The sequence below is a fragment of the Bacillus sp. XB1 genome (assembly GCF_053557995.1).
The window spans coordinates 288,356-373,710 of sequence record NZ_JBNRIL010000003.1 but is presented as its reverse complement, the minus strand read 5'-3'; the positions used below and the strand labels follow the sequence as shown (position 1 = coordinate 373,710).

Here is an 85,355-nt window from a genome sequence, read left to right as displayed (position 1 = left end):
CCAGGATCAAACTCTCCAATAAAGTTAGTTTGTCTAGCATCTAAAATAAAAATTGACGTTTCACGTTGTTTGTTTCGTTTAGTTTTCAAAGTTCAATATCGCGTTTCAGCGACTTTTATAATATATCATAGTATATTATTTTCGTCAACAAGTTTTTTCGATAAATTGTATCTCTCATTTGCTGACTCTGCCTATTATATAGGCTTTCTCTTCCCTATGCAAGTATTATTATAAAAAAATAAAGAGAGGGAAAATCCCCTCTCTTATTCTTCTGAAGAAACCTCTTCACTCGTTTCTTCCTCTTCATCTTTTTGTGCTTTTGCTACCGTCGCTACCTCTTGGTCTTCCTCTAATCGAATTAGACGAACACCTTGTGTATTACGTCCCATTTGAGAGATTTGATCAACTGGCATACGAATAATAACGCCTGCCGCTGTAATTAACATAATATCTTCTTCACCTGTAACAGATTTAACAGCTACTAATTTACCGTTCTTATCTGTAATGTTACAAGTTTTCAGACCTTTACCACCGCGGCTTTGCAGACGGTATTCATCAATCGGTGTACGCTTTCCGTAACCATTTTTCGTTACAATTAGAACATTTACATCCTCTTCGACAATTTCCATACCTACAACTTGGTCTTCATCGCCCAACGTAATAGCTTTAACACCTGCAGCATTACGTCCCATAGAACGAACATCTTGTTCATTGAAACGAATTAGCATACCGTTACTTGTCCCGACAATAATATCCTTATCACCCGATGTTAAACGTACAGATATTACCTCATCCTCTTCACGAAGAGAAATTGCAATTAAACCATTTGTACGTATATTTGCAAATGATGAAAGTGGCGTTCTCTTAGAAACCCCTTGTTTTGTCGTAAAGAATAAGAACTGATCGTCACCAAATTCGCGAATCGGAATAATAGCGTTAATCCACTCACCCTTATCTACCCCTAATAGGTTAATAATTGGTAGTCCTTTTGCAGTACGACTATACTCTGGAATTTCATATCCTTTCGTACGGTATACTTTACCCTTGTTTGTAAAGAATAAAATATGATCATGAGTAGACGTTGTTAATAAATGTTCAACAAAGTCATCATCATTCGTACCCATTCCTTGCACACCACGTCCCCCACGGTTCTGTGTTTTGTACGTAGAAGCTGGTAACCTCTTAATATAACCGTTATGAGTTAACGTAATCGCAATGTTTTGTTCAGGAATTAAATCTTCATCTTCAATAAATTCCATACCGCCAATTGTAATTTCTGTTCGTCTCTTATCATTGAAACGCTCTTTTACTTCTGTTAATTCTTCACGAATAATCTCAAGAACTTTTTCTTCATCTGCTAAAATCGCTTTTAATTCAGCAATTAACTTCATTAAGTCTTGATATTCTTGCTCAATTTTTTCACGTTCTAATCCAGTTAAGCGTTGCAGACGCATATCTAAAATTGCTTGCGCCTGTTTCTCACTTAAACCAAAACGTTCCATTAAGCCTTGCTTGGCAATATCTGCCGTTTTTGAACTACGAATTAACGTAATAACTTCATCAAGATGATCTAAAGCAATTCGTAATCCTTCTAAAATATGAGCACGTGCTTCTGCTTTTTCTAATTCATAAGCAGTACGTCTACGAATTACTACCTTCTGATGCTCTAAATAATGATATAGATTTTGTTTTAAATTTAGTACTTGTGGCTCCCCATTTACAAGAGACAACATATTAATACCGAAACTTGTTTGAAGCGCTGTATGTTTATATAGATTGTTTAATAGTACGTTTGCATTAGCATCACGACGTACTTCCATGACAATACGCATACCATTACGATCTGATTCATCACGTAAATCTGTAATACCTTCAATTTTCTTATCGCGAACTAATTCTGCGATTTTTTCAATTAATCGTGCCTTATTAACTTGATAAGGTAGTTCAGTTACGATAATAGATTGTTTACCGTTTGACTTCTCTTCAATTTCAACCTTAGCACGAAGCATAATGGAACCGCGACCTGTTTCATAAGCTCTTCGAATTCCACTTCTTCCTAAAATTAAACCTGCCGTCGGAAAGTCTGGACCGGGAATATATTCCATTAATTCTGCGATAGTAATATCAGGATTATGACTTAATGCCAGCACACCATCAATTACTTCGCCAAGCTGATGCGGCGGTATATTTGTTGCCATACCAACAGCAATACCTGTTGTACCGTTTACTAATAAATTAGGGAAACGCGCTGGTAGTACTATCGGTTCTCTTTCGGAACCATCATAGTTATCTTGATAATCAATTGTATTTTTTGAAATATCACGTATTAATTCCATAGAAATCTTAGACATTCTTGCCTCTGTATAACGCATTGCAGCTGCTGAATCTCCATCTACAGAACCGAAGTTACCATGCCCATCTACAAGCATATAACGTTGACTAAAATCTTGCGCCATACGTACCATTGTTTCATAAACGGCTGAATCACCATGAGGGTGATACTTACCGATTACTTCACCGACAATACGTGCTGATTTCTTATACGCTTTATCAGCTGTAATTCCTAAATCATTCATCGCATATAAAACCCTACGATGCACAGGTTTTAATCCATCACGAACATCTGGTAATGCACGAGATACGATAACACTCATTGCGTAATCTAAAAATGAGGTACGCATTTCATGACTAATATTAATTTCTCGAATTCGTGCTTGTTGTTGATTGTCTGACATCAACGAGCACCTCCTCTTACATTTCCGTTACACATACATTGATTTATATGTAGAAGACAGGAATACTTAGATTCCTGTCATTACTCATTTAAATATCAAGGTTCTTCACGTATTTTGCATTCTCTTGGATAAAGTTACGACGTGGCTCTACTTTATCTCCCATTAAAATTTCAAATGTTTCGTCTGCTTCAATTGCATCTTGAAGGGAAACTTGAAGTAATGAACGTACTTCTGGGTCCATTGTCGTCTCCCATAGCTGAGTTGGATTCATTTCCCCTAGACCTTTATAACGCTGAATCCCTGGCTTAGGTTGGGCCGGTAATTCTGCTAAGATTTTTTCAAGTTCCTTATCGTTGTAAGCATATTGAATTTTTTTACCTTGTTGTATTTTAAACAACGGCGGCTGTGCAATATAGATATAACCACACTCAATTATTTGACGCATATAACGATAGAAGAACGTTAATAATAGGGTACGAATATGTGCACCATCAACATCGGCATCGGTCATAATAATAACCTTATGATAGCGTGCTTTTTCAATATCGAAGTCTCCACCAATATTTGTACCAATCGCCGTAATAATTGTACGAACTTCATCATTTGATAAAATCTTATCTAAGCGTGCCTTTTCCACATTAATAATTTTACCCTTCAGCGGTAAAATTGCTTGGAAATGACGATCGCGTCCTTGTTTTGCAGATCCACCCGCAGAGTCACCCTCTACGATGTAAATTTCACTAATTGCTGGATCTTTCGAAGAGCAATCAGCTAATTTACCAGGTAAACTTGAAACTTCTAACGCACTCTTTCGACGTGTCAATTCACGCGCTTTTTTCGCAGCTACACGTGCACGTGCAGCCATCGTACCTTTTTCTACAATTTTTCGCGCTACATTAGGATTTTCTAGTAAGAACTTTTCAAACGCCTCTGAGAATACAGACTCTGTAATTGTTCTCGCTTCACTATTCCCAAGTTTTGTCTTCGTTTGTCCTTCAAATTGTGGATTTGGATGCTTGATTGATACAATTGCTGTTAAACCTTCACGAACATCCTCACCAGTTAAATTACTGTCCGCATCTTTTAAAATGCTATTTTTACGACCATAGTCGTTGATTACACGAGTTAAAGCTGTTTTAAAACCTACCTCATGTGTACCACCTTCATACGTATGGATGTTATTCGTAAATGAGTAAATATTATTTGTGTATCCCTCGTTATATTGAAGAGAAACCTCAACCTGAATACCATCTTTTGAACCTTCTACGTACACAGGCTCTTCATGAATCGGTTGTTTTGAGCGATTTAAATGCTCAACGTATGATTTAATTCCACCTTCGTAATGGAATTCTTTCTTTTGCTTATGTTCACGTTTATCTTCAATTGTTAATTTAATATTACGATTTAAAAACGCTAATTCACGCATACGAGTTGCTAGCGTATCAAAATCGTATACTGTTGTTTCTTGGAAAATTTCTGGATCTGGTTTAAATCGAGTTATTGTTCCTGTTTGATCTGTGTCACCAATGACTTTTAAATCCGCAACCGGAATACCTCTTTCGTATTTTTGGTAATGGATTTTACCTTCACGATGTACAAATACTTCTAATTCTGTTGATAGAGCATTTACAACCGATGCCCCAACACCATGTAAACCACCAGAAACTTTATAACCGCCACCGCCAAATTTACCACCGGCGTGGAGAACAGTCATAATAACTTCTACAGCTGGACGTCCCATTTTTTCTTGTATACCAACCGGAATACCACGCCCATTATCCGTTACACGAATACTATTATCTTCTTCGATACTAACATTAATTTCATCACAATAACCTGCAAGTGCTTCATCAATACTATTATCTACGATTTCCCACACAAGATGGTGAAGCCCTTTTCCACTTGTAGATCCAATATACATACCAGGGCGTTTCCGAACTGCCTCTAGTCCTTCAAGCACCTGTATCTGACTTTCATCATATGCATTTTCTTGCATTTGCTTTTGTTCCATTGACACAAAGATCACCTACTTTTCCATTTAAACAGGGGTTATTCCCTATCTATTTCACAATCTACAGTGCCGTTCGTTACATGAATTGTTTTCGCTTCTTTTAATGTTTCGTGTTCAATTCCGTCGACACTCGTCGTTGTAACAAATGTTTGCACTTTTCCTTGAATTGTATTTAAAAGATGTGATTGACGATAATCATCTAATTCTGATAAAACATCATCCAACAAAAGGATTGGATATTCTTTAACCTCTGAATAAATCAATTCAATTTCAGCTAATTTTAGGGATAGTGCGGTCGTTCGTTGTTGTCCTTGCGAACCAAAGACTTGAACATTTTTACTATTAACGAAGAATTGTAAATCGTCACGATGAGGACCAATTAAAGTCGTACCACGGAAAATTTCACGTTGTTTCACAGATTGAAAACTTTCATAGTATACTTCTTTTATTTTCGACAAATCCATTGATTCTGATACATCTACACTTGGTTTATAGACAATTTCTAACTCTTCTAATCCACGGCTTATACCTCGATGAATTGGAGCTGCCCATTCCTGTAGCAAATGCAAAAATTCAAAACGTTTTTGCAGTATTTTCGCACCATGCTCAATTAGTTGAAGTGTAAATACATCCAACATCGTTTCCTCATTCTTACTATTCCCTTGCATTTTTTTCAACAAGTGATTTCGTTGCGTGAGCACCTTTTGATATTGACTTAATTCATACAAATATACAGGAGCTATTTGTCCTAATTCCATATCTAAAAAGCGTCTTCTTACTTGAGGGCTTCCTTTTACAAGATTTAAATCTTCTGGGGCAAACATGACAACGTTCATCACGCCAATATATTGACTTAACTTTTGTTGTTCAAGTTGATTTAATTTTGCCTTTTTACCTTTTTTCGAAATATTTAATTCCAAAGACAAAGAACTGTTTCTTTTTTGTAATTTCCCCTTTATTTGACCAAAATCTTCATCCCAGCGGATAAGTTCGCGATCATTAGAGGTTCTATGAGATTTCGCCATCGCTAAAACATAAATAGCTTCCATCAAATTTGTTTTCCCTTGTGCATTTTCGCCGATAATTACATTTACCTTATCTTCAAAGGAAAGCTCTAATTTTTCATAATTGCGATAGTTTTTTAATTGTATTTCTGAAATAAACAAAGGGCTCCCCCTTTATGCCTGAACTTGGAAAGTTCCGCTTCCTGGAATTTCAATAACATCATTCGCATATAGTTTGCGACCTCTTCTATTTTCAAGTTCGTTGTTCACGTACACTTCATATTCTTGTAAAAACCATTTTACAGCGCCACCTGTATCAATTACATCAGCTAACTTTAAAAATTGTCCTAGTGTAATATACTCTGTTGAAATTTTAATACGTTTCATAAAATCGCTCACTTTCTGAAAGTGTTCATTCTTTCATTGTACTAAATAAACTAGCATTAGGAAAGTAATACCCAAAAATCAAATAAGGGCCACTAGCATCTTTAAACTAGCAACCCTTATTCCTTACCTAGTAAGTACGAACCGGTAAAATTAATTGAATAATTGAATCATCATTTACTGTACGAATTAAGAACGGTCTCATTGCCCCAGTAAAGCTAACTTTAATCTCTGTACTATCCAAAGCTTTTAATGCATCCATCATATATTTTGCACTAAAAGATATTTTTAACTCTTCTCCATCTACTTTTTCGCATTGTACTTCTTCGACAACTTTTCCGATTTCTGGTGAATTCGAAGAAATCTCTAGCATTTCTTGCTCTAAAGTTGATAATTTAACAACGTTATTGCGGCCATCTCTTGCTAATAGTGAAGCACGATCAATTGCTTGTAGGAATTCTTTTGTATTTACAAAAATATCCGTTTTACTCTCTGCTGGAATTAAACGTGTCGTATCAGGATAATTTCCTTCTAACAATCTTGAGAAGAATAATAAATGTTTTGTACGGAATAATACTTGATACTCCGTAATAACGATATCTACCATTTCTTCAGACTCATCTAAAATTTTACTTAATTCATTTAAGCTCTTACCTGGAATAACAACATTAGCTTGGAATTCATCTGCAATGTTATGTCCTTCAATTTTTGCTTTTCGAAGTGCCAGTCTATGACTATCTGTTGCAATACAAGTTAACTCGCTGTTATATACCTTCCAGTTTACACCTGTCAAGATCGGTCTTGTTTCAGAAGTAGAAACTGCAAATACAGTTTGTCTGATCATATGCTTAAGTAAATCTGTTGGTATCTTAAATACATGATGTTCTTCAATCTGTGGCAATAACGGATATTCTGCAGAATCTAAACCATTTAAGTTAAACTCTGATTTTCCAGATTTTATTTTTGTCATAAAATGATTTTCTACAGAAATTTCGACAGTGTCTTTAGGTAGTTTTTTTACAATCTCACTAAAATATTTTGCCTGTAAAACAATGCTTCCTGATTGAACAATTTTTACGATTTCTTTTCCATCTTCTTCGACTGGAATAAACGATTCAATAGAAATATCAGCATCGCTTCCTGTTAATGTAACCCCTTCTTCAGTAGCTACAACTTTAATTCCCGTAAGGATGGGGATTGTTGTACGAGAAGAAACTGCCTTCATTACATCTTGTACACCTCTTACAAGATAGTCTTTTTGTATTGTAAAACGCATAAAGAAAAACCTCCGGTAAGTATAAGATTTTATTTAATTAATAAAGATAAAAAAATAGTAGTAATAGTAATAGGGCTTGTGGATATGTGGATAACCCCTATAAAGGATGTAAAAACAGTCTATCTACATGTGGATAGACTGTGCGTAAAACAAGGTAAGTTATTCACACTATTCAGCTACTACTTTAAAATACCATTAATTTCTTCAACTTGCTTTTGTAATTGCGTATCGGTTTTTAGTAGTTTAGAGATTTTTTCATGGGCATGGATAACTGTTGTATGATCACGTCCACCAAATTCTTCACCTATTTTTGGTAAAGAGGAATCTGTAAGCTCGCGCGATAAATACATTGCAATTTGGCGAGGAAACGCAACTGATTTGGTACGTTTTTTCGCTTTAAAATCTTCTAATTTCACTTGATAAACATCCCCGACAGCTTTTTGAATATCATAAATAGAGATAATTTTTGGCTTAGAATTTGGAATAATATCTTTAAGTGCTTCAGCTGCTAAATCAGCATTAATATCTTTATTAATTAAAGATGAATAAGCTACAACTCGGATAAGTGCACCTTCTAATTCACGAATATTTGAATCAATTTGATTTGCGATATAAAGCATAACTTCATTTGGTATATCAAGCCCTTCAGCTTTTGCTTTTTTGCGTAAAATCGCAATTCGTGTCTCTAAATCTGGCGGCGTAATATCTGTAATAAGCCCCCATTCAAAGCGGGAACGAAGACGATCTTCTAAAGTCGGAATTTCTTTTGGTGGTCGATCACTAGAAATTACAATTTGTTTACTTTCTTCGTGTAATGCATTAAATGTATGGAAAAACTCTTCTTGAGTTTGTTCTTTTCCAGCAAGAAATTGAATATCATCTATCAATAAAACATCTACGTTGCGATATTTATTACGAAAATCAACAGCCTTATTATCACGAATAGAGTTAATAAATTCATTTGTAAATTTTTCTGATGATAAATATACAACTTTTGCATTTGGATTATGTTCAATTACATAATGACCAATTGCGTGCATTAAATGCGTCTTTCCAAGCCCAACTCCCCCGTAAATAAAGAGTGGGTTATACGCTTTAGCTGGCGCCTCGGCTACAGCTAATGAAGCTGCATGGGCAAAACGGTTACCAGAGCCGATAACAAATGTATCAAATGTATATTTTGGATTTAACATGCTCTGTGGTAAATGAGCTGAATCATCTTGTGCTGGATTCGGCTTAACTGGAGGCAGATCAATATCCTCTTCAGCTTGACTTTGGGGAATAATAAAGCGAATTGCTAATTTTGCCCCTGTTAAATCGTATAGTGTTTCTGAAATTAGTTCGGAGTAATGAGATTCTAGCCAGTCACGAGCAAATTCATTTGGAGCTGTAATCGTTAATACGTCTTTCTTCAAGTTATGAGCCGTTGTTGATTTTAACCATGTCTCATAACTAGGCTTGCTTACCTTTTTTTCTAATTCTTTTAAGGCACTATTCCATAAATCAGAGATATTTTCCAAAGGTGTCCCTCCTTTACTAAGATGGTAAAAGAATAAGGTTGCGCAACAAATGTACAACCCAATAAATATAAAATGTATATTTATACGAAACGTATTTTAAAACCTAAAAACGTCGTTTGTATATGAGATAGGGTTTTCGACAAAAAAAGCAAATGTGGACAACTATTTACCCACATGTGATTAAAACTGTCCACATGTTATACACAAACTGTGGATAAAATAAAGGTGTGGAAAACTTATTCAAAGTGAAAACACAACTATAATATCAAAAAAAAGTGGCTATAGCAATGAATTTAAGAAAGTTATCCACAAAATCAATACCTTGTGGAATAAACTTGTCCACAACACGATATACTGTGTAAAAGTGCGAAAAAAGTTTGTGGATATAAAAAACGTGAAAAAACATTTATCCACAAGGAAATATAGGTGCTGTGTAAAAGTATGTGAATAGGTTCAAAATGAATATTTGATGAAAATTTCTAGAACCATTGACATTTTCCTAGTTGATTAACTATAATTTATAGGACTGTCTTTAACAGATATTCCTCAGGGAGGTGTCATATAATGAAAAGAACTTACCAACCAAATAAACGTAAGCGCAGCAAAGTACATGGTTTCCGCAGCCGTATGAGCACAGCGAACGGACGTAAAGTGCTAGCAGCTCGTCGTCGTAAAGGAAGAAAAGTATTATCTGCGTAGACCACTGATCGTTCAGTGGTCTTTTTTTCTAATAATAGTGAATTTCCGCTGATGAAATACAGGAGTGTCAATTGATATGAAGAAAAAACATCGTATAAAGAAGAATGATGAATTCCAGGCGGTTTTTCAAAAAGGAAAATCAAATGCGAATCGTCAGTTTGTTGTATACCAATTAGATAAAGAAGAACAGCCAAACTTTCGCATCGGCCTTTCTGTTAGCAAGAAAATTGGAAATGCAGTAGTTCGTAATCGAATTAAGCGCATGGTCCGTCAGGCTATTACAGAGTTAAAAGATGAGATAGATTCTGGGAAGGATTTTGTTATAATAGCAAGGAAGCCTTGTGCAGAGATGACATATGAAGAAGTAAAGAAAAGCTTAATTCATGTCTTTAAACGCTCTGGTATGAAAAGAATAAAAAGGTAGCGTAAGGAAATGAATTACACTATATACATACCGATACAAGGAGGAGTAGGCTTTGAAAAAGAAATTAGGTTTACTAGCCATGGTCGTTGCATTAATGGCGATTGCCACCGGTTGTAGTGAAACGGGTCAGCCGATTACATCGAAAAGTACTGGGATTTGGAATGAATATTTCGTATATCCGCTTTCTCAGTTAATCACGTATTTTGCCGACTTATTTAACAGTAATTACGGTTTAGCAATTGTTATTACAACTCTTATCATTCGTTTTGCATTATTACCACTAATGATTAAACAAACGAAGAGTACGAAAGCGATGCAAGCGTTACAACCGGAAATGGTGAAGTTAAAAGAGAAATATAGCTCTAAAGATCAAGCGACACAGCAAAAACTGCAGCAAGAAATGATGCAGTTATATCAAAAAAATGGTGTAAATCCATTAGCTGGTTGTTTACCAATCTTTATTCAAATGCCAATTCTGTTCGCTTTTTATCATGCAATTATGAGAACAGCTGAAATTAAACAACATAGTTTCTTATGGTTCGATTTAGGACATGCAGACCCGTTCTATATCTTACCGGTCGTTGCAGCAATTACGACATTTATTCAGCAAAAGCTTGCAATGGCAGGAACAGCTGGTCAAAATCCGCAAATGGCAATGATGCTTTGGCTTATGCCGATTATGATTTTAATCTTTGCAATTAACTTCCCAGCCGCATTATCACTTTACTGGGTTGTTGGTAATATCTTTGGTATTGCTCAAATGTACTTTATCAAAGGGCCAGAAATTAAGGCTAGCAAAGCTGGAGGCTCAAGCAAGTGAGTGTAATTACTGCTAAAGGACAAACAGTCGAGCTGGCAGTAGAGGATGCTTTAAGGCAATTAAATACATCAAAAGATCGAGTAGATATAAATATTGTCGATGAGGGTAAAAGAGGATTCTTAGGTTTATTTGGGAATCGTCCTGCAGTAGTAGAAGTTGTATTGAAGAAAGATCCAATTCAAGAATGTGAAGAATATTTAAGAAATGTTATTCACGATATGGGTGTGGAAGTTGAGATTAGTAAAATTGTAAAAGGACGCGAAATTGAATTTACAATTTCTGGTGATAATGTAGGTGTTTTAATTGGAAAAAGAGGTAATACATTGAACTATTTACAGTATTTAACAAAACTTGTCGCGAATCGTAACACGAAGCAGTATATCGGTATTACACTAGATGCTGAAAATTATCGTAGTAAAAGAAAAAGTACGTTAGAATCACTTTCTTATCGATTAGCGAAACAAGTATTTAATACGAAAAAAAGAGTTATTTTAGAACCGATGCCATCTTTTGAACGAAAGATTATTCATCAGGCATTATCAAATCATCAAGGTATCAATACAACTTCTGAAGGAAATGAACCACATCGGCATGTTGTAATATCTCCTAAATGACCGGTTGCTCAAATGAGTGCCGGTTTTTTTGAGCGGAAAATAGATGTGGATAACTAAAAAACACTAAACTTATCCACTGTGAATAAGTTTAGTGTTTTTTACATGGGGATATAATAAAATGAGTTATTCTTCTTTTGTAGATAGGTTCGTTATGGTATCCTAATAATTTAGTGAAAGAAATAATCATGTTGAAATAGAGATAAATAAGCAAGTGAGGTGAAAGGACATGGAATTTGATACAATTGCTGCGATTTCCACAGCGCTTGGAGAGGGTGCAATTGCCATTGTTCGAGTAAGTGGGGATGATGCGGTTGAGAAAGTTAATCGTATTTTTAAGGGGAAGGATTTAACAGAGGTTCCTTCTCACACTATTCATTATGGTCATATTGTTGATTTAGATACAAATCAAGTTATTGAAGAAGTTATGGTGTCTATTATGCGCGCACCAAGGACTTTTACACGTGAAAATATAGTGGAAATTAACTGTCACGGTGGACTTGTTTCAGTAAATAAAGTATTGCAACTTATTCTAGCACAAGGAGTACGATTGGCAGAACCGGGCGAATTTACAAAACGTGCTTTTTTAAATGGACGTATCGATTTATCACAAGCAGAAGCTGTTATGGATTTGATTCGAGCAAAAACAGATCGTGCGATGAATGTAGCAATTAATCAAATGGAAGGGCGATTATCTAAATTAATTGGTCTTTTGCGTCAAGAAATATTAGAAACATTAGCTCATGTTGAGGTAAATATAGATTATCCAGAATACGATGATGTAGAAGAGATGACACATAATATTTTAATTGAGAAAGCGACGCATGTTCGTTCGGAAATCGAAAAAATATTAGAAACATCAAAACAAGGGAAAATTTTACGTGAAGGTATTGCTACGGCAATTATCGGTAGACCTAACGTTGGGAAATCATCGTTATTAAATAGTCTTGTTCAGGAGAAAAAGGCAATTGTAACTGATATTGCAGGAACAACTCGTGATGTTATTGAAGAGTACGTTAACGTGCGTGGTGTACCTCTTAAACTTATAGATACAGCCGGTATTCGGGAGACAGAAGATGTTGTTGAACGAATTGGTGTGGAACGTTCAAAAGAAATGATGAGCCAAGCGGATTTAGTATTAGTTGTTGTAAACTATAGCGAGGCTTTAACAAATGAGGATGAAGATCTATTCCGTGCGGTACAAGGAAAAGAATTTATTGTTATTGTGAATAAGACTGATTTACCGCAAGCGATTGATATGGAACGTGTTACAGAGTTAGCCGCGGGAAATCGTGTTATTACAACATCCTTAATTGAAGAACAAGGAATAGATGAACTCGAAAAGGCAATAGCTGATTTATTCTTTGAAGGAACAATCGATTCTGCAGATATGACATATGTTTCTAATGCGAGACATATTGGATTATTAACACAAGCAGGAAAAACAATCGGTGATGCAGTTGAGGCGATTGAAAATGGTGTACCAATTGATATGGTACAAATTGATTTAACAAGAACGTGGGAAATACTTGGTGAAATTACTGGGGACACAGTGCATGAAAGCTTAATTGACCAGTTGTTCTCTCAATTTTGTTTAGGAAAATAATATAGTGAAGTTGTAGAAAGATAGAGATTATTAGGAGGAATAAACAATGGGATACAATGCCGGTTCATACGATGTCATAGTAATCGGTGCAGGTCATGCAGGATGTGAAGCTGGTCTTGCGGCAGCACGAATGGGCTCAAAAACATTAATGTTAACAATTAACTTGGATATGGTAGCATTCATGCCATGTAACCCTTCTGTTGGTGGACCAGCAAAAGGGATTGTTGTTCGTGAAATTGATGCATTAGGCGGAGAAATGGGACGTAATATTGATAAAACTCATATTCAAATGCGTATGCTAAATACAGGTAAGGGACCAGCCGTACGTGCACTTCGAGCGCAAGCTGATAAATTCTCTTACCAACATGAATTAAAGAAAACAATTGAAGAAACACCAAACTTAACGTTGTTCCAAGGAATGGTAGAGCGTTTAATCGTTGAAGAAGGTGTATGTAAAGGGGTAGTTACACAAGCTGGTGCAGAATATACAGCAAAGACAGTTGTAATTACAACTGGAACATTTTTACGCGGCGAGATTATCATGGGCGACTTAAAATATTCAAGTGGTCCAAATAATCAGCAACCGTCTATTACATTATCTGAGCATTTAGAGGAGCTTGGATTTGATCTTGTGAGATTTAAAACAGGGACACCTCCTCGTGTAAACAGTAATACAATTGACTACAGTAAAACAGAAATTCAACCAGGTGATGATAAGCCACGTGCATTCTCTTTTGAAACAACGAAATTTATTATGGATCAAATTCCATGTTGGTTGACATATACAAGTACAGAAACACACCGTTTAATAGATGAAAATTTACATCGTTCAGCTATGTATTCTGGTATGATTAAAGGAACAGGTCCTAGATACTGTCCTTCTATTGAAGACAAAGTAGTAAGATTTAATGATAAACCACGTCATCAAATTTTCTTAGAGCCAGAAGGGCGTAATACACAAGAAGTATATGTACAAGGTTTATCCACAAGCTTGCCAGAAGATGTACAACGTGACATGCTTAGAACAATTCCAGGCCTAGAAAATGTTGAAATGATGCGTACAGGTTATGCAATTGAATATGATGCAATTGTGCCAACACAACTATGGCCAACACTTGAAACGAAAAAGATTAAAAATTTATATACAGCAGGACAAATTAATGGAACTTCTGGTTACGAAGAGGCGGCCGGACAAGGGCTTATGGCTGGAATTAATGCAGCATGCCGTTCTTTAGGTAAAGAAGAAGTTGTTTTAGGTCGCGAGGATGCTTATATTGGCGTCTTAATTGATGATCTTGTAACGAAAGGTACAAATGAACCATATCGTTTATTAACGTCTCGTGCAGAATACCGTCTATTATTACGCCACGATAATGCTGATCTTCGTTTAACTGAAGTTGGTCGTAAAATTGGATTAATTAAAGAAGAGCGCTATGAGCGATTTACAAATAAAAAATTACAAATTGAACAGGAAAAGGAACGTTTAAGCAGCATTATTATTAAACCACGCCCTGAAGTTCAAGAATTAATTCGCAATATTGGCGGAAGTGAATTGAAAGATGGAATACGTGCAAGTGACTTATTACGTCGTCCAGAGATGACATATGAGCATATTCATCTTTTAGTACCAAGTGAAGTAGAATTAAGTGATGAAGTTAAAGAACAAGTTGAAATTCAGATTAAGTATGAAGGATATATTGAAAAATCTTTACAGCAAGTAGAGCGTATGAAGAAAATGGAGAATAAAAAAATCCCTGTAGATATTGATTATGATGCGATTTCTAGCATTGCTTCAGAAGCTAGACAGAAATTGAAAGATGTTCGTCCACTTTCAATGGGGCAGGCTTCACGTATTTCTGGCGTAAATCCAGCGGATATTTCCATTTTACTTGTGTATATAGAACAAGGAAAAATTGCACGCGTATCGAACCAATAAATAGTAAGGAGATATTGCTAGATGAACATAGAACAATTTCAATCTATGCTAGAAGAGAAGGGAATCACCCTCTCTTCTAGACAGTTAGAGCAGTTCAAAATCTACTTTGAAACATTAGTAGAGTGGAATGAAAAAATGAACTTAACGGCTATTACAGAAAAAGAAGAAGTATATTTAAAACACTTTTTTGATTCCATTACAGCTGCTTTTTATTATGATTTTTCAAAACCATTCTCAATTTGCGATGTTGGTGCAGGGGCTGGATTCCCAAGTATTCCTTTAAAAATTTGTTTCCCGCATTTAAAAGTAACAATTGTAGATTCGTTGCAAAAACGTATTAATTTCTTAAATCACTTAGCACAAAAGTTAGAATTAAGTGATGTTGCATTTTGTCACGATCGTGCTGAAACGTTTGGGAAAAAAGAAGGTGTACGTGAATCATACGATATTGTAATGGCACGTGCAGTTGCGCGTCTTTCTGTATTAAGTGAGCTATGTTTACCGCTTGTAAAAGTTGGAGGAACATTCATTGCAATGAAAGGTGCAGCAGCAAACGAAGAAATTGAAAATGGCAAGTATGCTTTAGAGGTGCTAGGCGGAGAGTTAAAAGAGATGTCTACGTTCCAATTACCGTTTGAAGAGAGTGAACGTAATATTTTATTAATCGAGAAAAAGCGCAAGACACCAAAGAAATATCCACGCAAACCGGGAACACCCAATAAATTACCTATTGAAAAATAAATCTTATTAGACGTAAGATTAAATTATATAAATGAAAACGTAAATGTTTCATAGGAAACATTTTATGGAGAATAGTCAATAGGCCTAAAAGGTGGTGGAATATGTATGAAAAATACGTTTTCTCGTTTATTTGGCTTTGGAGATAAAGAGAGCGAATTCGAATTACAAGACGAAAGCCATGAAGAGATAGATAAAAAGGTATATGAAGAAATACAAGAAATTCCGATAGTAAATATTACCCCTAACCGTTATCAACCAAGAACAGTTTTTGATGATGCGCGTATTGATGAGCTAGCATTAACAATTCGTACACATGGACTTATTCAGCCGATTGTTGTAAGGCAATATGAGGATGATAAGTACGAGATTATTGCTGGAGAAAGACGTTTTCGCGCGGCAACAAAGTTAGGTTGGGAAAAGGTTCCTGCAATTATAAAGAACTTAAATGATACAGAGACAGCTTCTGTAGCTTTAATTGAAAACTTGCAACGTGAGGAACTAACGGCAATCGAGGAAGCTGTGGCATATCAAAAGCTGATTGAGTTACATAATTTAACACAAGAAGCATTGGCACAACGACTTGGAAAAGGACAATCTACAATCGCAAATAAGTTGCGATTGTTAAAGTTGCCTGAAGAAATAAAAAGTGCATTATTAGAAAAAAGCATTACAGAACGTCATGCCCGCGCTCTCATTCCTTTAAAAAATGAGGAATTACAACTGAAAGTTTTACAGGAAATTGTGGAGAAACAACTAAATGTAAAGCAAACAGAAGAACGAATTGCGAAGTTACTAGAGGAAGCGAAACCGAAGCGTAAGGCAAAGCAAAAAGCAGTAAGTCGAGATACGAGGATTGCTATGAATACAATTAGACAATCTTTACAAATGGTTACTGAAAGTGGTTTGAATGTTAATTCTGAGGAAGAAGAATTTGATGAGTACTATCAAATTACAATTAAAATTCCAAAGAAAAAATAATAATGACGTGCTAGAGACCTTATCCTATTGGAGAGGTCTCTTTTACTATATTTTCTTGTTAAATGAAGAAGGAGTTTAGAAATAAATTTTGAAGTTTAATAAAGGACGTAAAAGAAAAAGTTTTATTTCATGTTACAATAAACGTAATTGTTACTAGAATAAGATAGAAAGGTTGAAAGTAGGTGACATCATGGGAAAAATCATTGCTATTGCTAATCAAAAAGGCGGTGTTGGAAAAACAACAACATCTGTTAATTTAGGGGCTGGATTGGCGCAAGTAGGTAAAAAAGTCCTTCTTGTAGATATTGATGCTCAAGGAAATGCAACGACTGGTGTGGGAATTGAAAAATCTGAATTAGATCAATGTATTTACAACGTTCTTGTGGAAGATGCAGATGTTCAAGGGGTTATACAGAAAACCGCAACTGAAAACTTAGATGTTCTACCCGCTACAATTCAATTAGCTGGTGCTGAAATTGAATTGGTACCGACTATTTCCCGGGAAGTACGTTTGCAAAGAGCATTACAGCCAGTTCGTGATAAATATGACTATATTATTATCGACTGTCCCCCATCTTTAGGGTTATTAACGATTAATGCATTAACAGCAGCGGATTCTGTTATTATTCCTGTACAGTGTGAATATTACGCACTAGAAGGGTTAAGTCAGCTATTAAATACAGTTCGACTTGTACAAAAACATTTAAATAAAAATTTAGCAATTCAAGGTGTATTGTTAACAATGTTGGATGCCCGTACAAATTTAGGAATCCAAGTTATAGATGAAGTGAAAAAGTATTTTAGGGATAAAGTATATCGCTCGATTATTCCGCGTAATGTACGCTTGAGCGAGGCTCCAAGTCATGGGAAACCTATTATGCAGTATGACGCTAAATCAAGAGGAGCAGAAGTATATATAGATTTAGCAGAGGAAGTGATTGCAGGTGGCTAAAGGATTAGGAAGAGGAATTAATGTGTTTTTTCCTGATTTAGATGTGAAAGAAGAGGAAACAATTCAGGAGATTCTTGTAACTGAATTAAGGCCGAATCCATATCAACCGCGTAAACACTTTAATAAAGAGGCGATTCAGGAATTAGCAATTTCGATTAAGGAACACGGTATTCTACAACCATTAATTGCTAGGAAGAGCATTAAAGGATATGAAATTGTTGCAGGTGAAAGACGATTTCGTGCTGCGAAAGAGGCTGGTTTAGAAAAAGTACCTGCGGTTGTAAGACAATTAAATGAACAGCAAATGATGGAATTTGCTTTGTTAGAAAACTTACAACGAGAAGATTTAAATCCTATGGAAGAGGCAATGGCATACCAGATGTTAATGAATGAGCTAAATGTAACGCAAGAACAATTAGCGAAACGTCTTGGTAAAAGCAGACCTTACATTGCAAATTATACTAGGTTATTAAGCCTACCTTCTTTCGTACAAGATATGATTGCAAATGGTCAACTTTCAATGGCTCATGGGAGAACTTTACTTACGATAAAAGATGAAGAACAATTGAAGTCCTTATTGAAACGCATTGAAAAAGAAGGATTAAATGTTCGTCAATTAGAGAAAATCGTCCAAGAGATTAATCAACACGTTTCACGTGAAACAAAAAAAGTGAAAAAAGAGCGAAATATATTTTTCGTAGAACGTGAAACGTTCTTAAGAGAAAAGTTTGGCACAGATGTGAAAATTAAAGAGACGAAAAAAGAAAAAGGTAAAATCGAAATTGAATTTTTTAATAAAGAAGATTTAAATCGTATTTTAGAACTATTAGCACAGAAAAATTAAAAAGCAAACCATCTTATTATTTATAGATGGTTTGCTTTTTTTAATGCGGATAATTTTTGATCCGTCTCTTTTATACTTTGTGCGATTACATCAGCCATTTTCATGACTAAACTTAATCTTGTATTTTGAAGAACGAAAAACTCCATAAACCCATTTAGATTGACGATACCGTGTATGTGCAAATCACCAACTGCAGGTAATTTCTTATTCATAGCAGCTCCAGGTTTACTAGGTCCCTTTCCAGTAGTGATCGATCCGATATTTTGGGACTTTCCTAAACATGCATCAACAGCAATTATAAATGCAGTAGGATATTCTTTCTGTATATTCTGAATTTTCTCTTCTAAATTTAGCGCATGTACTGGCTCATCTAGTGTACCGAATACTTGGAGGTTTTGGATGTCTATTTGTTCAAGTTTTGTACCAACTAATGGGCCGAGTGCGTCACCTGTAGAGCGATCTGTGCCGATACAAACGAGAATGAGTGGTATATTAGTTTTAATAGGAATATGGGTAAGTAAGAAATTACTGATTATCTCGGAGGCTTCTAGATCTTGGTGCATAACGTTTTGAGTTTCTTTCTCAAAAAATGGTAAGCGAAAACTTCCAATATTCATGAAGCACCCATCCTTTTAATAAATTTTCAATATATGTTATATGGTGAGGAAAATGGAAAGTTATAAGTGCATAATTTTTGCAAAATGTGAATGAAAACGGAAATAATAGTACTAGTATATATATATTCGTTCCATTTTATACCTGGATGTCGGGGATAAAATAGGATTAAAATCATAAAATTTTTTCAGCAATTAGGGGACTTCTGATACAATAATAAGGGTAACTAAAAAGAAATTTTAGCTAGAGAGGTAGAGGTACATGGATTTATTAGCGAAGTGGTTTAATTCTATGAAACAGTATTTATTAGATGCTGATCGTTGGGCTCATATTGGAGTTGCGACATTAAAAATATGTATTATTTTAACAATTGGTGCAGTTGTTGTGCGAATTGCAAGAGCGGTTGTACGAAATGCGTTTCGCATGGGAAGTCGTTCTCCAATTCAAATTTCAGAACGTCGTACAGTTACAGTAGCGAAATTACTTGAAAATATTGTAGCGTACGTTGTTATGTTCATTATGCTAATTGCTATTTTAGGTGTGTTTGATATTAATGCATCAGGTTTATTAGCGGGTGCTGGGGTAATTGGTTTAGCAGTCGGATTTGGTGCTCAAAGTTTAGTGAAAGATGTTATTACAGGTTTATTTATTTTGTTAGAAGATCAGTTTTCGGTTGGCGATTATGTTAAAATCGGTCAATTTGAAGGAGTCGTTTTAGAAATTGGACTTCGTACAACGAAAGTAAAGAGTTGGACAGGTGAAATTCATACTTTACCAAATGGAAGTATTGTTCAAGTTACTAACTACTCAGTTAGTAATAGTGTAGCGTTTGTTGATGTATCTATTTCATATGAGGCTGATATTGCGAAAGCAGAGCAAGTTATTGAAGATTTATTAGTAGAATTACCTTCAAAGTACGAAAAAATGGTAACAACACCTCAATTATTAGGTGTGCAAACATTAGCTGCATCAGAAGTTATATTACGTGTTATTGCTGAAGTAGAACCGATGCAACATGCAGTTATTGCAAGGGCACTTCGTAAAGAGATTAAAAATCGTCTTGATTTACATGGAATTGAAATTCCATATCCACGTATGGTTTTATATAATCGTGAAGAATTAGTTAGTGGAAAAGCAATTTAGTATGGAGAGGAGTTTGGAGAGTGGAGCAAAAGGAATATAACTTGTATGATGTTGTGGAAATGAAGAAAGCCCATCCATGTGGCGAGAATCGTTGGAAAATTATTCGTATGGGAATGGATATCCGCATTAAGTGCGAGGGGTGTGACCATTCAGTAATGATTCCTCGAAGAGAGTTTGATCGTAAGGTGAAAAAAATACTTGTGAAGCACGAAGAATAGAGGGAGAGTAACAGTTACAGTAGGTAACTGTTACTTTTTTTCGTTTGGCGGAAACTTGTCATTTTTTTCGTTACTATCTATAATGATGAAAGATTGAGACATAGGAGTGAAAAATATGGGATTAACGGCTGGGATTGTTGGATTACCTAACGTAGGGAAGTCCACTTTATTTAATGCAATTACACAAGCAGGAGCAGAATCTGCGAACTATCCATTCTGTACAATTGATCCAAACGTAGGGATTGTAGAAGTACCAGATGAGCGTTTAAATAAATTAACGGAATTAGTAGAACCGAAAAAGACTGTTCCGACTGTATTCGAGTTTACTGATATTGCAGGTATTGTAAAAGGTGCTAGTAAAGGTGAAGGTTTAGGAAATAAATTCTTATCTCACATTCGTCAAGTAGATGCAATTTGCCAAGTTGTTCGTTGTTTTGAAGACGAAAATATTACGCACGTTTCAGGGAAAGTAGATCCAATTGATGATATTGAAACAATCAATTTAGAGCTAATTTTAGCGGACTTAGAGTCTGTTGATAAGCGTATCGAGCGTGTTGCGAAATTAGCAAGACAAAAAGATAAAGAAGCGGTATATGAGCATGAAATTTTAGTTCGTTTAAAAGAAGCTTTTGAAGAGGGAAAACCGGCTCGTACTGTTGAATTTACAGAAGAGCAGATGAAGGTTGTTAAAGGCCTTCATTTACTTACAACAAAAGAAATGTTATACGTAGCGAATGTAAGTGAAGACGATGTTATCGATCCTTCGGAAAATAAATACGTACAAATGGTAAAAGAATTTGCAGCAAATGAAAATTCTCAAGTAATCGTTGTATGTGCAAAAATCGAATCAGAAATCGCTGAATTAGACGAAGAAGAGAAAAAAGTATTCCTTGAAGAATTAGGAATTGAAGAGTCTGGTTTAGATCAATTAATTCGTGCAGCATATGACCTATTAGGACTTGCTACTTACTTTACAGCTGGCGTTCAAGAAGTACGTGCTTGGACATTTAAACAAGGAATGAAGGCACCGCAATGTGCTGGTGTTATTCATACAGACTTTGAGCGTGGATTTATTCGTGCAGAAACAGTTTCTTACGATGACTTAATGACAAACGGTTCTATGACAGCTGCAAAAGAAGCTGGAAAAGTACGTTTAGAAGGAAAAGAATATATCGTAAAAGACGGAGATGTTATGCACTTCCGTTTTAACGTTTAATTTAATATTTCCTAGGAAAAATAAAGATATGAGCTTGGCAAATATATTATATGTTTGCCAAGTTTTTTATGTATTGGTGAGTTGATTCATATAACTTACTATGATATAATCTAAACTCGTGAGTAATTACTATAAATTAATTGCTCCTTGCCCATTACGGGCCGTTTAGACCAAAAGGAGGTGAAAGTGTAATGAGAAAGTACGAAATTATGTACATCATTCGTCCTGGCGTTGAAGAAGAAGCTCAAAAAGCTTTAGTTGAACGTTTTGCAGGTGTTTTAACAAACAATGGTGCAGAAATCATTAACACGAAAGAGTGGGGTAAGCGTCGTTTAGCTTACGAAATCAACGACTTACGTGAAGGTTTCTACATGATCTTAAACGTGAAATCTAACGCAGAAGCGATTAATGAATTCGACCGTTTAGCTAAGATCAACGAAGACATCCTTCGTCATATCGTTGTTAAAGAAGAAGAAAAATAATTGATATATAAGGGAGAGTGGTTCGATTGATGAATCGTGTTATCCTCGTTGGTCGTTTAACTAAGGACCCTGACTTACGTTACACGCCCAATGGTGTTGCAGTAGCTACTTTTACGTTAGCTGTGAATCGCGCATTTGCCAATCAACAAGGTGAGCGTGAAGCTGACTTTATTAATTGTGTAATATGGCGTAAACAAGCAGAAAACGTAGCAAATTATTTGAAAAAAGGTAGCTTAGCAGGCGTAGATGGACGTCTTCAAACTCGTAATTACGAGGGACAAGATGGTAAACGTGTATACGTAACAGAAGTTCTTGCGGAAAGCGTGCAATTTTTAGAGCCGCGTAATGGCGGTGGGGAGCAACGTGGTTCATTTAATCAGCAACCATCAGGAGCTGGTTTCGGTAACCAAGGCTCTAACCCATTTGGTCAATCTAGTAATTCAGGTAACCAAGGTAACTCTGGATTTACGAAGAATGACGATCCATTTTCAAATGTAGGTCAACCGATCGACATTTCCGACGACGATTTACCGTTCTAATACAGTAAATTTGTTAGTTTTAACAAAGAATGGAGGGAAATAGACATGGCAGGACGCAAAGGTGGACGTGCGAAACGTCGTAAGGTGTGTTTCTTCACAGCTAACGGCATCACTCGCATTGACTATAAAGATGTTGATTTATTAAAACGTTTCGTTTCTGAGCGTGGTAAAATTTTACCTCGTCGTGTAACAGGAACAAGCGCGAAATACCAACGCAAACTTACAGTTGCAATTAAACGTGCTCGTCAAATGGCACTTTTACCATATGTTGGTGAATAATAGCGTATGAAATGCACAGTAGAGTCGGACTCTACTGTGCATTTTGCTATGCTTTTCTTTTTTGAAAGAGAGGTTAAAATGTGAAACAAGCAAGATTTATTACTGAAGGTGCCGCGTTGTTGGCTATATATGCAATGTTATTGCTTATATCTATGTATGTTCCGATTTTGGGTACAGTTGTAACTTTTGCGTTGCCGTTACCATTTATACTATTAATGATAAGACATAAACTATCTAATGTGCTCGTGGTTTTTGTAGCGGCACTTTTTGTTACTGTTATTGTGAGTCAACCGATGAATTTAGTGAAGACAATTATGTTTGGATTGATAGGGATTGTTTTAGGATATATGTATAAAACAAGAAAAAAGCCAGTGGAAATCTTAATAGCTGGGACGCTTGCATACTTAATTGGTTTTGTACTTATTTATGTTGCGAGTATAAAGTTTTTCAACATAGATATAATGAAGCAAATGCAAAGTATATTTAGTGAAAGTATGGCGAAAAGCGAAAAGATAGTAAGTGCTACAGGTATGCCGATTAGTAAGGAACAAAAAGAGTTACTTGCACAAATGAACGATATATTACAATCGTTACTTCCGAGTATACTTGTGCTAGTTTCAGTATGTTTTTCTTGGATGACAGTGATAATATCAGATAGTGTTTTGAAAAAGTTAAAACATGACGTTATATCTTGGCCTAAATTTAAAGATATACAATTACCAAAGAGTATCATTTGGTATTACGTTATATTTATTTTGTTAGCAACTTTTATAAAAGTAGAACCAACATCATATTTACATATGGTATTTTCTAACCTAAATGTCATATTTGCACTATTGCTTGTACTGCAAGGTCTGACATTTATCGCCTTTTTAGCGTATAGAAAAGGTTTTACTAAAGGGGTTCCTATTATTAGTTTTATTGCATGCATGTTTATTCCGATGCTGTTTCCTCTTGTGACAATCTTAGGTATAATTGACTTAGGGATTTCATTGCGTTCTAAAATAGGGGGATAAAATAATATTCCTTATACTATTTTAATCTGTTTAACTAACTGGAAGGTGAGTTAGTTTTACTTTATAGGAGTTGTATACATGCCTGAATTTGATAAGAAACAGTGGTTTTTATATCCTGTTTATGTATTGGCATTTTTTGTGTTTGTGCTCATTTCAATTCTCTGTTATTTTCATTTAATTATGGGGATAGCTGCTTTTGTCATTTTTTGTATCGTATTCTTTATCGTTATACGATTTGAACTTAATTTTCAAAGGAATTTCGAAAAGCATACGACAGATATGATTACAAGAGTAAAGAAAGTAAGTAATGAAGCATTTAACCAAATGCCGATTGGTATTTTGTTATACAATAAGGATTATGGGATTGATTGGGCAAATCCTTATTTATCTTCATGTCTGGGACAGCATGCATTAGCTGGATGGCACCTTTACGATGTATCAGAAACATTACTTCTTTTCATTAAAGGAGAAACTTCTGATGATATAGTCTCTTTAAATAATCGAAAGTTTCGCGTTTTTGTAAGGAAAGAAGAAAAGTTAATTTATTTCTTTGATGTAACGGAACAAACAGAAATCGAAAAGATGTACGAGGATCAAAGGACTGTTTTGGCTGTCATCTATTTGGATAATTATGATGAAGTTACACAAGGATTAGATGATCAATTACGTACGAATATAACAAGTCTTGTGACATCGCGACTAAATGAATGGGCACTTAAGTATGGGGCGTATTTAAAACGTGCATCTTCAGAAAGATTCTTCGTTGTGCTAAATGAAAGTATTTTGACGCAGATGGAAAAAGGGAAATTTAGTATTTTAGATCAGGTGCGTGAAGAAACATCTAAAAGGAATATACCACTTACATTAAGTGTGGGTGTCGGATCAGGTGATTTACCTTTATCAGAGCTTGGAGCAATGGCTCAATCTGGTTTAGATCTTGCGCTTGGGCGTGGGGGAGACCAAGTAGCTATTAAACAAGCGACAGGTAAAGTTAAGTTCTATGGAGGTAAGACAAATCCGGTTGAAAAACGTACCCGTGTACGCGCTAGGGTCATTTCGCATGCGTTAAAGGATTTAGTATTAGAAAGTAGTAATGTCATTATTATGGGGCATAGGGCTCCCGATATGGACGCAATTGGTGCTGCGATTGGTATTTTAAAAGTGGCTCAATTAAATGAGCGTAAAGGATATATTGTGTTAGATGAAAATGATTCCGATAAAGGAATTAAGCGTTTGATGGACAAAGTGAAACAAAATGAGGAGTTATGGTCTCGTTTTATTACTCCAGAGCAAGCGATGGAATTTGCAAATGATGAGTCGTTACTTGTTGTTGTCGATACGCATAAACCTTCTATGGTGATGGAGCAAAAACTGTTACATAAAATTGAAAATGTAGTAGTTATTGATCATCATCGCCGTGGAGAAGATTTTATTGAAGACCCATTGCTAGTTTATATGGAACCATATGCTTCTTCAACAGCAGAATTGGTTACAGAATTACTTGAGTATCAACCTAAAAATTTAAAGATGACAATGTTAGAAGCGACGGCATTGTTAGCGGGTATTATTGTCGACACGAAAAGTTTCACATTCCGGACAGGGGCTCGTACATTTGATGCTGCTTCTTATTTACGCTCACATGGTGCAGATACTGTACTTGTACAAGAACTTTTAAAGGAAGATATGGATCAGTATTTACGGGTTGCAAAAGCTATAAAAAATGCGTACATTTATAAAAATGGAATTGCGATTGCTAAAGTTGATAGTGATGATTACTACGATCAAGTGCTTATTGCGCAATCGGCAGACACGTTATTAACGATGACAGGGATTATTGCATCATTTGTTGTTGCGAAACGTGGCGAGAACCTCATTGGAATTAGCAGCAGGTCTTTAGGTGAAGTGAATGTACAGCTAATTATGGAAAACTTAGGCGGTGGCGGGCATTTGACGAATGCAGCCACACAGATGAAAAATGTTACAGTAGATGAAGCTGAGGAGAAGCTTCGATTTGTTATTGATGACTATTTACAGGGAGGCACACAATCATGAAAGTAATTTTTCTAAAAGACGTAAAAGGTAAAGGTAAAAAAGGAGAAGTAAAAAACGTACCAGATGGCTATGCAAATAACTTCTTATTAAAACAAGGATTAGCTGCTGAAGCAACAAATAGCAGTATGAAAACTTTAGAAGCTCAAAAGCGTAAAGAAGAAAAAGATGCAGCAGCAGAGCTTGAAAATGCAAAAGAGTTAAAAGAGACTTTAGAGAAATTAACTGTAGAATTAAAGGCGAAATCTGGAGAAGGTGGCCGTTTATTTGGTTCTATCACAAGCAAACAAATCGTAGATGCAATGCAAAAATCACACAAGATTAAGCTTGATAAACGTAAATTTGAAATGGACGATGCAATCCGCGCGTTAGGTTATACAAACGTTACTGTGAAATTGCATCCACAAGTAACAGCAACAGTAAAAGTTCATGTTAGTGAACAATAAAAATAAATTAAGCAAGGAGGATTGCGTATGAGTGATGTACTTGCTGATCGTACCCCTCCGCATAATATAGAGGCTGAGCAGGCGGTTTTAGGGGCCATATTGATTGATCAAGATGCGTTAACTTCAGCATCAGAGTTATTGGTACCTGATTCGTTCTATCGAACGAAACATCAAAAGATTTTTGAAGTCATGCTTGGGCTATCTGATAAGGGAGAGCCGATCGACTTAGTAATGATGACATCAGCAATGGCTGATCAAGGATTACTAGAAGAGGTTGGTGGGGTTTCTTACTTAGCAGAGTTAGCAGAAGTTGTGCCAACTGCAGCTAACGTAGAATATTACGCACGCATCATCGCTGAAAAGGCGCTTTTACGTCGTTTAATTCGCACGGCGACTCATATTGTATCGGATGGATACGAGAGAGAAGATGATGTGGATGGTCTTTTAAACGAGGCTGAGAAAAAAATATTAGAAGTATCCCATCAAACGAATGCAAAAGCATTCCAAAACATTAAAGATGTTCTTGTAGATGCCTATGACAAAATTGAACTTTTGCATAATCAAAAGGGTGAAGTTACTGGGATACCAACTGGGTTTACTGAATTAGATAAGATGACAGCAGGTTTCCAACGAAATGATTTAATTATCGTGGCAGCACGTCCATCGGTAGGGAAAACGGCATTTTCATTAAATATTGCACAAAACGTAGCGACGAAAACGGATGAAAATGTAGCGATTTTTAGTTTGGAGATGGGTGCTGATCAGCTTGTTATGCGTATGCTTTGTGCAGAAGGGAATATTGATGCACAAAGACTTCGTACTGGTTCATTAACTTCCGATGATTGGGCAAAATTAACAATGGCAATGGGGAGTCTCTCAAATGCTGGTATATATATTGATGATACGCCAGGTATTAAAGTAAATGAGATTCGAGCAAAATGTCGTAGATTAAAGCAAGAACAAGGTCTTGGTATGATTTTGATTGACTATTTGCAGCTTATTCAAGGAAGTGGGAAATCAGGAGAAAACCGTCAGCAGGAAGTATCTGAGATTTCTCGTACCTTAAAAGGGATTGCACGTGAATTGCAAGTGCCTGTTATTGCTTTATCACAGTTATCTCGTGGTGTAGAATCTCGTCAAGATAAACGCCCGATGATGTCTGATATTCGTGAATCTGGAAGTATTGAGCAGGATGCTGATATTGTAGCTTTCCTATATCGTGAAGACTACTATGATCGAGAAACGGAAAATAAAAATACAATTGAAATTATTATTGCAAAACAACGTAACGGTCCAGTAGGTTCAGTGGAACTTGCATTCGTCAAAGAGTTCAATAAGTTCGTTAACTTAGAACGTCGTTTTGAGGATGGACATGCTCCGCCGGCATAAAGGCAGTATAAAAAAGAAACACATTTCTTATAATAAGATGTGTTTCTTTTTTTTTATAAGAAAGATAAGGCTTTCATAAGTTAAATATATAATTCTTACGAACGAAAAAGTTTTTTTATGAAAAAATGTTCGCTTTTCGGTTGACTTCTTTTTCGGTTTTGGTACAATTATATTGTTTGAATAGATCGTTTGAAAATTGCGGAGGTGCTTTAATAATGTCTTCAGTAGTAGTTGTAGGAACACAATGGGGCGACGAAGGAAAAGGTAAAATCACTGATTTTCTTTCTGAGCATGCGGAAGTAGTTGCAAGATATCAAGGTGGAAATAACGCGGGACATACAATTGTTTTCGGCGGAGTTAAATATAAATTACACTTAATTCCATCTGGTATTTTCTATAAAGAGAAAATTTGTGTAATCGGAAACGGATTAGTAGTAGATCCAAAAGCATTACTTGAAGAGTTAAAATACTTACACGATCGTGGTGTAAGTACTGATAATTTACGTGTAAGTAACCGTGCACATGTTATTTTACCTTACCACTTAAAACAAGATGAGTTAGAAGAAGCAAGTAAAGGTGATAACAAAATCGGTACAACGAAAAAAGGTATCGGTCCTGCATATATGGATAAAGCTGCTCGTATTGGTATTCGTATGGCTGATCTTTTAGACCGTGAAGCATTTAAAGAGAAGCTTGAGCGCAATTTAGTAGAAAAAAATCGTTTATTTGAAAAAATGTACGATACAGAAGGTTTCACTGTAGAAGAAATTTTCGAAGAGTACTTCGAGTACGGGCAACAAATCGCGCAATATGTATGTGATACGTCTGTTGTATTAAATGATGCATTAGATAATAATCACCGTGTATTATTTGAAGGTGCGCAAGGTGTTATGCTTGATATTGACCACGGTACGTACCCGTTCGTTACATCTTCTAACCCAATTGCTGGTGGTGTAACAGTTGGAACTGGAGTTGGTCCTGCGAAAGTTACTCGCGTTGTAGGTGTATGTAAAGCATATACAAGCCGTGTTGGTGATGGTCCATTCCCTACTGAACTTCATGATGAAATTGGTCATCAAATTCGTGAAGTTGGTCGCGAGTATGGAACGACAACTGGTCGTCCACGCCGCGTAGGTTGGTTCGATAGCGTTGTTGTAAGACATGCACGTCGTGTTAGTGGTTTAACGGATTTATCATTAAATTCTATCGACGTTTTAACAGGTATTCCAACTCTTAAAATTTGTGTTGCTTACAAATACAATGGCGAAGTTATTGATGAAGTTCCAGCTAACTTAAACATTTTAGCGAAATGTGAGCCTGTATATGAAGAGCTTCCAGGTTGGGAAGAAGATATTACTGGTGTAAAATCATTAGATGGACTTCCTGAAAATGCACGAAAATACGTAGAACGTGTTTCTGAGTTAACAGGAATTCAAATATCTATGTTCTCAGTTGGACCAGATCGTAACCAAACAAATATTGTTCGTAATGTATATGAAGCTTAATTAATATTTTTTAGAAAAAACTCATGTCCGCATGAGTTTTTTCTTATTCTTTTATAAAAAAACAAAAAAAGTATTGCAATAAATACAGAATACATGTTATGATACATCTTGTCGTCACGAAAATATGACGTTGGTGAGTATGAGCCATTAGCTCAGTTGGTAGAGCATCTGACTTTTAATCAGAGGGTCGAAGGTTCGAGTCCTTCATGGCTCACCATTTTATTTTTCGTGGCCCGTTGGTCAAGTGGTTAAGACACCGCCCTTTCACGGCGGTAACACGGGTTCGAATCCCGTACGGGTCATGTTTTTTTTTGCTTATTTTTGGTCCCGTGGTGTAGTGGTTAACATGCCTGCCTGTCACGCAGGAGATCGCCGGTTCGACCCCGGTCGGGACCGCCACTTTTGTTTATACCACCATTAGTGGTTTTATATATAGTTTTGGCTCGGTAGCTCAGTCGGTAGAGCAGAGGACTGAAAATCCTCGTGTCGGCGGTTCGATTCCGTCCCGAGCCACTCTCAGGATATTAAGTGGGCCCACTTAATATCCTTTTTATTTATGTAATTTTACAAAACTGAGTAGTTATTTTAAAATAGAACGAGGAGCCTCTAGCAGTTGAAGCTAGAGGTTTTTCTATAGATCGTATAAGATGCCGTGTAAAAGTGGATCATACATGAGTCTATGAGAATAGAGGAGAAAATACTTAAACAAAGGATGCGGTCATATAGGACATACTATGTAAACATCAATATGTTTAGGGATTATTGACCATATTTTTATAAGGAGGAAATAGACGATGATGGGAAAGAAAATTTTAGTAGTTGATGATGAAAAGCCGATTGCAGATATTTTGAAGTTTAACTTAGAAAAAGAAGGTTTTGAAATAGTAATGGCGCATGATGGTGATGAAGCAATTGAAAAGGCTAATGAAGAGCAACCAGATATGGTTTTATTAGATATTATGCTACCAGGTAAAGACGGCTTAGAGGTTTGCCGTGAAATACGTAAAAGCTCAGAAATGCCGATTATTATGCTTACAGCAAAGGACTCTGAGATTGATAAAGTATTAGGGCTTGAGCTTGGGGCAGATGATTATGTAACGAAGCCATTTAGTACAAGGGAATTACTTGCTCGTGTGAAGGCGAATTTACGCCGCCATCAACAAGGTGGTGCTGCGGAAAAAGAAGAAAATACAGAAATGGTTATTGGACCAATTGTGATTAATCCAAATGCATATAGTGTAACGAAGCGCGAGGAAAATATCGAGCTTACACATCGTGAATTTGAGTTGCTACATTATTTAGCGAAACATTTAGGACAAGTTATGACACGCGAACATTTATTACAAACAGTTTGGGGTTATGACTATTTTGGAGATGTGCGCACAGTAGACGTTACAGTACGTCGTTTACGTGAAAAAATTGAAGATAATCCAAGCCATCCTACTTTAATTGTAACTAGACGTGGAGTAGGGTATTACTTGCGTGACCCAGAGCAGGAATAGTATATGAAGAAAGTTGGTTTTTTTCAATCTATTCATTTAAAATTTGTGCTTATATATATGCTATTAATATTAATAGCGATGCAAGTTATTGGAGTATATTTCGTAAGGGAATTAGAGAAGAGCTTAGTACAAGGTTTTAGGGATTCTTTAACACAGCAAACAAACTTATTATCATATAATTTGAAGCAAGAGTTTAAAAAAAGTTATACAAAAGCAGAAACAGAGTCAACAGATGAAACGATTAAAACGTCAATTCGAAAATTTGCCTCTGATCAGAAGAAAGTTATACAAGAGGTAAGTGTATTTGATTCGCACAGAAAGTTACTGGCTATTTCAGATGAATCAAAGCAGAATAAGGTGAATCGAACATCAACTGATATAGCTGTTCAGCGAGTGTTAGTACAAAAAAAGCCAGAAGTGAAAATTGAGAAGGATGGTAGTACAGGTCATCGTGTTCAAGTTATGCTTACTCCGATTCTAGATGATAACGGTAAGGATGCGCTTGGTGTTATTTACATTGTGGCATCTATGGAAGATGTATATAAACAAATGAAGGATATAAATCAAATTTTTGCTACGGGAACAGTAATTGCTTTATTAGTAACGGCCGTACTTGGGATTTTATTGGCTCAAACAATTACAAGACCAATTTCAGATATGCGGAGACAAGCAATCGAAATGGCAAAAGGAAATTATTCCAGAAAAGTAAAAGTGCATAGCCATGATGAAATTGGACAACTGGCATTATCCTTCAATAATTTATCGAAAAAATTACAACAAGCTCGTTCTTCTACAGAAAGTGAAAGGCGTAAATTATCATCTGTTTTATCACATATGACAGATGGAGTAATTGCTACTGATCGAAAAGGGGATATTATTTTACTAAATGACCCTGCGGAAAAGATGTTAAATGTTTCTCGTGAAACAGCGCTCGATCAATCTGTTTTAGAGGTATTAGGGATACAGGAAGAATTTACGCTCGATCATTTATATGAAGAGCCAGATTCTGTTTTATTAGATTTTAGTACGAGAAATGAACCATATATTTTACGTGCTAGTTTCTCTGTTATTCAAAAAGAAACAGGGAAGGCAAACGGCTTAATTGCTGTACTATATGATGTAACAGAGCAGGAACGTATAGAACGGGAACGCCGTGAGTTTGTGGCAAATGTCTCTCATGAATTAAGGACGCCATTAACGACGATGCGCAGTTATTTAGAGGCACTTACAGATGGAGCATGGCAGGATCCAAATATTGCACCACAATTTTTAACGGTTACACAAGAAGAAACAGAAAGAATGATTAGACTTGTCAATGCGTTGTTACAGCTATCTAAACTGGATAGTACAGAGCATCGTTTAATGAAAGAATGGGTCGACTTTACTGATTTCTTTAATAATATTATTGATCGCTTTGAAATGTCTAAAGAGCAAAATGTAAGTTTCAAACGATCTTTCTCTAAGAAATCTAGATTTATTGATATGGATACTGACAAAATTACTCAAGTGCTGTATAACATTATTTCTAACGCATTAAAGTATTCACCAGAAGGTGGAACAGTAACATATCGTTTACGTGATCGCGGTGATTTATTAGAAATTAGTGTAAGTGACCAAGGAATGGGTATTCCAAAAGAAAACGTTGATAAAATCTTTGAACGTTTTTATCGCGTAGATAAAGCTCGTTCAAGACAAATGGGTGGTACGGGACTTGGATTAGCAATTGCAAAAGAAATGATTGAGGCACATGGTGGCTCTATTTGGGCGAAGAGTGAAGAAGGAAAAGGGACAACTATTTATTTCACGTTACCAATGGCAGCAGATGAAGAGGACGATTGGGAATGAGTATGGAAAACTTTAAAACAATAGTTTTAATTAACCTAGTTGTAATTAGCCTATTTCTTACTTTTAATCTATGGACGTATGTGCCAGATTCTACATCCATGCAAAACGCGAAATTTGTACAGGGGAATGAAGGAATGAACCAAACTAAAATTTCCGATGTTGTCCGTCCTACTTCTATTATCGTGCATAAAGATAAAAATCATTATGGGAGCAGAAGAGAGGCAGATATAGAATCAATCTATAAGCCCCTGGAAGTAGGGGAACTACATGATTTTAGAGAGATATCAATCACTAAGGGTGATTTCCTTTCATATGTGCATGGTGAAGGGAAAGTTGAACTTGTTTTCCCTACCGATATCCCATTTGATGCAGTTAAATCCATGTTTAACATGAAAGAGAAAAGTACAGATAAGCCTAAACATTTTAATCGTATTCTCCTTGATCCTTCTAGAAGTAAGGATCAAGAAATTAAAATTAACTTTGTTTCTGATGGTGATAACTTTAAAATATACGAGGCAAAATTAAGTGGCTTGTATTTAAAAGATATTGTAAATGCCCAAAATCAATTTATAGTATCAGCAAAACCTTATTTTGATTATCAACTCAATGATATGAAAAAATTATTTTTACCAGATGGAACGACAGAGTTAAGCAATATAACATATATTTCATCTAATTTAGCAGTTGATACGTTTAAGAATGCTCTGTTTAGTGATCCTCGTTATTTAAGTCCGATTACCGAGATGTCGAAAGAAACATTTACAGATGGTATTAGATCCATGGAAATTGAAAACGATCGTCACATGCTAAAGTATAAAAACTCTTCTGTCTTAACTGAGAAAACGATAGATAATTTAATGCTTTTACAAAAAAGCTTTGAATTTGTAAGTGGTCACAGTGGGAGTTTGGATTCATATCGTTTGGACTATATGAATAAAGGAGAGACAGTATTTCGCTTAAATGAAGATGGATATCCAGTATTCAATGCAGATGGATTAGCGGAATTAAGACAAGTATGGGGATCAGAAGAAGTAATGGAATATGAAAGACCGTTGCTGTCTTTAAATACTAAAGGTATAGAACAGAAGGTTACTCTTCCGTCAGGGCATGTTGTAATAGCATCCCTAGAAAATAATCCAGAGATAAAGAAACAAGTAATTAAGGATATTGGCATTGGATACAAGTTATCACTAGATGGGCAAGTGGTTCGACTACAACCAATTTGGTATGTAAAGCTTGTTGAAGATGAAACAGGTAAACAGAAAATCTATGAGTGGAGTGAGGGAGGACTAAATGGATTGGGATCGGATTAAAACCATATTTATTGTGACCTTTTTTGTTTTGGATCTCTTTCTCATTTTCCAATTCATTCAAAAGCAAGATAGTAATCAATTGGAGCTTATTGCAGAAACAAAGATAGATCAAGAATTAAAAGCAAATAAAATTACGATGGGAAATATCCCTAAAGAACCGAAAAAAGAGTCATTTATTAGAGCGGAAAATAAAGCCTTTAAAGAAGAAGATATACAGTCTTTGAAAAATCAAACGGTGCATATACAAAATATGTACAAGATAGAAAGTAAGCTAAAAGAGCCTTTTTTAAATACGAAATCATTATCAAAAGATAAGTATAATGAATTTTTGAAGAACTATGTATTGGATGGACAAAAGTATGAATTTGGAGCGGTGAAAGACTCTAAAATTTATTTCTTCCAAAAATATAAAGATAAGCCTATTTTCTATAATAATCAGGCGATGATTGTTGTGGAATTAAATGAAAAAAATGAACTTGTTTCATATACGCAGACAATGCTAACTGATTTAAAAGAAATGGGCGAAGGTGAAAAAACGAAAGAGCAAGAAATTATTACGGCTCAAACAGCTTTAGAAAATTTGTATTTAAAAAATAAAATTCATGGAAATACGCATGTTAAAGAAGCGCAAATTGGTTATGCCACTCTTACCGCATCTACTTCTAATAACCAAGTACTTGCTCCAACGTGGAATTTAAAAACGGAGCAGAAGCAGGACTTCTTTGTGAATGCAATTGAAGGACAAGTTATGGAATTAGGAGAAAAGGAAAATCAAGTGGTTGATGAACATACTGGAGTGAGAAAGAATGGGGTTGCATTTTAGCGTACTTGCAAGTGGAAGTACAGGAAATATGCTATACGTAGGAACCGATGAAAAAAAATTACTAGTCGACGCAGGTTTAAGTGGTAAAGCAACAGAGGCTTTATTTAAACAAGCAGAACTAAATATAAATGATGTATCAGGTATTCTTGTAACGCATGAGCATAGTGATCATATTAAAGGATTAGGTGTATTGGCACGTAAATATGATTTACCTGTTTATGCGAATGAGAAAACATGGAATGCAATGGAACATTTAATAGGAAATATCCCAACTGAACAAAAGTTTATTTTCTCAGTTGGTGATGTGAAAACATTTGGTGATATTGAAGTCGAGTCATTTGGAGTTTCTCATGATGCGGCAGAACCGATGTTTTATGCTTTCCATAACAATAATAGGAAATTAGCGCTTATTACAGATACGGGATACGTAAGTGACCGTATGAAGGGCGTTATTAAGGGAGCTAATGCTTTTGTATTTGAAAGTAATCATGATGTAGAAATGCTTCGTATGGGACGTTATCCATGGAGCATTAAACGACGTATTTTAAGTGACGTTGGGCATGTTTGTAATGAGGATGCTGCATTAGCGATGGCAGATGTAATTACAGATGAGACAAAGCATATTTATTTAGCTCATTTAAGCTTAGATAATAACATGAAAGAACTAGCGCGTATGTCAGTATCACAAGTACTAGAGGAAAAAGGATTTGGAGTGGGTGAATCCTTTGAAATTCACGATACAGATCCAAAAATGCCTACAAAAATTCAATACGTATAATTCTTCATTTTAGTAAACAATAAAGGTGAATATAGTTGTTTTCAGGAAGATAGGTGAACAAATATGTCCTTTATTGATGAAGAAAGTTATCGTATGAAACGTGCAGGAAAAAAGAAGCACAAAGGTATAGTTCTTTCGAGTATAGCGGGAACAATTGTAGGAGCTTCTTTATTTGCGTTTGGAGCGCCTTTATTTTCGAATTCTGCTGATACGCTTCCGCAAGCTGAAGCAAGCGGAAGTAATATGGCTGAAGCTCAAGGGATTAAACAGATTAGCTTTGTAGATGCTGTTGATCGTGCATCTGAAGCTGTTGTGGGTGTTATTAACATTCAACGAGATAATTTTTCAGAGGCAGATTCAGAGGCCGGTACAGGATCAGGAGTAATTTATAAAAAGACAGATGGTCAAGCTTATATTGTAACGAATAATCATGTTGTAGCTGGAGCGAATCGTATTGAAGTAAGTCTAAGTGATGGTAAGAAGGTTCCTGGAAAAGTATTAGGAACCGATGTAGTCACAGATTTAGCTGTATTAGAAATAGATGCAAAGCATGTGAAAAAAATAATTGAAATTGGCGATTCTAATACTGTTCGCAGAGGAGAACCAGTTATTGCGATTGGAAACCCACTTGGACTGCAATTTTCTGGAACAGTTACACAAGGTATTATTTCAGCTAATGAACGTATTGTCCCTGTAGATTTAGATCAAGATGGACATTATGATTGGCAAGTAGAAGTGTTACAAACAGATGCAGCGATTAATCCGGGGAATAGTGGTGGTGCGCTTGTAAATGCAGCAGGACAATTAATTGGTATTAATTCAATGAAAATTGCTGCAAAAGAAGTAGAAGGAATCGGCCTTGCTATTCCGGTGACTAGAGCTGTTCCGATTATGAATGAACTTGAGAAGTATGGAAAAGTAAGAAGACCGTATGTTGGGATTGAACTTAGGTCATTAAATGAAATCCCAAACTATTATTGGTCAAAAACATTACATTTACCAGGTACTGTAACAGAGGGCGTTTGTATTTTGGATGTGAAAAGTCCTTCGCCAGGTGCGGATGCTGGTTTAAGAGAACATGATGTTATTGTGGCAGTAGATGGAAAACCGATTCGCGATATTATTGGATTCCGTACGGCCTTATATGATAAGGAAATTAATGATAAAATGACTCTTACGTTTTATCGTGGTACAAAAAGAGTAACAACAACAGTGAAATTAGGCATTCAAAAGTATTAAAAACAGGAGGGCCTACCTCCTGTTTTCTATTGTAGAAAAGTGAGGTGTAGAAAATGAATTTACCTTGTTGTTTAGAACATGTTGAATTAGCGTTAGATATTATTGTGGATGAGTGTGAAGTTGCACCAGTTATCAACAATGTGGATAACTCGGGAAAAGAGAAAAAAACATGTGAATTTTGTCAAAATGAGGCGACATATGTTGTATCGAACACAGATTCTCACACAATATGTGGGTAGTATTTGTGGATATGTGGATAAGTTTTGTGGATAACATGTTTGTAAGGTGGAGGATACGTGTGAATATCTCGATTATTTCAATTGGGAAATTAAAAGAAAAATATTTGAAACAAGGTATAGCAGAATACTTAAAACGATTATCTGCATACGCAAAAGTAGAAGTAATTGAATTACCTGATGAAAAGGCGCCAGAAAATTTAAGTGAAGCAGAAATGTTAATTGTAAAGGAAAAAGAAGGTATACGTATACTCGATAAAATTTCTGATGACACGCATGTGATTGCATTAGCTATAGAAGGAAAGCAAAAGTCATCAGAAGAATTTGCGGTAAGTCTAGATCGCCTTGCTACATACGGAAAGAGTAAAGTCGCATTTGTAATTGGTGGATCACTGGGACTAAGCTCAGAAGTGATGAAGCGTTCAAATGAATCACTTTCTTTTTCAAAGATGACATTGCCACATCAATTAATGCGATTAGTGTTGCTTGAGCAAGTGTATAGAGCGTTTCGGATTAATCGTGGAGAACCGTATCATAAGTAATGTATTCTATGTAAAACACTGATATTATCATATTTATTTTATTATGCCTATAATTGGAGGCTATGTGAATGGTAAGTGATCAGACGAGATATTCTAGACTCGCAAATATAACAAAAATAATAAATACGAAATTAGAACTACGTGACGTATTGCAGCGTGTGACAATGGCGATATCAGAGGAAATTGTTAGGTGCGATGCTGTTGGAATTTATTTACCCCAGGAAGATGGAACATTTAGAGGGTTTGCAGGAAAACCAGAGACTATAAATGGCGTAACGCTCGATACTCAAGTAATTGATCCTGAAATAGACTTACTGGCAAAAGAGGTTATTGAAACGAAAAAAACCATCTATATTCCTGATACCTCAAAGGATCATCGACCAGATCCGAGACCGGTTAATGCATTCAAAATTAAGTCCTTATTAGCTCTGCCTATCTCATTTGGGCAAGAGTTATTTGGTCTAGTTTTTTTATTTGATTATGGAATTCCGATGAATTTAACAGATTCAGAAATTCAAAGTGTTGAAGCTTATGTAAATATGGCTGCGGTTGCAATTCAAAACACAAATAATTTAAAACAAAAGGAAAACCTTATTGCTGAGAAGCAGCTGTTACTAAATGTTACACGTGATTTATCAATGTGTTCCTCGATACAGGAGAGTTTTGATAAATGCTTTTTTTACCTAGAACAGATTTTAGAGAGTAAAAATATGACTGCCCATCTTCTAGATCCGCTAGATAAAACAACAATTAAAACAACGAAATTAAGTAAGGGCTGTCATTGGACAGAAGCGGATTGGACAGAGAAAAGCTATGAAGCCAAGATTCAAGAAGTTATTCAAACAAAAAATATAGATAGTAAGGGTCTATTGATGATTCCATTGGTTTCAATTGGAGAAGTATTAGGGGTAATCGTCGTTGGCAAAGAAGGAAAAGCTCACAATTATGATCATTCTCAACTTCAACTAGCAAAATCTATCGTTGATGCCACAGCCCCTACGTTTTCGAATTTGTCATATATGGATCAACTAGAAAGCATAGTGGAAGAGCGAACGAGAGAGCTAGCTGCTGCTAATGAAAAAGTTACAAGTGTGATTGAATGTATTACGGATGGATTTTTTATTTTAAATAATAAATGGGAATTTACGTACGTAAATAAGCACCAATATTTTCCGAAAAGAAAAACAGCAAAAGATGTATTAGGAAAGAATATATGGGATGTTTTCCCGAGTGAAATCGACACAGTTATGTATAAGGAATTTCATCGTGCGATGTCAGAGCGAACTACAGTTCATTTCGAATTTCTTTCTACTGCAGATGAATATTGGCACGAAGTTATTGCATACCCGTATGATGATGGTATTTGTTGTATTTTTAAAAACATAACGGAAAAAAAGAAATATGAACAGGAATTGAAAAGATTATCCAACATAGATTTAATAGGGCAAATGGCAGCAGGTATCAGCCATGAAATTAGAAATCCAATGACAACAGTACTAGGATTTTTACAGTTATTAAAAGAAGAGAATACCTATGAGAAACATAATAAGTACTTTCATTTAATGATTGAAGAACTTAACCGTGCCAATTCTATTATTACTGAATTTCTCTCAATGGGTAATACAAGGAAATCGGATTTGCAGATGTTAGATCTAAATTCAATTATCCACGATATTATTCCTTTAATAAAGATTGATACGTACAATCAAAATAAATATATTCAAGTCGATACAAATGACATTCCAGAATTACTTTTAAATCGTAATGAAATACGGCAATTATTAATGAATCTATATCGTAATGGCTTAGAAGCGATGAATACAGGGAAAGTTCTAACCATTAGCACTTACAAGGAAGGTCAAAATTGTGTGGTGCTTGCAGTGCGGGATCAAGGAAAAGGTATCAGGCCTGAAGTATTAGAGAAACTGGGTACGCCGTTTTACACGACCAAAGATAATGGAACTGGATTGGGGTTAGGTGTATGTTATGCCATTGCTGCCCGCCATAATGCAAAAATAGAAATTCAAACAGGATCGGAAGGCACTACCTTTTTTGTTAAATTTAATTATGAAAATAATAAAAAATAACCTTATTTAGAATAGTTACGATGAACCGTATCATAAATAAATTTATTCTTTGCATATAAAAGGATAAAAAGACCATTGGACAAAAATTACCGATGGTCTTTTAAATATTATTAGATGGTATGTAGATTTCCTAAAATAAGTATGTTTCTATTTCCATAAAAATATGCTGTAATATGAAGAGGAAAAAGTATAAGTAGTTAGAGAAGTGAGGAATTAAAGGTGAAGAAGTTTAAGAAGTTTTACTTGGAGATTACGAGTGTATGTAATCTTGCGTGTAGCTTTTGTCCGCCGACGGAAAGGCAGAAGCAATTCATTTCTGTGGAGGATTTTGCTAAAAGATTAGACCAAATTAAACCTCACACAGACTACATTTATTTGCACGTGAAGGGTGAGCCGTTGCTCCACCCGAAAATAGATCAACTATTAGACTTAAGTCATGAAAAAGGGTTTAAAGTTAATATTACAACGAACGGAACGTTAATTAATAAGAGAAGACATAGGCTGTTAAATAAGCCTGCGTTAAGACAAATGAATTTTTCACTGCATAGTTTTGATGGACATCCAGGTTCGCAAGATAAAGAGGGCTATGTAAGGAGTATACTTTCCTTCATTAGGGAAGCGACAAGTCAATCAGATTTAATTGTATCGTTAAGGTTATGGAATTTAACTCAGGATAATAAAACGAATGCTGAAATCCAGAAAAATAGAGAGTTATTATCTATAATTGAAAATGAATTTGATCTATCTTATCAAATTGAAGAGAAGCTTACACCAGGAAAAGGTATAAAAATTGCAGAACGTGTCTTTATTAATCAAGACTATGAATTCCAGTGGCCAGCATTACATGAAGAAGAGGATGATGGGAAAGGATTCTGTCATGGACTTCGTAATCAAGCGGGTATTTTAGCGAATGGAACAGTTATTCCTTGTTGTTTAGACGGTGAAGGGATTATTAACCTTGGGAATATTAATAATGATTCATTTTCTAACATTATCGAAGGTGAAAGAGCAACAAACATTGTCGATGGATTTTCGAAAAGAGTTGCGGTTGAAGAACTTTGCAGGAAATGTGGATATCGTAAACGGTTTGGGAAGTAAATATGAAATAAGCCCTCATAAAGCGAGGGCTTATTTTTTATACTTGATAAGAATGCTCTAATTTATCAATTAATGAACCAACGTAAGAAACAGCTTTACGGATTGCATCTGGTTTTGACATATCTACTCCGGCATGTTTCATTGTACCACCAGCGATCAATAGCAGGTTGTACTTCCTCTTTAATCATTTGAGCTACTGCAGTGGATGCAGTGTGTGCTGCCTTTTTTGTAGTATTTCTAGTAACGATTTACGGAAAGGTTCAAGTTTTGTTTCTTCAGTTAAATATTTTTCAATTGTTCCTTCGCCGAATATGAGGATTTCATTATGAATAAAGGATAGTGCAGTATGTACTTTCGTCCATAAAGCAGAAATTTTGGAAGAGTTCGCTTGAATACTTGGATTTGTACGATCAGTAGATTCTTTTAAATTTGCATATGAGTACAGTTTTGTTAACGTCATTAAAAGTTCTTCTTCTAAAAGTAGGCAATTTAATAAAGTGTGGGAGCTAGTATGTAAATGTCCTTTAAATGAATCAAGTTTCTTTATATCATTTTCCAATGCGTTTAATGCAGTATGCTATTCGGCATCAGAATTATACAAATCGGATAAATCCCATGTTAGTTCAGCAGGTACCTCTGCGCAATTAAGACGATTTTCTATTACATTTTTCAAGTCGTATATCCTCCTTCTTAAGACTATCTAAAAATATAGCGATAGAAAATTCTGTTAAATTAAAATGTTTTTCATTTTTATATACAAAAAAGAAGGACAAGCATGAAAATGCTTGTCCTTCAAGTTAATTTAAGAATTAATATACTTTGTCACCATTGAAAATCGAGTTTTTCACGACAACATAATCTACAGTACGAATAGCATCTAATTTTGTTCCACCAGCGTAAGAGATAGAAGATTGAAGATCTTGTTCCATTTCGATTAACGTATCTTCTAAAGAACCTTTATGCTCAACGAACATTTTCTTACCTTCAACGTTTTTCTTCTCACCCTTTTGGAATTCAGAAGCAGAACCGAAGTATTCTTTATAAAGTTTTCCATCTCTTTCAATTGTTTCCCCTGGAGACTCTTCGTGACCAGCGAATAGAGAACCGATCATGACCATAGTTGCCCCAAATCGAATAGATTTAGCTACGTCGCCGTGTGTACGAATACCACCATCAGCGATAATTGGCTTGCTTGCAGCTTTTGCACACCAGCGAAGTGCAGCTAGCTGCCAACCACCAGTTCCGAAGCCTGTTTTAATTTTAGTAATACAAACTTTACCAGGTCCAATACCAACTTTTGTTGCATCGGCACCAGCATTTTCTAATTCTCTTACCGCTTCTGGAGTTCCAACGTTTCCAGCGATAACGAAGCTCTCTGGTAAATGTTTTTTAATATGTTGAATCATGTTGATCACAGCATTAGAATGACCGTGTGCGATATCAATCGTGATATATTCAGGTGTCAGTTGCTCAGCAGCTAATTGTTGTACGAATTCATATTCGTCCTCTTTTACACCAACGCTGATAGAAGCGATTAATCCACGTGATTGCATATCTCTAATGAATGAGATTCGTTTCTCTGGTTGGAAACGATGCATGATATAAAAGTAGTTGTTCTCAGCTAAATAAGTTGCAATTCTTTCATCAATAATCGTTTGCATATTTGCAGGTACGACAGGTAATTTAAATTTATGTTTTCCTAAAGTGACAGTTGTATCACATTCAGAGCGGCTATTTACAATACATTTTGCAGGAATTAATTGAATATCTTCATAGTCGAATACGTTTTCCATCATTTACACCCCTAAAATACGAATATTTTATTTTTATTAATTAAAAATGTTCGTCCATAGGATAATTTACATTATTTTTATTAAGAAGTCAAAGGTTTAATTATTAATTTGGAATTTAAATTTTATTTAATGTTTTTTGTATTTAAATGTCTATAATGTATTTTAATGTTTATTGGTTTACTGTAGAATTATATTTGGAAAATAGTAGATATATATATTAATTATGGGAGAGGTTTTATGGGACGTTTAGTTTATATGGATTGGCTACGCGTATTAGCAACAATTGCGGTCGTTACAATTCACGTTTCTGCTGGTTATGTTTCTATGTTAGATGCAAGTAACGTATCGCGTTGGATGGCTGGTAATTTTTATGATTCATTTTCACGTGCTAGTGTTCCGATATTTGTAATGATTAGCGGAGCTTTATTGTTAAGGGGAGCAAAAGATAGTTCTATTGGGGAATTTTTAAAGAAACGTGCAAGTAAAGTAATCATACCTTTTATAGGTTGGAGTGCTATATTTTACATCTATGGAGCTTGCGTAGGATATTTTCCGGCTTCTTTAAAACAGGGGGTAAAGTATTTTTTAACAAATAGTATTGGTTTACATCTATGGTTCTTATACATGATTGTAGGAATATACCTAATCGCCCCTTTACTGAAAGTATTCGTGAAAAATGCTAAAAAGAGAGAGATAGAATATTTTTTAATTTTATGGTTATATGCATCTGTTATAGTCAAACTAGTAAATTATTATTATCCTATCAACTTTAATATCGAACTATTTTATGTGACAAACTATGTAGGATATTTTCTACTAGGTTATTACTTATCTAATTATGATATTGCAAAAAAATGGAGAAACCTATCTTATATTGGGGGAATTTTAGGGTTTATTGGTACGTTCTTTATTACATACTATTATACAGTCAAAGCTAATGGGCAATTGGACCAATATTGGTATGAATATTTTGCGCCAGGTGTTGTACTTATGGCAATTGGATTATTTGTCTTTTTTAAATACACTTTCCAAAATTCGGAAAGACAATTACCATTTTTATTACGTGGTATAAACCAAGCAAGTCTTGGAATTTATATTCTTCACTTTTTCTTATTAAATAACTATCTATACATAGTTATTCCAAAGGTAGATGCCCATGTACATGCAATACTGGCAATACCTATAAATGTAATGATTACACTTTTTCTGAGTATGATAATAACTTTAGTATTGCAACGAATACCATTTGTAAAAAGGTTAGTTCCGTAAATATATTTTATCTAAAAAAATATATTTTTCATTATGTAGGTGGGCAGGCTTATTATTAAGACTGCCCTTTTCTATGTTGTTTTAAAAAATAATATAAAAAGAGTTATACTTAGGTTAAGATGATATTTCAACGAATTGCAAATATTAGTTTGATATATCATCTTAGTATAATTAAGTGTAGGAGAATAAAAAATATAATTATTAAATAAAGAATAAAATGAGGTTAGTACATGAGTAAAAGAAGCTTTGCTGAGTATACATTAAGTAAAGAAATTATAAGAGCACTTAATGGTTTAGGTTATAATCATCCAACAGAAGTACAAGGTGAGGTTATTCCAGTCGCATTACAAAAGAAGGATCTTGTTGTGAAGTCCCAGACTGGAAGTGGAAAAACAGCTTCATTTGGTATTCCACTTTGTGAAATGGTGGAGTGGGAAGAGAATAAACCACAAGCATTAGTTTTAACACCAACGAGAGAGCTTGCGGTACAGGTAAAAGAAGATATTACAAATATAGGTCGATTCAAAAGGATTAAGGCTGCGGCAGTTTATGGGAAATCTCCATTTGCACGTCAAAAATTAGAATTAAAGCAAAAGACACATATTGTAGTTGGGACTCCTGGTCGTGTGTTGGATCATATTGAGAAGGGTACCCTTTCTTTAGAGTGTTTGAAGTATTTAGTTATTGATGAAGCAGATGAGATGCTAAATATGGGCTTTATCGATCAAGTAGAGGCAATTATTGATGAATTACCTACAAAAAGAATGACGATGTTATTTTCAGCAACACTTCCAGAAGATGTTGAGAAATTGTCTCGTACATATATGAATTCACCAATTCATATTGAAATTAAAGCAGCTGGGATTACGACGGATAAAATTGAACATACTCTTTTTGAGGTGATAGAAGACGAGAAGCTTTCACTACTTAAAGATGTAACAACGATTGAGAATCCTGATAGCTGTATTATTTTCTGCCGTACACAAGAAAATGTAGATCATGTATATAGACAATTAAAACGAGCTAACTATCCTTGTGACAAAATACATGGTGGTATGGTACAAGAAGATCGTTTTGAAGTCATGGATGATTTTAGAAAAGGAAAATTCCGTTATTTAGTAGCAACAGATGTAGCTGCGAGAGGAATTGATATTGATAATATTACACATGTTATTAATTATGATATTCCACTTGAAAAAGAAAGCTACGTACATCGTACTGGAAGAACGGGACGAGCTGGAAATAGTGGAAAAGCTATTACATTTATAACACCATATGAAAATAGATTTTTAGAAGAGATTGAGGAGTATATTGGATTTGAAATTCCAAAGGCAATTGGACCTTCAAAAGAAGAAGTTATGAAAGAGAAAGCTGCATTTGAAGAAAAGATACATGCTAAACCAATTATAAAGAAAGATAAAAATGCAGATATCAACAAAGGCATTATGAAGCTGTACTTTAATGGCGGGAAGAAAAAGAAAATTAGGGCGGTAGATTTCGTCGGTACAATTGCTAAAATTAAAGGTGTTACAGCAGAAGATATAGGTATTATTACGATACAAGATAATGTTTCTTACGTTGAAATATTAAATGGAAAAGGACCACTTGTCTTGAAAGTCATGAAGACTACAACGATTAAAGGGAAACAACTAAAAGTTCATGAAGCAATTAAGTAAATAAAAAACTATCCACTTTAATAGGTGGATAGTTTTTTATTTATGATTCTTTTAAATCATCCACTAGTTGCTCCGCTAAACGTCTATACATATTACTCATAGTCACGAAGGATGTTAGTAGTAGAAATTTTTCTAGCTTTGTATCTTCTAAGGAAGAAATCTCATTTACTTCTGTAACACGGTTATTTACGTCTTGTTTAAAGCTTTCGACATTGCTTTCAGTAAGAGCAAGATAATTTTTGTATAACGTATTTAATTCGAATGAATCATCATTTAATAAGGAGTCATTTATAGTTTCTAATGAACTTTTTATGTCGTTAATGGAGAGAGCTCCCTTTAATTGATAAATTAGGCTAATTAAAATCATATGCTCTTTTGAATACTTTTTATTTTTGATAGGGATGAATAGTTTCCCTTTTGCGTAATTATTAATCATCGTTTTTGTTAATACTTTTTCATCATCAGTTCTCGTTGTATCTGCGTAAGTATTCTCAAATAGTTGGACAACTTGGTCTACATATAAGTCAACATTTGGAATATCCTCAAGTTTAATGTTTTTTTCTAAATGTAATGTCTTAAGTAATTCATTTATATTTTCCACGTAGAATCCCTCACTTTTATAACTTAGTGGAACTTAATGTTTAATATATCTTTAAATATGGTATTACGAAACAAATGAATTGTAAATGTTGACCTTAAAAAGAAATGTGTATATAATTACATGTAGTTATCAAAACTACATGTAATTATATGAGGGGTGTTATTATGAATGCTTATGTAAGGGAACCAGTTAATGCATTTACTCACTTAGGTGGAGCGATATTATCATTTATTGCGTTATTAGCTATGCTTGTGAAAGTTTCTATCAAGATGCCATCATTTGCTGCAATTACAGCTGTTATTTTGTTTGGTATTGGAATGATGGTCCTTTATACGGCGTCAGCTGTATATCATAGTGTTGTGGCCAATGAACGTGTTATATACTTCTTTAGGAAGCTAGATCATTCTATGATTTTTATATTAATTGCAGGTACATATGCACCCTTTTGCTTAATTACATTAAATTCAGCAAGTGGTTTGCTATTATTTTGTTTAGTCTATGCAACTGCGATTTGTGGCATTGTATTTAAAATGTTTTGGTTTAATTGTCCAAGGTGGTTATCGACAGCAATTTATATTACGATGGGTTGGTTAATTGTTTTATTCTTTGCACCGTTAGCTGAGAATTTAAGTACAGGAGGCATTATTTTCTTAGTACTTGGTGGCATTTTTTATACAATTGGTGGATTTATTTATGGAACAAAGCCAAAATGGTTAGAGTTTAAATATATGGGGCATCATGAAATTTTTCATGTTTTTGTATTATTAGGTAGTCTTGCGCATTTTCTAAGTGTATATTGTTACGTAATTTAATAAAAAAACGCCACATAATAAAAATTATGTGGCATTTTTTTATTACCTGATTAGAATCGTATATGTTATAAAATTATTATGGGATAAAATGTAAGTTTCTGTGTTCGCATGTTAAACATAGGATAAGAAATATGTGATATACTTTGAGAAGTTTATAATGAATGAAATATGGAGGACTATAATTATGGCAATACTTGTAACAGGTGGAGCAGGATATATTGGTAGTCATACATGTGTAGAATTACTAAATAGCGGTTACGAAGTTATAGTAGTGGATAATCTTTCGAATAGCTCGGTAGAATCTATAAATCGAGTAAAAGAAATAACAGGAAAAAAATTTAAGTTTTATAAAGAAGATGTTTTAAATCGCGAAGCGCTTGACGCAATTTTTGAAGAAAATTCAATTGAAGCAGTTATTCACTTTGCAGGATTTAAAGCTGTAGGGGAGTCAGTAGCGATTCCATTAACATATTATCATAACAACATTACAAGCACGTTAGTGCTATGTGAAGTAATGCAGAAACATAATGTAAAGAAGATAATCTTTAGTTCATCTGCAACTGTATATGGTATCCCGGAAACGTCACCGATTACCGAGGAGTTTCCATTAAGTGCAACAAATCCATATGGTCAAACGAAATTAATGATTGAGCAAATTATGCGTGATGTAGCATTTGCAGATGCAGAATGGAGTATCGCATTACTTCGCTATTTCAATCCATTTGGTGCACACGAAAGTGGGCGTATCGGAGAAGATCCAAATGGAATCCCAAATAACTTAATGCCATATGTAACGCAAGTAGCGGTAGGTAAGTTAAAAGAATTAAGCGTATTCGGAAATGACTATCCAACGAAAGATGGAACAGGAGTCCGTGATTACATCCATGTTGTGGACTTAGCAAATGGTCACGTAAAGGCGCTTGAGAAAGTACTGAGTACAACAGGAGTAGATGCTTATAACCTGGGCACAGGCATGGGCTATAGTGTACTAGAGATGGTTGAAGCATTTGAAAAAGTTTCGGGCAAGAAAGTTCCTTATAAAATTACAGAGCGTCGCCCAGGTGATGTGGCAGTATGTTTTGCTGATGCATCGAAAGCAAAGCGTGAATTAGGCTGGGAGGCAACACGCGGATTAGAAGAAATGTGTGCTGACTCTTGGAAATGGCAATCAAATAATAAAAATGGCTATTTAGAAGTTTAATGATGAATATAAAAAATGACCTTTGCATAAAAGCAAGAGGTCATTTTTTATATTCATTTTCTACTAAGTTTATTAGCGAACCTAGAAAAGAACGTTCGCTGTTTTAAATGATATGATTTTACAATATCTTATGCTAGAAGGTAGTAGAATGAGATAGAGTAATGTATTATTTTATTAATTTTTTATGGGAATTGAAAGCGTATTATTGAAATGTATTCCAACACTTGTATCATTGCTAGAGTCCGTTTATAATCAAGGAATCCTAGTTCATGTTTTGATAGGATTATTTATTATTGAAAGCGTTTTAAGTTCACTCCTTTTTTGAGGTAGGAGGTCTGACTTATTTAGATAAAAAATTATGTATGTAGTTTTAAATGGGAAGAAAAATAATATAAGTATCATTTTATAGTGTGGGGAGGTTAAAAGTGTGAAAGGTAAAGATTTTCACACGAATATATATGGGTTATGTAGGATTATTACTTTCAGGGGCAGCTTTATTTTTAAATAGTCTTGTTATATTAGGGAAAGCAGAGATGAAAAGTGCGGGTGTTTTTAATTTATTTGTGGGTGCACTACAAATTATTATTCCGTTTTATTTGATTATGATTTCTGACCAAAGCAATTGGACAGTGTATTCATATGCGGCTACTTTCTTATTTGGATTAACTTATTTATATGTAGGTGTTACTTTTATAAAAGGAATGGATAGTAGTGGCCTAGGATGGTTTTGTATTTGGGTAGCAATTATTGCCTTATTCTATATGGTTGTTTCATTTGTTCAATTCCATGATGTTGTTAATGCGTTAACGTGGTTTATGTGGGCATTACTTTGGTATTTATTCTTTGTATTAAATACACAAAAGAAGAACATTAATCAATATCTTGGAAGGATTGCCTTCGTACAATCATGGGTAACATTGACTTTACCTTCACTCTTTTATTTTATGGGAGTGTGGGGAGAGGGATTCGTATATGAATTATGGGTTTATGTATCTGTAATTTCTATTTTATACTTCTGTTATTGTATTTATAAATATCGAGTACGTTAATATATTATCTGTATAAAGGCATGGAATCGTTAAACGAATTCCATGCTTTTTATATGTTAGCACTTATAATAGAGAGGTAGTATTTTACAATTTGCTAAAGTGGGGATGATGAAGTTGAAAAAAGTATTGGTGCTAGGGGGAACAAGATTTTTTGGTAAACATTTAGTAGAAGCACTTTTGCAAGAGGGGCACGATGTAACGATTGCGACGAGAGGAATTACGGAAGATTCTTTTGGCAGTAGAGTAAAAAGACTTATTGTAGATAGGGAAGATGAAAAACAACTAGCAGAGCGTCTAGAAGATAAAAGTTATGATATTGTATACGATAATTTATGCTATAGCTCGAATGCAGCGAAGGTAATATGTGAAGTTTTACGAGGGAAAACGAAGAAATATGTTATGACATCTTCAATGGCCGTCTATGAACCTGCCCTAAGCTTATCAGAAGAAGACTTTAATCCGTACGAGTATGCAATCGCGTATGGAGATAGGAATGACTTCAATTATGGTGAAGGAAAGAGATTAGCTGAAGCCGTTGTATTTCAACATGCAACATTCCCAGTCGTTGCAGTGCGTTTTCCAGTTGTTATTGGAGAAAATGATTATACGAAAAGGTTACAATTTTACGTTGAATGTACTGTGAACCAAAAACCTATCGTTGTGGATCATGTAGATGGAACTTTGTCATTTATACATGAAAAAGAGGCAGGAGAGTTTCTAGCTTGGTGCGGAATGGCAAATGTGAGAGGACCAATTAACGCCTGTAGTAACGGAGTAGTTTCTATGGAAGAAATTATTCATTTCATAGAAGAGAAGACAGGAATAAAAGCACTCATTCAGAAAGCTGGGGGAAATATAGCTCCTTATAATGAGGTAACTAACTGTACGTTATATAATGGAAAGGCTCGTGAATTCGGATTTTTGTTCCGAGAGCTGAAACTAGAAATAAAAAATATTTTAAAACATTATATAAATACAATGAAGTAATCATAAATCCCCCGGTGGCAATCCGGGGGATTCGGGAGGATTTCGACAATACTGATTTTACATTACCAAATTTACCTTATACGTACGACTAATGTTTTTGTGATTGAATTGCTTGTAAATACTTCTCGTTTACTTGGTCCCAGTTTACTGTATGCCACCAGTTGGTAACAAACTCTGGGCGCCTATTTTGATACTTTAGATAATAAGCATGTTCCCATACATCAATTACGAGTAAGGGGATTTTCCCTTCTTGCAAAGGCGTATCTTGATTTGGTGTACTCATAACAGAGAGTTCCTCACCGTCAAGAACAAGCCATCCATAGCCACTTCCAAAACGACTAATAGCTGCTTTGGAAAGTTGATCTTTTAAGTTGTCAAAGGTATTGAAATAATAATCAATTACTTTTGCAACGTCTCCATTAGGCTCACCGCCACCTCGTGGGCTCATCACTTCCCAAAAAAGACTATGACAATAGTGACCACCACCGTTATTTCGTACAGCTGTAACAATTTCCTTCGGTAAAGCATCTAAATTACATAGCAATTCTTCTAAAGATTTATTATGTAATTCAGTATAATTTTCTAAAGTAGCATTTAAATTGTTTACGTATGTCGCATGGTGCTTTCCATGATGAATGGCAAGTGTATTGCTATCAATATGTGGCTCTAGTTCATCATAGTCATATGAAAGCTTTGGCAATTGAAATGAAGACATAACATTCCCTCCTTTCGACTTAAAAAGTTGGTCTAGGTAAAAATACTTTACCTGAGTCAAAAATACACCCATTTTCCATATAAGTCAATAGTAATTCCATTAATTTTCTGAAAAATATTACAATAAAAGTAACACTCTCACTTTCATTTGTGACTCCGATCCTTTTTGCTTATACTGTAAAGTAGCAGGGTTTTGTTGAAATAGAAGGAGATTGTTTATGAGTAAAACGAAACAATTAATAGAGGAAGCAAGTAATTTTATTACGATTTGTTATAAGGAGCTTCATAAAGAACAATTGATAGAAGAACGTATAAAAGAAATTCAAATTGAGATAGAGAAGACAGGGACATATGAGCATACATTTGAAGAACTTGTTCATGGTTCACGAATGGCATGGCGTAACAGTAATAGATGTATTGGGAGACTATTTTGGAGTAAGATGCACATATTAGATGCGCGCGAAGTAAATGATGAAGAGGGTGTATATAATGCATTAATTCATCATATTAAATATGCAACGAACGACGGGAAAGTTAAACCAACCATTACGATTTTTAAGCAATATCAAGGTGAGGAAAATAATATAAGAATTTATAATCACCAATTGATTCGATATGCAGGATATAAAACAGAAACGGGAGTGATTGGTGATGCTCATTCCGCTATATTTACGGACTTTTGTCAGGAGCTTGGTTGGCAAGGAGAAGGTACGAATTACGATGTATTGCCACTTGTGTTTTCTATAGATGGAAAAGCGCCTATATATAAAGAAATTCCGAGAGAAGAAGTAAAAGAAGTGCCAATTGAACACCCAGAATACCCTATTTCATCACTTGGAGTAAAATGGTATGGTGTTCCAATGATTTCAGATATGCGTTTAGAAATTGGCGGTATTTCTTATACAGCCGCTCCGTTCAATGGATGGTATATGGGAACAGAAATTGGGGCGCGCAACTTAGCAGATCATGATCGTTATAATTTACTTCCGGCTGTTGCGGAGATGATGGATTTAGATACATCGAGAAACGGTACCTTATGGAAAGATAAGGCGCTAATTGAGTTGAATATTGCCGTACTACACTCCTTCAAAAAACAAGGAGTTAGTATTGTTGATCACCATACTGCTGCACAACAATTTCAGCAATTTGAGAAGCAAGAAGCTGCTTGTGGTCGTGTTGTAACAGGTAATTGGGTATGGCTTATTCCACCATTATCTCCAGCTACCACCCACATTTATCATAAACCGTATCCGAATGAAATTTTGAAGCCAAATTTCTTTCATAAATGATATTTAGTGTAGGTTTTTTCTGTGAAATATAATTTTTTTAAATTACTGTTATGTAGCAAATGGAAGCCTTTACTCTCGGTTATTTTTGGAAGAGGCTTTTTGAACCAAGGAGTTCCTTATGTTATAATCAAATTTCTGTTTCGAAGACCTTATAGAAATATAAGGTCTTTTGTTTTGCTTTTTTATGTAAGAGGAAGAGATTCTTTCTTTTTAATAAGGGATTTGGCATATTTTTAGGGACAACATAAGTATGTGGGAAGTCGATAAAATGTTATGCATATATAATTATTGTGTTTTGGTTTTAAACAATAAAACATAATAAAGTTGTTTTTTTAGATTGCTGAGGAAGGAGGAAGTGTAAATGAGGATGAAGAGTCGAAAAACTGATTGGCCTGTATTTATTATTAGTGGTGGTTCACTTTTATTATTTGTAATTGCAGTTTTTTTGAACAAGGATTATGTAGAGAGTGCGATTAATAAAAGTTTCGCTTTTTCAATTAAATATTTCGGTGCCTTCTGGCAAGTTTTATTATTAGGTACATTTATTGTTGCGATGTGTATGGCGTTCTCCAAATATGGGAGAGTTAAGCTTGGAGGATTAGAAAAACCTGAGATTAGTACGGCAAAATGGCTTGCTATTATTATGTCTACATTACTTGCCGGAGGTGGCGTTTTTTGGGCAGCAGCAGAGCCAATGTATCATTTGATGACGGTGCCACCAATACATGATGGTATATCTGCTGGAACGAAAGAAGCAGTCATGCCTGCTTTAGCACAAAGTTATATGCATTGGGGATTTTTAGCATGGACGATTTTAGGTACAATTAGTGCGGTAGTTATGATGTATGGACATTATCATAAAGATATGCCGCTAAAACCTCGAACGCTTTTATATCCTATTTTTGGGGAAAAATTAAGAAAGAGCCTGCTTGGAACGATAATTGATGCAGCTGCAATTATTGCAGTAGCTGCAGGTACAATTGGCCCAATTGGATTTTTAGGTTTACAAGCAAGTTATGGATTACAAGAATTATTTGGAATTTCTGATGTGTTTACTACTCAATTAGCAATTATTGTTTGTGTGGTGGCCGTGTCTACCATATCGGCAGTAACAGGTATTGATAAAGGGATTCAAATTATAAGTAATTTAAATGTTAGATTAGCAATTGTATTAATGGCATTCATATTACTATTTGGGCCAGGTGGATTTATTATTGATTCGTTTGTTTCTTCGTTTGGATTTTATGTAAATGAGTTTATACCGATGAGCACATACCGTGGTGATACAAGTTGGTTAGGATCTTGGACAATCTTTTTCTGGGGATGGTTTATTGGATACGGACCAATGATGGCAATTTTAGTGAGTCGAATTTCAAGAGGGAGAACGATTCGAGAAATCATCGTTGCAATTGGAATTATCGCACCTATTATTACAACGTTTTGGTTTACTATATTAGGTGGATCAGGCGTGTTTTATGAGTTGATGAATCCTGGGTCTATCTCGGACGCATTAAGTGAATCTGGTATGCCGGCAGCTATGATTGCAATTACAGGACAATTGCCACTTTCTAATATTATTGGACCAGCATTTCTTTTATTAACAATTTTATTTGTAGTGACAACAGGAGATTCAATGGCGTATTCCATTTCCATGGCAGTGACTGGAGACGGAGATCCTAGAATTAGTTTGCGAATTTTTTGGTCGCTTATTATGGGCGCAGTTGCAGCAATTCTTTTATATATGGGTGAAGGAAGTATTAATGCGCTACAATCGTTTATCGTGGTGACGGCAGTTCCGGTATCAATTTTGTTATTCCCAATGCTATGGTTAGCACCTAAAGTTGCGGGAGAATTAGCATTAAAACAAGGTATTGTAAAAGAAGAAGATAAAACTGCATTCTTATTTCAGAAGGCTAGTAAATCAAAATAAATAAAAACGTAAAAGAGGAAGCATCTTAAATGAGATGCTTCCTCTTTTACGTTTAATCTAATACTTTTCCCTTTGTTTCTGGTACACATAGTAGCATTGTAATTAACCCGATTGGGTAGATGATAAAAATCAAGGACAATGCTCCAAGTAAGTTGCCACCTGTAGCGAGTAAGCCAATAATAACAGGCCCAAATCCAGCTAACCCACGTCCTGTACCGAAAATAAAGTTTTCAGCGGTAGAGCGAGCTTCAGCAGGATAGTTTTCAGCTAAAATTGCCCCAAATCCTCCCATCATTCCATTTGCAAAGAATCCAAGCAATGCACTTCCCCATAATAATAATGTTGAATCTGTGAATAAGAAGAAGTAAATGAGACAGTATACTGTACCGCCAATATAATAGATTGCAAAAGTTTTACGGCGACCAATTTTATCAGCTAGAATACCAAAGATTGCAATTCCAATTAGCATACCGATGGTAGAAATGAACATCCAGCCACTTGCTTTTGCTAATGTATAGTTATATTTATTTGCTAAAATAGTGGGCATCCATGTGAAGATTCCGTAATATCCGAAGTTTTGGATAAACGACATAATAATGAGACCGATTGTTGTAATTGTTACTTTTTTATTGGCAAATAACTTTCGAAGTGGGAATTTTTTTATATGTTTTAGTTGTTCTGCTTCAGTAGTTGTTAATTTACCTGTAGCTTCTTTTTGCAACAGTTCCTTTTTGTAGCGTTGTTTTTGCTCCCATATTTTCGGTTCACTTAAACTTTTACGGACATAGACAGCTAGTAAAGCTGGAATTAATCCAAATAAGAAAACGGCTCTCCATCCAAAGTGCGGGACAATAAATGCTGGAAGGAGTGAAGCAACCAGTACACCAAATTGCCATCCAAGTGCAACAACAGATGTCGCTTTAGCGCGCATTTCTTTAGACCATGTTTCTGTTACAATGGCCATTCCGATTCCGAATTCACCACCAACACCCATTCCAACTAAAAAGCGCAGAATTAATAATTGCCAGTAGTCTGTTGCGAAATAAATGAGTGCGGTTGCTAGTGAAAACAGTAAGATTGTGAAGGCCATTGTACGAATACGGCCAAATAAATCAGCAATAAATCCAAATAAATAAGAACCAATTAACATCCCTATTGTGGTAGCTAATGTTAAGTTTCCACCTTCAACAGGACTTAAGTGAAACTCTTTTAAAATATAGACAAGTACGAAAGATAATAGCAACATATCTAAACCTTCTGCTGCATATCCTAGCGCAGAACCAAATAATGTTTTATATCTTTTCGCTTTCGTCTCCTCTGTTATTTGTTGTACATCAGTAGTGACGTTCATTATTACTCCTCCTTATTTTCTACAGTCGCTATGGAAGAATAACAAAAGGCCTTCTCACCTGATATGATGAGAAGGCCAAAAAAGCATACGTATCCCCCAAAAAGAACATACGTATATTATATTCCGACTTCCTTCTCAACCTCACGGGGTTGGGTTAAAGGACTGTATTATATTACTTTATTTTTAGCACTCTTCTATTGTATTGTCAAATAAAGAGGAAGTTATTATGTGTAAAATATTTCAAAAAATATTTCGTTCTTCTTGACGCCGACTTCATTATTTTCCCATAATAAAACTAACTAAATAAAAAGGAATGAATCAAAGATGCTAAATTTAGTACTCATGATGATTGAACGAGTCGGACTTATAGTTATTTTAGGATTTTTACTCTCTCATATTAAAACTTTCAGACGCCTCCTTCATAAACAGGATGGCTATGTAGATAAGCTGAAGCTTATTTGTATTTTTTCGGTATTTACAATTGTAAGCAATTACACTGGGATTGAAATAGCAGGAAATACGATTATGAATGAAAACTGGTTACAAGGTGTTTCTTCGTCAAGTACAATTGCGAATACGCGTATTATGGGTGTCGGTATTAGCGGCTTACTTGGTGGCCCTATTGTAGGGGTTGGAGTAGGATTTATTGCTGGTATTCATCGTTATATGCTTGGTGGTACGACAGCGCTAAGCTGCGCAATCTCTTCTATTTTAGCTGGGATTATAACTGGTTATATCGGATATATTTTCAAAAAATATAATCGTACAATTACTCCTAAATTTTCAGCAGTTTTAAGTGTTTTTATCGTATCTTTAGAAATGCTTATGATTTTATTAATTATAGAGGATGGAATTAGCGTTGTGAAAACAATAGCGATACCAATGATTCTTGTAAATAGTTTTGGAAGTTTTATTTTACTTTCTATGATACAAGCTATTTTGCGTCAGGAGGAGAATGCAAAGGCACTGCAGACTCATAAAGTATTACGTATTGCAGATAAAACGTTACCGTATTTCCGCCAAGGCTTAACAGAAGAATCATGTAAGCATGTGGCACAAATTATTCACCGTTTTACAGGAACAGATGCGGTATCCTTAACAGATACAGAGAAAATATTAGCTCATGTTGGATTAGCATCAGATCACCATATTCCTTCACATAGTTTAATAACCGGTTTGTCGAAAGAAGTGTTAAACACAGGGAAAATAATGAAAGCGAAATCACGTGAGGTTATTAATTGTCAACATGAAGGCTGCCCTTTGCAAGCGGCGATTGTAATTCCACTAACTTCGCATGGAAATACGATAGGGACATTAAAACTCTATTTCAAAAATCCTAACCAGTTAAGTCGTGTGGAAGAGGAATTAGCAGAAGGGTTAGCAAAAATATTCTCCACGCAGTTAGAGTTAGGAGAAGCTGAGTTGCAAAGTAAATTACTTCAAGATGCGGAGATAAAAGCATTACAAGCGCAAATTAACCCGCACTTTTTATTTAATGCGATTAATACAGTATCAGCTTTATGCCGAACAGATGTAGAAAAAGCAAGGAAGTTATTATTACAGCTTAGCGTATATTTCCGTTGTAATTTGCAAGGGGCACGTCAGTTATTGATTCCACTAGAACAAGAATTAAACCATGTACAGGCATACTTATCCCTAGAACAAGCAAGGTTCCCAAATAAGTATGAGGTAAAGATGTATATTGAAGATGAGCTAAAGACAACTTTAGTACCACCATTTGTTCTTCAACTATTGGTTGAAAATGCATTGCGACATGCTTTTCCGAAGAAGCAACCAGTATGCGAAGTGGAAGTGCATGTTTTTGAAAAAGAGGGTATGGTTCACTTTGAAGTAAAAGATAATGGACAGGGAATTGAGGAAGAACGTTTAGAACAATTAGGAAAGATGGTAGTTTCGTCAAAGAAAGGGACTGGAACAGCTTTATATAATATTAATGAACGTCTTATTGGATTATTTGGAAAAGAAACGATGCTTCATATCGAAAGTGAATTAAATGAGGGGACAGAGATTACTTTTGTTATTCCAAAAAAAGTAGGGGAGGAAGAGCAGATTGTTAAAAGTACTAGTAGTTGACGATGAAATGTTAGCACGTGATGAACTAAAGTATTTATTAGAGAGAACGAAAGAAGTTGAGATAATTGGTGAGGCTGATTGTGTGGAAGACGCATTAGAAGAACTAATGCAAAGTAGACCAGATATTGTGTTTTTAGATATTCAATTATCCGATGATAACGGATTTGAAATCGCGAATATATTAAAGAAGATGAAAAATCCACCTGCAATTGTATTTGCTACTGCCTATGATCAATATGCGCTGCAAGCATTTGAAGTAGATGCGTTAGACTACATTTTAAAACCATTTGATGAAGAGCGTATTGTGCAGACATTAAAGAAGTATAAAAAACAAAAACAAGCGCAAATAGAAACGAAGCACGAAATAAAGGGGACAGATGTAACAGCAGAGATGCATAAATTAGCATTACCAATTGAAGAATCAATCGTACTTGTGAATATTGAAGATATTATATATGTAGGGCTTGTAGATGGGAAAGTAACAGTAAAAACAATGAGGGAAACGTATGTAACACATGATACACTTGTAATTTTAGAGAAGAAGTTACCACAAGCAAGCTTCATGCGCGTACACCGTAGCTTTATTGCGAATATTAATCATATTACTGAAATTCAGCCATGGTTTAATTCTACTTATAATTTAATCATGAAAGAAGGATCGAAAGTACCTGTTAGCCGTACATATGCAAAAGAACTCAAGAAGCTGCTTCGTATTTAAGAAGCAGCTTTTGTATTTCATCCTTTTATATTTGTAACTGATTCTGTATATTTGACGTTCTGTTATGTAAACGCTTACTTATACGTTTGTATCCTATACAATAAAGGTACCAAATCGAAAGAGGTGGCCAAAATGAGTACGAAAAAAGTATATAGTTTCTTATCACAAGCATTCATATTCTCAGCTATTATGTTAATTTCTAATATTATTGCAACACATTTACCAATTCCAATGCCTTCATCGGTAATCGGGTTAGTTATTTTATTTAGTCTATTATGTTTAAAAGTTATTAAATTGGAGCAAGTTGAATCACTCGGAACAGCTTTAACAGGTATTATTGGATTCTTATTCGTCCCATCAGGTATTTCAGTTATTAATTCTCTTGGTGTAATGGGGCAATACTTTGTACAAATTTTAACTGTAATTGTTGTAGCAACAGTTATTTTACTCGCTGTAACAGGGTTATTTGCACAATTTATTTTAGGAAAAGATGAAAAAGAAACAGAAGATACAAAAGAATTGAAAGTAGTAAATAAAGGACGCAAGCACGGAAAGGTTGCGTAACCATTGCATTTATATATTGTTAGGAGGTAATGAACATGGCAAGCACAATGACTCCATATTTCGGAATCGTCGTTTCATTAATCGCATACGGAATCGGAACATTATTATTCAAGCATTCAAAAGGGTTCTTCCTATTTACGCCATTATTCGTAGCGATGGTATTAAGGATTGTCTTTCTAAAGGTAGGTAACTTTACTTTTGAAGAATATAATACTGGCGGAAAAATGATTAGTTTCTTCTTAGAGCCAGCAACCATTGCATTTGCTATCCCACTCTATAAACAAGTTGATAAGTTGAAAAAATATTGGTGGCAAATTTTATCAGCTATCGTGGTTGGATCTATTTGCTCAGTAATTGTCGTGTTCATTGTTGCAAAAGCAATCGGTTTAGATACAGCAGTAATGAATTCAATGCTACCACAAGCAGCAACAACAGCAATTGCGTTACCAATTTCAGAAAGTATTGGTGGTATTCCAGCAATTACATCGTTTGCAGTTATTTTCAACGCAGTTATCGTATACGCATTAGGAGCATTATTCTTAAAAACATTTAGAGTGAAACATCCGATTGCAAAAGGTTTAGCACTTGGAACAGCGGGTCATGCATTAGGAGTTGCGGTAGGAATTGAAATGGGTGAGGTAGAGGCAGCAATGGCAAGTATTGCTGTAACGGTAGTTGGGGTTGTAACAGTAGTTGTCATCCCAATGTTCATACCATTCATTGGATAGTAAAACTTACTTAAAAAACAAGAAAAGCAAGCTATTTGTAGGACAGATTTCTACTGATAGCTTGCTTTTTATGTTACAGTAGTGGTAAGACCTATTTAAAAAAATGTAAGTTTCCTTAAATCTTCATTAATACTATGTAGAATACGTTTTGAATTAGGTCATTGTATTGTAAAATAAGAAGTAAGCTACTGTATACCTGTTAAGGTAGGCATATAATGAGTTTATAAAAATCTTAATATGAATGAATAATTAAAAGTAGAAAAGAGAGAGAAATCTACTTAGTAACGTTTTAGTTTATAGGACAGGAGAGAGTATTCGTCGATTATGCAAATAAAAAACCTGTTTCAAAGTAAAGGATTTCAGAGGTTACTCGTATTAGTAATACTTGCTCTCGTGTTATACGGGCTGCAAAGTATGTTGAATTTAATATTAATTACGTTTATTCTCACGTATTTAATGGATCGATTCCAAAAGTTTATTTCCCGCAAATTAGATCATTTCATGCCTATTAATCGAAAAATTATTATAGCATTTCTATATGTAATGTTAATTGGTGGAATTGCTATTACGCTATTTAAATATTTACCAGTATTGACGATACAAATTTCACAACTGATTTACCAATTCAATGTATTTTTAAGAAACCCACCAGATAGTGAACTAATTAAGTATGCAGTTAATGCTGTCAATCATATGGAGCTTTCTAAATATGTAGGACAAGGCGTAGACATTTTGTATAAATCGATTACGAATGTTGGTAAATTTGGCCTTCAGGTTTTACTTTCTTTAATTTTGAGTTTGTTTTTCTTATTAGAAAAATCTCGTATTGTTGGTTTTACTGCAAAGTTTAAAGAAAGCAGGCTTGCAATTTTCTATACTGAAATTGAGTACTTCGGAAAGAAATTTGCACGTTCATTTGGAAAGGTAATCGAAGCACAATTTTTAATTGCTGTTGTTAACTGTGTTCTTTCAGTTATCGCATTATGGATATTAGGATTCCCGCAATTATTAGGTTTAGCATTAATGATTTTCTTGCTTGGATTAATTCCAGTAGCGGGGGTTATCATTTCGTTATTCCCACTTTGTATGATTGCTTACAATATTGGCGGTATTATGTACGTTGTTTATATTTTAGTTATCGTAACAGTGATTCATGCGCTTGAAAGTTACGTATTAAATCCGAAGTTTATGTCGCAAAAAACAAATTTACCGATTTTCTATACTTTTATGGTATTAATTTTCTCAGAGCACTTCTTAGGTGTATGGGGACTGATTATCGGTATTCCAATCTTCATTTTCTTACTAGATGTTTTAGACGTGACAAGTGATGAAATGGAGAAGGATGTTGGAAAAAATAAAGTGAAGTAAGAAAAAGCATCGATGTTCGATGCTTTTTCTTTTATAACATGATGTTCCTTATGCCATACTGTAAGAAGAACATAGAATAGGGGTGAAAGAATGGCTGTAAATGAAAAGGTAGAGTTAGCTACATTTGCTGGAGGGTGTTTCTGGTGTATGGTTTCTCCATTTGAAGAGATGGAGGGCATTATACAGGTTATTTCAGGTTATACAGGCGGTCATAAAGAGGACCCAACGTATAAAGAAGTGTGCTCAGAAACAACAGGACATTATGAAGCGGTACAAATTACATTTGATGCAAATAAAATGTCGTATGAGGAATTGTTAAATATATATTGGAGACAAATTGATCCGACCGATATTGGAGGACAATTCCACGACCGCGGACAGTCTTATGAAACAGTGATTTTTTATCATAATGAAGAACAACATAAAAAAGCAGAAGCCTCAAAAGAAGAACTTGAGCAGAGTGGGCGCTTTTCAAAACCAATTGCGACAAAAATACTACCAGCAGCTACATTTTATCCAGCTGAAGAATATCACCAAGGATATCATAAGAAAAACACATTCCGCTATGAGTTATATCGTAAAGGCTCAGGACGAGATGCTTTTATTAAGCAACATTGGCCAAAGGATAATGCTCATTTAAAAGAAAAACTCAATGAGATGCAGTTTTATGTAACGCAGGAAAATGGTACAGAACCACCATTTCGAAATGAGTATTGGAACCATAAAGAGGAAGGTCTTTATGTAGACATCGTTTCAGGTGAGCCGCTATTTACTTCTCTAGACAAATTTGATAGTGGATGTGGATGGCCTAGTTTTACAAAACCAGTTATGTCAGCAAGTGTGAAAGAAAAGATGGATGTGAGTCATAATATGACACGTACAGAAGTGAGAAGTAAAGAAGGAGACTCACATCTTGGGCACGTATTTCCAGACGGTCCAGGACCAAATGGCCTTCGTTACTGTATTAATTCCGCAGCTCTTCGATTTATTCCAAAAGAGGAATTAGAGAAAGAAGGCTATGGTGATTTCCTAATCTTGTTTGGAAATAAAAAATAACCTCGCAGTTAGCGAGGTTATTTTTTGTTATTTTGTTTTTTTCTTTTTAAATTTGCTTAATACTTCATAAACGATTGGAACAATAAGAAGTGTTAATAACGTTGAACTTGTTAATCCACCAATTACCGTTACACCAAGTCCTTTAGAAATTAAGCCACTACCTTCAAATCCTAATGCAAGCGGGATAAGAGCACCGATTGTTGCAATTGCAGTCATTAAAATTGGACGAAGGCGTGTTGCACCAGCTTCTAATAAAGCTTCACGTGTTGATAGTCCTTCATTTTCTTTATGAATAACGCGGTCGATAAGCACGATTGCGTTTGTTACAACGATACCGATTAACATAAGCGCACCAATCATTGCAGACACACTTAATGTTTCACCGGAGATTAATAAGGCAACAAGAGCTCCGATAATTGTAAATGGTAGCGAGAATAAAATTGCGAATGGTGCAAGGGCACCGCCAAATGTAACGACAAGAACGAAGTATACAATGGCAATCGCAGCTAACATCGCTAAGCCAAGTTGCTTAAATGATTCTTCAATATCTTTTGTAACGCCGCCCATAGAAACATCTACGCCAGAAGGAAGATCCATTTTATCTACTTCTTTTTGAACAGCGGCAGATGCTTTTGAAACGTCATCAGATGTTAGTTTTGCACTTACTTCTGCATAAACACGGCCATCGCGGTGTTTCACTGTATTCGAAGTTTCACCTTCTTTTACAGTCATAACATCTTTCACAGCCACTTCATTACCAAGTGGTGTTGTAATTTTACGATTTGTTAAGTCATCGATTGTTTCATAATTTTGTTTTTCAGCTTCTACATATACATTGATATCTTTACCGTCTTTTTTAATTGTTGTCAGAACAGGGCGATCATGTTGATTAGAAAGTCCCATTCCAATTTGAGCAGCCGTTAAGCCCATTTTACTCAGCTTTTCTTGATCTGCGACTAAAGTGTACTCTGCATACGTTTTTGCAATACTAGAATCTATATCTTTTAAGTCTTTATTTTTCTTCATGATATTTTGAATATCTTTTACAACAGGCTTAATGTCTTCTGAGCTATCTCCGTAAACGTATAGTTTAATTTCGTTACTACCGCCACTTGCTCCGAAGTCTTGGTTTTTCCATTCGCCTTTGCCAGACATCTTCTGTAAATCTTTAACGACTTGTTCTTTCTCTTTTTCAAAGTTTTTCGTGTCGTTATCATATTGCACGAAGAACATTGCTTGGTTTGATTGACCAGGACTCATTGGGTTTTCGCCACCTAATGAGAATTGAATTGTTTTGACGTCTTTATTATTTTGGAAGTGCTTCTCAGCTTTTGTTGCAATTTTTTCAACGTCTTCTAACGTTTGACCTGGTTCAGGGTTGTATGTTGCGATAATCATTTTTTCTTCTTCAGAAGGTAAGAAACTTACACCGATAACTGGTACAAGTGCAAGACTACCAACTAATAGAAGGACAGCGATACTTGATGTAATAATTTTGTGATTTAAAGCCCATGCAAGTATGCGTTTATACCCATTTGCTAATTTACTTGGTTTTTCTTCATGATGTACTTCTTTTTCCCTCATGCTCTCTTTCTTAAATAAGGAATGAGCTAGCATCGGTACGATTGTAACTGCTACTAGTAATGATGCTAATAAAGCGAAGACGATAGTTAAGGCAAATGGTAAGAACATTTCACCAATCATACCTTTTACTAGTCCAAGTGGTAAAAATACAGCAATTGTTACGATGGTAGAAGACATAATTGGGATAAACATTTCTTTCGTAGCTTCACGAATTAAATCTTTTCCGCGCAATTTCTCTTCTGATAACGACATACGTCGGTAAATATTTTCAATAACAACAATTGAGTCATCGACAACGCGGCCTATAGCAACGGTCATTGCTCCAAGTGTCATAATGTTAAGCGTAATATCCATTTGCTTTATGACTAAAACAGCAATTAATAAAGAAAGTGGTATTGAAACGACAGAGATTAACGTTGTTCGAATATTTCGTAGGAACAGCATGATAATAACGATCGCAAAGATAGCACCGAAAATTGCTTTGCTTAGCATTGTTTCAACTGATTTTTCAATAGGTGCACCTTGGTCGAATGTTGAAATGATCTCTAAATCTTTATATTTTTTCTCAAGATCTTTTACTTTATCTTTTACTGCATTTACAACATCAACTGTATTTGCATCAGAGGCCTTCACAATTTGAATTCCAATTGCTTCTTTTCCATTTGTTCGAGAAATAGATTCTGCTTTCCCAACTTCTTTAATGTCAGCAATTTCTTCTAATGTAACTGTTGGAATCCCGTTCATAGTAGCTGGATTCATTTGCGGCGTTTGTGCACCAGCGCCAGCATTTTGACTACCTTGACCGTTAGGTGAGGAAGGTATAGCTGGGATTTTAAGTTCTTTTAATGCTTTAATCGTTGTAATATTGCCATCTACAACAACTGATTTTTCCGTGTCTTTAAATGTGTATAAGCCAAGTGGTAAAGATACATCCGATCCCTTAATAACATTTTTTACAGTATCTTCACTTAGTCCTAGTTCTTTCATTTTATCTTTCTTGAAGACAAGCTGTACTTCATCTACTTGTTGGCCAGCAATTTGGACAGATGCAACACCATCAAGTCCTTTTAATCCTGGTACAACATTCTTTTCTACATTTTCAGTTAAGGTAGCTAAAGATTCATTCTTGCTTGCTACGCTTAACGAAATAACAGGAAAGGCATTGAAGTTTACTCGTGAAACTTTAGGATCTTTAACACCTTCTGGGAGCTTTACATTTGTGAGAGCTTCTTTAATTTCTGTTTCTGCTTTTTCCATATTTTTATCAAAATCGTATTCTACTTGAATAGAAGATGCGTTTTGAAAAGATGATGAGCTCACAACGTTAACACCACTTAAATTTTGTAGTTGTTCTTCCATCGGCTTTGAAACTTTATCAGCTACTTCTTCTGGTGTAGCACCAGGATAGACCGTAGTTACTGTCACAATCGGTGTTGTAATATCAGGAATTGTTTCCAGCTTCATATTGAGTCCAGAGTAGATCCCGGCAATAGTAACAATAATGGTTAGTAGCCAAACTGCGAACTTATTTTTTAACGAGAAATTGATGATTTTGTTCATGTTTGCGCTCCCTTTTTATTATATTGACCAACTGGTCAGTCTAATACATAATATAACTGACCGTTCGGTCAATCGTCAATAAAAAGAGATGGTATAATACATTTATAATAAGATGCGAGATTAAATTTAGGAGAGAAGATATGAAAGAAAAAGAGCGTTTGATTATAGAATCGGCTATGAAGTTATTTGCTACTAAGGGTGTAAATGCGACATCAGTGCAGGAAATTGTGACAGCTAGTGGTATATCTAAGGGAGCTTTTTACTTATATTTTAAATCGAAAGATGAGCTTTTATTAGCGACACTTCGATATTATTATGACAAAATCCAAAAGAAAATGCTGGATATTGAACAAGAGTCTTTATTACCACGTGAAAAATTTGCAAAACAATTACATTGTCAGTTTAATGATATACAAAAGCATAAAGAATTTATTATTATGCATGCGAGAGAAAATGCAATTCCGTTTAATAAAGAAGTAGAAGAATTTATGATGCGGATGAAGTTAGAGTCTCATGCATTTTATCGGAATAGTTTATTGTCCATTTATGGTGAAAAGGTTATGCCATATTTATTGGATTTAGTAATTATAGTAGAAGGCATATGCCGTGGTTATTTAGAATTAATTATTTTACAAGCACCAGAAATTGATTTATCGTATGTCGCTGCTTTTATTTTAAAAAGAGTAGATCATTTAGTAGATGGTTTGGTAGAATCTTCGGAAGAACCTATTTTACATGAAGAAAAGCTTGGAGAATTCCTTTGTAAATCAGAGCTTATTAAGGAACAAGTTAAAGAGCATTTTTTAAAAGAAATTATTGTATTTAAGCGTAGTTTAGCTGATCAATTAGAGGATGATGAGTTGTTAGTAACGTTAGATGTTTTAGAGGCGGAAATACGATTGCTTAATCCAAGAATTCCAGTAATTAGAGGTATGTTAGCAAATTTAGAGGCGTATCCGGAATTAAAAGAATTTCGATTACGACTTATAGGATACTACAATATAAAAAATTCTTAATAAAAATAAGTAAAAAACTCCTTGTCTACACAAGGAGTTTTTTCTTAAAGACTATTTACTATTTTGAGACCATTCTTCAACATCCCAAACTTTTGTAATCCAATCTTCATAGAAGTCCGGTTCGTGACATACAAGGAGGATTGTTCCTTTATATGCTTTCATAGCCTTCTTAAGTTCCGCTTTTGCTGTAACATCAAGATGGTTTGTCGGCTCATCAAATAGTAGCCAGTTACTTTCCTCACCCATTAGCTTACATAAACGAACTTTTGCTTGTTCTCCACCACTTAATTGACTTAATGGGCGAGAAATATGTTCATTTTTTAATCCGCATTTTGCTAACATCGCACGAATTTGATGCTGGTCTAAACCAGGGAATGTATTCCATACATCATCAATTGGTGTTATATTGTCAGCTTTAACTTCTTGCTCAAAGTATGCAGGCTCTAAGAAGTCACCAAGGCTTGTTTTACCGCTTAAAGGCTTAATTTTACCTAAGATTGTTTTTAGTAACGTTGATTTACCAACACCGTTACATCCAACAATAGCAATTTTTTCACCACGTTCGATCGTCATTGATAGCTTTGGTAGTAGCGGATGTGTATATCCGATTTCTACATTTTCACCTTCAAAGACGAAGCGACTACTTGCGCGACTTTCTTTAAATGAGAATTCAGGTTTAATTGCTGTTTCTGGGCGATCAATAAGTTCCATGCGATCAAGTTGCTTTTGACGACTCTTTGCACGACCTGTCGTTGAATAACGAGCCTTGTTTTTTGCAATGAAGTCTTCTTGCTTTTTGATAAACTCGCGCTGCTTTTCATAAGCGTTTATATGTTGATTTTTATTGATTTCTGCTAGTTCTAGGAATTTTTCATATGTCGCTGTATAGCGTGTCATTTTTGTGAATTCTAGATGGAAAATAACATCAACACATTTGTTCATAAATTCTGTATCATGAGAAATTAATAAGAATGCATGTGGGTATTCTTTCAAATAATTTGTTAACCAATGAATATGTTCAACGTCTAAATAGTTAGTAGGTTCATCAAGCAATAACACTTCTGGCTGTTCAAGTAATAGCTTTGCAAGCAATACCTTTGTACGTTGTCCACCACTTAGTGCTGAAACATCACGATCTAAACCAATAGCATCAATTCCAAGACCACGTGCAGCCTCTTCAATTTTCATATCTAGTAAATAGAAACCACCTGCTTCAAGTGCATCTTGTATTTCTGCCATTTGTTCAAGAAGTTCTTCTAGTTCTTCTGGTGTAGCAGTTCCCATTTTTTCTGTAACTTCATTTAAAGCTTTTTCCTTTTCGAATAACGGTAAAAATGCATCCGCTAGTACGTCACGGATTGTACGTCCAGGCGTTAAAACAGTATGCTGATCTAAGTAGCCGTAATGTGTGCCCGGTGTCCATTCTACACGACCTTGGTCATGAATAAGCTGACCAGTAATGATATTCATGAATGTTGATTTACCAACACCGTTTGCACCAACTAATCCAACGTGCTCACCTGCTAATAATCGCATAGATACATCTTTAAATAATGTACGATCACCAAATGTATGTCCTAATTTTTCAACTGTTAATAAGCTCATAGTATCCTCCGTCCAACTTGAAATAGTACCTTGAATCATGATACTAAATTCTTTCATATAATGCCATCATTTCAAAATGTATATATTTTCAAAACAAGCTAATGTACAAATGTTTATTGCTCATTTCCCAGACTTTTATGGTCCAAATGCAAAAAGCACACTTGTCCATCATACATTAAAGGCAATACTTACAAATAAAATGTCTAGCTTTGTTGGAGATAAAAAGATTGCCCGTGAATATATTTTCACACCAGATGGTGCAAAAGCAATGGTTAAATTAGCTTCACATGATGAGGCTTATGGACAAAATTGGAACATAACAGATTATGGTGTCATTACAGGTGAGGAAATGATTCAACACATACGGGAATTAGCGGGATATACCAAACGAATAATAACTGTAAAAAGAGGAATGATCCAGTTCATTGGTCTGTTTGATAAGCAGATGAAAGAATTTGTGGAAATGCTATATTTGACGGAAAAACCAGTTGTATTAAGTGGAGAGAAATACGAGAAATGTATTGGAGAGTTACCAAAAACTTCTTATTATGATGGGTTAAAAGAAACAATTATGTATATGAAAAACAGATGTAAATAAAGAAGTTAAGTTCCTTTTCATGATTTTGAAAAGGAACTTAACTTTATACTACCTTTTCACCTGATTTTTGTTTTATAAACCCTAAAACGAATCCACGTATTTGAGGATCAATTACAATTCCGATTATACCGTATAGTATACCAGTAAGAGTTAAAGCAATTAGTGGTGGTAAGTTAATTAATGCAATTCGGTATAAACCGTAACTAATAATAAAGGCTAAGGAATTAAATATAATTCCTTTAACTAATAATTGCATGCCTTTACGAATAAAGAGGGTAAATCCGATTAATAGTGTAATTTCGGTAAGGATAGCTGCGACAGCTGCCCCCATCATTCCATATTTACTACCTAATACAATATAACCTATGATGGCAACAACTAATCCAATAGTCATTGTTGTTGCACGTTTCCATTGCTGGCCAATCGTTGTTAAATTATCGGCTAGTGGATAGTTAATTGATTGTAAAATAACCATAAACGCTAGAATAGCAAGAGCGTCACCGGCGGGAGCGTATTCTTCTCCTAATAAACTAACAATCCAGAAACTTGGATCAGCAATAAAGGGGATAGAAATTCCCATTCCTAAAAAAGACATAAGTTTTAATTCAAAACTTGATAATTTTCTATGTTCTTCAATATTTTTCTCATTACCAAAAGCAAACAGCCTTGGATAAAAGGCAGCTGCAATTACCCCAGGTATTTGATATAGTACAGCAGGTATTTTAGATGCAGCACCAAAGAATCCAACTTGATTATACGTTGAAACCTTTTCTAATATAATAGGGCCCAATTGTGGTAAGAGCATAATGATGATTCCATTGATTGTGAAAATAAGTAGTTGATCTAAAATGCCTTTATCCCAACCCTTATGGACTTTCGTGTAACGTATTGTCATTATAAAGGCGATAACACCTGTTACAAGACTAGATACCCCATACATGGCAGCAACCATCATAAGTGACCATTGGAAAGACATCCCTAGTAATAGGGCAGCAGCAGCTGTTACACCTTGTAGTACAGAAATAATAGCTGTAAATTGCATGCGTTCTGTTACTTGGAAGTAAGCCATTCCAACACCTTGTAAAGTTGCTCCAAACATTGTTGGCAGAACAACCCAATATACCATCGCACGTAAGTAAGCATCGGGATAGAAGAACTGGGCACAAATAGCGAAAAGTACAGAAATTACGATAGCTAATATTAAACGAATACGTAAATAACTACTTATTAGCACGCTAATATTAGCATCGCTTCTCGTTCCTTCACGCATAAACGTATGTGTCAAACCTGCATCTGTAAAGTAACAAATAACAGCTGAAACTGCTAACGCAGTTGTAAACATACCGTAATCACTTGGAGAAACATATCTTGCAAAGAAAATTGTTGCAATAGCCAGTACAAAACGGACAGTAATGTTTCCTACAAAGAGGTAGGATGCGTTTTTTAGAATTTTATTTGTTTTCATGGGAAAAGACCTTTCTATTCTTTAGGACCCGGTTAGCTTGTCCTATTTGTAAATTTGATTTGTTCACAGAAAGAGAGAGTATCGTTATATTTTCAGTTTAAGAAAACAGAAATTTAATTCGTACAAACCAAAGCATTGCATATAGTTTTTTACTACGTTTTCCATTCTTTGAATAGATTTTACGGCAATATTTCTTTATATCTTTTTTGATTAATTGAACTTGTGATTTATCTAATTGAGAGTTTCCCTTAATATATATACAAGCGTTATTGATGATTGTATAAGGGAATAAATAAGTCTCAAGAATCTCAATAAGTGACTGAGGGTCTTTTGTAATGAAATCTTGAGATTTATTATGTACCCAATCTTTCATACGATTGAATACTTCCAACTCTTTTGTCGTTTTTAATTCATAATCTTTATACTTAGAAGAAAGATTCCCTTCTGATAAGATTCTATAGTAAGTTAAGTATTCATCGACATAACATACATTTGTCACACTCATAAGTTTAAATAAAAACTCCAAATCCTCTCCCCAACTACATCCTGGTGTAAAACGAATGTTATGATTCATTACGATGGATCGTTTGAAAATCCAAGTACTTGTTTGAGCAACAACTTGATGTGTTAGGAATGCTTTTGCCATATCACCTTTAATAAAGTTTGTTGTATGTTCAACCTTTTCGCCTGTTTCTTCGTAGAAATTCATATAACCACAATAGCACGCATCCATGTTGTTTTTATGTATACTGTCGACTTGCTTCTCAATTTTAGTTGGATGCCATAAGTCATCACTATCAAGGAAAGCAATATATTCTCCACTAGCGTTTTCAATTCCTGTATTACGAGCTACCGAAACGCCTTGGTTTTTTTGATGAACGTATTTTACTTGCCCTGGGTATTTTTCAGCAAGATTTTTTACGATAGAAGGTGACCGATCTTTACTTCCATCATCTACAATTACAATTTCGATATTTTTATATGTTTGATCCAGTATTGACTGCATTGTCTCTTCAATATATTTCTCTGCATTGTATAGAGGAATAACAACTGAGACAAGCTGGTTTTGTTCCATCATAGAATTTTAACTCCTCAAATTTTTATGTTTTTAAATTAACTCCTTTTATAAGGAATAAAATGAAAAGAATATCTGTATAAGTTTACCGCATATAAACTTTGTAAATCAACTTAATGTATATAATAATAATTATTAAAGGTATAGAAGTTAGATATGAAAGATGGTTATAATAGAAAAATGTATTGTAATAAAAGGGAGGAAACTTTAGAATGTTACAAAAGTATATGCGAAGACCTGAATTAATAATATTAGGTATCATTCTAGTTATTGGCCTAATCTTTCGGTTAATGACTTTAAAAACATATGGTAGTGATTTGACGCTTGGTAGCGATGACTTAATGTATCAAAAAAATGCTGTCAATTTTTTAGAAACAGGTATGTTGACTTATCATGATCCGACAAAACCAACTATTCATATTATGCCTGGACAAGTATTTTTATTAGCAGGCATATTCGCCATATTTGGGCATGGAAGCCTTGGTGTTTTATGTGCAAAATTAGTTATGATAACTTTTGGTGTCTTAAGTATTTATATGACTTATAAGATTGGTACATATATCTTAAATCCAGCAGTAGGATTAATTGCCGCATTGTTATTAGCATTATACCCTCCTGAAGTAGTAGTAGAGAACTTGACGTTGACAGAAAGTCCGTATCTATTTCTATCATTAGGGCTATTATATTGGAGCTTGAAATTAGCAGATACGCATTCAATGAAAGATTTTTATATTATTTTATTATTCTACTTTGTAGCACTATATTTTAGGGTACAAATCGCTTTATATCCAATTTTATTATTTATATATCTTGTATTAAAACGTTATCCAGTACGTCTAATGGTAAAGCAAGCCCTTATTAGTGTATTGGTATTATTTGTTGTGCTTGGTCCTTGGTGGGCACGTAATTACGTTCAATTTCACAAGTTTATCCCGCTTACAGCAGGTTCAGGTAATCCGTTATTACTGGGCACATATCAGGGTGAAGGTTATCCCCCTGGAAAAAGTGTGGAAGAAATTGATGCGGAACTTCTTGCGAAATATCCGGGTATAGAAGCGCATGAATTAATGGCGAAGCAACAAGAAATAGCGATGGACCGTATTAAGGAATGGTGGCATACAGATAAAAAATCAATGTTGAAAAGTTATTTAATTTTAAAACCACAAATTTTCTGGGAAAAAGCATATTATTATCCAGGCACTCCAATTAGTATTTTTGATATATCTGGGGAAGATATGAAGAAAATTTATGATCCAATTAAAACAGGTTTCATAATTTGCTCGATCCTAGCATTTGTATTCTGTTGGAGAAGGTGGAGAGAGTATTCATTTTTATGGATAAACATTTTATTCCAAACCTTTTTCAATAGTTTATACCTTGCGTATGATCGCTATGCGCTTCCATTGATGCCAATGCTTTTTATAATGATAGGTGTAGGTATTGTCGCAACTGTTATGAGGGTTAGCAGACCATTTTTAAAATAGGTAAATGATTTCATTAAGCCTATCAAAAAAATTACATTTAAATGGTATATAAAAATGACCTACTTTCTAAAATAGAAAGTAGGTCATTTTTAATTATGCATCGTGTAAAGAATCATTTTGCTCTTTATTATTTAATTTTTGTTTTAGCAACGCATAATCTTGTGTCAATGTTACAAGTTGGTGATGCTGTTTAGAAACCTTACGAGTTAAATCAAAAATTAAAATAAAACAGAATAAAAGTCCGAACAGGAATAAAACAGATGGTGGGTATTCTACGTGTAATAGCTTCCCAATCCAATTTATAATCTTATCTGTAGAGCTTAAAATCGCCATTGCGATACAAACAAAAATCCAAAGAATGGAATATTTTGTTTCCAAAGCTCCTTTACGTATCGAGTTAATAATCAGGAAAAATAATAATAGAATAAAGATAAATGAAAAGGTAATTATAGGCATGGATTATCAACCTTTCACAATTTTTTGCATTAATATAGCTAAACTTACTTTAATCATGTAATATGCAGATTTCAATGGTGTAATAGAAGATTGTCCACCTTGTCTTTCTTGCATATTAACTGATATTTCATTAATGCGAAGATTTTTCTTTTTTAAGTGAATAAGTACTTCTGGTTCTGGATAATCTTTTGGATAATTGTGTGCGAAAATCTGAATTACTTCGCGATTAATAGCACGGTATCCAGATGTTGGATCCATAAATGTTTGTTTCGTTAGTAACTTTAATAAGGCAGTGAAGTAAAATATTCCAATTCGCCTTGAAAGACTTCCCTTATATGCAGTTTTTTCCGTAAATCGAGACCCTAGCACCATATCGCATTGATTTTCAGCAATAGGTTGGATGATTTTATATAAATCCTCTGGGTTATGTTGTCCATCGGCATCAAATTGAATAGCGATATCATAGTCATTCTCATAAGCATACTTATATCCAGTTTGTACAGCTGACCCAATTCCTAAATTATAAGGTAGATTTACAAGATGGACTGGGAATGTTGTAACAATCTCAGGTGTTTTATCCATTGAACCATCGTTAATTACACAAATATCTAATCCTACAAAATGTTCTTTTAGTTCTAAAAGTCTTGTTAATGTATCTGCAATCGCTTCTTCTTCGTTGTAAGCAGGAATAATAATCAAAGTTTTAGGTATTACAATTGGTACCTCAACAGACATATTGCACCATCCTTCATATAATCGGCATCATTACTTTTATTAAACATCATATACTATACCATTAATAGTATAACAAAATAAAGGACAAGTTAGTGGGTTGTTTTGTAAACTAGGAAGCATATTTAGGTAGTGATAGGTGTTTATAATTAAAATTGAAATAAAAAAGCAGGTAAACATAAAGGAATGTTTACCTGTGTTACATAGTGTTATATGCTCCATGGCTTACTTAAGGTTAATACTTCAGCCATTTCCTTACTTTTCAAACGCCCTTTTTTTCGGTTTTCTGCGCGTTCTGATCCAGTTTGGTGTAGCCAGTGCTCTTCTTCTGTTTCAGGTAGTACTTGTGGTACGGACGAAGGTTTTCCATCTTTTATAGCCACAAATGTAATGAAGCAAGTAGCAGCAATTCTACGCTCGCCTGCTAATAAATTTTCTGCGATTACTTTTACGAAAACTTCCATTGAAGATTTCCCTGTATAACATACAAATGCTTCATAACAAACAGAATCAGCTTGGTGAATTGGAGTTAAAAAATCAACTGAATCAATAGATGCTGTTACGCAATGTTTACGACTATGTCTTGCAGCCGCAATCGAAGCAATACTATCAATTTCTGCTAATAATTTCCCTCCAAAAAGTGTTTGGTGATTATTTAAATCGTTAGGAAAGACACGTGTTGTCTTAATTGCTTTAGATTCTCGCATGAATTTCTTTTCCATATATTCAGCCCCTATAGTCTGTTTTCAATCAGAATAATATGTGTAAGCGGATTACTCATATTAGATATTTAATGAAGTAAAGTGTATTCCAAAAGAGGATTATTTAAATTTCTGTATTTGTATTCATGTAACTGAAAGAAAATTTATTTTATCTAAAATGTAGTTTAAAAGAGGATTCGCTTACATTGCAAGTAAAAAGTAATGACTATGTATTTGTCATAGAAATTCTCTATCAGCCGTGTACCCATTCATGATAGAATCGTTTTGTTATGAATGGAAATAGAGGTGCAATGGACATATGAATCATATACAAACAAATTTTTCATCTTTCTTCAATAAAATTATGATCGGTGCGATGCTCGCATTTTTTGTTTATAGTTGTTGGGCAGCATTTGAGACAAGTAAGCAATTCTTTGGAGGAAGTACAACAAGTGTAACAATCATATTGGCAATTTTCGTCATACTCATTTTGTTAGTGGCATCAATTCTACAATATCGTTTTACAGATAAACAATTTCTTATTTTTCTTATAAGTATATCTATAGTTGTGAGGCTTAGTATGCTGTTATTTGTAGACGCTCCAATAATAGGTGATATGAAAGTGATGTATGAGTCTGCAAAGCAGATTGCAATTGGTAATAATATAGGGACTGTAACTCATTTGCCTTTTATTATATATGAGTCAGTAATTATTCGTATATTTGGTGATACATTATTCGCTTTACAACTATTTAATGTGTTATTTTGCGCAGGAACCACATTTTTTATTTATCGTATTGCGGTAATGGTTTTTGGAGAAGAATGCGGTCGTATTGCTTCTATATTTTATGCTCTGTATATTCCAAACATATTCATGAGTTCCGTATTAACTCCTGAGTCACTTGCAATATTTTTATTTTATTTTGCTTGTTACATACTTTTATATAAAGGATTAGATCATCTTTATATGTGGGTGTTTTCAGCGATTTTATTTGCATTTAGTAATATGATTTTCCCAATGGGACTATTTATTCCTATTTTTATCACGGTATATGTATTATTAATTGAAGTATTTCAATCAGCAACGAAACAGAAAGTGTTACTAAAGATGATAGGGATACTTATTCTGTTTTATAGTGCTCATTTTGGTGTGAATTATGGAATTAAGACAATGGGATTATCACAATATACGATTGCGAATGAGACATATGTTCAATCTGTCTTAATTGGAAAAACGAAACATGGGGAAAAAATATCGAAAAATCAAAGTGTAACAGAGCATATTGATCAAAAGTTAAAAGAGATTGAGGGAGAAAGATTTAAACTTTTAGAACCGATGATAAATCAGTTTTCAGATGAGGGGATAAATTCTATTCTTTTCAAATGTGAAAAACTGATATATATAGCCGTAACATTGTTTATGACTATAGCTCTATTACACTTCCTTATTAAGAAACAACAAAATGAGGGATATATGTTGTTCTTATTTTTAATTAGTGGCTACGTATTGCTAAGGCTCTTCCAAGTAGATATGGTATATTACAATGTAATTATGCCGGCATTGTTTATTTTGCAGAGCTTTGGTGTTTATATGAGTTATGTGTATTGTCAAAAAATATTTTTCAGAAAATAAAAAGAATCCATTCTGGATTCTTTTTTTGATGGAAGATGAAATTTAATAGTCAGTGCAGATGAAAAGTATGCCTGACCTGAATTTTATGCCGCTATTTTCCAGGAAGTAAGACCCCCATCTTAAAATTCAGCGAAAACAAAGAAATTAGGTGGGGCCCTGCTGCCCGTAAAAGCCTGATTAGTGAGGGCTAATAATCAGTGGGAAATGAACAACCCCCCACTGATTAAAGTTTTACTTTATCTTATCGATTTAGTTCTAGTTGCAAATTATCGGCTGTTAGAGCCATTTGTGAGGAATCATCTTGAATTCCTTTCATTACTTGTGAAATAGCTTGTAGTTCGTGTTCAATTTTCTTATTCTGTTCTTTTGAGTTAGACATATCTTTTACAATTTCTTGGAAGTATCGATCTGTTGCCGACATACTATCCGTTCCTTCCGATACGAGAGAGCTAATTTGTTTCACGGAAGACGAGACACGAGTAATTTGTTCATTTGTTTTTTCGACGAGCTTTGTAACGTTAAATATAGATTCTTTCGTTTGCTCTGATAATTTTCGAATTTCACCAGCAACAACAGAAAACCCCTTCCCAAATTCTCCAGCACGTGCAGACTCGATAGCAGCGTTTAGTGCGAGTAAATTTGTTTGCTCCGCAATCGATTTAACAATATCTATGATTTCATTAATTTTGTTAGAAATATTGAGAAGTTCATGAGTATCTGTAATAATCGTTTCCATATTCATTTGAATAGATCCCATTCGTTTATTCTGCTGGTTTAATTGTTCTTTCCCTTTATTTGCTTTTTCTTCAGATGTTGTAGCTAATGATGTACCTGTTTTAGCAATCTCTACAATAGTTTCAGATTTGGCGGTTAGTTTTTGAATAGAAGAGCTTGTTTTTTCAGATACAGCAGCTAGTTCTGTTGCGATATGCGTAATTGTCATAGCAGTTAATTCTTTTTCTTTCTCATGCTCTTTTTGCATTCTTTCATATTCAGATTCATAAGCTGCAAGAACAAGTTCTTGTTCAAGAGTGAATAATTTATTTATGACATTTATAGAATAGGAAAAATCATCGATTGTTGTTATTTTTGTTTGCAAAATCTTCATGATAGAGCGGAATAATTCTTGATAAGCAGCAGTATACCATTTTCGATGTAAACCAATTTGTACATGCCTTTTGGCAATCCTAACACGCTGTTCAATAAAATCTTCATGCATATTGCCGCTGAATAATTCTTTAATATGTGTTTTTAAAGTTTGTTTTAGTTTTGGAATAGAGCTGTAACGTTCAATAATAGTAATTAAATTAGGTTGTTTTGTAATGTTGGCATAGAATTTTTCAGTAATCCAATCAATTTCTGCATAAATAAAAGGCTGTAGTATTTTTACAACTTGTAAATCTTCTTTTGAAATATGTAGCATATCCATTTGAATTTTCAATTCAGAATTAGTAGGTACATTAAAAGTTATTTGTTGCTCTTTACTTAATTCGATTATACTGGCGTTTGTTTTATTAATATTTTTTTTGAAAACCCCAAGCATCATTCTTCCCCCTGTATATAAAACGTTTTCAATTTTAAAACTAATATAGAGTAATTATATATGCTTATATATAATTACTCTATATTAGTTTGTTGAATAGTACATAAATTAAGAGAATTCTAGATAGAATTCTCTTAATGGCCTTTATTAATTTTAGCATGTGTTTTAAAGAAAACAGGGAAATGCACATTATATATTACAGTGACGACACGAATAACGAATGTTACTAATAAACAAACATAGAAAGCTAATACGTGCGCCCCCATAGCGTGTGTGATTAGGAAGCTAATTGCTCCTAAGATAGAAGCGATTGCGTAAATTTCTTTTCGGAATACGTAAGGGATATCTTGAGCACAAATGTCACGCAAAATACCGCCTCCAATACCTGTAATGACTCCCATTGAAACAACTAGAAATGAGGCGTCAACATGATGTGACATTGCCGCATTTGCACCAATAGCTGTAAAAACGCCTAAGCCAACAGCATCAGAAAGCATAATAACGACTTGAAGTTTATTGATGCGTTCAAAAAACATACAAGTAAATAATGCTGATAATACACTTACGAAAAAGTAAATGGGTTTTACAAATGCGACAGGGGGCAGGTTACCGATCATAATATCACGAATAATACCGCCGCCGAGCGCAGTAGCTACAGCTAAACAAAGGACACCAAATAAATCTAAATCTTTTTTTAAACCAACTAATGTACCAGAAATGGCAGCGGCGATAATGCCAAGAAACGTAAATATATCGATTAATAACATGGCCTTAATCCCTTCCTCTTAAAGATGTTCCAGAGAAAAAATATACACTAAAGTATTGGAAATAACAATTACTTTTCGTTACATGTAGAAAAACGGATAAAATACATAAAGAAAGCGTTTGAAAATGTTTAGGGAAAAATGAAGCAAGGTTAACCTTTAGTTGTGGGATAGCTGAGTAGATGTCATTTTGTAATTATTAAATTCTATATATTAATATAATGATTAATGAATGTTACTATAATGCTGATAATAAGTAGAAGAGTGTTAGATAGTTTTTATAGAGATAGGGAAGGATAGCTAAAGGATAATATTTTCTAGTACTACTTAAGGTAGAGTGGCTAGTTTCGATATAAAAATAGTTCTCAATTTAAATATGAGTTATGTTATAATTGCTAGGTGTGTTTTAACGATAATAAATTATGATTAAAAGATAATGTTAAGATTTTGTATGGAGGTCTTGGAATGTTAGCAAATCAAGCTAGGGTTAGATTTGAGCGTTTTTTGCTCTTTTTTATTATTTTACAGCCTGTTTTAGATTTATTAACGTCTCTTAGCATCACTTTATTAAAGTCAAATGCTACCGTTGGAATTTTAGTAAGATTCCTTATTATGGCTGTTGGTGGCATTTATATTTTAATTCAGGCAAAAGAGAAGGAAAATAGAAAGTTTTTAATTTATCTTATATTATTAGCCGGAGTTTTAGGAATAGGATTTATTAATAACAAACTAGTTAAGGATCCTATTGTACTTAGTGAAGAAGTTAAATTCGTTGCAAAAGCATTATATATATATATCATGCTGGGATCATACATTTTAGCTTTAAAATCATTGAAAAAGACAGTTAATATTAGTGATAAGGTTCGAAATAGTATTGTATATTCTACATTAATCATTAACGCAATTATGGTTATTTCTATTTCAACATCTACTGACTTTGGTAGTTATGAATGGATGAAGGTTGGTTCTCGAGGTTGGTTCTATGCAGGGAATGAACTAGGTTCAATCTTAGCTATTATTTTCCCTATTGTGGTACTATATTCTATTCAAAAAACAAAGAGCTGGAAACACATTTTATATTGGATTCCATCACTTTTAATGATTTATTCGCTAATTCAAGTTGGTACAAAAGTAGGGATGGGCTCAATTGGTGCTACGTTAGCGGCAGCAATCGGAATCATTGTACTACAATTATTATTTGATAGAAAAAATCCGAACAAAAAATCCCTTGCGCTTAATGCAGTAATTGCTATTGTCCTATTAGCTGGTGTAGTTGGAACGTTTAAACAAACGCCATTAGCACAAAATATGGGTATTCACAATAATTATTTATCAGAGCAAAATGTGGCGCAGCAAGGTCAAAAAGAAAAAGAAATTAAAGAGAAGCTGAAAAAAGAGCAAGAACTTAAAGAAAAAGAAGAAAATCACCATAAAGTTGAAAAGCCAGAAGAAAAGGCGAAGATAGAAGAGGAAGTTAAGAAAGAGCTTGAGAAAGAGCAAAAGAAAGAAAATCAAGAAAATCTTATTTTCAGTGGACGTCAAGTATATGAAGAAAGACATAAGCAGTTCTTTAAAGAAGCGCCAATGTCACAAAAGTTATTAGGAATGGGTTATGCAGGTAACTTTAAATACAATGAACAAAAGCAGCCAGATCCAAAACTAATTGAAATGGACTTCCATGATTGGTTTTATGATTTCGGGATTATTGGCTTTGTATTACTAATGATTCCATTTATTTATTACGGGCTAAGAATTCTACTAGCATTTGCTACGAGATTTAAGGACATATTTAATATAAAATATGGAATGATTTCAGCAAGCTTATTGTTAGCGTTAGGTATTGCTTATATTGCAGGACATATTTTAACAGCACCAGGAGTTGGTATTTACTTTGTAGTGGTGTTAGCTTATCTAATAGTAGACCTAGAAATTGAATGATAAAAATAAAAGCTAACTTTTGTTAGCTTTTATTTTTTAGTACAGTAAAATAAAAATAGATGGAAACGTAGCGAGGATTTAAAGGAGGAAAAAATATGAGAATATTGCATATGAATGCAGGAGCAGAAGATGGGGGAGGGAAAACACATATTATTTCACTTCTCGATCAGTTTCCAGCTGGTGAAGTAGAATTAGCAGTATTTGAAGATGGAATTGTTGCGAAGGAAGCAAGGGAGTTAGGGATAAAAGTCCATGTGTTTTCACAAAAATCGCGCTATGATTTATCCATTTTAAAGAATATAAGTGAATTTATTAATAAAGAAAAATTTGATGTAGTTCATACACATGGCCCTAGGGCTAATTTCTATGTTTCTTTAATGAAAAAGAGAATAAAGGCAAAATGGGTAACGACTATTCATAGTGATCCATTTCAAGACTTTACTAAACAGGGCTTAAAAGGTTGGATTTTTACGAAATTAAATTTGAAAGCCTTAAAAAATATAGACTTATTTTTCGTTGTAACAAATAGATTGAAAAAAAGCCTGGCAGCATTAGGTATTTCAAATGAAAAGATGCATGTTATTTATAATGGAATTGAATACGATAAGGAAAAAGCAGAAGGCTATAATAAAAAAGAAATGTTCAATATTGATGAAGATGTATTTACGGCAATTCAAGTAGCACGATTACATCCTGTCAAAGGACATGAAGTTTTATTCGATGCGTTACAACAAACAAAATTAGAGAAAATTAAAGTATTATTAGTTGGCGATGGCCCATTAGAAGAAAATCTAAAGTCATTAGCTACTGAAAAAGGGATTAACGATAAAGTAGAGTTTTTAGGACATCGTCAAGATGTAAAACAATTATTTGCGTCGTCACATGTAAATTTATTAACTTCCCATAGTGAAGGGTTCCCACTAGTTTTATTAGAAGCGGCAAATCAGCGCGTACCATCAATTGTGACTAGGGCTGGAGAAATTGAACCATTAATCGTAGATGAAACTTACGGATGGATTGTGCCGACAGGTGATGGAAAGGCATTAGCATTAGCTTTAGAAGAAGCGTATGATAAGTGGAAAACTGGAGAGTTAGCAGCAATGGGTAAACATATTTATGAGCATGCTACTATGAACTTCTCACTTCAAAAACTATATGAAGATACAAAGGAAACATATAAGCAATTAATAGCGAAAAACTTGTAATGATAGAGAGGATAGTTAACTATGGCAGTACAAACAGTTGATATTCTAGGCGTTCCTTTTTCTACAATGACAATGGATGAAACGGTCCAATATTTAAAAGAACAACTAGAAGCGGAGCGAACTCATACGTTTCAGGTAGTAACAGCAAACCCTGAAATTGTTATGTGCGCAAAAAAGGATGAAAAGTTCTATCAAACATTATTGAATACAGATTTAATTACACCTGATGGTATTGGGGTTGTAAAGGCAAGCGGGATGCTTGGTACACCTTTAAAAGAACGTGTAGCAGGTTTTGATTTAATGTGTAATTTACTTGCGAAGTTATCAGAAGATAGTAAGCCGGTATCTGTTTTCTTATTAGGTGCAAAGCCGCATGTTGTACAAGCTGCAGCAGATCATTTAACAAAGACATATTCAGCTGTATCCATCGCTGGTATACAAGATGGTTATTTTAAACAAGAAGACGAAGAGAATATTATTTCTCGCATTCAAGAAGCAAAACCAGATTTATTACTTGTTGCACTTGGTTTCCCGAGACAAGAGAACTTTATCCAAAACAATAAGCATCGTTTAGAAACGAAAATGGCTGTTGGAGTGGGTGGAAGTTTAGACGTATGGGCTGGAGAGGTAAAACGCGCACCAAAATGGATTCAAGCGATTCATTTAGAGTGGTTTTATAGATTATGCAGTAATCCAACACGCTGGCGTCGTCAGTTAGTATTAGCGGAATTTTTAAAAGAAGTAATGCGTTCGAAAAAGTAGCGAAATATCGCTGCTTTTTTTATTTGTTCATTTTTAATAAATTGAAACTTTAATCAGTGAGGCATCCCCACTGATTATTAGCTCTCACCAATCGGGATAGACGTTTTACTTTTTGGGAATGATGAAGGAGAATTTTTTACACAAAAGTATTTTACTTATACAATTCACACATGTAAAATGATGTGTAAAGACACCTGTGTGAGGAGGACTTCTAGTGGGCAAGGTAAAAGAAATTTCGAAGCGCAAACTGCTTGGTATAGCTGGGCTTGGATGGCTATTTGATGCAATGGATGTTGGAATGCTTTCATTTGTAATGGTAGCCTTGCAAAAGGATTGGGGATTAAGTACGCAAGAAATGGGCTGGATAGGCAGTATTAACTCAATCGGCATGGCAGTAGGAGCGCTTATTTTTGGGATACTATCAGATAAAATAGGGCGAAAATCAGTCTTTATTATTACATTATTATTATTTTCTATCGGTAGTGGTTTAACTGCATTAACAACGACACTTGCGATGTTTCTCGTTTTACGCTTTTTAATTGGTATGGGGCTTGGCGGAGAGCTTCCGGTTGCCTCTACACTAGTATCAGAGAGTGTTGAAGCGCATGAGCGTGGGAAAATTGTTGTGTTATTAGAAAGTTTTTGGGCAGGTGGATGGCTAATTGCAGCTCTTATCTCGTATTTTGTTATTCCTAAATATGGTTGGGAAGTTGCGATGGTATTGAGTGCAGTTCCAGCATTATATGCTTTATATTTAAGATGGAATTTACCGGATTCCCCAAGGTTCCAAAAAGTTGAAAAAAGGCCATCTGTTATTGAAAATATAAAATCAGTTTGGTCTGGGGAATATCGTAAAGCAACAATTATGCTATGGATTCTATGGTTTTGTGTTGTTTTTTCCTATTATGGAATGTTCCTTTGGTTACCGAGTGTAATGGTGCTAAAAGGATTTAGTTTAATAAAAAGTTTCCAATACGTACTTATTATGACATTAGCTCAACTTCCAGGATATTTCACAGCTGCTTGGTTTATTGAACGTCTCGGTCGTAAATTTGTTTTGGTTACGTATTTAATCGGGACAGCTTGCAGTGCTTATTTGTTTGGGGTTGCGGATTCATTAACAGTATTAATCGTGGCAGGTATGTTACTATCCTTCTTTAACTTAGGTGCTTGGGGAGCATTATACGCCTATACACCTGAGCAGTATCCAACGGTTATTCGTGGTACAGGTGCAGGAATGGCAGCAGCATTTGGTCGTATTGGTGGTATTCTTGGGCCACTATTAGTGGGATATTTAGTTGCTTCAGAAGCTTCACTATCATTAATATTTACGATTTTCTGTGGATCAATTTTAATTGGTGTATTCGCTGTAATAATACTTGGACAGGAAACGAAGCAACGAGAATTAGTATAAAGTGAAAATTTAAACGTATCCCTGACCGTTTATTATCCTACACTACTCGGCTCTTTATAGGCAGTTAGTGCGGGATAAAAGGGGAGAGGAAACCGAAGTGGTTTCCTTTTTTCTGTTTTTTTAGATAAATAATGGTATAGTAAGAAAAAGGGATTATTTCTTATAAAAGCGAATGTATACAACAGGACATATGGACAAAGAATTAGGTGGTTGAAGAAATGAAAATTTTACTGATCATGGAAGAGGCAGAAGAGAGAAGAGAGTTAGCTGAAAATTTCACTGAAAATATGAGAAATGTAGAATGTTTTGAAGCAAAGACAGGAACAGAATCTTTATTTATGATGAAAAAACATATACCAGACTTTGTTTTTTTAAGTTCCAAATTACTAGATGGTACTGGTTTTGAATATGCAAGTTTATTACGAGAAATAAATTGCTATACAAAATTTATTTTTGTAGGTGAAAACATAGAAGAATCTATTACAGCCTTTCGTTTCCAAGCATTTTATTATTTATTGCGACCATTTCGTGAAGAAGATTTACAATTTCTTTTATATAAAATAGGTAAAGAACAAGGTGAGAAAGCAAAGAGTTATTTGCGAAAACTACCGATAGAAAGTCAAGAGGGTATACGATATATTCTTCCAGAAGATATCGTATATGTAAGTAAAAATAAAGAAAATAAAACTGTTTCAATTTACACAACGAATAATCAGTATATTTCAACATATACACTTCAGGAATTAGAAAATAAGCTAAATGCATATGATTTTTTACGTGTACATAAAAGCTATTTAATTAATATGTCATATGTAAAAGAACTGAAACCGTATTATAATGGCACGTATAATTTGTATTTAGATAGGTATGATGAGCAACCGATTCCAGTCAGTCGTAATTATGTAAAACGCCTTCGAAATAACATTGAATTATAGTAGGTAATGAGAGTAATTTAACATGATAAACTGAAAATCCTTCATGATAGGGAGGATTCAAGTTAAATATTCAGAAAATTTAGTACAATCTCCACTAAGAAATAGTATTGGGGGAATTGTATGTGAAGACATTGAAATCGATCTTACTTTGGGGCGTTATTACAGCAGTAGGAGCAGGTGCTTTTGGGGTAATAGCTTTATCACAAGGTGAAACCATTAATGCTGTATGGCTCTTAGTAGCTGCCGTATGTGTATATGCAGTTGCTTACCGCTTTTATAGTAGATTTATAGCGAGAAAGGTTTTTAATTTAGATGATAATCGGCAAACACCAGCCCATACATTAAACGATGGGAAAGACTATGTTCCAACAAATAAGTGGGTATTGTTTGGACATCACTTTGCAGCGATTGCTGGGGCGGGACCTTTAGTAGGACCGATTTTAGCAGCACAAATGGGATATTTACCAGGAACCATTTGGATTATTGTTGGGGTAGTTGTTGCGGGGGCTGTCCAAGATTTTGTCATTTTATTTGCTTCGATGAGACGTAATGGTAAATCGTTAGGAGAAATGATTAAAGATGAGATTGGACCTGTTACAGGACTAATTGCAATGATAGGTATTTTAGGAATTATGATTATTTTATTAGCAGTATTAGCGTTAGTCGTAGTAAAGGCACTAATCGGAAGTCCTTGGGGAATGTTTACGATAGCAGCAACGATTCCTATCGCTATTTTAATGGGAGTTTATATGCGCTATATTAGGCCTGGTCGTGTTGGAGAAGG

Annotated in this window: 75 protein-coding genes, 4 tRNA genes and 3 pseudogenes (1 of these 82 cut by a window edge); 59 read left to right on the top strand and 23 right to left on the bottom strand. The window is 34.7% G+C overall.

The window, feature by feature from the left end; translation table 11 throughout:
• Window positions 1–263: 263 nt before the first annotated feature.
• The 6 genes from gyrA to dnaA form a co-directional block, all read right to left on the bottom strand.
• Window positions 264–2,735, bottom strand: coding sequence for a DNA gyrase subunit A (gyrA, locus tag ACK1U5_RS23035; RefSeq protein WP_001282864.1), 2,472 nt, complete (start codon window positions 2,733–2,735; stop codon window positions 264–266).
• An 88-nt stretch (window positions 2,736–2,823) separates the two neighbouring features.
• Window positions 2,824–4,746: a DNA topoisomerase (ATP-hydrolyzing) subunit B gene (gene gyrB / locus ACK1U5_RS23030; protein ID WP_000435982.1), complete on the bottom strand. Its 1,923-nt coding sequence runs from the start codon at window positions 4,744–4,746 to the stop codon at window positions 2,824–2,826.
• 38 nt (window positions 4,747–4,784) lie between these two features.
• On the bottom strand, window positions 4,785–5,912 hold the full coding sequence (recF, locus tag ACK1U5_RS23025; protein WP_000470745.1) for a DNA replication/repair protein RecF: 1,128 nt from the start codon (window positions 5,910–5,912) through the stop codon (window positions 4,785–4,787).
• Window positions 5,913–5,924: 12 nt separating this feature from the next.
• The gene (gene yaaA / locus ACK1U5_RS23020) at window positions 5,925–6,137 is read right to left on the bottom strand and encodes a S4 domain-containing protein YaaA (RefSeq protein WP_000821364.1); all 213 of its coding nucleotides are present in this window, start codon (window positions 6,135–6,137) and stop codon (window positions 5,925–5,927) included.
• 127 nt (window positions 6,138–6,264) lie between these two features.
• Window positions 6,265–7,410, bottom strand: coding sequence for a DNA polymerase III subunit beta (gene dnaN, locus ACK1U5_RS23015; RefSeq protein ID WP_448814840.1), 1,146 nt, complete (start codon window positions 7,408–7,410; stop codon window positions 6,265–6,267).
• 179 nt (window positions 7,411–7,589) lie between these two features.
• Window positions 7,590–8,930, bottom strand: a complete 1,341-nt coding sequence (dnaA, locus tag ACK1U5_RS23010; protein ID WP_000428017.1) for a chromosomal replication initiator protein DnaA — start codon at window positions 8,928–8,930, stop codon at window positions 7,590–7,592.
• A 564-nt stretch (window positions 8,931–9,494) separates the two neighbouring features.
• Here dnaA and rpmH point away from each other — a divergent pair.
• From rpmH to spo0J, 10 genes are all read left to right on the top strand, one after another.
• Window positions 9,495–9,629, top strand: coding sequence for a 50S ribosomal protein L34 (rpmH, locus tag ACK1U5_RS23005; RefSeq protein ID WP_000831901.1), 135 nt, complete (start codon window positions 9,495–9,497; stop codon window positions 9,627–9,629).
• 76 nt (window positions 9,630–9,705) lie between these two features.
• Window positions 9,706–10,053 carry a ribonuclease P protein component gene (gene rnpA, locus ACK1U5_RS23000; RefSeq protein ID WP_000726622.1) on the top strand — a complete coding sequence of 116 codons (348 nt, stop codon included), beginning with the start codon at window positions 9,706–9,708 and terminating at the stop codon, window positions 10,051–10,053.
• A gap of 52 nt (window positions 10,054–10,105) precedes the next feature.
• A complete protein-coding gene (gene spoIIIJ / locus ACK1U5_RS22995) occupies window positions 10,106–10,873 on the top strand; it encodes a YidC family membrane integrase SpoIIIJ (RefSeq protein WP_000727737.1) in 768 nt (255 codons plus the stop codon).
• Window positions 10,870–11,487: an RNA-binding cell elongation regulator Jag/EloR gene (gene jag, locus ACK1U5_RS22990; RefSeq protein WP_098583653.1), complete on the top strand. Its 618-nt coding sequence runs from the start codon at window positions 10,870–10,872 to the stop codon at window positions 11,485–11,487. The genes spoIIIJ and jag overlap by 4 nt, the downstream gene beginning before the upstream one ends.
• Window positions 11,488–11,713: 226 nt before the next feature.
• Window positions 11,714–13,090 (top strand): tRNA uridine-5-carboxymethylaminomethyl(34) synthesis GTPase MnmE, encoded by a 1,377-nt coding sequence (gene mnmE, locus ACK1U5_RS22985; RefSeq protein ID WP_000393770.1) that lies wholly within the window; start codon window positions 11,714–11,716, stop codon window positions 13,088–13,090.
• A 46-nt stretch (window positions 13,091–13,136) separates the two neighbouring features.
• Window positions 13,137–15,026: a tRNA uridine-5-carboxymethylaminomethyl(34) synthesis enzyme MnmG gene (gene mnmG / locus ACK1U5_RS22980; RefSeq protein WP_000541055.1), complete on the top strand. Its 1,890-nt coding sequence runs from the start codon at window positions 13,137–13,139 to the stop codon at window positions 15,024–15,026.
• A gap of 21 nt (window positions 15,027–15,047) precedes the next feature.
• Window positions 15,048–15,767 carry a 16S rRNA (guanine(527)-N(7))-methyltransferase RsmG gene (gene rsmG / locus ACK1U5_RS22975; protein WP_001019628.1) on the top strand — a complete coding sequence of 240 codons (720 nt, stop codon included), beginning with the start codon at window positions 15,048–15,050 and terminating at the stop codon, window positions 15,765–15,767.
• 105 nt (window positions 15,768–15,872) lie between these two features.
• A complete protein-coding gene (noc, locus tag ACK1U5_RS22970) occupies window positions 15,873–16,745 on the top strand; it encodes a nucleoid occlusion protein (RefSeq protein ID WP_000799016.1) in 873 nt (290 codons plus the stop codon).
• Between the two features lie 190 nt (window positions 16,746–16,935).
• Window positions 16,936–17,697, top strand: a complete 762-nt coding sequence (gene soj, locus ACK1U5_RS22965) for a sporulation initiation inhibitor protein Soj (protein WP_000516115.1) — start codon at window positions 16,936–16,938, stop codon at window positions 17,695–17,697.
• Complete coding sequence (gene spo0J, locus ACK1U5_RS22960) at window positions 17,690–18,541, top strand: stage 0 sporulation protein Spo0J (RefSeq protein ID WP_001051829.1); 852 nt, start codon at window positions 17,690–17,692, stop codon at window positions 18,539–18,541. Before soj ends, spo0J begins: the two co-directional genes overlap by 8 nt.
• A gap of 20 nt (window positions 18,542–18,561) precedes the next feature.
• Here the strand turns inward: spo0J and yyaC are convergent, their stop codons facing one another.
• Window positions 18,562–19,158, bottom strand: coding sequence for a spore protease YyaC (gene yyaC / locus ACK1U5_RS22955; RefSeq protein WP_001020715.1), 597 nt, complete (start codon window positions 19,156–19,158; stop codon window positions 18,562–18,564).
• A gap of 259 nt (window positions 19,159–19,417) precedes the next feature.
• Between yyaC and ACK1U5_RS22950 the strand changes: the two genes are divergently transcribed.
• The 25 genes from ACK1U5_RS22950 to ACK1U5_RS22830 all read left to right on the top strand — a co-directional run bounded on the left by ACK1U5_RS22950 (window position 19,418) and on the right by ACK1U5_RS22830 (window position 40,901).
• On the top strand, window positions 19,418–20,299 hold the full coding sequence (locus tag ACK1U5_RS22950) for a mechanosensitive ion channel family protein (RefSeq protein ID WP_000364815.1): 882 nt from the start codon (window positions 19,418–19,420) through the stop codon (window positions 20,297–20,299).
• A gap of 20 nt (window positions 20,300–20,319) precedes the next feature.
• Window positions 20,320–20,517, top strand: a complete 198-nt coding sequence (locus tag ACK1U5_RS22945) for a DUF951 domain-containing protein (protein WP_000435485.1) — start codon at window positions 20,320–20,322, stop codon at window positions 20,515–20,517.
• A 115-nt stretch (window positions 20,518–20,632) separates the two neighbouring features.
• Window positions 20,633–21,733 carry a redox-regulated ATPase YchF gene (ychF, locus tag ACK1U5_RS22940; protein ID WP_000524672.1) on the top strand — a complete coding sequence of 367 codons (1,101 nt, stop codon included), beginning with the start codon at window positions 20,633–20,635 and terminating at the stop codon, window positions 21,731–21,733.
• Window positions 21,734–21,924: 191 nt separating this feature from the next.
• Window positions 21,925–22,215: a 30S ribosomal protein S6 gene (gene rpsF, locus ACK1U5_RS22935; RefSeq protein WP_001233778.1), complete on the top strand. Its 291-nt coding sequence runs from the start codon at window positions 21,925–21,927 to the stop codon at window positions 22,213–22,215.
• Between the two features lie 26 nt (window positions 22,216–22,241).
• Window positions 22,242–22,754 carry a single-stranded DNA-binding protein gene (ssb, locus tag ACK1U5_RS22930; protein ID WP_000981966.1) on the top strand — a complete coding sequence of 171 codons (513 nt, stop codon included), beginning with the start codon at window positions 22,242–22,244 and terminating at the stop codon, window positions 22,752–22,754.
• Window positions 22,755–22,799: 45 nt separating this feature from the next.
• A complete protein-coding gene (rpsR, locus tag ACK1U5_RS22925) occupies window positions 22,800–23,033 on the top strand; it encodes a 30S ribosomal protein S18 (RefSeq protein WP_000918873.1) in 234 nt (77 codons plus the stop codon).
• Between the two features lie 80 nt (window positions 23,034–23,113).
• On the top strand, window positions 23,114–24,049 hold the full coding sequence (locus ACK1U5_RS22920; protein WP_044585053.1) for a YybS family protein: 936 nt from the start codon (window positions 23,114–23,116) through the stop codon (window positions 24,047–24,049).
• Between the two features lie 78 nt (window positions 24,050–24,127).
• Window positions 24,128–26,101 (top strand): DHH family phosphoesterase, encoded by a 1,974-nt coding sequence (locus tag ACK1U5_RS22915; RefSeq protein WP_001113788.1) that lies wholly within the window; start codon window positions 24,128–24,130, stop codon window positions 26,099–26,101.
• Window positions 26,098–26,544, top strand: coding sequence for a 50S ribosomal protein L9 (gene rplI, locus ACK1U5_RS22910; RefSeq protein ID WP_000864228.1), 447 nt, complete (start codon window positions 26,098–26,100; stop codon window positions 26,542–26,544). Before ACK1U5_RS22915 ends, rplI begins: the two co-directional genes overlap by 4 nt.
• A 27-nt stretch (window positions 26,545–26,571) precedes the next feature.
• Window positions 26,572–27,933, top strand: a complete 1,362-nt coding sequence (gene dnaB, locus ACK1U5_RS22905; RefSeq protein ID WP_001286148.1) for a replicative DNA helicase — start codon at window positions 26,572–26,574, stop codon at window positions 27,931–27,933.
• 215 nt (window positions 27,934–28,148) lie between these two features.
• The gene (locus ACK1U5_RS22900; RefSeq protein WP_000100239.1) at window positions 28,149–29,438 is read left to right on the top strand and encodes an adenylosuccinate synthase; all 1,290 of its coding nucleotides are present in this window, start codon (window positions 28,149–28,151) and stop codon (window positions 29,436–29,438) included.
• A 141-nt stretch (window positions 29,439–29,579) separates the two neighbouring features.
• A tRNA-Lys gene (locus ACK1U5_RS22895) sits at window positions 29,580–29,655 on the top strand.
• 13 nt (window positions 29,656–29,668) lie between these two features.
• Window positions 29,669–29,740, top strand: a tRNA-Glu gene (locus ACK1U5_RS22890).
• Window positions 29,741–29,761: 21 nt separating this feature from the next.
• Window positions 29,762–29,837: transfer RNA gene (locus tag ACK1U5_RS22885), tRNA-Asp, on the top strand.
• Window positions 29,838–29,878: 41 nt separating this feature from the next.
• A tRNA-Phe gene (locus ACK1U5_RS22880) sits at window positions 29,879–29,951 on the top strand.
• A 281-nt stretch (window positions 29,952–30,232) separates the two neighbouring features.
• Window positions 30,233–30,940 carry a cell wall metabolism DNA-binding response regulator WalR gene (walR, locus tag ACK1U5_RS22875; RefSeq protein WP_000971865.1) on the top strand — a complete coding sequence of 236 codons (708 nt, stop codon included), beginning with the start codon at window positions 30,233–30,235 and terminating at the stop codon, window positions 30,938–30,940.
• A 3-nt stretch (window positions 30,941–30,943) separates the two neighbouring features.
• Window positions 30,944–32,785, top strand: a complete 1,842-nt coding sequence (gene walK, locus ACK1U5_RS22870) for a cell wall metabolism sensor histidine kinase WalK (protein WP_000755367.1) — start codon at window positions 30,944–30,946, stop codon at window positions 32,783–32,785.
• Window positions 32,782–34,098: a YycH family regulatory protein gene (locus ACK1U5_RS22865; protein WP_000061563.1), complete on the top strand. Its 1,317-nt coding sequence runs from the start codon at window positions 32,782–32,784 to the stop codon at window positions 34,096–34,098. Before walK ends, ACK1U5_RS22865 begins: the two co-directional genes overlap by 4 nt.
• Window positions 34,079–34,921, top strand: coding sequence for a two-component system regulatory protein YycI (locus tag ACK1U5_RS22860; protein ID WP_000383740.1), 843 nt, complete (start codon window positions 34,079–34,081; stop codon window positions 34,919–34,921). Before ACK1U5_RS22865 ends, ACK1U5_RS22860 begins: the two co-directional genes overlap by 20 nt.
• Window positions 34,905–35,699, top strand: coding sequence for an MBL fold metallo-hydrolase (locus ACK1U5_RS22855; RefSeq protein ID WP_000522837.1), 795 nt, complete (start codon window positions 34,905–34,907; stop codon window positions 35,697–35,699). Before ACK1U5_RS22860 ends, ACK1U5_RS22855 begins: the two co-directional genes overlap by 17 nt.
• A gap of 63 nt (window positions 35,700–35,762) precedes the next feature.
• A complete protein-coding gene (locus tag ACK1U5_RS22850) occupies window positions 35,763–36,938 on the top strand; it encodes a S1C family serine protease (protein WP_000008042.1) in 1,176 nt (391 codons plus the stop codon).
• Between the two features lie 53 nt (window positions 36,939–36,991).
• Window positions 36,992–37,177, top strand: coding sequence for a CxxH/CxxC protein (locus tag ACK1U5_RS22845; protein ID WP_001052831.1), 186 nt, complete (start codon window positions 36,992–36,994; stop codon window positions 37,175–37,177).
• Window positions 37,178–37,236: 59 nt separating this feature from the next.
• On the top strand, window positions 37,237–37,716 hold the full coding sequence (gene rlmH / locus ACK1U5_RS22840) for a 23S rRNA (pseudouridine(1915)-N(3))-methyltransferase RlmH (protein WP_001027003.1): 480 nt from the start codon (window positions 37,237–37,239) through the stop codon (window positions 37,714–37,716).
• Window positions 37,717–37,784: 68 nt separating this feature from the next.
• Complete coding sequence (locus ACK1U5_RS22835) at window positions 37,785–39,803, top strand: GAF domain-containing sensor histidine kinase (RefSeq protein ID WP_000253110.1); 2,019 nt, start codon at window positions 37,785–37,787, stop codon at window positions 39,801–39,803.
• Window positions 39,804–40,022: 219 nt separating this feature from the next.
• A complete protein-coding gene (locus ACK1U5_RS22830) occupies window positions 40,023–40,901 on the top strand; it encodes a radical SAM/SPASM domain-containing protein (protein WP_000713633.1) in 879 nt (292 codons plus the stop codon).
• A 37-nt stretch (window positions 40,902–40,938) separates the two neighbouring features.
• On the opposite strand, the gene ACK1U5_RS22825 is transcribed toward ACK1U5_RS22830, so the two are convergent.
• The 3 genes and pseudogenes from ACK1U5_RS22825 to guaC all read right to left on the bottom strand — a co-directional run bounded on the left by ACK1U5_RS22825 (window position 40,939) and on the right by guaC (window position 42,694).
• Window positions 40,939–41,043: an oligoendopeptidase F gene (locus ACK1U5_RS22825; RefSeq protein ID WP_009327392.1), complete on the bottom strand. Its 105-nt coding sequence runs from the start codon at window positions 41,041–41,043 to the stop codon at window positions 40,939–40,941.
• A 60-nt stretch (window positions 41,044–41,103) separates the two neighbouring features.
• Window positions 41,104–41,574: pseudogene (locus ACK1U5_RS22820) on the bottom strand (oligoendopeptidase F); the annotation flags it as partial.
• Between the two features lie 136 nt (window positions 41,575–41,710).
• On the bottom strand, window positions 41,711–42,694 hold the full coding sequence (guaC, locus tag ACK1U5_RS22815; protein ID WP_000432447.1) for a GMP reductase: 984 nt from the start codon (window positions 42,692–42,694) through the stop codon (window positions 41,711–41,713).
• A gap of 237 nt (window positions 42,695–42,931) precedes the next feature.
• Between guaC and ACK1U5_RS22810 the strand changes: the two genes are divergently transcribed.
• Both ACK1U5_RS22810 and ACK1U5_RS22805 read left to right on the top strand, forming a co-directional pair.
• Window positions 42,932–43,963 carry an acyltransferase gene (locus ACK1U5_RS22810; protein ID WP_000533187.1) on the top strand — a complete coding sequence of 344 codons (1,032 nt, stop codon included), beginning with the start codon at window positions 42,932–42,934 and terminating at the stop codon, window positions 43,961–43,963.
• Between the two features lie 230 nt (window positions 43,964–44,193).
• Window positions 44,194–45,639 (top strand): DEAD/DEAH box helicase, encoded by a 1,446-nt coding sequence (locus ACK1U5_RS22805; protein ID WP_000044733.1) that lies wholly within the window; start codon window positions 44,194–44,196, stop codon window positions 45,637–45,639.
• Window positions 45,640–45,679: 40 nt separating this feature from the next.
• Here ACK1U5_RS22805 and ACK1U5_RS22800 read toward each other — a convergent pair whose 3' ends face one another.
• On the bottom strand, window positions 45,680–46,240 hold the full coding sequence (locus ACK1U5_RS22800) for a DUF1836 domain-containing protein (protein ID WP_000427884.1): 561 nt from the start codon (window positions 46,238–46,240) through the stop codon (window positions 45,680–45,682).
• 164 nt (window positions 46,241–46,404) lie between these two features.
• Here ACK1U5_RS22800 and trhA point away from each other — a divergent pair, with 164 nt between their 5' ends.
• The 4 genes from trhA (at window position 46,405) to ACK1U5_RS22780 (ending at window position 50,289) form a co-directional block, all read left to right on the top strand.
• Window positions 46,405–47,052: a PAQR family membrane homeostasis protein TrhA gene (trhA, locus tag ACK1U5_RS22795; protein WP_000995363.1), complete on the top strand. Its 648-nt coding sequence runs from the start codon at window positions 46,405–46,407 to the stop codon at window positions 47,050–47,052.
• Window positions 47,053–47,236: 184 nt separating this feature from the next.
• Window positions 47,237–48,253 (top strand): UDP-glucose 4-epimerase GalE, encoded by a 1,017-nt coding sequence (gene galE, locus ACK1U5_RS22790; RefSeq protein WP_069604863.1) that lies wholly within the window; start codon window positions 47,237–47,239, stop codon window positions 48,251–48,253.
• Window positions 48,254–48,711: 458 nt separating this feature from the next.
• Window positions 48,712–49,302 (top strand): AmiS/UreI family transporter, encoded by a 591-nt coding sequence (locus tag ACK1U5_RS22785; RefSeq protein ID WP_000542569.1) that lies wholly within the window; start codon window positions 48,712–48,714, stop codon window positions 49,300–49,302.
• A 105-nt stretch (window positions 49,303–49,407) separates the two neighbouring features.
• The gene (locus tag ACK1U5_RS22780; protein WP_033685748.1) at window positions 49,408–50,289 is read left to right on the top strand and encodes an NAD-dependent epimerase/dehydratase family protein; all 882 of its coding nucleotides are present in this window, start codon (window positions 49,408–49,410) and stop codon (window positions 50,287–50,289) included.
• An 88-nt stretch (window positions 50,290–50,377) separates the two neighbouring features.
• Here ACK1U5_RS22780 and sodA read toward each other — a convergent pair whose 3' ends face one another.
• Window positions 50,378–51,004 carry a superoxide dismutase [Mn] gene (sodA, locus tag ACK1U5_RS22775; RefSeq protein ID WP_000094035.1) on the bottom strand — a complete coding sequence of 209 codons (627 nt, stop codon included), beginning with the start codon at window positions 51,002–51,004 and terminating at the stop codon, window positions 50,378–50,380.
• Between the two features lie 217 nt (window positions 51,005–51,221).
• On the opposite strand from sodA, the gene ACK1U5_RS22770 reads away from it, so the two are divergent.
• Together ACK1U5_RS22770 and ACK1U5_RS22765 are read left to right on the top strand one after the other, a co-directional pair.
• A complete protein-coding gene (locus ACK1U5_RS22770; RefSeq protein WP_000047622.1) occupies window positions 51,222–52,292 on the top strand; it encodes a nitric oxide synthase oxygenase in 1,071 nt (356 codons plus the stop codon).
• Window positions 52,293–52,653: 361 nt separating this feature from the next.
• The gene (locus ACK1U5_RS22765; RefSeq protein WP_001242442.1) at window positions 52,654–54,222 is read left to right on the top strand and encodes a BCCT family transporter; all 1,569 of its coding nucleotides are present in this window, start codon (window positions 52,654–52,656) and stop codon (window positions 54,220–54,222) included.
• A 52-nt stretch (window positions 54,223–54,274) separates the two neighbouring features.
• Here the strand turns inward: ACK1U5_RS22765 and ACK1U5_RS22760 are convergent, their stop codons facing one another.
• Window positions 54,275–55,573, bottom strand: coding sequence for an MFS transporter (locus ACK1U5_RS22760; protein ID WP_001103408.1), 1,299 nt, complete (start codon window positions 55,571–55,573; stop codon window positions 54,275–54,277).
• A gap of 324 nt (window positions 55,574–55,897) precedes the next feature.
• Here ACK1U5_RS22760 and lytS point away from each other — a divergent pair, with 324 nt between their 5' ends.
• The 6 genes from lytS to msrB all read left to right on the top strand — a co-directional run bounded on the left by lytS (window position 55,898) and on the right by msrB (window position 62,101).
• On the top strand, window positions 55,898–57,667 hold the full coding sequence (gene lytS, locus ACK1U5_RS22755; RefSeq protein ID WP_000933589.1) for a two-component system sensor histidine kinase LytS: 1,770 nt from the start codon (window positions 55,898–55,900) through the stop codon (window positions 57,665–57,667).
• Window positions 57,645–58,385: a LytR/AlgR family response regulator transcription factor gene (locus tag ACK1U5_RS22750; protein ID WP_000921840.1), complete on the top strand. Its 741-nt coding sequence runs from the start codon at window positions 57,645–57,647 to the stop codon at window positions 58,383–58,385. The genes lytS and ACK1U5_RS22750 overlap by 23 nt, the downstream gene beginning before the upstream one ends.
• Window positions 58,386–58,517: 132 nt before the next feature.
• Entirely contained in the window at window positions 58,518–58,949 is a 432-nt protein-coding gene (gene lrgA, locus ACK1U5_RS22745) for an antiholin-like murein hydrolase modulator LrgA (RefSeq protein ID WP_000104901.1), read from the top strand.
• A gap of 35 nt (window positions 58,950–58,984) precedes the next feature.
• Window positions 58,985–59,677, top strand: a complete 693-nt coding sequence (gene lrgB, locus ACK1U5_RS22740; protein ID WP_448814839.1) for an antiholin-like protein LrgB — start codon at window positions 58,985–58,987, stop codon at window positions 59,675–59,677.
• 324 nt (window positions 59,678–60,001) lie between these two features.
• Window positions 60,002–61,045 (top strand): AI-2E family transporter, encoded by a 1,044-nt coding sequence (locus tag ACK1U5_RS22735; protein WP_001166010.1) that lies wholly within the window; start codon window positions 60,002–60,004, stop codon window positions 61,043–61,045.
• Window positions 61,046–61,135: 90 nt separating this feature from the next.
• Window positions 61,136–62,101 (top strand): peptide-methionine (R)-S-oxide reductase MsrB, encoded by a 966-nt coding sequence (gene msrB / locus ACK1U5_RS22730; protein WP_000290174.1) that lies wholly within the window; start codon window positions 61,136–61,138, stop codon window positions 62,099–62,101.
• 27 nt (window positions 62,102–62,128) lie between these two features.
• Here msrB and ACK1U5_RS22725 read toward each other — a convergent pair whose 3' ends face one another.
• Window positions 62,129–65,245: an efflux RND transporter permease subunit gene (locus ACK1U5_RS22725; protein ID WP_069604864.1), complete on the bottom strand. Its 3,117-nt coding sequence runs from the start codon at window positions 65,243–65,245 to the stop codon at window positions 62,129–62,131.
• A 140-nt stretch (window positions 65,246–65,385) separates the two neighbouring features.
• Between ACK1U5_RS22725 and ACK1U5_RS22720 the strand changes: the two genes are divergently transcribed.
• Entirely contained in the window at window positions 65,386–66,261 is an 876-nt protein-coding gene (locus ACK1U5_RS22720; RefSeq protein ID WP_000659645.1) for a TetR/AcrR family transcriptional regulator, read from the top strand.
• 51 nt (window positions 66,262–66,312) lie between these two features.
• Here the strand turns inward: ACK1U5_RS22720 and ACK1U5_RS22715 are convergent, their stop codons facing one another.
• Window positions 66,313–67,866 carry an ABC-F family ATP-binding cassette domain-containing protein gene (locus ACK1U5_RS22715; RefSeq protein WP_000055410.1) on the bottom strand — a complete coding sequence of 518 codons (1,554 nt, stop codon included), beginning with the start codon at window positions 67,864–67,866 and terminating at the stop codon, window positions 66,313–66,315.
• An 88-nt stretch (window positions 67,867–67,954) separates the two neighbouring features.
• On the opposite strand from ACK1U5_RS22715, the pseudogene ACK1U5_RS22710 reads away from it, so the two are divergent.
• Window positions 67,955–68,464: pseudogene (locus tag ACK1U5_RS22710) on the top strand (NAD-dependent epimerase/dehydratase family protein); the annotation flags it as partial.
• Between the two features lie 43 nt (window positions 68,465–68,507).
• Here the strand turns inward: ACK1U5_RS22710 and ACK1U5_RS22705 are convergent.
• Both ACK1U5_RS22705 and ACK1U5_RS22700 read right to left on the bottom strand, forming a co-directional pair.
• Window positions 68,508–69,929: an oligosaccharide flippase family protein gene (locus ACK1U5_RS22705; protein ID WP_000856127.1), complete on the bottom strand. Its 1,422-nt coding sequence runs from the start codon at window positions 69,927–69,929 to the stop codon at window positions 68,508–68,510.
• 97 nt (window positions 69,930–70,026) lie between these two features.
• Window positions 70,027–71,007 (bottom strand): glycosyltransferase family 2 protein, encoded by a 981-nt coding sequence (locus ACK1U5_RS22700; protein WP_069604865.1) that lies wholly within the window; start codon window positions 71,005–71,007, stop codon window positions 70,027–70,029.
• Window positions 71,008–71,216: 209 nt separating this feature from the next.
• Here ACK1U5_RS22700 and ACK1U5_RS22695 point away from each other — a divergent pair, with 209 nt between their 5' ends.
• A complete protein-coding gene (locus tag ACK1U5_RS22695) occupies window positions 71,217–72,488 on the top strand; it encodes a glycosyltransferase family 39 protein (protein WP_000939653.1) in 1,272 nt (423 codons plus the stop codon).
• Between the two features lie 93 nt (window positions 72,489–72,581).
• Here ACK1U5_RS22695 and ACK1U5_RS22690 read toward each other — a convergent pair whose 3' ends face one another.
• From ACK1U5_RS22690 to ACK1U5_RS22680, 3 genes are all read right to left on the bottom strand, one after another.
• Entirely contained in the window at window positions 72,582–72,944 is a 363-nt protein-coding gene (locus tag ACK1U5_RS22690) for a DUF2304 domain-containing protein (RefSeq protein WP_001121765.1), read from the bottom strand.
• A gap of 6 nt (window positions 72,945–72,950) precedes the next feature.
• Window positions 72,951–73,679, bottom strand: coding sequence for a glycosyltransferase family 2 protein (locus tag ACK1U5_RS22685; RefSeq protein ID WP_000110207.1), 729 nt, complete (start codon window positions 73,677–73,679; stop codon window positions 72,951–72,953).
• Between the two features lie 206 nt (window positions 73,680–73,885).
• Window positions 73,886–74,398 (bottom strand): acyl-CoA thioesterase, encoded by a 513-nt coding sequence (locus ACK1U5_RS22680; protein ID WP_000412119.1) that lies wholly within the window; start codon window positions 74,396–74,398, stop codon window positions 73,886–73,888.
• A 298-nt stretch (window positions 74,399–74,696) separates the two neighbouring features.
• On the opposite strand from ACK1U5_RS22680, the gene ACK1U5_RS22675 reads away from it, so the two are divergent.
• The gene (locus ACK1U5_RS22675; RefSeq protein WP_048568679.1) at window positions 74,697–76,010 is read left to right on the top strand and encodes an ArnT family glycosyltransferase; all 1,314 of its coding nucleotides are present in this window, start codon (window positions 74,697–74,699) and stop codon (window positions 76,008–76,010) included.
• A gap of 241 nt (window positions 76,011–76,251) precedes the next feature.
• On the opposite strand, the gene ACK1U5_RS22670 is transcribed toward ACK1U5_RS22675, so the two are convergent.
• From ACK1U5_RS22670 to ACK1U5_RS22660, 3 genes and pseudogenes are all read right to left on the bottom strand, one after another.
• Entirely contained in the window at window positions 76,252–76,953 is a 702-nt protein-coding gene (locus ACK1U5_RS22670) for a methyl-accepting chemotaxis protein (protein ID WP_370658441.1), read from the bottom strand.
• A 54-nt stretch (window positions 76,954–77,007) separates the two neighbouring features.
• Window positions 77,008–77,553, bottom strand: a pseudogene (locus ACK1U5_RS22665) (protoglobin family protein); the annotation flags it as partial.
• A gap of 134 nt (window positions 77,554–77,687) precedes the next feature.
• Window positions 77,688–78,320, bottom strand: a complete 633-nt coding sequence (locus ACK1U5_RS22660) for a trimeric intracellular cation channel family protein (protein ID WP_000924371.1) — start codon at window positions 78,318–78,320, stop codon at window positions 77,688–77,690.
• Between the two features lie 462 nt (window positions 78,321–78,782).
• Between ACK1U5_RS22660 and ACK1U5_RS22655 the strand changes: the two genes are divergently transcribed.
• The 6 genes from ACK1U5_RS22655 to cstA form a co-directional block, all read left to right on the top strand.
• Window positions 78,783–80,255 (top strand): O-antigen ligase family protein, encoded by a 1,473-nt coding sequence (locus tag ACK1U5_RS22655; protein WP_000880764.1) that lies wholly within the window; start codon window positions 78,783–78,785, stop codon window positions 80,253–80,255.
• 95 nt (window positions 80,256–80,350) lie between these two features.
• Window positions 80,351–81,460: a glycosyltransferase family 4 protein gene (locus ACK1U5_RS22650; RefSeq protein WP_001221215.1), complete on the top strand. Its 1,110-nt coding sequence runs from the start codon at window positions 80,351–80,353 to the stop codon at window positions 81,458–81,460.
• A 21-nt stretch (window positions 81,461–81,481) separates the two neighbouring features.
• Window positions 81,482–82,222: a WecB/TagA/CpsF family glycosyltransferase gene (locus ACK1U5_RS22645; RefSeq protein WP_000290748.1), complete on the top strand. Its 741-nt coding sequence runs from the start codon at window positions 81,482–81,484 to the stop codon at window positions 82,220–82,222.
• Window positions 82,223–82,436: 214 nt separating this feature from the next.
• The gene (locus ACK1U5_RS22640) at window positions 82,437–83,636 is read left to right on the top strand and encodes an MFS transporter (RefSeq protein ID WP_000521077.1); all 1,200 of its coding nucleotides are present in this window, start codon (window positions 82,437–82,439) and stop codon (window positions 83,634–83,636) included.
• A 218-nt stretch (window positions 83,637–83,854) separates the two neighbouring features.
• Window positions 83,855–84,571 (top strand): LytR/AlgR family response regulator transcription factor, encoded by a 717-nt coding sequence (locus tag ACK1U5_RS22635; RefSeq protein WP_000698256.1) that lies wholly within the window; start codon window positions 83,855–83,857, stop codon window positions 84,569–84,571.
• A 122-nt stretch (window positions 84,572–84,693) separates the two neighbouring features.
• On the top strand, window positions 84,694–85,355 hold the 5' portion of the coding sequence (gene cstA, locus ACK1U5_RS22630; RefSeq protein ID WP_000854310.1) for a carbon starvation protein CstA. The gene runs 1,414 nt beyond the window's last position; the window shows 662 of its 2,076 coding nt (coding positions 1–662); it begins with the start codon at window positions 84,694–84,696; the stop codon falls past the right edge of the window.

Excerpts from the sequence above, each read along its gene's own strand:
- ACK1U5_RS22635 (WP_000698256.1), top strand. The coding sequence starts at position 83,855 with ATGAAAATTTTACTGATCATGGAAGAGGCAGAAGAGAGAAGAGAGTTA.
- yyaC (WP_001020715.1), bottom strand. The coding sequence starts at position 19,158 with ATGAATATTGGAAGTTTTCGCTTACCATTTTTTGAGAAAGAAACTCAA.
- ACK1U5_RS22780 (WP_033685748.1), top strand. The coding sequence starts at position 49,408 with ATGATGAAGTTGAAAAAAGTATTGGTGCTAGGGGGAACAAGATTTTTT.
- ACK1U5_RS22805 (WP_000044733.1), top strand. The coding sequence starts at position 44,194 with ATGAGTAAAAGAAGCTTTGCTGAGTATACATTAAGTAAAGAAATTATA.
- rsmG (WP_001019628.1), top strand. The coding sequence starts at position 15,048 with ATGAACATAGAACAATTTCAATCTATGCTAGAAGAGAAGGGAATCACC.
- ACK1U5_RS22680 (WP_000412119.1), bottom strand. The coding sequence starts at position 74,398 with ATGGAAAAGAAATTCATGCGAGAATCTAAAGCAATTAAGACAACACGT.
- gyrA (WP_001282864.1), bottom strand. The coding sequence starts at position 2,735 with ATGTCAGACAATCAACAACAAGCACGAATTCGAGAAATTAATATTAGT.
- ACK1U5_RS22865 (WP_000061563.1), top strand. The coding sequence starts at position 32,782 with ATGAGTATGGAAAACTTTAAAACAATAGTTTTAATTAACCTAGTTGTA.
- rplI (WP_000864228.1), top strand. The coding sequence starts at position 26,098 with ATGAAAGTAATTTTTCTAAAAGACGTAAAAGGTAAAGGTAAAAAAGGA.
- ACK1U5_RS22650 (WP_001221215.1), top strand. The coding sequence starts at position 80,351 with ATGAGAATATTGCATATGAATGCAGGAGCAGAAGATGGGGGAGGGAAA.
- ACK1U5_RS22765 (WP_001242442.1), top strand. The coding sequence starts at position 52,654 with ATGAGGATGAAGAGTCGAAAAACTGATTGGCCTGTATTTATTATTAGT.
- ACK1U5_RS22705 (WP_000856127.1), bottom strand. The coding sequence starts at position 69,929 with ATGAAAACAAATAAAATTCTAAAAAACGCATCCTACCTCTTTGTAGGA.
- trhA (WP_000995363.1), top strand. The coding sequence starts at position 46,405 with ATGAATGCTTATGTAAGGGAACCAGTTAATGCATTTACTCACTTAGGT.
- dnaN (WP_448814840.1), bottom strand. The coding sequence starts at position 7,410 with ATGCGTTTTACAATACAAAAAGACTATCTTGTAAGAGGTGTACAAGAT.
- ACK1U5_RS22835 (WP_000253110.1), top strand. The coding sequence starts at position 37,785 with ATGGTAAGTGATCAGACGAGATATTCTAGACTCGCAAATATAACAAAA.
- mnmE (WP_000393770.1), top strand. The coding sequence starts at position 11,714 with ATGGAATTTGATACAATTGCTGCGATTTCCACAGCGCTTGGAGAGGGT.
- ACK1U5_RS22685 (WP_000110207.1), bottom strand. The coding sequence starts at position 73,679 with ATGTCTGTTGAGGTACCAATTGTAATACCTAAAACTTTGATTATTATT.
- ACK1U5_RS22700 (WP_069604865.1), bottom strand. The coding sequence starts at position 71,007 with ATGATGGAACAAAACCAGCTTGTCTCAGTTGTTATTCCTCTATACAAT.
- lrgA (WP_000104901.1), top strand. The coding sequence starts at position 58,518 with ATGAGTACGAAAAAAGTATATAGTTTCTTATCACAAGCATTCATATTC.
- walR (WP_000971865.1), top strand. The coding sequence starts at position 30,233 with ATGATGGGAAAGAAAATTTTAGTAGTTGATGATGAAAAGCCGATTGCA.
- guaC (WP_000432447.1), bottom strand. The coding sequence starts at position 42,694 with ATGGAAAACGTATTCGACTATGAAGATATTCAATTAATTCCTGCAAAA.
- ACK1U5_RS22770 (WP_000047622.1), top strand. The coding sequence starts at position 51,222 with ATGAGTAAAACGAAACAATTAATAGAGGAAGCAAGTAATTTTATTACG.
- ACK1U5_RS22860 (WP_000383740.1), top strand. The coding sequence starts at position 34,079 with ATGGATTGGGATCGGATTAAAACCATATTTATTGTGACCTTTTTTGTT.
- ACK1U5_RS22760 (WP_001103408.1), bottom strand. The coding sequence starts at position 55,573 with ATGAACGTCACTACTGATGTACAACAAATAACAGAGGAGACGAAAGCG.
- ACK1U5_RS22850 (WP_000008042.1), top strand. The coding sequence starts at position 35,763 with ATGTCCTTTATTGATGAAGAAAGTTATCGTATGAAACGTGCAGGAAAA.
- yaaA (WP_000821364.1), bottom strand. The coding sequence starts at position 6,137 with ATGAAACGTATTAAAATTTCAACAGAGTATATTACACTAGGACAATTT.
- ychF (WP_000524672.1), top strand. The coding sequence starts at position 20,633 with ATGGGATTAACGGCTGGGATTGTTGGATTACCTAACGTAGGGAAGTCC.
- ACK1U5_RS22725 (WP_069604864.1), bottom strand. The coding sequence starts at position 65,245 with ATGAACAAAATCATCAATTTCTCGTTAAAAAATAAGTTCGCAGTTTGG.
- ACK1U5_RS22950 (WP_000364815.1), top strand. The coding sequence starts at position 19,418 with ATGGATTTATTAGCGAAGTGGTTTAATTCTATGAAACAGTATTTATTA.
- ACK1U5_RS22785 (WP_000542569.1), top strand. The coding sequence starts at position 48,712 with ATGGGTTATGTAGGATTATTACTTTCAGGGGCAGCTTTATTTTTAAAT.
- ACK1U5_RS22645 (WP_000290748.1), top strand. The coding sequence starts at position 81,482 with ATGGCAGTACAAACAGTTGATATTCTAGGCGTTCCTTTTTCTACAATG.
- galE (WP_069604863.1), top strand. The coding sequence starts at position 47,237 with ATGGCAATACTTGTAACAGGTGGAGCAGGATATATTGGTAGTCATACA.
- rpsF (WP_001233778.1), top strand. The coding sequence starts at position 21,925 with ATGAGAAAGTACGAAATTATGTACATCATTCGTCCTGGCGTTGAAGAA.
- noc (WP_000799016.1), top strand. The coding sequence starts at position 15,873 with ATGAAAAATACGTTTTCTCGTTTATTTGGCTTTGGAGATAAAGAGAGC.
- rpmH (WP_000831901.1), top strand. The coding sequence starts at position 9,495 with ATGAAAAGAACTTACCAACCAAATAAACGTAAGCGCAGCAAAGTACAT.
- mnmG (WP_000541055.1), top strand. The coding sequence starts at position 13,137 with ATGGGATACAATGCCGGTTCATACGATGTCATAGTAATCGGTGCAGGT.
- ACK1U5_RS22695 (WP_000939653.1), top strand. The coding sequence starts at position 71,217 with ATGTTACAAAAGTATATGCGAAGACCTGAATTAATAATATTAGGTATC.
- ACK1U5_RS22735 (WP_001166010.1), top strand. The coding sequence starts at position 60,002 with ATGCAAATAAAAAACCTGTTTCAAAGTAAAGGATTTCAGAGGTTACTC.
- lytS (WP_000933589.1), top strand. The coding sequence starts at position 55,898 with ATGCTAAATTTAGTACTCATGATGATTGAACGAGTCGGACTTATAGTT.
- ACK1U5_RS22675 (WP_048568679.1), top strand. The coding sequence starts at position 74,697 with ATGAATCATATACAAACAAATTTTTCATCTTTCTTCAATAAAATTATG.
- ACK1U5_RS22660 (WP_000924371.1), bottom strand. The coding sequence starts at position 78,320 with ATGTTATTAATCGATATATTTACGTTTCTTGGCATTATCGCCGCTGCC.
- rnpA (WP_000726622.1), top strand. The coding sequence starts at position 9,706 with ATGAAGAAAAAACATCGTATAAAGAAGAATGATGAATTCCAGGCGGTT.
- ACK1U5_RS22915 (WP_001113788.1), top strand. The coding sequence starts at position 24,128 with ATGCCTGAATTTGATAAGAAACAGTGGTTTTTATATCCTGTTTATGTA.
- rpsR (WP_000918873.1), top strand. The coding sequence starts at position 22,800 with ATGGCAGGACGCAAAGGTGGACGTGCGAAACGTCGTAAGGTGTGTTTC.
- ACK1U5_RS22690 (WP_001121765.1), bottom strand. The coding sequence starts at position 72,944 with ATGCCTATAATTACCTTTTCATTTATCTTTATTCTATTATTATTTTTC.
- msrB (WP_000290174.1), top strand. The coding sequence starts at position 61,136 with ATGGCTGTAAATGAAAAGGTAGAGTTAGCTACATTTGCTGGAGGGTGT.
- ACK1U5_RS22855 (WP_000522837.1), top strand. The coding sequence starts at position 34,905 with ATGGGGTTGCATTTTAGCGTACTTGCAAGTGGAAGTACAGGAAATATG.
- ACK1U5_RS22655 (WP_000880764.1), top strand. The coding sequence starts at position 78,783 with ATGTTAGCAAATCAAGCTAGGGTTAGATTTGAGCGTTTTTTGCTCTTT.
- walK (WP_000755367.1), top strand. The coding sequence starts at position 30,944 with ATGAAGAAAGTTGGTTTTTTTCAATCTATTCATTTAAAATTTGTGCTT.
- ACK1U5_RS22825 (WP_009327392.1), bottom strand. The coding sequence starts at position 41,043 with ATGAAACATGCCGGAGTAGATATGTCAAAACCAGATGCAATCCGTAAA.
- ACK1U5_RS22670 (WP_370658441.1), bottom strand. The coding sequence starts at position 76,953 with ATGACAATTACGCATATCGCAACAGAACTAGCTGCTGTATCTGAAAAA.
- ACK1U5_RS22720 (WP_000659645.1), top strand. The coding sequence starts at position 65,386 with ATGAAAGAAAAAGAGCGTTTGATTATAGAATCGGCTATGAAGTTATTT.
- ACK1U5_RS22900 (WP_000100239.1), top strand. The coding sequence starts at position 28,149 with ATGTCTTCAGTAGTAGTTGTAGGAACACAATGGGGCGACGAAGGAAAA.
- gyrB (WP_000435982.1), bottom strand. The coding sequence starts at position 4,746 with ATGGAACAAAAGCAAATGCAAGAAAATGCATATGATGAAAGTCAGATA.
- sodA (WP_000094035.1), bottom strand. The coding sequence starts at position 51,004 with ATGTCTTCATTTCAATTGCCAAAGCTTTCATATGACTATGATGAACTA.
- soj (WP_000516115.1), top strand. The coding sequence starts at position 16,936 with ATGGGAAAAATCATTGCTATTGCTAATCAAAAAGGCGGTGTTGGAAAA.
- ACK1U5_RS22715 (WP_000055410.1), bottom strand. The coding sequence starts at position 67,866 with ATGAGCTTATTAACAGTTGAAAAATTAGGACATACATTTGGTGATCGT.
- ACK1U5_RS22810 (WP_000533187.1), top strand. The coding sequence starts at position 42,932 with ATGGGACGTTTAGTTTATATGGATTGGCTACGCGTATTAGCAACAATT.
- dnaB (WP_001286148.1), top strand. The coding sequence starts at position 26,572 with ATGAGTGATGTACTTGCTGATCGTACCCCTCCGCATAATATAGAGGCT.
- lrgB (WP_448814839.1), top strand. The coding sequence starts at position 58,985 with ATGGCAAGCACAATGACTCCATATTTCGGAATCGTCGTTTCATTAATC.
- ACK1U5_RS22845 (WP_001052831.1), top strand. The coding sequence starts at position 36,992 with ATGAATTTACCTTGTTGTTTAGAACATGTTGAATTAGCGTTAGATATT.